Raw genomic sequence first — 115,343 nt, 5'->3', positions numbered from 1 at the left:
TGCCCTTGAAGCGGCTTTGCAGATAGGAGAAAACACGGGAGCAAAGGTAGTTGCGCTCTCCATGGGACCTCCCCAGGCGGAGGAAGCATTAAGGGAAGCAATCGCCAGAGGAGCTGATGAAGGAATTCTCTTAAGCGACATGAAGTTCGGCGGTTCTGATGTGAAAGCAACATCAGGAATACTGTCAGCAGCCATAAAAAAGATTGGGGATTACGACCTGGTCATAGCAGGCATCCAGACCGTTGACGGAGACACCGGACAGGTTGGTCCGGAAGTTGCAGGGTTATTGAACATTCCGCACATAAGCAGCGTTGAAGAAATAAGAAGCTATTCAGAAGAATCCATCGATGTGGTCTGCAGTGTGTGGGAAGGGCTGTATCTCAAAAGAGGCAGGTATCCGTTGCTTATGACTGTGACCAAGGATGTGAACGTACCGAGGCTTCCTTCCTTTAAAAACAAAATGAAGGCAAGAAAGGCAGAAATTACAAAGTGGTCTGCCGAGGATCTTAAAGATTTTACAGATGAAACAAAAATGGGAGCAAAAGGCTCACCCACAAAGGTTAAAAAAATAGAAGTTCCTTCACAGTCGCAAAGAGAAGGAAAAACATTCAAGAATGACGACAGCACAGCGATATCGGAAATGATAAACGTCTTAAAATCACAAAAGGTGCTGAAGCAGGAGGTTTAAATGGAAGTTAAGGAATACAGCGGAGTTTTGGTTTTCGCGGAACAAAACAAAAATGCCATACACAAGGTTGCATATGAACTGCTTGGCAAAGGAAGAGAACTTTCAGAGAAACTTCAGTGCAGACTCATGGCTGCAGTGCTGGGACCGGATAAAACAGACGTAAACGAACTGATTTACAGGGGAGCAGACACCGTCTATCACGTATGTGACGAAAAAATCTTCAGCGTTCCTGATGAAATTGCATACGCTGGAAATCTCGTGAAGCTTATCGGAGAGTTAAAACCTGAAATATGCCTGTTCGGAGCTACATCCTTCGGGAGAAGTGTTGCGCCAAGAGTTGCAGCCATGCTGGAAACCGGTCTTACTGCAGACTGCACTGACCTTAAGATAGATGATGACATGAAGCTGGTACAAATAAGGCCGGCGTTCAGTGAAAACATATTGGCACACATAAAGTCAGACAACTATCCTCAGATGGCTACAGTAAGGTACAAGGAGTTCGAAGAAGCTTCAAGAGATCAGTCCAGGACAGGTGAAATCATTAAATTGGAAGCGGTATTGAGCAGTTCAAATACTGTTGAAGTTCTGGAAGAATTGTCAATTGAGGACATTAACATTGCAGATGCCCATGTGGTTGTTTCTGCAGGAGTTGCAGTAAAAAGCGCGGAAGACCTAAAAATGATAAACGAACTTGCCGATCTTCTGGGAGGACAGGTTGGTGCATCAAGGGCACTGGTGGAAACAGGTCTCATATCTAAAGCCCATCAGGTGGGATACAGCGGCAGCAGGGTTAAACCCACAGTCTACATTGCATGCGGCATTTCAGGAGCACCGCAGCACCTGGCCGGCATGAAGGAATCTGATGTAATAATAGCAATAAACAATGACCCGTCGGCACCCATATTCAACGTGGCCGATTATTCCATAGTAGGGGACATGTATAAAATCATCCCGGAACTTATAAGAGCAATTAAGAATTAAAAATTAAGAGTTAAGAATTATTAGTTATGTCAGTATTGTGAAATTTTAAAGGTATAATAAGCCAGAGTTATAATGAAAATACTACTTTTTTTTAAGTATTGAAATATGGAGGAATCATGAACGATATTATCATAAAGAAGATGCAGGAAATTGTGGGAGCGGACTATGTGGTTTCCCACCTTGACAAAGTTGCAAGCTACTGCGAAGATGAAACTGAAAAGGCGGTAAAGCCAAAGGTTTGTACGGACTGCATAGTGGTTAAGCCTTCTACTGCAGAAGAAATATCTGAAATAATGAAGTATGCCAATGAGAACAAACTTCCGGTCATGGCAAGGGGAGGAGGCACAAGCCTTTCGGGCGCAGCAGTTGCCATAATGCCTACCATCATTGTTTCAATGGAAAGAATGAACAGGATTATAGAGGTTGACGAGACTTCCATGACCGTGGAGTGCGAAGCAGGGGTTACACTTTTGCAGATAGGTGAACATTTCAGCAAGCATGACACCTTGTACTTCCCCATCCATCCCGGCGATGAGGGTGCTCAGGTAGGCGGATTGGTTGTTATGAATGCCGGCGGAGTAAGAGCCGTAAGATACGGAGTCATGAGAGACCAGGTAAAGGCGCTGGAGGTTGTGCTTCCCACAGGTGAAATAATTCATGCGGGAGGAAAGCTCATAAAGAACAATGCAGGCCTTGACATCAAGGACCTGATCATAGGCAGCGAAGGAATATTGGGGATAGTAACAAAGGCTACTCTGTCAATCAAACCAAAGGACAAGTATACGGGAAGCCTTCTGGTTTCATTTGAAAACGAAGAGGATGCCGTAAAGGCGGTAACAGAAATGTTCAAAGCAGGAATAAGACCGCTTGCCGTGGAGTACATGGAAAAAACAGCAATTTTAAGAGCTGCAAAAGACATTGGCATGACATGGCCTTCTGACGTTGGAAATGTTGACTTGTACTTCATCGTTTCAGAAAGAAAAGAAGATGACCTGTACGAGATGTATGAGACAATAGTGGGAATTTGCGATGAAAACAACGCCTTGGACAGCTTTGTGGCTGAAAGTTCCAAGGAGCAGAGGACGCTTCTGGAAATAAGAAGCCATGTGTATCCAAGCATGCACAAGATGGTTGTTGATGCCATCGATGCCGCGATCCCCATGAAAAATCTTTCCAGGTACATGGAAGGAATCAAGAACATAAACAACAAGTATGGTGTAGAAATATCCACCATAGGACACATCGGCGACGGAAACCTTCACAACAGCATTCTTACAGAGGATGCTTCGAAACCTGAATGCTACGACCAAATATCAGATGAAATTTTCAAGCTTGTTATCCAGTGCCAGGGCTCTATCACAGGAGAACACGGCGTAGGAAAGGTAAGAAACGAAAAACTCAAAATGCAGTTTACAGAAAAGGAACTTCAGATTATGAAGGCCATCAAGAATGTTTTTGACCCCAACAACATTCTGAATCCAGGTACCGCTCTGTAAAATAATGTTTTTAATGCCGCTGTCCGGTGTATAATATACAGAAAGCGGCATTTATTCTGCCGACGTGAGAGGCTAATATGAACTATGTTTATTCAAATGAAGAACTGAAAAATGTAATTGACTGCAGCAGCATGACTATGGTTTATTTCGGAAGTGTAGTTTGCGGCGTGTGCAGTGCTTTGAAACCAAAAATAGAAGAGATGCTTTCAATGTATCCTCACATAAATGCAGTGCAGGTGGATGTGGATAAGTCTCCTGATATTGCAGCTTCAAACAGCATTTTTACAATTCCCGGAATCATCCTTTTCATTGAAGGCCGTGAAGCCATACGTCAGGCACGGTTCATAAGCGTTCCTGACCTTGATGAGAAGATATCAAGATACTATGAATTGTTTTTTGAAGAATAGAGCCGCAGGCTCTTTTTTTTTCATAATTTGACAGCTTGATTTTGTATAGCAGGTATTTGCAGGGGCAAAATAAGTTTACAAAAATGATTGGAGGCAATTACTTGAAAATTTACAGGGTAAACATGACAAATCTCACGTTCTCTGCTGAAGAAGTTCCTGAAAGATGGAAGCTGCTGGGTGGACGAGGTCTTACTTCATCCATTATTTCCGAAGAAGTTGACCCAACCTGCAATCCATTGGGAAGCAAAAACAAGCTTGTGTTTGCTCCGGGTTTGTTTGCAGGTACCAAGGCTGCCAATTCCGGACGGCTTTCCGTGGGAGCAAAAAGTCCACTGACCGGCGGAATAAAGGAGAGCAATTCAGGAGGAACAGCAGCTCAGAGGCTTGCTAAGCTGGGCGTTAAAGCACTTATCATCGAAGGAATGCCCAAGGATGACAAATGGTATACAATCCATGTCCACAAGGACGGCGTCAACATCAAGGAAGAGACTGAGCTGATGGGCAGGGGAAATTACGAGGTTGTACAAACAATAACCTCACGATACGGTGAAAATACCGGTATAATGACCATAGGCCAGGCAGGCGAATACAAAATGTCCATGGCCAATATTTCTGTTAAGGACCCAAAGGGACACCTGAGAAGCGCAGGCAGGGGAGGTCTAGGAGCCGTTATGGGATCCAAACGAATAAAGTTCATCTCCCTTGACGATAACGACGGCGATGGAATAGACATAAAGGACAAGAAAAAATTTGACGAGGCAGCGAAGATTTTCAACAAGGGCCTTTTAAGGCATCCTGTCAGTGGGGAAGCACTTCCTAAGTATGGTACGGACGTGCTCGTAAACATCCTTAACGAGGCAGGCGGACTTCCCACCAAGAACTACCGCATGGGCAGGTTTGAAGGAGCAGAAAAAATCTGCGGAGAAACCATGTATGACAACATTGTGGCAAGAAACGGCGACACCACCCACGGCTGCCACGTGGGCTGCGTAATACGCTGCTCACAGACTTACAACGACAAGGACGGCAGCTATATCACATCAGGCTTCGAATATGAGACCATATGGGGGTTCGGCGCAGGCTGCATGGTTGACGATCTTGACATCATAGCTCACATCGACCACCAGTGCGATGACATAGGCATTGATACAATAGATACAGCCGGCACCATGATGGTGGCCATGGAGGCAGGATTGCTGAACTGGGGCGACGGCGAAGGAATATTGAACCTTATAAAAAATGAAATAAAAAACGGTACGCCCCTTGGGAGAATTTTGGGAAACGGCCCGGATTTTACAGGAAAGGCATACGGTGTAAGCCGCGTACCCACAGTTAAGGGGCAGACCATGCCGGCATATGATTCCCGAGCGGTGAAAGGAATAGGAGTAACCTATGCAACCACTCCCATGGGAGCCGACCATACGGCGGGATACTCGGTGACTGCTAATATCCTGAAGGTCGGCGGCTCGTTGGATCCGCTTAAAAAAGAAGGTCAGACAGAGCTTTCAAGAGATCTTCAGATAGCCACGGCTGCAATAGACAGCACAGGGCTGTGTTTGTTTGTATCTTTTGCTGTTCTGGACTTTGACGAGGTTTTTGCAGCACTTCTCGACATGATAAACGCCCAGTACGGAACTCAGTGGACAAAGGAAGACTGGAATGAATACGGCATGAACGTATTAAGGATTGAAAAGGACTTCAACAGGCGTGCAGGGTTTACCAGCAATGATGACAGATTGCCTGAATTTGTGTCGGAGCCCATACCGCCGCATAACGCAGTATGGGATATAACAGGCGAAGAGCTCGACAGGGTTCTTATGTTTTAAAGGAGGCAGTATGGAAGTTAACGTTAAATTGTTTGCCACTCTCAGAGACGGACGTTTTAAGGAAGAAAAGGCAGACGTACATGAAAATACCCAGGTCAAGGATGTGATTTCCAGGTACAACATCCCTGAAAAAGAAGTCAAAATTTGCCTGGTGAACGGCCGGGACGCCGCTTTTGACCAGAAGCTGAACAACGGAGACACACTGTCATTGTTTCCGCCGGTAGGAGGAGGTTGATGAGCGCAAGGCTCCCTCCCAGGTATGAAAGAAACTACAAGACAATATCAGAAGAAGATCAGAAGAAGCTTTCAAAGACAACGGTTGCCATTGTAGGATGCGGAGGTTTGGGAGGAACCATGGCCGAGGAATTTGCCAGGCTGGGAGTAGGAAAGCTCATACTGGTGGATGGCGATACATTTGTTGAAAGTAACCTTAACAGGCAGCTTTTTTCAACAGAAGACAATATCGGTACCAAGAAGGTGCAAGCAGCAAAGACAAGGCTCCAGAAGGTAAATTCAGAGGTTGAACTGGTTTTGGTGGACGATTGGTTTGACGAAGACAATGCAGACACCATTTTTCAGGGAGCCGACCTTGTATGTGACGCTCTTGACTCCATCCAAAGGCGCATTGACCTGGAAGCATCGTGCCACAGACTCAACAAGCCGCTGGTGTACGCAGGCATAGCAGGCTGGTTTGGAATGATGGGAGTAAGCTTTCCCGGGGATTACAGCGTGCTCAGGTTATTCAAGGACGGTAAGGAAAACGACAGGGGTGTTGAAAAGTCCTGGGGTAATCCTGCCTTCACACCGTGGGTTGTCTCAAGTCTTGCTGTTGCTGAAGCCGTGAAGATTGCAGTGGGAAGAGAACCTGCCCTTAGAAATTCCTGGCTGCAGGCAGACCTTTTGTTCATGGAATTTGAAACTTTTGAAATTTCAAAGTAAAATTACCTTAATTTATAAAAAGACAATGCTTATAAAAAACTGCAGCGGGGGCATAATAGTTTAGAAAAGTGTTGATGCTTTTCAATATATTTTAAGGAGACCAACATGGAAGGCAAAGTTCAAAAAATGGATCAACACAATCCAGGTATCAAATGTGTTGTTAACACATGTTACTATTATGCACAGGGAGACCACTGCAATGCACAGAAAATAGAAGTTCAGAGCCGCGATGCAAAGACAGCCAGAGAAACAGACTGTGCTACATTTACGCCCGGCAACCAAAGCATGTCATAGCTAAAAAGTTAAAAAATTGTTCCTTTCAAAGGCAAAAATTGACAAACATCAAATTCTATAATTAAGAATAGATCGGTCATAATCATTGTTCCTTTGCGGGAACAATTTTTTATTGGAGGAAAGTTTTCCTCTTTATTGGCTCCTTGCTGAATTTACAGAAAATTTAATTGAAAAACTCTGGTTCTGGTATATAATAAATATAATTACTTACTTTGGAAGGAGACTATAATGTATTCAATGCCGTTGTACAGGCCTCCAAGCGAGGCAAGAAGCCTTATTATACAGGTAACTGAAGGATGCTCACACAACAGATGCAGGTTTTGCTACATGTACAAGTGTAAGCAGTTCAGGATGAAGTCAGACAGGGAGCTCAAGGAGCATATAGAGTGGCTTAAACCACACTACAGTCATGCGGAAAGAATATTTCTCGCTGACGGAAACGTGCTTTGCCTAAAGACGGAAAAAATTCTTGAGATGCTTGATTACATAAAGAAGGAATTCCCGAATGCAAAAAGGATCAGTTCATATTCCGGACCGCTGGATATATTGAGAAAGTCCGAAGAGGAACTTAAATCAGTAAGAGAAGCAGGCATAGAGCTTTTGTACATGGGAGTGGAAAGCGGCTCAGACAGGGTTCTATCACTTATGGATAAAGGCGTTAACCAATCTCAGATGATTGAAGCAGGACAAAAGGCTATTCGGGCAGGCTTCAAGCTTTCCTGCATGATAATTTCCGGACTTGGCGGCAAGGAAATGATGCATGAGCATGCACTGGAATCAGCGAAGGTTATTTCAGCCATCAATCCCCACTATTTCTCGCTGCTGCGGCTGGTGGTTGAAGAGGAATCCGAGCTGGCAGAGGATATAAGAAAAGGAAGTTTTCAAATGTTGTCACCCATGGAGGTTCTTGAAGAAAACATATTGATGCTGGAAAATATGGAGCTTGAAGACTGTATATTCAGGGCAAACCACGTATCAAACCACGTCAACCAGGCAGGTACCCTGAACAGGGACAAGGACGTGCTGGTTACAAGGCTGAAAGTATTAAGAGACAGCGGTAATTTCATTCCAATGGAATATGACACGCTGTAATAAGATGTCAACTCAAAAGGCTGCTCCGGCGGCCTTTATTCTTTCGATATAAGTTGACACCCAACTTAATTTTGGCTACCAGAAGATAAGCAAACAGGTGAGCTTCATAAAATAATAAATCTTCTTATATGTAAATTTAAAAGCTGCTTTGGAAATTCCCAAGCAGCTTTTAAATTTAAAAAAAAATTCAATTGCAAATTTTTCCTTAGAATAATAAGCGTCTCTCAAGAAATAATAAAAAAGGGAAACGAAAGGAGACAATCATGAAAAACGATCCAAAACCGGATGACAGAAGAGACAATGTTGACAGAATACAAAACAACATTGATAATACAATCGCCAACTACAGGGAAACAAAAGATCTCATAAAAAATGTCGAGAACTCAAAGGACAGACAGGACCTGATCGCCAAAAATCAGAGAAGAGAACAGGCAGTGAAGGGTATGAGGGAAGAAATAAGAGACGAAGCCATAGACAAGAAAAACGGATACAAGTAACAAAAAAGCTCCTCCACGAGGAGCTTTCTCTAATTAACTACGTTTATAGGATTTCCTTCCACGAATTTTTCAATGTTTCCATAGGTGTATTCCATGAGTCTTTTTCTTGCTTCAATCGGTGCCCAAGCTATGTGTGGCGTTATAATCATGTTCCTTGCCTGAAGCAGGGGATTGTCACTTCTTATCGGCTCCGTGGAAACAACGTCACAGGCAGCAGCTGCAACCTTTCCGCTGTTAAGAGCGTCTCTTAAATCTTCCTCCACAATCAGTGGCCCCCTTGAATCGTTGATTATTATTACGCCGTCTTTCATTTTATTAATGTTGTCCTTGTTTATTATTCCCTGTGTCTTCGTAGTCAGCGGGCAGTGAAGCACTATGACGTCTGAATTTTCCATTAGTGTGTCAAGGTCTGTATACTTAACGTTTTCATTTTCGAGTTCCGGATTTGGGTGTGATGCGTTGGCAAGAATTTTCATACCCATTGCCTGTGCAATCTGACCTGTCTTTTGTCCGATTTTTCCGTAACCTATTATTCCCATGGTTTTTCCGTCAAGTTCCATGAGAGGATAGTTCCAGTAACACCAATCTTTGCTGTTGGTCCAGTCTCCGTTTTTTACGGATATAGAATGTTCACCAATGTGGTGGCATATTTCAAGCAGCAAGGCTATGGTGAACTGTCCCACTGATGAAGTCCCATAAGTGGGTATGTTCGAAACGACAATGCCTCTTTCTTTTGCAGCAGCTGTGTCAACGATGTTGTAACCTGTTGCAAGAACGCTTATGAATTTCAGATTGCTGCATTTTTCCATGGTCTCTCTTGTAACCGGAGATTTGTTGGTAAGAACTATTTCAGCGTCTCCGATCCTTTCTGCAGTCAGTTCTTCAGGTGTGCGGTCATAAACGGTTACGACGCCTAGTTCCATTATTCTATCCCAGGATAAATCTCCGGGGTTCAGTGTATATCCATCCAAAACTACTATTTTCATATTATTCTCCATACGTGATTTAACTTTTAATACTGAAATTGTATCAAACATCTGGTTTCAATGCAATTAAATTGTGGAATCCATGAAAACGTAATAATTTGGTTGACAAAATTTTATTAATGGAATATAATCCACTTATGGAATAAATTAGCGAACTGATAAAGGCAAACCCGGTGAAAATCGGGGACGCAAAGCCACGGGCCTTAAGGTCATGACCAAGGTAGCCGGGTTACCAAATTTGCAAATACGTGAGTATTAGCTCTGTTTGGCGACCCATTCAGAGCTTTTTTCGTCCAAAAATTACCCTTTGGGACATTAGAAAAGGAGATCTAAAAATGAAAGACGTAAAAAAAGTATCATTAATTTTAGCACTTCTGTTAACACTAGTTTTTCCAACTGTAGCTTTTGGGGAAGATCTAAATGGTGACACACAAACAAACGAAGCAGCTGCAGATGACATCCAGGTTGAAGCAGAAGATTCCGATGACATCATTGACGAAGATACTGCAGAGACAGATGGTGAAGACACGGAAGAGGGAACAGGAAAAGGAAATGTAAAGGACAGATCTTGGAAAGAAGCCAAGGCAGCTGTAGAAGCCGACAAAAATGAAATCGAATCTTTGAAGGACGAAGTTGGAGCCAAGCTTGAAGAAGTTGAAGCACAGCTTGAAGCAGCCGAAGCAGCAGGCGATGAAGCAAAAATAGCAGAACTTAAGCTTCAGCTTCAGAACCTTAAAATTGAGCAAAATGAATACAAGTTGCAGCTTAAGTCTAAAATAGCAGAAATGCAGGAGATTGTAAGAAACAAGTATACTGCAGAAGAGCTTGAAGAGCTTGCACAGGTATCCGAAAGCTTAGCAAGCCTGGGAAGCATTGAAGTTATTCCTGTGGAAAATGTTCTGTTCCTAAAAGGAAATGCAAAGTTTGACACTCCTCCGGTAATAAAGGAAGGCAGGACGCTGATACCGGTAAGGGCTATTTCCGAGGCCATGGGAGCAGACGTTGATTACAACAGTGAAGAACAGACTGTGACAATAACAAAGGACGGCAAGGTCATAGTATTCAGCCTGGCCGAGGGAACCGTGTCAGTTAATGAATCAGAGGCCGCAATCGATGTTCCGGCAGAAATAATGAACAACAGAACAATGGTTCCTCTGCGTTTCATAGCTGAACAGCTGGGACTTACAGTAGAATGGGATCAGGAACTGGAAACAATAACTATTGAATAAATCTCCTCCTCTTTAAGGGTTCTGGCACTTTTTGCCGGAACCTTTTTTTATTAACACCATTAAATGTAAGAATGAACCCAAAGCACTTCTGCAGCCCTGCTTCCCGGATTTCTCCACTTATGGGACCTGGTGGACTTAAAGTGGATGGAATCTCCTTCCTTAAGAACAAATTCGTTCAAATCATCCAATACGACCAAAAGTCTGCCTGACAAGACGTAAATGAATTCTTCTCCGCTGTGGTGGCTGTGAGATTTGAAGTCACCGCAACCCGGACTTATTGTAAAGCGCATGGAGTCAAAGGTAGTCTCATTGCTGTCAATAAGGGACTGTATGCTGATGCCTTCAAGACCTGTAAGGATATTGATGCCGGTTCCCTTTCTGACAAGCTCCCTTTCAACTTCGCTTGTAATGTCAAAAAAGCGTATGGTGCTTTCCCCGTAAAAGGTTGCAAGCTTATCCAGAATATCAAATGATACACCGGTCCTTCCGTTTTCGATGCGGCTTAAGTATGAAGGTGATATACCAACTGCCTGGCTGACTTCTTCAAGCGTGTACCCTTCATTTTCCCTGTAATTTTTGAGTTTGCTGTGATAAAGCTCCTTGCAGTATTTTTTCTGCTGAGAAGAACGGGATGCCAGTTCCTTGGACATAAGCTGCTTGATCATTGCAATGCTCATGTTTTTAGTGTTGGAATACTCACGTATTTTTTTCAGAAGCTCTATGTCATGGAAGTCATAAAATCTGTAATTGTTGCCTTTCCTTTTTGACACTATGAGGCCGGCTTTTTCCCAGTTCCGTATGGTTGCAGGAACCACACCTACTATTTTTGCAACGTCACTGATGTTAAAGCCAATCTGTTCAGCGTCGTAGGCCTTTTGGCTTTCATTATAATCAGTCATGAGTTTATCCTTTCTATATTTGTTAAATTAATATTATACTAAACTGGACAAAATTTCAATAGCAAAATAATTTGCACAACAATATAAAATAAAATAAAAAACATAGGAAATATATATCTGATTTTCCTTGATATAAAGGCAAACATGAAAAATTTTAAATCAGGTAATTTTAAAAAAATATCCATGAGACAAGTTAAATTGCTAACAATATTTAAGGTTGACGTATCTTAAGGGCTATTTGATATTTAAAATAATGAACAGGAAAAAACGTTACAATAAATTAAAATATATTGTTAACAGCAAAAAGATATAATATAATTGTAGCAATATTGATTATATACTTTGTATTGTTATTTCATGAATTTTAAGCAAGGGGCAAACAGGTGGTTAGTAAAATCAGTAAGTATTTATTTTCATCGATTGATGACAGAAATTTGTCTGTTGTTGTTTTTGCATTGCTTTTTTCTTGGCTGTTGGCATTCCCTTTTGAAGGTCAGTCTCTATATGCTTTGGCAGCTGAATATGACTTTAATCCGCATAACATGATGTTTGCTTCCGTAATATTTCACTTTTTGGGGCTCCTAAGTTCGGGAATGTTTGTAAGCTCATTGAAAGGCGTTAAAACGACAATGGTGGTCACTGTTTTGTTCTGTATGGCAGGTTCATTTGTCCTGTTATTTCCGCCGTCAGCGTTTTGGGCTGTATTTCTTGCAGTGAGTTCTTTTCTTATGGGATGCTGTGTTTCAGCTTGGAGTTATTATTTCAAAAAATACACTCCCAGAAACATGCGAATGATAACCGCCGCAGATTCATTGATTTACAGCAATTTATTGATGATTGCCATCAATGTGACATCCATAAAAATATCGGTTTATGCGGGTATATTCATTTCTGTAGCAATTCTTGGGATAGGAGTGTTTTTTATATCTAATCTTAAAGTTGAAGAAAGCAAGTCAGCTTGTGTTTCTGATGGTTATAAAAGTCAGGAAAATTCAAGTCTGGAAAAACCCCTTGGCCTTTTGTGTATATTCATAGTGGTAATAACTGTAAATTCAGGCTTGATGTACAGAGTCATAAACCCAGCTTTCAGCAATTTTGAATGGCTGACAAGCTGGTATTGGGCAATTCCTTATATAGCTGCCATTTACATAATGAAGAATGTACCGGGCTCAATCAACAGATCATACATTCTTATTGTTGGAATTGCAATGATAGGATTTGCTTTTATCGCATTTATGACATTTGGTAATACACTGATAAATTATCTGACAGTTGACACTTTGATTCTTGGTGCTTTTGGAGTGTATGATCTGTTTTGGTGGAGCATACTTGGCGAAATGCTTGAGTTTCATGATAATCCTTCTAAAATCATGGGAGCAGGTCTTTCAGCCAATGTTCTAGGAGTCTTGCTGGGTGGGGTTCTGGGAAATTTGCTGATTAAAACAAGTTCTGTAAAAAGCAATACATCAATAGCAGCTCTGGTCATTATATTTATAATACTTATAATCCTTCCGGTGCTGCACAAACAGCTTTTGATGCTGTTGAAAAATCATGCATTTCTTACTATTATTTCGGATATGACACAGGAACAGCGTCTGTCAGCGAAAAGAAATGTCACTGTAATTGGAAATCTCACAGACAGGGAAAGCGAAATTGTAGAGCTTCTGCTTAAAGGAAGAACTTATAAAATGGTTGCGGAAGAATTGTTTTTAAGTGAGAATACTGTAAAGACCCACATAAAGAACATATATTCTAAGCTTAACATAAACAGCAAGGCAGAACTTATTAAACTGCTGGCAGATGAATATGCTGACAGATAATCTGTCTAGTTTGCAGTATTTTGAACATCACCCTTTATGGGTGATGTTTTTTAATGCAAATCATTAATTAATGGTGATGACTTTTTATGTGAGAAATGATACTTTGTTTCATATGAATAAAGGTGGAGGAAGAATTGTCATGGGCACAATAAGAAAAAGAATTCTTATGCTTGAAGCTGTAATCTGTATCTGGCTTTTGGTTATGATTTCTTTTCTTAATGAAGTATCATTAAATAATACTGACGGTGTTGTTTTTTTGGTATTTGAGTCAGCGGCAATTCTTCTTTTATTTCTGCTGGTTAAGCAATTCAGAGACTATGAGGACGCAAAGCTTATTGTAGATAACACGATCATCAGGATACCATTTGCGTTAATGAATGATGATAATGGTGAAAATTTGGAGATTCATATTTCCTGCTTCGGAATTCTGTTGGATTCAAAGGTCATAAAATACAACATGAAAAATATTAGCCTTAAAGACATTGAAATAGACAATGAGTATATCTGCATAAACTATTCCGTAAAGAAAAAAGATAGGCAGGTATGCATTCTTCACGGCAACATCAGCAATTTAGAACAACAGGTGATATTGAAACGCTTTCGCTACGAAACAGGAATTACCCCGGTAATAAAGTAATTGAAATTTATAGCTGACCATAACCAGCAGCTATTTAAATATTAAGAGGAGGTAACATGAAAAATAAAAGAAGATTAGCAATTTTACTTACCTTGGCAATGATCATAACCATGATTCCGTTGCCTGTTTTTGCAATGGAGACAAACATGCTTTCCGATATGCCGGAAAACTGGTCCCGTGCAGCAATACAAAATGCCGTATTAAACGGTCTGCTGAAGGGAGACGACGGAAAGATACATCCAAACGATTATCTTACAAGGGCTCAAATGGCAGCAATCATAAATCGAGCTTTTGGAGCTGCTGAACAAGCAGCTTTAAAGGACTACAAGGATGTTCCAATATCGTCATGGTACTACGGTGATATGGCAAAGGCTGTTCAAATGGGAACATTTATGGGAAACGGCGGTCTCCTTGAGCCTGATAAGAATATTACAAGAGAAGAGGCATTTGCAGTTATAGCAAGAGCCTTTAAATTATCAGGAGGATCTACCGAAATTCTCAACAGATTTGCGGATAGAGAAATGGTGAGCAAATGGGCTGCGGAAGAAACGGCATCTCTTACAGAAGCCGGTTATGTTGCCGGCTCCGATGGCATGCTTAATCCAAAAGCATATATTACAAGAGCTGAATTTGCACAGATGATGGATAACCTGATTAAACAATACATAAAGGAAGCAGGCACATATACAGACATAGCTTCAGGAAACGTAATGATTAACGCACCCGGAGCAACACTTAAAAATGTTGTTGTAAAAGGTGATCTTATAATCGGAGACGGAGTCGGTGAAGGCAGCGTTACACTCGACAATGTGGATATTACAGGGCGAATGGTAGTGCGGGGTGGAGGACCAAACTCCATCATAGTCAAGGGTGATTCCTCCATAAATTCTATAATAATTGCAAAAGTCAACGGCAAGGTCCGCATCTGTTCGGAAGACGGAACAGAAATAGGAACTGTAATTATCGATGGTTATGATGACGTAATTGTTGAAGGTAATTACGAATCTGTAATAATTTCATCAAATGATATCACAGTTACAGCTACGGAAGCAAGTATTGAGAATGCATTGATTGAAGGAAACAATTCAATACTTATTGTAAAAGAGGGTTCTTACATTGAAACGGTTACCGTCAATGGAAACGGAGCCAGTGTTAAAGGGGAAGGAAACGTTGACGAAGTTCTGGTGTACGCAAACAATGTTTCTGTGGAAACAATGGACACTGCAGTAACCGCTGCAGAAAATGCCGGCAACGTAACTGCAGCAGGCAAGACAGTAACCCCGGGAACTACGGTTATAACCAGGCTGGAAACGCCCCGCAGTTCAAACAGCAAAGGGGTAACTCTTAAGGCAGCAACCCCTACAGCCAATCCACAGGCAGGAGAAGTCGAAATCGGAACCACAGTTGTATTGGCAACAACCACCTCCGGTGCCGCTATATATTATACAACAGACGGATCCACGCCAACAGCCTATAGCGCACTGTACGCTGAAGCCATATCCATAACTGGAGACACGGTGATAAAAGCCATAGCAATCAAAACAGGCATGAAGAACAGCGATGTTCTGACTGCTGCATATACTACAGCCTTAAATAAGGCAGCAACTCCTACAGCCAATCCACAACCCGGAGAAGTTGAAATCGGAACCACAGTTGCATTGACAACTACAACCACGGGAGCTGCGATTCATTATACAACGGATGGAAGCACGCCAACAAGCGAAAGCGGGGAGTATTCGACCCCAATAGCTATTAACGGGAATACGACCATTAAGGCGATTGCTGTAAAAAGCGGTATGGAAAACAGCTATGTTTTGACAGCGGTTTATACGATAATGAATTCAGATTTTGCAGGGGGCGCAGGTACGGAAGAAAACCCGTATCAAATTGCCACAGCATATCATCTTGACAATGTTAGAAATTATCAGGATGCTCATTTCATACAGATAGCAGATATCGATCTGCAGGACTATCTTTCTGAAGGTGGTGACGGTTACAATGAAGGAGAAGGATGGGTTCCAATCGGAGGATTTGATTCGGACAAAAGATTCACCGGAAGCTATGACGGAAACGGTTTTGTAATCAACAATCTCACAATAAACCGCAATGAAATGTATCAGGGTATGTTCGGGTATATCTCCAATGCAGTCATAAAAAATGTCATTATGGTAAATGTCGATGTTACAGGAAATATGTGGACGGCAGGGCTGGCAGCTTTTCAGGACGGAGGACAGATTACGAATTCATCATCAGAGGGTACAATCACAGGAACAGGAAACCTTGGCGGACTAGTGGCGCAAAGCAGCGGTGCTACATATAGCGCACTCATTGAAGGCTGCAGCACAGAAGGCCAGGTCCTGACGATTGACAGCACCGGAACACCAAACTATACGGGAGGATTGGTAGGAAGGACAAATTCGTCTGTTGTATCAAAGAGTTTTTCTTTGGCTGATGTAACAGGTGTAAATATCGTCGGAGGTCTGGTAGGATTATCATTTAACAGCACCATAGAAGAAAGCTATGCAGCAGGCAATATATCAGGAAACGAAACAATCGGAGGAGTAGCAGGAGAGGCTACCGGCACAATAAGTGACGTGTACTATTGCGGAATTATTGACGGAAATAACTACATCGGAGGCCTTGTAGGGAAATATTCAAGTTTGACCATAGAAAACGGATACTGTGTGGCTGAAAAAAGCGAATACAATGAGTACTATCCGTATCACCATTATTACGGACTGTACAACTACAGTTCCAGTCTGGTATCCAGCAGAATTTACAATGCATCGGTTTGGGACAATGATTACGATTATAACGGCTTCTATGAAAGAACTGTTGATAATATGAAAAAATTATTCACATACAAGAATTTTGATTTTCAGAACATATGGGGACACAATGCCTATGAAAACAACGGCTATCCGTTCCTGAGATGGCAGAGTTATGACCACGTGCCAGATTTTGCGGGTGGAGCCGGAACACAAGCAGATCCTTTCAGGGTTGCAACGGCTGAGCAGCTTGATAAGGTGAGATATTATCCGGAGTCATATTTTCTCCAGACTGCAAATATTGATTTGACTGAATATCTTGCTGCAGACAAAGCCGGATACAATTCAGGGGAAGGATGGGTTCCCATAGGAACAAGCAGCAAGCCTTTTGCCGGCAGCTATGACGGCAATGAGTTCTCAATTACAGGACTTTGGATCAACAGACCTAATGCTTACTACCAGGGGCTTTTCGGTTACTTAGTATCAGGAGCAACCATTATAGACGTCCATCTGATTGGGACTGAAATATACGCAGATGAGTACATAGGAGCCTTGGCTGCGTACAGTGCTGGTGAAATTTCTGGATGCAGCGCCGAATCGGTGAATATTATGTGCGAGGATATGTATGCAGGCGGTCTTGTGGGGCAGAACTCAGGTACTATAACAGACTGCTCAACAACTGGTATGGTCAGGGCGGATTACGAGTATGCAGGCGGTCTGGTGGCATACAATTACGGTAACGCTTCTTCAGGCTTTGACGGATACATCGGTGACAGTTTCAGCGAGGCGGATGTGACTTACTTGAATGCTGATCAATATGAGCTTGAAGGAGCCGGAGGTCTGGTTGGTTACAACAGCAGCGGAACCATAGAAAATTCCTATGCAACAGGCCAAGTTACAGGACACGAGTCTGTAGGAGGATTGGCAGGTGAAAACTGGCAGGGTACTGTGTCCGGATGTTACGCAACAGGAAACGTAAGCAGCATATCTGACTATGAAGGCTACCAGGGATACTATGCTGGCGGCCTCATAGGTGAAAACACCTATTTAAGCAGCGTCGTAAACTGCCATGCCGAAGGAAATGTAACCGGACATACTGACGTAGGCGGATTAGTGGGATACAACAGCGCCTTGGTCCAAAAATGTTTTGCTAAAGGCGACGTATCAGGTGTTGATAAAGTCGGAGGCCTAGTGGGAAATTCGTCCGGTACTATTGAGAACACCTACGCAACAGGATCAGCAGCAGGTACTCATTATATAGGCGGCCTTGTGGGTTATCTTGATTACTCATATGGAACCATCACAAACAGCTATGCTGCCGGCTTGGTTGCCACTGCCTCTTTTGACAGAGGAGGATTGCATGGAGGTTCCGTCAGACCTGAGTCTGTATTTAACTGTTATTATGACAGAATAACTACCGAACAAAATGATACAGGAAAGGGCGTCCCTCTTACAACCGAAGAAATGACTGATCAAGGCAACTTCATTGGCTGGGATTTTACAGAGGCAACGGGCATATGGATAATAGACTCTGACCCTGCATCGTATCCTTATTTCCAGTGGCAGACGGAAAACGTACCTGCTGCACCCATTGAAAGCCCAACTCTTTTGGGACTCTGGTCTTTTGATGAAGGAACAGGAACAACAGCATCGGACGGCTCGGGAAATAACAACCACGGCACACTTCAAGGATCAACATGGACCTACGACAGGGAGTCAGCTGAGAACAAGGCTCTTGAATTCGGCGTAAACAAATGGGTTGATATACCGGATACGATTAAACCGGAGAAAATAACTTTAAGCGCATGGATTTACATAACAGGGACCGACGGATCGGCAGCTCCGATTTTTTCGGCAGAAAAAGGATTGGGAGCCACAGGTTTTGCTTACCGATTGCAGATAACTCCTGACTGTAGGCTTAGAATGGAAGCAATCGCTCCTTACAGTGCAGGCGGCGCCAGGGTTTCCACATCTATGGAAACTTTGAATTTGAACCAGTGGTACCATGTAGCCGGAACATATGATGGAATAAACACAAAAATATATATAGACGGTTCGCTTGCTAAGAGTGACAATCACGGCACTTTCATCAATCTGAAGACAAATGAGGATATCACTGCCGCAATAGGACACTTGCAAGATTGGGGAGTTCAGTGGTTCAGAGGCACAATCGATGATGCACGCATATATGACGGTGTTCTTTCCCAAAAACAGATACAAAGTATAATCGGACCAGATGAATAATGTCTTTGATGTAATCAGATTCTGGTGAAAAAGAATGCAAAAAAACGGCTATCCTAAATGGAAGCCGTTTTAGCTTTTAACTTAAATCTTCAATTTTTTCACTGCCCATGTTCTCGGACTGCGCAATCAGCATTCCCAAAAACATAAGAACACATCCGAAGTAACCTCGAAGAGGCATGATCTCGTTCAGCATAATCAGTCCCCCTATGGCCGCAAACACCGATTCCATGCTCAGGGCTATGGCAGCATGTGACGGCTTTGCATGCTTTTGTCCCACAGCCTGGAGAGTGTAGGCAACTCCAGCTGACATGATTCCTCCGTAAAGTATGGGCACCAGCGCATTTGAAATTCCTAAAATGTTCACATCTTCATACAGGAATGCCGTAATAAGGCTGAACACTGAACAGGTGGCAAACTGTATGCTTGAGAGCTTTATGGCATCCACGTTCTTTACAAACTTGTCTATTACCAGTATGTGGCATGCCCAGAAAATTGCTCCGATTAAAACCAACAGGTCTCCGAACTCGATGGTGAAGCTTTCGTTGATGCTTAAAAAATACAGACCAACTGCCGCAGTCAATGCTCCAATCCAAGTTTTCATGTGTGTTTTCTGCTTGAACAAAATTCCTATGATAGGCACCAAGACGATATAAAGGCTTGTGATGAATCCTGCCTTGCCTGCAGTTGTGTAAATCAGTCCTATCTGCTGCAGTGACGCTGCTATGAACAGGACGCTTCCTGCAATTATACCTGATTTGAATGTAGTCTTTGTATCTGCTTGTTCTGTTTGAGCATCCTTGTTCTTTCTGCCGAAGAAATATATAACCGGCAGCAATGATATGCTTCCCAAAGCGAATCTTACTCCGTTGAAGGTGAAGGCACCCACATGCTGCATACCGACTCTCTGGGCCACAAACGCAAATCCCCATATTGCAGCTGTCAACAGCAAAATAAGAACAGATCTTGCTTCTTTAGTCTTCATGTCTTTTCCCCCAAAATAAATAATTCATATGTATTTTTATTGTAGTTGTGAAAAATATTCATTAATGACATTTTATCATAGAATGAAAAATATAGCCACTGAATTTTGGCTTTTTTATTATTGGAACGTTTTCTCTAACGGTCAGCTTATAACGACAATTTGTCCCAAATAATAGTAAAAAGTTGTCAAGTTCACCGAAGTTGTTAATACAATATAATATATAGATTCTAAATGATGTCCGCCAGCAAGGCTTATAATTATTAATAAATTAATTTATTTGTTTAATATATTGACTAAATCTAATTTTAATATATAATATATTTAATATTACCAAAAAATAACATAAAAAGAAAGGATAGGGGATTATGAAAAAGAGAAAAGTGTCATTATTGCTGGCAATAGCCATGGTTGCAACAATGTTTCTTGCAGGCTGCGGAGGAAAAGCAGATGTAGCATCTTCAAAGCCTGCTGCAGGGGATAACGTTTTTAGGCTTGTGACCAATGATGAACAAAACACCTGTGATGTGCAGAAAACAACGGAATATTATACCATAGGACTGAATATCTATGAGAGGCTCGTTGAAACCGCAACCAATACTGACGGAAGTTCTGCACTAGTTCCGGGTCTTGCCGAAAGCTGGGAGATTTCAGACGACGGTCTTGTGTATACTTTCCACCTGAGAAAGGGAGTTAAGTTCCACAACGGAGAAGAGTTTAAGGCTGATGATATAGTTTACACGTTTGAAAGAATGCTGAAGCCTGAAACAAATGCTCTCAACCAGGACTTCATAACAGCAATCAAAGGTGCCACAGACATGATGGAGGAGAAAACCGACAAGCTGGCAGGTCTTGAAGTTGTTGATGACTATACCATTAAAGTCACTCTGGAAAGTCCGTTTGCTCCTTTTTTGGCCAACATAGCCACACCGGGTGTCTCTATTTATAATCGCAAGTTTACTGAAGCGGCAGGAGATCAATTCGGGCTGACCCCTGAAACAACCTGCGGAACAGGTCCTTTCAAGCTTTCAAAGTGGGAGTTGAACAGTGAAACTCAAATAGATGCCTTTGACGGTTACTGGAAGGGAAGACCGGCACTTGATGCTGTTAACTGGAAGACCGTAAAGGATGCCGATACGCAGAGAATGATGTTTGAGAACGGAGAGATAGATGAGTTTGACTGTGACAATGCGCCGTCACAGATTGCTTATTTCGCAGAAAGCGAAAAGTACAAAGACTGGCTTAAAATAGGAAATCGCGTTGGCATTTACTACTACAGCATCAATGAGAAAATCGAGCCCTTCGATGACGTGCGAGTGAGAAAGGCCTTCCAGATGTCCATAGACAAGCAGCAGCTTCTTGACACGCTGTACAACGGCAGAGGAACGGTTCAAAGCGGAATAATGCCTCCTGGACTTATAGGACATAATCCTGACCTTCCTGAAATAAAGTACGATCCCGATGCAGCCAAAGCTTTGATGGCTGAAGCAGGACTGCCTGACGGATTTGAAATGGATATCTGCATGGTAACAGACAACCCGCAGACTTTGCAGCTGAATGAAATGGTTCAGTCAATGCTTGCCAAGGTTGGCATCAAGGCAAACATCATACAGATGGACCAGGCTTCCTGGTACGCCACAAGGGCCGAAGGTCTTCTGGGATCCTATACAACAAGCTGGTCAGCGGACTTCAACGATCCGGATAATTTCTTCTATACATTCTTTGCTCCGCAGAATACAATTAAACGTTCTTTCAACTATAACAATGAACAGGCTTCACAAAAAATTGTTGAAGCCAGAGCAATGACGGATCCCGATGAGAGAGTGGAATTATACAGGCAGCTGGAAAAACAGATAATTCAGGAAGATGCAGCCTGGGTGCCGATGTATTCGAAACAGCATATCTTCGTTGTGAATCCCAGGATTCAGAATTACGTTGTAATGTGGAACGGCTGGTCAGGAAACATGTATTATAATATGTCCATAGACAACTCAAAGGCACCGGCTAAATAAAATATTATAATTTACGGGATAAGTGAGGCATAGCCTTACTTATCTTGTTTCGCGCATTAATAGAACAGGAGGCTTATAATGAAGACAATCAATTATATCATCAAGCGCATAGTAATAGCGGTACCGGTGCTCGTGGGTGTAATGCTGATAATATTTTTGCTGCTTAACGTGGTGCCGGGAGATCCCATCACCCTGATGATGAAGGAACACATTAAACCTGAACTAATCGAGAGGATGAGAGAACAGATGGGACTGGATGACCCGGTTATGGTCAGGTTCTTCCGTTATATGAAAGATGCCGTGAGGGGTGATTTCGGTGTTTCATACAAACTTAACAGAAATGTCACAAGCCTAATACTCAATGCATTTCCTCATACAGTCAGGCTTTCCGTCTTTGCAGCCTTAATTGCCTGGATAATAGGTATACCTGCAGGAATTGTTTCGGCAGTGAAGCAGAATTCGTTCACAGACCGTTTCTTTATGTCTTTTTCGCTTTTGGGAGTTTCAATGCCTGTATTCTGGGCTGCATTGATGCTGCAGTACGTGCTTGCATTCAGAATGAAGCTGCTTCCCGTGTCCGGATATGAGACATGGAAGCACCTGCTGATGCCCGCAGTTGTTTTGGGATGGAGCTCGGCCGGAACCATAGCTCGTCTTACTAGGTCAAGCTTATTGGAGATAATGAAAAATGACTTTGTGCGTACAGCCAGGGCTAAGGGGCTGAAAGAAAACAGCGTCGTTGTGGGACATGCCCTTAAGAATGCCATGCTTCCCGTGGTTACAGTTATGGCTATACAGGTTGCCAGCCTTCTTTCCGGTGCTGTCATAACAGAAAGCGTGTTCGGTATTCCCGGTATTGGAAGATTGGCCGTAAACGCCATTCAAAACAGGGACATGCCGCTGCTTCAGGGTACGGTTGTGTTTACAACGGTTCTTATCATTATAGGAAACCTTGTGGCAGACATTTTGTATTCTGTCATCGATCCGAGAATAAGAGTGGAATAGGGGTGAGCATATGGATAACGCAATGACGGAAAAAGAAAAGGTCGAAGAATTAAGAAAAAAATATGACAGCGCGGAATCAGAAATAGCCGATTCGGACAGCACCTGGGATAAAATCACCAATATGATAAGACAAAACAAGCTGGCAGCAGTTTCGCTGATAGTGATACTGGTATTTATATTCTGCGCCGTGTTTGCACCATATATAGCGCCTCACGATCCAACTGTCCAGGACTACCAGAATGTACGGGCTGCACCCAGCAGCAGTCACATTCTAGGTACGGACGAGCTGGGAAGGGATGTGTTTTCCAGAATCATTTATGGGTCAAGGATTTCACTGGTTATCGGCCTTGTGCCAACCTCCATCTCAATGGTCATCGGAACCATCCTGGGTCTCATAGCCGGATTTTTTGGTAAAAAGACGGATTTCATCATAATGAGACTGGCTGACATAATGCTTGCTTTCCCATCTTTGCTTTTGGCCATGGTCGTAATGTATACACTCGGTGCAAGCTTGATAAATATCTTTATTGCGCTCAGTGTGGTAAGTTGGGCAGGTACAGCCCGCGTAGTACGGTCACAGACATTGTCCATCAAAGAAAAGGAGTTTGTGGAAGCAGCAGTATCAATCGGAGTGAAGAAATCAGTGATTATGCTGAGGCATATACTGCCTAACTGCCTTCCATCGCTGATAGTGCTATTCACTATGAACATACCCGGTTCCATTCTTTCGGAATCAAGCCTGAGCTTTTTGGGTATTGGGGCTCAGCCTCCTGCCTCAAGCTGGGGTCTTATGGTAGTCAACGGAAAGCAGTGGCTTTTCAGCGAACCATGGATTGCCATTGCTCCAGGCATTGCAATTTTAATAATTGTGTTGGCATTTAACTTTCTCGGGGATGGCCTGCGGGATGCTATAGATCCTTATATGAAGGAATAGGAGGAGTGTGAGAATGGAAGAACTACTGAATATCAGCAATCTTAAAACACAATTTTTTACAAAAAAGGGAATCGTGCCGGCAGTAGACGGCGTATCCATTACCATATCCAAAGGGTCTGTTGTGGGAATTGTAGGGGAATCGGGATGCGGAAAAAGCATGACTGCCATGTCGGTAATGCAGCTTATCCAGAAGCCGGGAAAAATAACTGATGGCAAAATAGTGCTTCAGGGTGAAAATCTGCTTAAGTATTCGAAGGAACAGATGCGCAACGTACGTGGAGACAAGATTTCGATGATTTTTCAGGAACCCATGACTGCCCTCAATCCGGTGTACACAGTAGGGAAGCAGGTCACTGAAGCTATTACAATACATCACCGTGAAAAGAGCAGGGAGGAGGCAAAAGAGAAAACACTGGAAATATTCCGTGCCGTCGGCATACCGGAGCCTGAAAAGAGATTTTACTCATATCCTCACCAGCTGTCAGGGGGACTTCGCCAGAGAGTCATGATAGGCATGGCAATGGTGTGCAACCCAAAGCTGATGATTGCTGATGAGCCCACAACTGCACTTGATGTTACCATAGAAGCTCAGATTTTATCGCTCATGAAGAATCTGCAGAAGGAGAGAGGAACATCAATCCTGCTGATCACTCACAACCTGGGTGTGGTGGCTGAGATATGCGATTACGTGTATGTAATGTATGCCGGAAAAATCATGGAGCAGGCAAATGCTTTTGAGCTTTTTAAAAACACGGCACATCAGTATACTGACGGACTCATGAAATCCATTCCTAAAATTACGGCGCAAAAACAGCAACTGTACAACATAAGGGGAATGGTTCCAAATCTCATGAGGCTGCCAAAAGGGTGCCGATTCTGTCCCCGCTGTGAAAAAGCCATGCCCAGATGTTTCGAGCAGGAACCTCCGCTTTATAGGGTAAAGTCGGAATATGGGGATGAAGGACATTATGTAAGATGTTTTTTGCATGAGAACAGTGAGGTGAAGGAAGATGAGCAACCCTAACAATAAAGTACTTGTTGAAGCAGTGAATCTTGTAAAGGAATTTGACATACCGGGCGGAGGCTTTTTAGCGAAAAACAAATCTGTGGTTCACGCTGTTTCAAACGTAAGCATACAGATAATGGAAGGCGAGACATTTGCGCTGGTGGGAGAGTCAGGCTGCGGCAAAAGCACTCTGGGAAGGCTTCTTTTAAGACTAATTGAGCCCACTTCCGGCCATGTGAAATTTGAGGATATGAACATAAATGAGCTGAAAAGCCACCAGATGCGTGAAATGAGGAAGAAGATGCAGATAATTTTTCAGGATCCGTACGCATCGATCAATCCTCGAATGAATGTATTAAGAATAATTGCTGAACCACTTACCACTCACAGAGTATACGATTCAAAGGCTGAAACCAGGGAAAAGGTGGCAGAGCTAATGCAGAAGGTTGGCATCCGCCCGGAATTCATAAACCGGTACCCACATCAGTTCAGCGGAGGACAGCGTCAAAGAATCGGAATAGCCAGAGCGCTGGCGCTTCAGCCCAAGCTCATTGTGTGCGATGAGCCGGTATCGGCTTTGGATGTGTCAATACAATCCCAGATTTTAAACCTGCTGCATAATCTGCAGGATGAATTTCATCTTACGTATTTATTTATAAGCCATGACCTGAGCGTAGTCAGATACATTTCTGACCGTGTCTGCGTCATGTTTCTGGGAAAGGTGTGCGAAACGGGAAGGACGGAAGATATTTTTACAAACCCTCTGCATCCGTATACGAAATTTCTTATTGATGCCGTACCAAAACCTGACCCTTTTTTGAGAAAAGAAAACAGGCAGCTGCTTCAGGGAGAGATACCAAGCCCTGTGAATCCGCCGGCAGGCTGCAGATTCAATACCAGATGCCCATATGCAAAGGACATATGCAGGGAAAAGGAACCGGAAATGAAAATAGCTGACAACAGGCAAGTGGCGTGTCATATGGTTTAGGGAAAGATACCGAGCAATAAAACAAATTGCAGGAGGAGTTGAGAGCCTTGAATTATGATTTCGGTACAAAAATAAGAGAAGTAAGGAAGGCAAAAAAATTAAGCATTGCTGAACTATCAGAGAAATCAGGCGTCAGCAATGGAATGATAAGCCAGATTGAAAGAAATACGGTGATTCCTTCGGCTGTTGTATTAGCTAAAATTGCAAGAGCCCTGGGACAGAGCGTTTCGTATTTTTTCGGAGAAGAAGGCTTGGAAGACAGCATTGTCCTATGCAAAAAAGGTGAGCACAAAAAAATTAAAAGAAGCAACAACAGAGGGTACATTGAACTTTTGACGCCTAAAGGCAGACGACAGATAGAACTGATTAAGGTTGTCATATATCCCGGAATTGACAGGAATAACGATCCTGTATCGCATCCGGGAGAAGAGTGCGGCATCGTTATTCAAGGAACATTGACTGTAATTGTCAACCAGAACAAATATTGCCTTCAGGAAGGGGACAGCATACAGTTTGACAGCACAATTCCCCATTGCTACTTAAACGAAGGTGAAACAGAATGCATTTCAATATGGGCTGAGCAGCCATATACTTGGTAAGCAACAGGGGATGAAGTTCCCCTGTTGCTTTTTTTAGAAGATTTATCAACGCATGCTTTTGATTGCGGTAGTAAGCTCATGAATGGATTCCGTAAGCTGCGAAAGTTTTGACTCTATGCGCACCAGCAGGTATGCTGTAACTGCGATGGGAAAGCCGAAGTTTCCGATCATGTTTATGAGATCTTCCATATTTTCACCTCCGGTGTAGTTTTGCCCTGAGTTTTCTCAGAGCCCTGCTTTTTATTGCTGATACAGTGGAGTATTTTATGCCTAACCTACTTGAAATAGCTACCATGCTCAGTCCCGTGCAGTAATACATGCTGACAATTTCCTGTTCCTTTTTTGAAAGTTGACGTAGACACCTTGAAAGCTCTGCTTTTTCTTCCTTTAGGATGTATTCTTCCACTACGCATGTGCAGCTTCCCAATACATGCTCCAACTGAAGGCTGTCGCCTATCAGAGAGGAAAGGCTTGTTTCTCTTTTCAATCTCCTTGCTTTTCTGTACTGATTCCTGTACAGGTAAGTAAGCCTTGTTTTGACGTAATGAAGGAAGTGCACGTTTCGACCTGAATCAAAGCTTTTCAGTGATTGCAGTATTTCGGCATATCCTTCCTGGACCATGTCTTCTGCTGATATGTCCCATGGCTTGAAGTACCTGTAAATGTTCTTGTATATGAGAGGCCGGAGCCTTTCCAGTAAAATTTCCTGGGATTTCTTGTCCCCATTCAGAGATTCCTGAATAATATGATTAATGAAGGAATCCATTTTTTCCGCACCTTTCGTTTCATTTATTTTCTTCATTATATACTATCAGAAGCGGACATAAAAATCAGGAATGTTGTCTTTAGGCGACGGAAACAAAAGTGTTTCTTCAAATTGGAACCGTTACAAGTTCAAGGCTATTTAAATCAAAAGGATATGTGTTTTATGGAAAACAATATAAAATTCAACGAAGTTGAGGCCATGCTTCCCGTGTATGTGAAAGATGTAGGAAACTGCACGGAAATAATAACATCCGGCTCGACATTCATCAGAAGTGCCACAATTGAAACCTGCATAAAAAATCTGGCCGATTACTACAATCTGAGCCTGTATCACAACCGTGTCAACTATGGAGACGAGTTGGGCATCACAAACAAGGTTCCGGTAGTCATAAATGAAAATCTTGTGTATATATACGTAAACGTGAGAGAGCCCATGTTCAAACACGATGCTGCCTGCGGTTTTGTGGATTTAAACGCAATAGAACAGGTATTTGAAAAGGAAGGAACAGCTGCCATAGTGCTGAAGTCCGGCAGGACGATTCAGACAAGACAAAGTGTCAGGTCTGTAAAAAAAAGCATGCTCGGTGCCCGGCTGGCAAGGGAAGTATACAAGGAGAAACACAAGAAAAACAATTAAGAATTAAGAGTTAAGAATTAAGAATGAAGAGTAAAAAATTAAGAATGAAGAGTTAAGAATTAAGAATTAATGGAGGGATTTTTGCTTTGCAAAAATCCTTAATTTCGTCATCCTGAGCATCAGCGAAGGATCTCCATATGCTCATGGATATTCTTCTGTTGTATTTTAAAGTGTGATTTAGTATAATTGTATTAATTATAACTAAGGTGAACGGTATGGAAATAAACAGTTGGGTTATGTCTTTCTTTGATTCTCTTTATGATGGAATTTTAATCATTGACACGGATGAAATTGTTAAGTATGTCAACCAGGCTTACACTAACATAACCAAAGTAAAGTATTCAGAGATTGTTGGTAAACGATTAAGAGAGGTACGACCGGGTTCAAGGCTGCACAATGTATTGCTGACCCGGCAGCCAATTGCAGGTGCCTTGCGTGAAGAATACGGCATCCAGTACACTGTCAATATGTCCCCTATATTTGAAGGTACGGAATTGATTGGAGCCATTTCGGTTGTGGGAAGGATTGATGATGTATATAAGCTGTATCAGGATATAGACAAGTATAAGTCTAAGGTGAAAACTCTTGAGAACAGAATGAAGGCCATTCAAAAGGCAAAGTACAGCATCGATGACATAATATCCAAAGATGCCAGGTCACTTGAGATAAAGGAAGTAATACATAAAATATCAAAAAAGAACACTACGGTTCTGATCTATGGAGAAAGCGGCACAGGAAAGGAACTTTATGCTCAGGCAGTGCACAATGAATCATTCAGAAATGACGGCCCGTTTATTGCCGTGAACTGCGCATCTTTTCAGGGAAGTTTGTTGGAAAGCGAACTTTTCGGATATGAGGAAGGGTCATTTACAGGAGCCAGACGGGAAGGAAAAATGGGATTGTTCGAAGCTGCCAATAACGGTACGATTTTTCTTGATGAAATATCTGAAATCGATTTGGAAGTTCAGGCTAAGCTTTTGAGGACACTGCAGGAACATTCGGTAAGACGTATAGGCAGCGTACATGAAACCAATATTGATGTAAGAGTGATAGCAGCAACAAACAAGAACCTGGAGGAACTTGTAAAGGAAGGAAGGTTCAGACAGGACCTGTATTACAGGATTTCCGTGTTTCCGTTGAACATACCTGCTCTGAGGGAAAGAAAATCAGATATTCTTCCAATAGCAAATCACTTCCTGAAGACACACAAAAATGATCTGAAAAAGGATATATCCTTAAGCAGGAAATCAGAAGAAATGCTTCTGGGTTATGACTGGCCGGGAAACATACGCGAGCTTAAAAATGTTATTGAATTTTCTGTCAATGTGATGGATGACAACATAATAGAAGAAAATCATCTTCCTACGAGATTGCAGCAATCAGCGCAGTCCGGCAGCATAAAGGTGAAAAGGCTTGAACAGGCAATCAGTGAAACAGAGAAAATTGAGATTAACAAGGCTCTGAAATTATACGGCAGCGACACGGAAGGGAAGAGAAAAGCAGCAAGCGCTTTGGGAATCTCCCTGGCGTCCCTTTACAACAAGCTGAAATAAATAAGGATGTTTTTAATTCAAACTGAACCGGCGTATGGCCGGTTTTTGTATGCCCTGCATGACTTGACCCAATTTGTTCGAGCGGCAGCGAAGTACAAATTGCAGGTAAGTCAGCCGCAACGAGCACCAAATTTGTGCGACGCAAGGAGCAGGCAAATTTGTGCTGCGAGACTGTGAACCCTGTTTTGGCTGATTGCCGGTAATTCAAAATCGGTGAACGAAACTGCGATGCCCTAACAAGAATTAATTAATTCTAAAATTTTAGAATTGCGGGAATTATTTCTAAAAACTTAGAATAACGCAAAATGACAGAACTTTAACAAAAGGACTGACAATACATTAACAGTGACGGAATTAATTCTAAAATTTTAGAAAACCGTTTAGAAAAACATTGACTTTGCAGTGATTAAAGTTGGCATGCCTTTTGCTAATAACATAACGTACAAGATAATTGTATAAAAAATATTATGGAGGAATTTTATGTTAGCTCTTTTAGGTTTTTTATCAGTAATTGTTTTACTGGCAGCGGTGATGAGCAAAAAGTTGACACCGATAGTTGCCTTGATAGCCATACCGACGGTAATGGCTGTAATTGGAGGATTTGGGTTTGAGGTTGGTACATTTATAACCAGCGGAATCAAGACAATAGCACCAACAGGAGTCATGTTCATATTTGCCATATTGTTTTTCGGTATTTTAAGCGATGCCGGAACATTTGACCCGATTATTGACAAAATTATAAAAGCGGTAGGAAAGGATCCGGTAAAAATAACTGTCGGCACAGCTATATTGGCCATGATAGTTCATCTGGACGGATCAGGGGCAGTAACCTTCCTGGTAACTATACCGGCGGTTATGCCTTTATACGATGCTCTGGGAATGAGCAGAATTACTCTAGCTACGGTGGTAGCTCTGGCAGCAGGTACAATGAACATCGTTCCGTGGGGAGGACCGACGCTGAGAGCAGCCACATCCTTGAATGTGCCTGTAACTGACCTGTTCAACCCCATGCTCATACCTGTATTGGCAGGAATATTGACCGTTCTGGCAATTGCTGCATTCCTTGGCAAAAAAGAAAAAACAAGAATTGGAAACATGGCAGTTGAAAATGTAAGCAGCGTTGAAACTGCTGTGGATGAGAATAAACTCAGCTTAAAAAGACCAAGACTGTTTGGTGTAAATATTCTGTTGATAGTGGCGGCTATCGGAACAATGATTTCAAATGTCCTGCCTCCACAGGTAGTGTTCATGTTTGCATTCTGCCTTGCTCTGGTAATCAACTATCCAAGCGTGAAGGAGCAGAGACAGCGCGTGGATGATCATGCGAAGGAAGCCTTGATGATGGCCAGCGTATTGTTTGCAGCAGGTGCCTTTACAGGAATTATGAAGGAAACCGGAATGATAACAGCCATGTCAGAAGTGATAGTGGGACTGGTCCCGACAGGCATGGGAAGATTTATCCCTGCCATTACCGGATTGCTTTCCATGCCATTAAGCTTGCTGTTTGATCCTGATTCATTCTACTTCGGAGTGCTGCCTGTACTGTCAAACGCTGCAGGTCAGTTCGGAGTGGATCCTGTGATGGTGGGACGTGCAGCCATTCTTGGTCAGATGACAACTGGTTTTCCCATAAGTCCGTTGACTGCAGCGACATTTTTGCTGGTAGGATTGGCAGGAATAGACCTGGGAGAACATCAGAAAAAAACCATACCCTATGCATTCCTGGTAACAGTGGTAATGCTGGCTGTATCCATGGTTATGGGTATTATCACAATATAAATTGGAGGAAATGAAATGAAGAGAATCAGAATCGGAAGCGGAGCCGGATATGCAGGCGACAGACTTGAACCTGCTTTGGAACTGATGGAAAAAGGCAGACTGGATTACATAGGCTTTGAATGCCTGGCAGAAAGAACAATTGCCATTGCTCAGCAGCTAAAGCTTATGAACCCTGAAAAAGGATACAACGGTCTTCTGGAATACAGGATGGACAAGGTGCTGCCCTTGGCGTACAAGAACAAGGTAAAAGTTATTACGAACATGGGAGCTGCAAATCCGCAAAGCGCTGCCGAAGTGATCTGCAGAATGGCAGAGGAAAAAGGTCTTAAGGGTCTGAAGGTTGCAGCAGTCTTCGGCGATGACGTATTCGAAAAGCTCGACAAATATATGGATGTAAATGTTTGGGAAACAGGCAAATCCCTCAGGGAGCTGGAGGGAGAAGTTGTTTCTGCCAATGTTTACATGGGAATTGACGGTATAGTAAAGGCTCTAAAAAACGGTGCGGATATTGTGGTAACAGGAAGGGTATCAGATCCCGCATTGTTTCTGGCTCCACTGGTGCATGAGTTTAACTGGGACATAAACAACTACGACCTCATGGGCAAAGGAACGCTCATAGGCCATTTGCTTGAATGCGGCGGGCAGGTAACTGGCGGTTATTATGCAGAGCCGGGCAAAAAAGATGTTGAACGGCTGTGGGACCTGGGATTTCCAATTATTGAAGCCTGCGAAAACGGCGACTTTATAGTGACTAAGGTGGAAGGCTCCGGAGGAATGGTTACCAAAGACACCTGCACAGAGCAGATGATTTATGAAATACACAATCCTGAACAATATTTCACTCCGGACTGTGTTGCAGACTTCTCCAAAGTGACCTTTGAAAATATTGCCAAGGATACTGTTGAAGCAAAAGGCGCAACAGGCAGGGAAAAAACTGACACCTTGAAGGTGAGCCTTGGATACAAGGACTGTTTCATCGGAGAAGGCGAAATGTCCTATGGAGGGCCGGGATGCCTGGAAAGAGCAAGGCTAGCGGCAGAAATTGTTGAGAAGAGACTTGAACTGACCGGTGTGAAATTTGATGAACTGAGGATTGACTTCATCGGCATAAACGGAATATTTAAGGACAGCTTAAGAACATACAACACTCCGGAAGAAGTCAGACTAAGAGTTGCTGCAAGAACCAGGACAAAATATGATGCGGTCCAGATCGGAAACGAAGTAGAAACATTGTATACCAATGGTCCTGCAGGCGGAGGCGGTGCAACAAAATCCGTAAGCGACATTGTTTCTGTGGCTTCAATATTGATACCAAGAACAGATGTTGAGGCAAAAGTTATCTACAGGGAGGTATTGTAATGAAACTATGGGAAATAGCACACTCCAGAACCGGAGATAAGGGAAACATATCTAACGTGTCCCTGATTGCTTATGACATCAAGGATTTTGAACTCCTTAAGGAAAAGGTAACTGCCGAGGTGGTAAAAAAGTGGTTCAAGGACATTGTCAAGGGCGAAGTGGTAAGATATGAACTGCCGCAGCTGGGTGCAATGAACTTTGTCATGTATGATGCGCTGGGCGGCGGTGTAACAAGGTCGTTGGCCATTGACAAACATGGCAAATCATTGAGTTCCTACCTGCTGGATATAGAGATTGATTAAAGTACGGGGATATTGCTTTTGCAATGTCCTTTTTGTTTATTGCTATTCAAATTCATATAATCTAATCCTTTATCATATAATCTACTATAATTGTATATAGGGGGAAATATATGGACGAGAAATCTGTTCAAAGCCTTGTGCTTGAAAATAAAGAGATGCTTAATGTTACCGGAGTGGAGGGAGTCGACAACTTCAACGATGAAACTGTCGTTCTTATTACGACCAAGGGTAAGCTGACAATAAAGGGGCAGAAACTTAACATCAGCAAACTCAATGTGGATGAAGGCAAGCTTGTGGTAAAGGGGATGATCAATTCCATGGTTTACTCCGACTACGAGGGGCAGAAGGAAAAGACAAGTCTGGTAAAGAAGCTGTTTAAGTAGGCCATGGATTTTTTACCTTATACTCAAGAATACATGCTTATGGTTTCTGTCATGGCAGGCATGCTCCTTGGCTTTCTATGGGACACATACAGGCTTGTGAGGCATTTTGCCAGGACAGGAACTTTTGGAACCGCAGTCGGCGACTTGATTTACTGGATTATAAGCATAAACGTAAGCGTCCGGATTATCTTTAATTTAAGTTACGGCAATGTTAGACTGTTCATCCTTATTGGCTTTATAATGGGTGCTCTCTTGTATTTCTATGGAATAAGCCGTTATGTCCTTAAGTTTTTAATTTTCGTCACAGGCTTTGTTTTAGGGGCAATAAAGAAAATTTTTTGGATGTTGGTGGAGCCTTTCAGGTTTGTGATTAAACAGCTTCGGCTCCTTCTGCATCCTATTGTTGTGAAGCTTGAAAAAATGAGGAATAATGCAAAAAAAAGGTGGAAATTTTACAAATTCAAGCTAAAAAAGATTTCCAAAAACAGAAAATTGATGTATAATAAAAGGAAACTAAACAAACGGATGACAAAAGGGAGAAAGGAGCGAAAGCCAATTGAACGAGGATCCAAAGATTATCGAGCTGAAGAAAAAAATAAACAACGACGACTTCAGAAGAAAGGAAATGGAAATCAAGGAACTTAAGAGGCAACAGAAGCTTGAACAAAAACTTTCTGCTCCCGTAAAAAAGAAAAGAAAATTCAATGTAATAAACTTTCTGTTCTCGATTTTTGTGATGTATTTTGCATATACGGCATTTTGCCAGTACCAGATGCTGAAAGATCTGGGCAGAGAAATCGAACAGCGTAAACTGGTTAAGGCAGATGTAGAGAAAGAAGTCAATGAGCTAAAGGAGGACGTTGCCAAAATGAGCGACGAGGAAGCACTGCTTGAGCTTGTGGAAAAAATCGCCAGAGACCAGTACAAGATGGTTAAACCCAACGAAACTATTTACATTGATAAAAATAAAAATGACAACAAACTTATACGCGGAATAGGCTTTGAACAGGAACTTCAGGATTAATTATGGGATAAGCATATTTTGACAGCATTTTACAATCATTTTTGCTACTATATTCGTATTAATGCGGGGGTGGAAAAGATGATTGGAAAAGCTGACGATAAAAAGTATTATTTGAATTTATTTGAGGAATTGATTGATAATGAAATTAAACACATCAGGAAAAACTGGTTTTTGTTTTTGGTGTGTTTTTTCGTTTCCAGACAAAATATAATTGATGAAATTTTTCCGTTTGCGGTTGTGGCTTTAAGTTCCTATTCCTACTTAAGGGGATGCTCCTTGCTCATGCTTGCCGTTATCGTAGGTGCCATATTTTCAGTCCGACTTGATTTTGTGTACCTTATAATGCTGACAGCCATATTTGTCTACTTCTTCAGCTTCAGACACGAAGAGAAAAAGTCTGTTCTTACTGTGGCATCTTATTCCGGGGCTGTTCTTTTTGTCTCAAAGACCACCATTCTGGCAGCCAACGGTTTTAACATGAACGGTCTGATGCTGAACGCGCTTGAAACACTGTTTGTGTTCAGTGCCGTAATCCTTGTCAATGAAGCATCAAAAGTTTACTGGAAAGTCAGGAAGGGCTCCTTCAATGTGAATTTTCACAGGATAAAAAAGGAAAAGCCGGTCAGGAAGATTGAAAGCCCTGACGATGAAAATCATTCAGAAAGCGGGAAAATTCTTTATGTGGACAAGGCCAGGGAGGAAGCTGCATCTGCCCGTTCAGAGGAATGCAGGGAAAAGGAAAGAGACTCCTCAAGAAATTTCACAGCAACAAAGAGGCAGACCGTTGATATCTTTTCGGACAAGGCAAAGGCGAAAATCAAAGAGCAGCTGCTGTGGCAGTCAATTAACGTGAAATACTTTGAGGTGATCACTTCCAGCAAGAACACTGTTGTGCTAAGCCTCACGGTGAAGACTGAAAAGTCAGCGGAAGAAGCTGAGTCCGCCGTAGAGCTGATAGTCAGGAACGTGTGCGGCATGAAATTGAAGTGTACGGACAGGGTTATCGCTTCTCCAAACTACTATGTATTGAAGTTTAAGAACATAAAGAGAATCAAAATCAGAACATACAGCGCCGCTGCAACCAAGGACGGAAGTGCCGTTTCGGGAGACAGCTTTGCGTATGCGGGAAGGGCCGACAGGTACTACACTGTCCTTTGCGACGGTATAGGTTCCGGCCATGAGGCTTTTGCTGAAAGCAACAGCGCTGTTGATCTTCTTTCAAAATTTCTGTACACGGATTTTTCCGAAGAGCAGATACTCAGAACGCTGAACTCCATTTTGATGTTCAAGCTGACGGATGAGCGCTTTGTTACATTCGACCTGAACATAATAGATTACGGCACAAAGGAAGTCAGGCTATACAAGGCTGGGGCCGCCCCCACTTATATAATAAGCAGAAACAATGTTGACAAAATATCCGGGAAGAGCCTTCCGCTGGGGATACTTGACAATTTTGAATACAGCTCCTTCAAGAAGGAAGTGCATGCCGGAGACATCATAGTCATGGTTTCAGACGGAATTATCGATTCCATAGGAATGGACCCCAAGAAATCACTGGACAAATATCTGGAACTGGTGGCTGACAAGGATCCGCAGACTATTGCCAACTCCATACTAAGTTATGCCCTGAGGGGTCAGGATAAAGTAATAGATGACATGACAGTGCTGGTAACCAGGATAGGCTAAATTTAAATATGAAATATGCATGAAAATGAAAACAGGGAATCAGGAAAATTTGCCCGAACGCGGAAATTTTTCCTGATTTTTTGTTGTTGGTGAATTAATATCGACATTATGGGTATAAAGAATGGTAGGATGGCTGAAATCATATAAAAAAATTCCAAAAAATATTTTTAAATTCTATGATTTGTGGTATAATTTATCCTATGCAAATTAAAGAGGAATATTATGTATAATTTGGTTAAGAAGAATATTCTGGAGAAAAAGTTGATCAATGCCGGAGATAATGTGCTTATAGGCCTATCCGGAGGACCTGATTCCGTTTTTTTATTCCACAATTTAAGAGAACTAAAGGAAGAGTTAAGTTTTAATCTGTATGCTTCTCATATAAATCACATGTACAGGGGAAAGGATGCCCAGCATGACGAGGATTTTGTCAGGAATCTTTGCGCCAGGTACGGCATAAAGCTTTTTGTGAAAAGAAAGCATGCCACAGAATATGCCAGGGAACTTAAGGTAACGGAAGAGGAAGCGGGACGAATACTCAGGTACGGCTTTTTCAGGGAAAATCTGAAAGAAGCAGGCGGAGGAAAAATTGCCGTTGCCCACAACCTGAACGATCAGGCTGAAACAGTCCTGCAGCGCATCATACGCGGAAGTGGAATTGATGGATTAAGCGCCATGTCCTTTGCAAAGGATGATTTGATCAGGCCTATGCTCAATGTTCCAAGAAGCGAAATTGAGAAATATCTGAGTGAAAACAATTATGAATTCTGCATAGACATTACCAACACTCAGGCTATTTACGGCAGAAACAAAATAAGGCTCAATTTAATACCATATCTTGAGGAAAATTATAATCCGAACATTCAAAATACCTTGTTCAGAATGTCTGAAGCAATGGAAAGAGACAAGAAGATAATAGAAAAGTACATTGGATCGAAGTTCACGGAAGCTGCTGTTTCTGAGGATAAAAACAAAATCATGCTGAGTCTTCCTAAGCTCAAGTCTCTTGAGGAAGGTGAGATAGGAAGGATAATTAGATTTGCCATAGAAAAGCTTAAGGGAAACACCGTCAATCTGGAAATGAAGCATGTGGATTATGCAATCCAATTTGTAAGGGAAGGAAAAACAGGCAAAAAAATCAATCTGTCCCAAGGCTTCACAGTTGAAATCAGCTATGATAACTTTATTGTCAGCAAATCTACAGAACAGATACCGGATTTCATGTATGCGCTGGTGCCGGGAATCCGCCTTTACATTCCCGAGGCTGAAAAGACTGTGTACAGCAAAATAATCGATGCGTCTGAAGCCGACTTGAAGGACAAAGACAGCATCAATCTTGACTATGACCTGGTAAAGGGAAAACTTACCGCAAGAAACAGAAGAGCAGGAGATTCTATGGTTCCCTGCGGGACGACCTGGAACAAGAAAATCAAGGATATTTTTATTGATATGAAAATTCCTGCTGAAGAAAGAGACAGAAGAATTATTATTGCAGATGACGAAAATCTGTTGTGGCTTGAAGGATTCAGAATACACAACAACTACAGAGTGTCATCTTCAACAAAAAAAATATTAAACATCACCCTAGGGAGGAAAAATGAATAAGGATATCAAGAACATACTTATAGCTGAGGATGTGCTGCAGGCTAAGGTCGCAGAGCTCGGCGCTAAAATCACCGAGGATTACAGGGACAAGGAGCTTCTTTTGGTCTGCGTTTTGAAAGGTGCCGTCATATTCGTAAGCGATTTGATGAGAAAGATAGATTTGCCTCTTGACATTGACTTCATGGCAATTTCAAGCTACGGTTCCAACACACAGTCTTCGGGGGTCGTAAGGATTCTGAAGGATTTGAATCAATCAATTGAAGGAAGGCATGTGCTCATTGTGGAAGATATTATCGACTCCGGACTCACTCTTTCATATCTGGCGGAAAACCTAAAGGCAAGAGGTCCTGCTTCTGTTGAAATCTGCACAATACTTGACAAACCAAGCAGAAGAACGACACAGCTGGACATAAAATACACAGGCTTCCAGGTTCCTGATGAGTTCGTTGTTGGATATGGACTGGATTATTCAGAAAAATACAGAAACCTGCCGTATATAGCAGTATTGAAGGAAGAGGTTTATTCAAGCTAGGTGAATGCTAACAATATAATTAACAACTTTTACTAAAATAATTGTAATGTTTAAAGTATTATGATACAATTTTTATCATAGACAGTCTTTAGACGATGAGGAGGCTTTAATTGAAAGGATTTATGAGAAGCATCGCAATGTACATTCTTATATTTGTGGTAATCATAATGCTGGTGCAAAGCATGGTTGAACCGTCACAGAATGTGCAGGACATCAGTTACAGCGAGCTTATACTTCAAATACAGAATGACAATATCAAATCACTGTCCTTTACGGAAAGTGAAGTGAAGGGTACCTACAAAGACGGCACGGAATTCACTTCGTACGTTCCGACAGTATTCCTGTTTTCTTCAAGCTTTTATGACAAGTATCTGGCCGAAAAGGTTGAAACCGGACAGATAACACTTGAAGGCGAACCGGTTCCTGCAACACCTCTTTGGGTTCAGGCTCTTCCTACCATAGGAATGCTTGTTCTTCTGGGAGTTTTATGGTATGTGTTCATGAAGCAGTCGCAGGGAGGCGGAACAGGCAAGGCAATGAGCTTTGGCAAGAGCAGGGCAAGGATGGTTAAAGATGACGATCCAAGCAAAAAGATTACATTTGCCGATGTGGCAGGACTTGATGAGGAAAAGGAAGAACTCAGCGAAATAGTTGATTTTCTTAAAAACCCGGCTAAGTTCGTAAGGCTTGGGGCACGTATACCTAAGGGAGTCCTTTTGGTGGGACCTCCTGGAACAGGTAAGACATATTTGTCCAAATCGGTTTCAGGTGAGGCAGGAGTTCCATTCTTCAGCATAAGCGGTTCCGACTTTGTTGAAATGTTTGTGGGTGTAGGTGCATCAAGAGTAAGGGATTTGTTTGATCAGGCAAAGAAAAATGCTCCATGCATAATATTTATAGACGAAATTGACGCCGTGGGAAGAAGAAGAGGAGCAGGTCTTGGCGGCGGCAACGATGAAAGAGAGCAGACGCTTAACCAGCTGTTGGTGGAGATGGATGGCTTCTCAGGAAACGAAGGCATCATCATCATAGCTGCGACCAACAGACCTGACATTTTGGATCCGGCTCTCATGAGACCGGGAAGATTTGACAGACAGGTTCATGTGGGTCTTCCGGATGTGAAGGCTAGGGAACAGATACTGAAAATCCATGTGAGAAAGAAACCTCTTGCTGATGATATTGACCTTGAAATAGTTGCAAAGAGGACTCCTGGATTCACTCCAGCAGACCTAGAAAATGCCATGAACGAGGCAGCACTTCTGACAGCAAGATACAACAAGACTTTAATCACCATGGATATTATTGAGGAAGCAATAACAAAGGTAATTGCAGGTCCTGAAAAAAGAAGCAAGGTAATAAGTGAAAACGAAAAGAAGCTCACTGCTTACCACGAAGCAGGTCACGCTGTTGTAGCGAGGCTTTCATCTAACAAGGACCCGGTTCACATGATAACAATAATCCCAAGAGGAGGAGCAGGCGGATTCACCATGTACCTGCCCGAGGAAGACCGTTCCTATGCTTCGAAGACAGAGATGGAAGAAAACATTGTAAGGCTTCTTGGCGGAAGGGTTGCAGAAAAGCTGGCTCTGGATGATATCTCTACAGGAGCATCCAATGACATTGAGAGGGCAACAAAGATTGCTAGGGCCATGGTTACAACCTACGGCATGAGCGATGATCTTGGACCCATGGCATACGGCACAAACGACGAAGAAGTGTTTATAGGAAGAGACTTCAACAAAATGAGAAACTACTCTGAAGAAATTGCTGCCAAAATAGACAAGGAAATGCGAAGAATAATCGACAACGCATATCACAAGACTGAAACGCTGTTAAGTGCCAACATGGAGAAGCTTGACAGGGTGGCACAGGCGCTTCTTGAGAAGGAAACCATATCAGGCAAGGAATTCGAGCTGCTGTTCGAGGAAGCGTAAGAACAATTAAGAATTAAGAGTTAAGAACTTAAACCAATTAAGAATTAAGAGTTAAGAATTAAGAATTATGGAGGGGATGGCTAGCCATCCCTATTTATATAAGTATGGAAAACAAAGGAGGGCTGTAATGGGGGATTTGGAGAATAAGGTTTATGAAGTTTTGGAGAAGCTTTGCATTCCATATGAAAAATATGACCATCCGGCTGTGTACACCTGCCGGGAGGCAGATATCTACACAAGCGGACTGAAAGGCGTTCACACAAAGAACCTGTTTCTGAAAAACAGAAGAGGAGACAATCATTACCTTGTTGTCATGTGCGAAGATAAGACTCTTGACATCAAGAAGTTCAGCGAAAAAATATCCGATAGAAACCTGAGCTTTGCCTCCGCAGATAGGCTGATGAAATATCTTGGGTTGACTGCCGGTTCCGTTTCTCTGTTTGGAATTGTAAATGACGAGGATCATGAGGTTGAAGTCTGCATAGATGAAGATATCATGAAAGAGGAGTTTATCAACTCTCATCCTAATGTAAACACGTCAACGCTGGTGTTAAGGGTATCAGACATGATAAGGTTTTTGGATTACAGCCAAAACAGGTACAGCGTAATCAATCTTAAATAATCAGTCAACATGTGCCGGCAATATGCCGGCATTTTATTAATCCAGATACCACTTTGATACAGGTTGCATAATTGCCTTTTTATGAAAGTTTGACTGCAATTTATTCACAAAGAAAAAATAATCCTGCATTTTAAAACGAGAACATTTTATTACAAACGATTTCAAAAATGCAGGACGAGGTTTATTTTTGAGTTTCAATTTGCCACTTCTGCAGCGTAACTTGCAAAAAGGACATTGTTCCAAACAAGTGAAGCCTGTGTGGAATGAAAAGTTTTTTGAGGAGAGGTCATTCTGAAGGACAAGTAAATTCAACAACTGCAAGAATTGATTCATGATTTGTCCATTAGTGTGGGCTGAATGCATCAACAGCACAAGTATTTGACGTATGCCTGTATGGATGAAAAATGAAATGAATATTTTATTGGCTTGCATGAGGGTCCATGCAGGCAATATACAACCGCAACCAGGGTGCTGCCTGCGCCGATACCATTGAAATAAAGGCAAAATTCATATTTTGCAAGTTATAAAAAGATGAAATCATTTGCGGTTAAACTATTGCAAATTTGAATTTTTTAGATTAATATTATTGTGATTTGAATAAAGAAGTATGGAGGTACGCATGTTAAATAACGAAGAACTTTCAAAAATAAAAGCAGCTAGAGAAAATTGGGAAGAAAAGATTTTGAATAAAACGCTGGGAAAGGCACCGGAAAGCAAAACAGAATTCAAATCCGGCTCCGGAGAAAAAGTTGAAAGACTTTATACTCCCGAAGACATTGCAGATATAGATTATGTGTCTGAAATCGGTTACCCTGGTCAATACCCGTTTACAAGAGGATTCCAGCCAACCATGTACAGAGGAAAGAACTGGACCATGAGAATGTATGCAGGCTTTGCTACGGCTGAGGAATCAAATGAAAGATACAAATACCTGGTAAACCAGGGCTCCACGGGATTATCCGTTGCATTTGACCTTCCTACACAGATAGGTTATGACTCTGATCATCCGCTTGCTCAGGGCGAGGTTGGAAAAGTAGGTGTTGCCATTGACTCATTGAAGGATATGGAAATACTGTTTAACGGCATTCCATTGGACAAAGTCAGCACATCAATGACAATAAACGCTCCTGCCGCAGTCCTTCTGGCAATGTACATTGCAGTGGCAGAAAAGCAAGGCGTTACAAAGGATAAATTAAGAGGAACCATACAAAACGACGTACTGAAGGAATACATCGCAAGAGGAACATACATATTCCCCACTGAGCCTTCCATGAGACTTATAACAGACATTTTTGAATACTGTTCAAAGGAAGTGCCTAACTGGAACACTATAAGTATTTCCGGCTACCACATAAGAGAAGCAGGCTCTACAGCTGCTCAGGAAGTAGGATTCACGCTGGCTGACGGAATTGCATATGTTGAAGCAGCCATAAAGGCAGGTCTTGATGTGGATACATTTGCTCCAAGGCTGTCATTCTTCTTCAACGCTCACAATGACTTGTTTGAAGAGGTTGCAAAGTTCAGAGCTGCAAGAAAGCTTTGGGCAAAAATCATGAAGGAAAGATTCCATGCAAAGAGCGAAAAATCCATGATGCTCAAGTTCCACACTCAGACAGCAGGATGTACGCTTACGGCCCAGCAGCCGGACAACAACATCATCCGTGTTGCAATGCAGGCTCTTGCAGCAGTATTGGGAGGAACTCAGTCTCTTCACACAAACTCAAGAGATGAGGCTCTTGCTCTTCCGACAACTGATTCAGTAACAATAGCTCTGAGAACTCAGCAAATAATTGCAAGCGAATCAGGAGTTACAAATACCATAGATCCGCTGGCAGGTTCATACTTCATTGAAGCTAAGACAAAGGAAATAGAAGAAAAAGCAATGGAATACATCAAGAAGATCGATGATCTTGGCGGAGCAGCCAAGGCCATTGACCTGGGATACATTCAGAAAGAAATTTCTGACTCCGCATACAAGTATCAGATGGAAATAGAATCCCTTGACAGAATAGTTGTAGGCGTTAACAAGTACCAGGTTAAGGAAGAACCACCGAAAGGTCTTTTGAGGGTCGACCCCATAGTTGCCGAAATGCAGAAGAAAAAGATTGATGATGCCAAGGCAGCCAGAAACAGCGAGGCAGTGAAGGAAAAACTTGATGAATTGAAGAAAGCATGCCAGGGTACTGAAAATGTAATGCCGTACATTCTCGATGCAGTAAGAGAATATGCAACGCTGGGAGAAATCTGCGGCGTAATGAGAGAAGTGTTCGGAGAATATGAGCAGGCAGTGCTGCTTTAATTGAGGAGGATAAGATGAGCAAAGTAATCAGAGTATTGATAGCCAAACCGGGACTTGACGGACACGACAGAGGAGCTAAGGTTATTGCAAGAGCGCTGCGCGATGCCGGAATGGAAGTAATATATACAGGACTCAGGCAGACACCTGAACAAATAGTTGCAGCTGCAATTCAGGAAGATGTTGACGTAGTAGGAATGAGTCTTTTGTCAGGAGCACACAACTATTTGTTCCCTAGAGTCGTTGAACTCTTAAAGGAGCAGGGCGTTGAAGACATACTGGTAATAGGCGGCGGAGTTATACCCGACGATGACATACCCGGACTGAAGGAAGCGGGAATCGCAGAGATTTTCACACCTGGAACAACAACTACAGCAATGATTGACTTTATTAATAACAACGTAAAATAAGTAATGAAAATAAATTAAGAATTAAGAGTGAAGAGTGAAGAGTTAAATGAAGAAACTTTGGCGTACGCCAAAGTTTCAACCATTAATTCCTAATTCTTAATTCTTCATTCTTCATTATATGAAGGCGGTGCACAATGGAATTGATTCAGCGAATGCTTGCCGGGGACAAAAGGGCATGCGCCAAGCTGATAACAGCAGTGGAAAACGACCCTGAAGAAGCAGAAAAGATAATCAGACAAATTCACAATAAAACGGGCCATGCTCATGTGATCGGCATTACGGGGCCACCCGGGGCCGGCAAGAGCACTCTTACGGATAAGCTGGTAAAGGCTCTTGTGAACGAAGGCAAAAGGGTTGGCATCATAGCAGTGGATCCCACAAGTCCTTATTCCGGGGGTTCCATTCTGGGTGACCGCATCCGCATGCAGGACCTGGCCTTAAATCCAAATGTTTTCATAAGAAGCATGGGTACAAGGGGATATCTTGGAGGCCTTTCAAAGTACACGAAAAACGCCTTGAAGATTCTTGATGCGGCAGGATATGACTACATAGTCATAGAAACCGTTGGCGTGGGGCAGTCGGAAGTTGACATAGTGAAGATTGCAGATACCATTCTGATGGTTATGGTTCCGGGCCTGGGGGACGACATTCAGTCCATCAAGGCAGGCATAATGGAAATTGGAGACATATTTGTAATCAACAAGAGCGATTTGTTCGGAGCTGACCGCACGGCAACAGAAGTAAACATGATGCTTGACCTGAGCATGGACATGGACAGGAGGCCGCCTGTGGTGAAGGTGGTTGCAGTTAAAAATGAAGGTATTGACTTGCTTCTGGAAGAAATTAAGAAGCACATGGAATATCTCAGGGAAAGCGGCAAGCTTGTTGAGAGAAGAAAAAACAATCTCAAGATAGAGATTGTGGAGCTCATTGAAACGGAACTCAGAAAAATCGTTATTTCACACACCGATGAAGATAACAGGCTCGATGGTGAAGCAACGGAAATACTTAATAAAGAAAAGAACATCTACGAAGTAAGAGACGAGTTCTTAAAAGCAATAAAAAAAGACAATTAAGAATTAAGAGTTAATAATTAATAATTATGGTTGAAATTTTGGCTCTCCAAAATTTCTTCCTGAATTATTAACTATTCATTATTAATTATTAATTAAAAACGGAGGTTATTATGGTTAAAAAGGTTGACCACATTGGTGTGGCTGTTAAGAATCTGGATGATGCATTGAATTTCTATGAAAATATATTGGGCTTGAAAGCTGCAGGAAAAGAAGTAGTTGAGGAGCAAAAGGTTACGGTGGCTTTTCTGCCGGTTGGGGATTCTGAAGTTGAGCTTCTGGAATCAACAGAGGAAGACGGACCGGTTGCAAAGTACATCGCTAAAAACGGCGAAGGTGTCCAGCACATCGCGTTCAGAGTAGATAACATCGAAGAAGCCATTGCCGAAATGAAGGAAAAGGGCGTTCGTATGATCGATGAAAAACCAAGGTACGGAGCAGGCGGTGCACGCATAGCTTTCTGCCATCCAAAATCTACAGGCGGAGTGCTTATCGAGCTTTGCGAGAGAGCGTAAATAAGTTTATACATATATTATTACATGACAGCAATTATATATTAAAATAAACGAAGCAAGTGACAGTGGAGGTAAAACATGTCAAGCAAATTAGACGAGATGCGTTTAAAGAAAGAAAAGCTTAAACTTGGCGGCGGCGAAAAAAGAATAGAAAAGCAGCACCAGCAAGGCAAGCTTACAGCAAGGGAAAGACTGAACATATTATTCGATGAAGGAAGTTTTATAGAAACAGGGCTGTTTGTAAAACACAGATGCGTGGACTTCGGAATGGACTGTGTTGATGCTCCAGGAGAAGGCGTCGTAACAGGCTACGGCACAGTTGACGGACGACTGGTATACGCCTATGCACAGGATTTTACCGTGCTTGGAGGTTCCCTGGGAGGAATGCATGCAGAAAAAATAGTTGCCGTAATGGATATGGCATTGAAAATGGGAGCACCAATCATAGGTCTTAATGATTCAGGCGGAGCAAGAATACAGGAAGGCGTTGATGCACTCAGCGGATACGGAAAAATATTCTACAGAAATACAATTTCATCTGGAGTCATTCCTCAGATATCGGTCATAATGGGACCATGTGCAGGCGGAGCGGTTTATTCACCGGCATTGACGGACTTCATATTCATGGTTGATAAGACCAGCCAGATGTTTATCACAGGACCACAGGTAATCAAGACTGTAACAGGCGAAGACATATCAGCTGAAGAATTGGGCGGTGCCATGACACACAACTCTGTAAGCGGAGTTGCGCATTTCATAAGCGCTGATGACGAAGCATGCATTAACGACGTAAAAAGGCTGTTGAGCTTCCTGCCGTCAAACAATCTTGAAAATCCTCCAATGTTTGAAAACGAAGACGATCTGAACAGACTGGAAGAAAGACTGAATGAAATCATTCCTGACAATCCAAACAAAGGTTATGACGTTAAAGACGTTATAGCAATCATAGCAGATAACGGCGATTTCATGGAAACTCAGGCAAACTACGCACAAAACATAGTTACAGGATTCATAAGAATAAACGGACAGACAGTTGGAGTAATTGCAAATCAACCTAAGGTTCTGGCAGGATGTCTGGACATCAACGCTTCGGACAAATCAAGCCGATTCATAAGAACATGCGATTCCTTCAACATTCCTCTTTTAAACCTGGTTGACGTACCTGGCTTCCTGCCGGGAACTGCTCAGGAATACGGCGGAATAATCAGACACGGTGCTAAAATGCTTTATGCTTATTCTGAAGCAACCGTTCCAAAGGTAACGCTGGTATTAAGAAAAGCATACGGCGGAGCTTACCTGGGAATGTGCAGCAAGGAACTTGGAGCTGACGTGGTGATGGCATGGCCTTCAGCAGAGATTGCAGTTATGGGACCTGACGGAGCAGCAAACATAATATTCAAAAAAGATATTGAAGAGGCAGAAAACCAGGCTGAAGAAAGAAAGAAAAAGATTGCTGAATACAGGGAAAAATTCTCTAATCCATATGTTGCGGCAGCCAGAGGATACATAGATGACGTAATCGAGCCCTCAACAACAAGACAAAGGCTTGCAAGCGCATTTGAGATGCTGTCCGGTAAGAGAGAGTCAAGGCCAAGCAAGAAACATGGCAATTTGCCGGTATAGTATTGAATACTAATAATGAGGTGACAAATAATGTTATTTAACGAATCCATGTCATTGGGAGAAAAGTTTGTTAACAGCATTGCCATAACAATATTGGGAATGTTGGTAGTTTTTTCGGTTTTAATAATAATTTCCTACTCGCTGGATCTTTTAAGAATCCTGTTTAGCAAGGAAAGCGAAAAAAAAAATACTCCTGATGGAATAAAGCCAGTAACACAGAGTGCAGCAGTTGCTGCAACCAACGATGAAGATGACACTGACCTGCTGGTTATCATAACCGCAGCCATAGCAGCTGAAACAGAATCATCAGCGGACGGCATAATAGTAAGATCAATCACGCCCATACTGCAAAAAAACAACATGTGGGCTACGGCAGGAAGACAGCAGCAAATGCTGGAAAGATTATAACAACCAATTAGATGGAGGCAACATAAATGAAAAAATATTTGATTACAGTAAAAGGAATATCATACGAAGTTGAAGTAGAAGAAATTAAGGATAATGCTCCTCAAAGCAAGGCTGCAGCACCTGCACCTGTTAGAGCCGCAGCGCCTGCAGCACCTGCACCGGCAAAAGCAGCACCTGCACCGTCTGCTCCTGCAGGAGGCACAGCAAGTGTAACTTCTCCTATGCCTGGAAGCATATTCAAGGTTCATGTAAAAGCCGGCGATTCTGTAAAAAGAGGAGATGTCCTGATAATACTTGAAGCAATGAAGATGGAAAATGAGATTTTCGCAGCAGCTGACGGAGTTGTTGATTCAGTGCTTGTAAAAGAAGGGGCAACTGTAAATACCGGAGACGTCCTGGTTACTTTTAAATAAGATAATATGACAGAAAGCGGGTAAACATTAATGTTAAACACATTATTAATAGGAGTGCAGAAATTTCTTGGGAGCATGGGATTTACTGCAATTACGCCAGGCCAGGTAATAATGCTCATTGTGTCATTTGTACTTATATACTTGGCTGTTGTGAAAAAATTTGAACCATTGCTTCTGCTGCCTATCGGATTCGGAATGTTTCTTGCAAATATTCCGCTTGCAGGCTTGATGGATGCACCGGTTGGACACATAGGCGAGGAAGGGTTCCAAGCCGGCGGACTTTTATACTATCTATACCTGGGAGTTAAGTTAGGAATTTATCCGCCGCTTATCTTCATGGGTGTTGGAGCCATGACAGACTTTGGTCCCCTCATAGCAAACCCCAGAAGCATTTTGCTGGGTGCAGCGGCACAATTTGGTATTTTTGCGGTATTCATAGGAGCTGCGTTGTTGGGATTCACAGGACCTGAAGCTGCATCCATCGGTATCATAGGCGGAGCTGACGGACCTACGGCCATATATCTTACATCAAAGCTGGCACCTCACCTGCTGGGACCAATTGCAGTTGCAGCATACTCGTACATGGCCCTTGTTCCGATCATCCAGCCTCCGATAATGAAAGCCTTGACAACCAAGGAAGAGCGCGCGATTGTAATGGAACAGTTAAGACCTGTATCCAAAAAAGAAAAAGTAATATTCCCTATATTCGTTACACTGCTGGTATCGCTGATACTGCCTTCAGCAGCTCCGTTGGTTGGAATGCTGATGCTTGGTAACCTTCTGAAAGAAACCGGAGTAGTGGACAGGTTGTCTAAGACGGCGCAAAACGAGCTCATGAACATAGTTACCATATTCCTGGGCACAACCGTAGGAGCTACAGCTAATGCAGCAACATTCCTAAGACCACAGACACTGATGATTATAGCTCTCGGGCTGTTTGCATTTAGCTTCGGAACTGCAGCTGGAGTTGTTTTCGGAAAAATCATGTGCAAGGTGACAGGAGGAAAGGTAAATCCGCTGATCGGTTCTGCAGGAGTTTCAGCAGTGCCGATGGCAGCCCGTGTTTCACAGACCGTAGGTCAGGAAGAAAATCCGGGGAACTTCCTCTTGATGCATGCCATGGGACCTAACGTGGCAGGAGTAATCGGTTCAGCTGTTGCAGCAGGCTTATTGCTTTCAATATTCAAATAACAAAAAAACAAACGCTTGGGCTTCCAAGCGTTTTTGTTATCCTATATCAAAGGAGGTTGTATATCCCCAAGGTCTTCAGGTGATCCATCTTCTTGGACATTACTTCTTCAAGGTCAAGACCCAGTGCCTGACACATTGATGCAAGGTAGAAAAGGAGTTCCCCCATTTCTTCGGTTACCTTGTCACGGCATTTGGGGCACAGTTCTCCTTCTATGTGAGTATCCAGGTCAAGCTGATTTTCCTCAAGTGTTTTGTTCGGTGAATACAGTTGTTTCGTTGCATGTATCTCAATGCAACCGCAATGCGTTGCTGATTTGAATACTGCTCTGTTAAGCATGGAAGTCTGCTCGTCAAGCTTTGTTACAATATCAAGTATGCTTTTGTTAAGCAGCTGCAGGTCGGCAGTCATATTTTGAAATTCATTACAATCGCAAGACATATTTTCAACTCCTTTCTTAAAAACAATTTTATTGAATGTTTTCTGTGAGTAAAAAAACTACAAATGTTTCTTCATGGCGGAACTATATTATACTAAAATTATACTTAAAGACAAGCTTGAATGTCAAACACTTTATTCTCACATTTTGTAAACAAACTATTGCTAATTTGGAATAAATCGCATGGGTCAGAATAAAATATAAAGAAGTTATAATTAGGGGGATGTTTATGAAAAAAGTTGTGACCGTAGTTGCGATAATTGTTTTTATAGCTGCTCTTTTGTTTTTTTTCAGATACTTTAGAGGAAAGGGTGCAGAAAATGTGAGCTTTGACAGTATTGAGCCTGAAAATATTCCAAGGCAGATCAGCGAGGTTCTGCCAAACTACAGGATGAAGGAAAAGGCCCTGGTATGCAGAATCAACGATGAAATTTATGTTGTCGTTACCAGAGGCGAAAAGAATACAGCAGGCTATGATGTGGAAATTAACAAGCTTACGCTGTCAGAGGAGGACGGAGAAAAGGTTCTGACCGTCTATGCCAAGTACACTGATCCCAAGCCTGGAGATGTTACTGCACAAATTCTTACATATCCATTCACGGTTGTGAAAACAGACATGAAGGAACTGCCTCAGAAGGTCGTTCTGGAAAAGGAATACAAGAATTAAAGCAATTAAGAATTAAGAGTTAAGAATTAAGAATTATTAGTTTGGATGGGCTCCCGTAAAGACGAATGTTGTCGAATGATGGACAGAAGTTTATTATTTGTTTGTCAAGATGGTGAGTTCATCTTTTTTTTATGAAGCGATTGATATAATGACATTATTTTTTCCTATACCCAAAAATAAACATTTCATTTTATGCAAAAATAAAGTAGAATAGAATAATAATAGTTGTAATATTGTCAAAACGTGTTATATAATAGTAAGTGGTAAGAGGTGTGGCAGTGATAGAATTCAATAATGTTTCAAAAATATACAAAAAAGAATTTACAGCAGTTAAGAACATTAACTTGAAAATAGATAACGGCGAATTTGTGTTCTTTGTAGGAAAGAGCGGAGCAGGCAAGAGTACGCTGATAAAACTGCTCCTGAGGGAAATCTCCCCCAGCGAAGGAACCATCATTTACAACAAACAGGACATAAACAAGATAAGAAAAAGAAATGTGGCTGAATACAGGCGAAAAATCGGATTCGTGTTTCAGGACTACAGGCTTCTGCCCAGGCTCACTGTGTATGAGAATGTTGCGTTTGCAATGGAAATGATATGCTGCAATTCAAAGACCATCAGAAGGGAAGTTCCTCTGGTTTTAAGCATGGTTGGCTTAAGCGACAAGGCCAAGCATTATCCGGACGAGCTGTCCGGAGGAGAGCAGCAGCGTGTGGCAATCGCCAGAGCAGTGATAAACAAGCCCGAAACAATAATTGCGGACGAGCCTACGGGAAACCTTGACCCGGAAACATCCAAGGAAATCATGAAAATCCTCACTGAAATAAACAAAAGAGGGACAACAGTTATAATGGCAACTCACGACAGAGAAATAGTTAACCAATACCAGAAGAGGGTAATTGAACTTAAGTCAGGTGTCATTATCAGAGATATCAAAGCAGGGGGATACGTAAATGAACCCAAAGAAAATTAAATATATATTCAAACAAGCATTCAAAAGCATGTGGCGTAACCGAATGATGGGACTGGCTTCCATCGGCAGCGTAACAGCGGTTTTAATCATACTGGGTTTTGTGCTCATTGTTGTTCTGAATGTAAACAACATTGCGCTTGTTACTAAGGAAACGTTTGATGAAATAGCAGTCTATCTGAGGGATGATGTTGATGAAAATCAGATAGAAGAAATGGGTAAGTCGTTCAGGGAAATAGACGGAGTTATGGGAGTTGCTTTTCAGACAAAGGATTATGCTCTTGAAAAGCTGAAGGAAGACTGGGGCAAGGATGCGTTCCTTCTGGAAGGTCTGAGGGTGAATCCTCTTCCCAACACGTACATTGTGCAGCTGAAGGATGTTAGCAAGTCAGAAGAAGTCATTGCCAAGCTTCAGACCTTTGAAGGTGTTGAAGATGTTCAGTACTACAAGGACGCCGTTAACAGCCTCATAAAAATAGCCGATTTTGTGAAAAGAGTGGGGGCAGGCCTCATAATGATACTTCTGCTCATAAGCGTGTTCATAATTTCCAACACCATTAAAATCACGGTGCTGAACAGGCAAAAGGAAATTGAGCTCATGCAGTATATAGGTGCAACAAACGGATACGTCAGAGGACCTTTCATGATAGAAGGAATACTGCTGGGACTCATAGGTTCGCTTTTGGCGATTTTCCTCATATCTCTTGGATACAACTACATCATCAATTATCTGGCAGGACGCTATGTGGCTCTTTTATCCGGTATATCCGGCTACATGGTGGGTGTCGAAATGATTTTAAGCGATCTGATTATTATATTTTTAACCATAGGAATAGGCATCGGAATATTAGGAAGCCTTGTTTCATTGAAAAAATTCTTGAGTGTATAGGAGTGTGTTATGTTTAGAAAAAGTATGGCATTTGCTTTGCTGCTGGTTACGGTTTTAAGCATATTTCCGGCTGATGCAGGGGGAAGCATTGCAGATTTGCACTACAAACAGAAGCAGATTGAAAACCAGATTTCTGAAATTCGTAAACAGGCTGACGCTCTAAAGGGTGAGAAAAGAAGCGTACAACAGGAAATAGATGCGCTGGACAGTGAAATAAGGGCCCTGACACTGGAGGCAGACGGTTATGAACTTCAGAAGCAGGAAATAACTATGAAGATAGCCGATTCAAATCAAAAAATCGACGATCTTACACAGGAAATAGACAAGAACAATGAAATACTGGAGGAACGCCTCAGAGTAATGTACAAGCAGGGCACTTCGGGATACATGGAAGTAATTTTAAATTCTGAAAACCTGGTAGACGCACTGACAAGGGTTGACATGATTCAGCTCATCGTTAAGAGCGATGTGGATTTGCTGAAGAGTATAACTGAGCAGAAGCAGCAGGTTGAAGAGCTTAAGACCGGTCAGGAAGCAGAGAGGCTTGCTCTGACAAATGTAATCAGTGAACTGAATGCAAAACAAAGTCAAGTAGAATCTGCTTCAAGAACAAAGGAATCATACATGGCCAGCATACAAAGTAACATCGAAGAAATGCAGCGCCAGGAAGCTGAAATGGAAGCTCAGTCTGCAAAGATCGAAAAGGAAATTCTGGCTGCCCAGCGTGCAGTTGAATATGCAGGCGGCGTCATGACATGGCCTGTTCCGGGACAGTACAGGGTTACATCGAACTTTGGAGGAAGAGCTGACCCCATCACAGGAGTGTGGTCAAACCACGGAGGTACTGACATTGCTGCTCCTTACGGAAGCGCAATAGTTTCAGCCAATGACGGAGTTGTAATATTTGCCGGATGGCACTATTCATACGGCAATTACATAATTGTCGATCACGGCGGCGGAATCGCAACACTGTACGGACATTGCTCAAAACTTTTGGCAAGCAAGGGACAAGCCGTTTCAAAGGGTGAAACCATAGCACAGGTTGGATCCACCGGCTACTCAACAGGTAACCACCTGCACTTTGAAGTCAGAATCAACGGTGTGAGAACACAGCCTATGGACTACCTGAAAGGCAAATAAAATCAATTAAGAGTTAAAAATTAAGAATTAATAATAAGAATTAATTGAAACTGGACGGCTTAAACCGTCCAGTTTTTTCCTTTAATTCTTCACTCTTCACTCTTAATTCTTAATTATATAAGCGCTCTTTTTTTGTTTTGGTTTTCTACCAGTTCGTCTAGCTGCTCAGCGTTCATAGTTTCGTTCTTGATGAGATATTCTGCGACTTTTTCCACGGTGGAACTGTTGTCTCTTATGAGGCTCAATGCTGCACTGTATGCTTCCTTGACCATATCAGATGCCTCTTCGCTGATGCTTTCCAGATAGTACTTGAAGAATCTTTCGTCTATGCAGGTGTTCTGAGTGTTTTTCCCCATGCCGTAGCTGCATATTATCTCATATATTATATTGGTGGATTCCTTTATGTCGTTTGACGCTCCTGTAGAAACCTCTCCCAGGAAAACTTCCTCAGAGGCTCTCCCGGCAAGAAGGACAGAAACCTTGTCGCAAAGTTCCTTCTTGGTGTATAAGTATTTGTCTTCAGTAGGGAACTTCAAAACATAGCCAAGTGCCTTGTCTCTGGGTATGATTGAAATTTTCTGGACCTTATCAATATCGAGAATTTTTGCAGCTACCGCGTGGCCTGCCTCATGGAATGCCACGATGCGCTTTTCCTTCTCAGAAACTGTGGAATGCTTTATTTCAAGACCTGCAGCAACCTTCTCTATGGCAAACTCAAAATTGTCGTTGTTTATTTTTTTGGATTTATCCTTTATTGCTTTAAGGGCAGCCTCGTTGGCTATGTTGGCAAGCTGCGCTCCGGAAAAACCGTGGGTCTTTGTTGCAATATCCTTGAGAACAACCTTTTTGTCCAGAGGTTTATTTTTGGTGTGCACTTCAAGTATCTTTAGCCTGGAATAAAAGTTAGGATTTCCAACGTAAATTTTTCTGTCAAAACGGCCGGGTCTCAATAAAGCTTCATCCAGCAAATCCATTCTGTTTGTGGCCGCAACCACGATTACGTTTGATGTGTTGTTGAAGCCGTCCAGTTCTATAAGAAGCTGATTTAAGGTCTGGTCTTTCTCATTGTTGCTCTCAGAGTTTCTCTTGGCTCCCAGGGCATCTATTTCATCGATGAATATGATGCTTGGAGCTTCTTTTCTGGCCCTCTCAAAAATCATCCTGACCCTTTTGGCCCCGACACCCACATACTTCTCAACAAATTCTGAACCGCTGGAATAAATGAACGTGGCCTTGGCTTCCCCGGCTATTGCTTTTGCAATGAGGGTTTTTCCAGTTCCGGGAGGTCCGTAAAGGAGGATTCCCCTTGGAACCTTGGCATCCATGGACTTGTATTTTTCCTCGTTGTTTAGAAAATCTATCACATCCATCAGGTCGTCCTTGATTTCTTCAAGGCCTGCCACATCATCAAAGCCAATTTGAATTTTCGGTTCCTCTGGTTTTTTCTTTTCAAAATATGAAGTCGAAGACACGGCCTCGTTTGATTCCTCCATGAACAGACCGGCGCTTCCGTCGTTCTTTTTGCTTGATTTTACAATAGTCTTCATCAAGAACCACCCATATAGAATCATGGGTGCGAAAAATATAAGCGGCAATGAATATCTATCTGACACTATTAAAATAATAATGTTATATGCAATAAAAGAAACTACTAAGTACAAATTTTTATTTTTCATTTTACCTCCTCATGCTGATGTGATATACTAGAGACTAATAGTTAGGTTCACTAATGATACAATCAATGTGGAATTATGATTTCCATAACAGTAAAACTTATAACATTTTATAATAAATAATTGTTGACAATTATTGTTATGTTGTATATACTAATGTAGGACTCAAGAAGAAGTGACCGCTTCTCACCTTACGGCGTTTATAAACTGCCAGTATGGTTAATAAATAAATGCACTAGTTTTGTGTTATTTAAGATAGCGGTGGAGATGGCTATCTTTTTTATTTATATTGAGTATTAAGGGTTGTCTTTTAAAGGTTTATAATTTCAAGGAGGTGTAAATTATAAAAGAACTTCAAATCAACGAACAGATTCGTGAAAAGGAAGTAAGGGTCATTGACTCGGATGGAAGTCAGCTGGGCGTAATCAGCACTAAGGAAGCGTTGAAGATTGCCGAAACAAAGAAATTGGACCTGGTTGTCGTATCTCCCACAGCGGAGCCGCCTGTTTGCAGGATAATGAACTACGGAAAGTACAAGTATGCTCAGGCCAAGAAGGAAAAAGAATCCAAGAAAAAACAAAAAGTTATCAACATAAAAGAAATCAGAATGACTCCGAATATTGAGGAACATGACTTGGCAGTAAAGGCAAAGAATGCATCCAAGTTTCTTGAAGACGGCGACAGAGTAAAGGTTGTTGTCAGATTCAGAGGAAGAGAGCTTGGACACATGGATGCAGGCAGAGTAGTATTGATGCAGTTTGCTGAAATGACATCTGAATATTCTGTAATAGACAAGCAACCAATTGTTGAGGGCAAAAACATGACTATGTTTTTGGCACCAAAAAAATAACTTAAGGAGGAACTGTTATGCCAAAAGTAAAAACTAACAGATCAGCGGCAAAAAGATTTTCTAAGACTGGAAGTGGTCAAATAAAGAGATCAAAGGCCGGAAAGAACCATTTTACAGGGAAGAAAGCTTCTAAATCCATAAGAAACTTAAGAAAGAGCACTTTGTTGTCAAGTGCTGACATGGACAGAATAAGCAAAATATTACCTTATTAATCGATAATCAATCTAGAACACGGGAGGAAACAAGATGGCAAGAGTTAAAAGAGCTGTAAATGCTAAGAAAAACCATAGAAAAGTATTGAAACTTGCTAAAGGATACTACGGAGCAAAGAGTAAATTATATAAAACAGCTAATCAGGCAGTAATGAAATCACTGTCATACGCATATGTTGGAAGAAAGTTGAGAAAAAGAGAATTTAGACAGCTTTGGATCGCAAGAATCAACGCTGCAGCAAGACAAAACGGTTTGTCTTACAGCAAATTTATAAATCTTTTGAAAACTAACAACATAGAGATCAACAGAAAAATGTTGTCTGAAATGGCAGTATATGATCCAGCAGGATTCACAAGCCTTGTAGAATCAGTAAAAGCAATCTAGCATATAAAAACGAGACTGTTAAATCAGTCTTTTTTTTATGACCTAACCCAATATGTTCGAGCGTAAGCGAAGAACAGATTGTTGGTAGGTCAAACGCAATGAGTTCCCAATTTATGCGACCGTAGGGAGCGAATAAATTGGTGAACGAAACTGTGCTATGACCGCCGTGAACATTAGATAAATTCAGAGTCAAGACGGTAGGTCAAACGCAACGATTATGATTTACCCAATTTCTTCGACCGTCAGGGAGAAAGAAATTGCAGGTAATTCAAACGCAATGAGTTCCCAATTTATGCGACCGTAGGGAGCGAATAAATTGGTGAACGAAACTGTGCTATGACCGCCGTGAACATTATATAACAAAAGATTTACCAACACAAAAGAAGAAATAATAAATATATATTGAATTTTAAAGCAAAAGTGTTATAATCAAATGACATAATAAAAATGCATAAAATTGGCAATGTTTGTGCATTTTATAGTATAAGAGGAAAAAATGAAAAGTTTGTACAATATCATAAATGATATCAAAAAAAATCCATACCAGGTTTTTTTTCTGGGCTTTGCGGCCGTAATTCTTACTGGAGCAATCCTGCTTACTCTTCCCATATCATCCAATGACGGAAAAAGCGTCGGATTCATCAATGCTTTGTTCACTGCGGCATCAGCAACCTGCGTAACAGGACTGGCGGTTGTAAACACAGCGGAGCACTGGACTGTATTCGGAAAATTTGTTATAATTGTCCTAATACAGATTGGCGGACTTGGAGTTATGACTATGACCGCAATGATATCTTTCTTTTTCGGAAAGAGAATTTCACTTAAGACCAGAGTTCTCATAATGGAGGAAAGAAGCGTTGACGAACTTCAGGGAGTAGTTCGTCTCACAAGAAACATTCTTTTATTCACCTTTTTAGTGGAGGCAGCCGGAGCTGTATTTTTATCCTTTGTGTTCATAAGAGATTACGGTGTGGTAAAAGGAATAGCATATGCAATGTTTCATTCCATATCTGCATTCTGCAATGCAGGCTTTGACCTTATAGGCAACAGCATGATAAACTATGTGGAAAACCCCATTGTAACGTTCACCTTAAGCTTCCTTATCATTATAGGAGGTCTGGGTTTTTACGTGGTTTGGGACATATATGCAAGCAAGAATCTTCACATGCTTACACTGCACTCCAAGCTTGTTATAATCATTACAGCCATACTGCTTTTGGCAGGTACAGTTGTCATATTTGCACTGGAATACAAAAATCCGGGGACTATGGGAAATCTCAGCCTTTGGGGAAAAATTCAGGCATCGTTTTTTCAGAGCATGACCCCAAGAACCGCAGGCTTCAATTCTGTTCCGGTTGAAAACTACAGGATGTCTACTGCAGCATTCACCATACTGCTGATGTTCATCGGAGGTTCTCCTGCCTCAACGGCAGGCGGTATCAAGACTACAACAGCAGGTGTTCTTTTGGTTTCCATTTACAACATGGTGAGGGGAAAAAGAGACTTTGAGGTCATGGAAAGAAGAATACTTCCTGATGTGACATTGAAGGCAGCAGCAATTTTAATGATATCCATGATGCTTGTAATGTTCGTATCAATCACCCTGTCCATAACAGAGGAAAAATTGGGATACGACTTCCTTGACATTTTCTTTGAGACAGTTTCCGCTTTTGCAACGGTGGGACTCACAAGAGGCATAACTCCGTTTTTAAGCGGAGCGGGAAAGGTTGTGTTGACATTTGTGATGTTCATAGGAAGGGTAGGGCCTATGACTGTGGCATATGCATTCCTGAGACAAAACAAAAACATAGGAAATTATACGTATCCTGAAGGAAGGGTAATCATAGGATAAGGAGAAAAACATGAAACAGATAATTGTAATAGGATGCGGAAGATTCGGTTCCTCCGTAGCCAAGACGCTGACTAAACTTGGACATGACGTCATGGTCGTAGACCAGAATACTGACATAATAAAAGAAATATCGGAATATGTGGCACATGCGGTACAGATGGACGCCCTTGACGAGGCATCCTTCAGAACGCTGGGCATAAGAAATTTTGACGTGGCAGTGGTTGCCATAGGTTCAGACATAGAAGCCTCAATAATGGGAACACTCATTGCAAAGGAAGCAGGGGTGCCACTGGTTATTTCCAAGGCCATGAGCGAGATCCACGGCAAACTTCTCATGAAAATAGGAGCAGACAAGGTAATATATCCTGAGAGGGACATGGGTATGCGTGTGGCATACGGACTTGTTACTCCAAACATTCTTGACGTCATAGAATTTTCACCGGACTACAGCATAATTGAAACCGTAGCGCTGGAGGAATGGGAGCAGAAGTCTCTGAAAGACCTCAACTTTAAAGATATGACAATAATCGCAATCAAGACAGGGGAAAAAATAAACATAGTTCCTCCATCGGATGCAGTAATAAAAAAAGACGACATAGTAGTCATACTGGGCCACAACGACAACCTTAACAAACTCAGCAACTCGAGATAGGATATAGCATGAATGTCATAACAAGCAGGGACAATGTGAAAATCAAGTACATCCGTTCCTTGAACACCAAAAAGTTCAGAGATCAGGAGAAAGTCTTTACGGTTGAAGGAATAAAATTTGTCCAGGAAGCATTTAAGGAAAAGGCTGATATAAGATTCGTCCTTTTCAGCGAAAGCGCCCTATTGAAGGACGAAGTGAAGGATATGCTTGAAGGGATAAAAGCAGAAGCATTTGCCTGCACCGATGATGTATTTGACTCGGTTGCTGAAACGGTAAATGCCCAGGGTGTATTGGCTGTTATCGGAAAAAAACAGGAAAGTTCATTAAACTTCAATCATATGAAATTTGCCGTAATGTGTGACCGGATACAGGATCCGGGCAATCTCGGAACAATCATAAGGACTGCGGATGCCTTCGGTCCAGCCGTTGTAATTCTTAATAAAGGATGCGTGGACCAGTACAATCCGAAGGTGGTGAGGGCGTCGGCCGGGGCTATTTTCCGGGTGCCTTTCATTCACGCCGACAATGATCATGAGGCTGTTGTCAACCTGAAACAGGCAGGGTTCAAGGTTTATTCGACGGTTGTAGAATCGGAATATTCCTTTGAAGATGTGGAAAAATCCGAAAAGATCTGTGTGGTCATCGGAAATGAAGGCCAGGGTGTTTCTGCTGACATTGCAGGAGCTTCACATCAGAAAATAACCATCAGGATGTCAGGCAGGGCGGAGTCTCTTAACGCTTCCATAGCTGCCGGCATATGCATTTATGAAATGAGAAAAAAACTGTTGTAAAATAAATTCCAATCTGGTATAATTTAAACGTTAATTTAATATTAGGCAATGAAAAAGTAAGTAGGCATGAACACATGTTTTTCAGAGAATAATCACCCTGGCTGGAAGTGATTTAAGACATTTATGCTGAACATTCGCTTTGGAGCCTGCGGGATGAAACAAAGTAGTCCTGCACGGAAAAAACCGTTATTGAAATGAGGCTTTGACTGCAGCGCTGCAGTCAGGGCAAATTAGAGTGGTATCGCGGACTTCGCCTCTTGCAGGGGCGGAGTTTTTTATTTTAATATGGAATGTGAAAGGAGAATTCATGAAAGAGCAACTTTTGAAATTAAAGACAGAAGCATTGGAACAGCTGAAACAATGCAATGATAATGCAGATATTGAAAAAGTGAGAGTTCAGTACTTGGGTAAAAAAGGGGAGCTTACATTGATCCTCAGGTCAATGGGAACATTGTCTGAAGAGGAAAGACCCGAGATGGGCAAACTGGCCAACGAGGTCAGAGTAATAATAGAAAATGAAATCAAGGAAATAAAGGATAAAACTTCATCGCATGCATCAGCATTGAAGGTTAAGTCAGAGACTCTTGATATAACCATGCCTGGCAGGATCCCTGAAATAGGAAGAAGACATCCGCTCATTCAGGTAAAGGAAGAGTTGGAGAGCGTGTTTATGCGAATGGGGTATGATGTTATCAGCGGACCTGAAATCGAAACTGTGGCAAACAACTTTGACGACCTTAACGCACCATACGACCATCCGTCAAGAGACTGGTCAGATACTTTTTACATAGCAGACGACCTGATTTTAAGAACTCACACTTCACCGGTTGAAATAAGGGTAATGAAAGAAGGCAAGCTTCCCATAAGAATGGTGTCTACCGGAAGAACATTCCGTTTCGACGATGTTGACGACACCCATTCTCCGATGTTCCATCAGATGGAATGCCTGGTTGTGGACAAGGGAGTTACCATGGCAAATCTTAAGGATTCAATCGACCAGTTCGTTAAGGAACTTTTCGGAAGCAAAATGAAGACACGTTTCAGACCTCACAACTTCCCGTTTACTGAGCCCAGCGCAGAAGTTGACGTATCGTGCCCCATCTGCATGGGCAAGGGATGCCCTGCGTGCCACGGAACAGGCTGGAGTATGGAACTGTTGGGATGCGGAATGACACACCCCAATGTGCTTCGTAACTGCGGAATAGATCCGGAAGTTTATTCGGGCTACGCATTCGGAATGGGAATCGACCGTGTTGCAATGGTTAAGTACGGAATTCCGAACATAAGGCTGTTGTTTGAAAATGATGTAAGATTCTTAAAACAATTCTAGGAGGTTGCCATGTTAGTACCTATTAAATGGATGAGCCAGTATGTTGACATAAACACTGATGACAAGACATTGGCTGACAAATTGACGCTGACAGGGTCACACGTTGACGCTGTAATTGACTATACAAAAGAAGTAATAAATGTAAAAACCGGAAAGATTCTCGAAATAAAGCAGCACCCCAATGCTGATAAGCTTGTGGTGACACAGATAGACATAAATGAAACAGAACCTGTTCAGATAATAACGGGAGCTAAAAACATCAGCCAGGGGGACATTGTTCCTGTATCATTGGAAGGTGCTGTGCTTCCAAACGGATTAAAAATAAAGAAAACAAACTTTAGGGGACTGCCGTCTTACGGCATGATGGTTTCCTACGAGGAGCTTGGTTTCGATGACAAGGTTATTCCCAAGGAATCAAGAGACGGTATTATAATACTTCCCAAGGACACTCCCCTTGGAAAGGACATCAAGGAAGTTCTGGAGTTAAACGGCAGCGCTCTGGAGGTTGAGGTTACGTTCAACAGACCTGACTGCCTTAACATCGTGGGTATGGCCAGAGAAACCGCCGCAACTCTGGGAACAAAGTTCAAATTTCCTGAAATAGACATCAAAAACGAAGAAGGGGATATCAAAGATTATCTTAACGCCGTTGAAATTGAGGATGAGGACCTTTGCAGCCGCTTCTACGCTAAAGTTATAAAAGACTTAAAAATCGGACCATCACCGCTGTGGATGCAAAGAACATTGATGGATGCGGGCATGAGACCCATAAGCAACATAGTTGACGTTACGAACTATGTAATGCTTGAGCTTGGCCAGCCTCTTCACGCATACAACCTGGAATCCCTGGAAGGCAGAAAGCTGGTAGCCAGAAGAGCAAAACAAGGTGAAAGCATTGTTACGATAGACCAGAACGAAAGACCGTTAAACGAAAATATGCTTGTAATAGCAGACGGTGAAAAGCCAGCCTGCATCGCCGGAGTTATGGGCGGATATTATTCTGAAATAAGCGACGACACGAAAGTAATGGTTTTGGAAAGTGCAAACTTCAATCCAAAATCCATCAGAGAAACATCCAAGAAGCTTGGAATGCGCTCTGAGGCTTCAGCAAGAAACGAAAAACCCATGGGACACATGATGGTGGAACTGGCAAGCAAAAGGGCCTGCCAGCTCATCGAGATGATTGGAGCCGGAACAGTAGTGGGCGGATACATGGAAGCAGGCAAGAAAGATTATGAGCCGCCGGTTGTGACGCTCAGACCTTACCGCAGCGAAATGCTTCTGGGAGTTGACATTCCTGTGGAAGACATGCTGAAATCCCTGAATTCATTGGAAATTGAAAGCACATTCGATGGGGAAAAGATTTACTGCAAGATTCCGTACTTCAGAACGGACCTGGAGCAGGAAGCAGACATCATAGAAGAAGTGGGCAGACTTTATGGTTTTGAGAACATTGAATCAAAGCCGTTAACAGGAAGTACAAGGGTTGGAAGAAAATCAGAAGTACGTGTTCTGGAAGATCACATGAAGACCATTCTCTGCGGTATGGGACTTTACGAAATAACAACTTATTCGTTCATAAGCCCCAAGACCTATGACAACATATGCGCACCTGCAGACAGCAGCCTGAGAAATTACGTTAAAATTCTGAATCCTCTGGGAGAAGATTTCAGTTCCATGAGAACAACACTCATACCAAACATGATGGAAGTTGTTCAGAGAAATTCAAACAGAGGTGTAACTGATGCAAAACTGTTTGAAATAGGAAGCGTGTTCATTCCAAAATCTCAGCCTGTAACAGAGGAACCCTACGAAAAACAGAAGCTTTGCATAGGTTTGTATGGAAATTACGATTTCTTCGATCTTAAGGGAGTTGTGGAAGGATTGCTTTCAAGATTTGGAATAGCTGCTGCGCTGAAGCCTATGAAGGATAACTACACTTTCCACCCCGGAAGGACAGCAGGTCTTTACATGGGAGATGAGCTCATTGGAATTTACGGAGAAGCAAGCCATGAAGTAACAGGAAACTATGGACTAGACCACAAGGTTTACATAGCAGAAATAGACGTTGAGAAGATTCTTGATAACAAGGACACTAACTGGAAATACGAAGCATTGCCTAAGTATCCTGCCATGGTGAGAGACATTGCCGTTAAGGTAAAGGATGAAGTGCTGGCAGGCGACATGGAAGAAGCCATCAGAAGCGTGAACCCGCACCTTATTGAAAGCGTAACGCTGTTCGACGTTTACAAGGGAGAGCACATTGAAGAAGGCTACAAGAGCACAGCGTTCTCAGTTACCTACAGAAGCAAGGAACGCACGCTGAAGGACAAGGAAGTGGAAAAAATCCACGACCAGATTTTGAAAACTCTTGAACATAAGTTTGAAGCAAGCCTACGAGGTTGATCAATTAAGATTTAATATTTAAGAGTTAAGAATTATATAAGGTGAGGTTCTTTTAATTCAGGACGCAGGTTCAGGATTTAGAGGAATCTCATTTTTTTATTTGGTGGGAATTTGACAAATTGGAAAAAATCATGTAGACTAAGATAACTTTACATTTTAATGCTCATGCAATCATCATATCTCATAGCTTCAATAGCGTCAGAACAATCAAAAATTAAAATCTCAACTATACTATATTAAAGAATGCAATAATATTGTTTTCTTGCCATGCAATTAATCCTGCTTAGGTTAATTTGATTTTAAATTTTACAATTACTATAAAATTTAAATTTCTATACATAGGAGGGAAAGGAAAGATGACAAACGGAAAAAATATTAAGGTTGGTATTGGATTTGCCACCGGGAGAAAAAGTTTTCTCAATGTATTGAAAACTTACATTTACAGTTGGAATGAATCAGGGCTTGTGGAAGATGAAAAGGTAAGCTTGAATTTGTTTGTAGCCTACGATCTAAGCTACAATAATACAAGGGTTTCGGATTTTACAAGAATTCATCCTGAACTTATGAAGCAGATTGACAGCGTTTCTTTTATAGGGAACAAATCAATCAAGGAGGAAATCAGGTGTTTAAGCAGGGAAAATGTAATTGAACCTGAAGAAGCATCTCTGATATTCGGAAAGGGGTATGCTGCAAAACGCAATTCCATTCTTTATTACGCAATTAAAAACAAAATGGATTACCTTGTTTTTCTGGATGATGATGAGTACCCTCTGGCTGTAACCAACACCAGAAAGTCAGCCATATGGAGTGGCCAGCATGTCCTTAGAATTCATCTCAGACATATAGAGCATACAGACATAACCCATGGAAATCACTGCGGGTACATTTCCCCTATTCCTCACATTAATTTTAATGATAAAATGACTGAAAGTGATTTTAAAACATTTATTGAGGCAATAAGCAACGACATAATAAACTGGGACAAAATTGTCAGCGTTATGAATGACGGAGGCGTAACATATGCAGACACCGGCATATTGACCAGTGATAAGGCTGTTGACGTTGAAGAAACAAACAATACAAAGTTCATTTCAGGGGCTAACCTCTGCATTAATCTTAAGCAGCCAAAGAGAGTTTTCCCTTTCTACAATCCTCCGGGAGCAAGAGGCGAGGATACTTTTTTAAGCACATGTCTCAGTGACAGGAGCGTTCTGCGCGTTCCGTGCTATACTTTCCATGACGGTTTTTCAACGTATAACAATCTTTTATCCGGCGTTCTTCCCACTAAACTTAAATTTATAGAAGCTGAAAATGAAAAGATAATTGAAAGATTTTACAAGGCATGCATCGGCTGGATAAGGTACAAGCCTCTGTTAACTTATATAACTCAGCCTGATGAATACGAAACAACAATAAAAGAAATGCGTGAAAGCCTGGTAGAAACTCTTCCGAAAATATGCAGCTATTTCCGGCACCCTGAGTTTATGAATGTATTGGCTGAACTGGACAAGTATCATAAAAACACTAAAAAGCATTATGACAAGTTCGAAGAAACCAAGCTTGTATGGGAAAAAATCATGAACCATTTTGCCTAGACATTGACGCCTTCTTTAATCAAGGAGGCGACTCTTTTTTCATACTGTTGACTAACCATCAATAAAACTATATAATGGTTAATGTTAAATTTGGAAATACTAATAAAGATTGTAGGAGGGATTATGGATCCAGTAGCGTTTACGATATTTGGAATTGATATAATGTGGTACGGAGTGCTGATTTCTCTTGGCGTTCTGCTGGGAGTTATATTTGCATTGAGAGAATGCAAAAGGATAGGATTCAAGGAGGATGATCTTCTGGATTTTCTTCTGGTAGCCATACCGTCTGCCATTGTGGGGGCCAGGGCTTACTATGTAATATTCTCCTGGGATTACTACAGCAAGAATCCGGGAGAGATTATTAATATAAGAAACGGCGGACTTGCCATACATGGAGCTCTCATTGCCGGTGTCATAGTTGGAGTTTTATTCTGCAGAATAAGAAAAATAAACGTGTTAAAACTTCTTGATATAGTAATGCCAAGCGTTGCTTTAGGTCAGGCCATCGGAAGATGGGGAAACTTCATTAATCAGGAAGCTCACGGCGGCCCCACAAACCTGCCGTGGGGAATAATGGTGAATGGTCAGAAAGTCCACCCAACATTCCTGTACGAATCAATATTTGATTTTTGCATTTTCCTGTTTTTGATGTGGTTCAGAAAGAACAAAAAAACTACCGACGGGCAGGTGCTGGGGCTGTACCTCATCCTTTACTCTGCCGGGAGATTCCTTGTTGAAGGGTTAAGAACCGACAGCCTGATGTTTCTTGGAATGCGCGTGGCACAGCTCATAAGCCTGGCTTCAGTGCTGGCAGGAGTGCTGCTGCTTCTGTATATTAAAAAGAAAAATAATTCAATTAAGAATTAAGAATTAAGAATTAAGATTTAAGAATTAACGGAGGAGATTCTTCGCTGCGCTCAGAATGACAAATACAAACGTATTGTCATCCTAAGCAAGTGAGGGATCTTTTTTTATTTCAGGAATTTCTACATGCCTCTGTGGACAAACCAAAAAAAAATTCAAAAAAATAAAATAGTAGTGGTAAATTATACCCACAATGTGGTATAATGTGCCCAGTAGGTGGTAGAAAATGTTTACTGGTGAATACATACATTCATTTGATGAAAAGGGAAGGGTAATCATACCTTCGAAATTTAGAAATGAGTTGGGCGAAACGTTTTATATAGGAAAAGGCCTGGATAAATGTTTGTTTGTTTATCCTGTTGAAACATGGAATGAATTCGTCGGTAAACTCAGAAACCTTTCCACCTTCAACAAACAGGAAAGATTTTTTTTGAGACAGTTTGTTTCAGGATTTTCTGAATGTACTTTTGACAAACAGGGAAGAATACTGGTACCGCCGCAACTTCGCGAGTTCAGCGGTCTTAACGAAGAAGCTGCTATAATAGGGGTTATAGACAGAATTGAAATTTGGAACAAAGACAGTTGGAATGATTACTCCAACAATGACGAAATGGATTTTGACAGCATTGCAGAAAAGATGTCAGATTTGGGGATAGGATTATAAAGGAGGAGTCACATGGATTACATGCACAAATCGGTTTTATTGGACGAATCAATAGAAGGCCTTAACATTAAGACAGATGGAATTTATGTGGATGCTACCTTGGGAGGGGGAGGGCATACTCAGGAAATACTGAAAAGGGCAACAGCCGGCAAGGTTATCGGCATTGACCAGGATGATTATGCCATTGAAAGGGCATCAGAAAAGCTTAAGGACTTTCCGAATTTTATACCGGTAAAGAGCAATTTCAGCAATATTAAAGAAGTTTTGGAAGATTTGAATATAGAGAAAATAGACGGAATCATATTCGATTTGGGAGTTTCATCTTTTCAGCTGGACATACCGGAAAGAGGGTTCAGCTACAACTACGACATGCCTCTTGACATGAGGATGGACAAAAACCAGACAACTACCGCACGACACATAGTAAACGGCTATGAGGAACACGAGCTTTCCAGAATACTGTGGGAGTACGGTGAAGAAAAGTGGGCTGCGAGAATAGCAAAATTCATAGTGCAGGAACGGGAGCACGAGTTCATTGAAACAACCGGACAACTTGTAAGCATAATAAAGAAGGCCATTCCGAAGCAGGTCAGGCAGGAAGGCTCACACCCGGCGAAAAGAACGTTTCAGGCAATAAGGATTGAAGTGAACCATGAACTGGAGATACTTGAAAACACAATCAAGGATGCTGTGGAAGCATTGAACAGGGGCGGAAGAATAAGCGTAATAACTTTTCATTCCCTGGAGGACAGAATAATAAAGAACTCATTTGCAGATTTGAACAAGGACTGCATTTGTCCGCCGGAATTTCCAAAGTGTATGTGCGACCACAGGCGCAAGCTTAAAATAATCACAAAGAAGCCAATTTTACCATCAGACGAAGAGTTGACTGAAAACCGCAGGGCACACAGTGCCAAACTAAGAATAGGCGAAAGGGTGTAAATTATGTCGGCATTGAGAAAAGAAGCAGTTGAATTTGATTATGCACAGGAAAATGCGGTATATTCTCCAAACAAAAAGCATATAAAAAGAAAAAAGAAGAACAACGGCATGATTGAAAATTTAAAGAACACAGCAATGATAGCCGCCACATTCATGCTCGGACTATTAATTATCTATAATTATGCTGTCATTACGGATAAGCAGATGGAGCTTAACAATCTCAATCAGGAAATAACTGATTTAAATGACGACATAGACCAATACAACATTGCCCTGGAGAGTATAAAAAACACCAACAGCATTGAAGAAATGGCAAAGGCTTACCTGGGAATGAATTATCCCACCAGAAAGCAAACCGTATTTGTTGACTTTGCATATGGAAGTTCGGAAACTACCAATGATGAAACCGCAGCACAGGCAAAAGACGAAAACTTGTTTGTAGGATTGATAGACAAGGTGGCAAGTTTCATTAGATAGGGGGTACCATATGAAAAAGCGCGTAAAGAGCAATACTAACCTTCAGAATAAAAAGCGAATGTTGGTATTTTTGCTTTGCTTTTTTTTAGCTACGATTGCACTGGTTATAAGGCTTGGGTACATACAGCTGATCAAAGGCGAGGAATACAAGAAGCAGGCTATGGAGAACTGGTCCAGAGACATTACAATCAGCGCCAAGAGAGGAACGATATATGACGCCAAAGGCAAGAAGCTTGCCGTAAGCGTCAATTCGAATACCGTAACATGCTTTCCGGCAGACGTGAAGAAGGGTGTGCAGTCTCAGGAGAACGTTCAGGAAGACGATGACAGTGAGGATGAAAGCTTCATTACAGGCCTTTTAAAAAAGATAAACAAATCAATGTTTTCTGATACGAAGACTGCAGCCGATGAAATACCGGTGAACACAAGCACGCCTGAACAGACGGCACAGATTCTGGCAGAAATTCTTGAAATGAACTATGATGATGTATTGAAGAAAATAACATCCAATTATTCTTACGTGGTTCTGAAGAAATGGATAACGGACGAACAGGCGCAGAAGATCAGGGAACAGGGTTTAAGCGGCATAAACATAATCGAAGACAACAAGAGGATTTATCCATACGGAAATTTCGCTCCATATGTAATAGGATTCACAAACGTTGACCAGGACGGACTTTACGGAGTTGAAGCAACATACAACGACTATCTGACAGGCGTTCCTGGAAGAACCGTTGTAAATACAGATGCCTACGGGAGAGAATTGCCTTTTGGTTACAATGAATATTATGAATCCCAGGACGGTCTGGGAGTTGTTCTTACAATAGATGAAGTAATTCAGCACTACGCAGAGTCAAGCGCTGAAAAGGTTCTAAAGGACTACAATGCCAAGAGGGCCACAATAGTGGTAATGGATCCGAACACAGGCGACATTCTTGCCCTGGCATCTAAACCGGATTATGATCCCAACGAACCAAAGGAACCTCAGGATGAAAAAATAAAGGCGGAATGGGAAATCCTGCCGGATCAGGAACTCCAAAAATCCTGGTTTGACATGTGGAGAAATCCTGCTGTAAATGACATATATGAACCTGGTTCAACTTTCAAGCTCATAACTACTGCTGTCGCACTGGAGGAAAATGCGGCAACTATTAATTCCACATATTTTTGCGACGGGTTTGTAAGACAGATACCCAATGAGAACATCAAGTGCTGGAGATATTACAGGCCTCACGGACAGCAAACCTTGTCGGAAGCCATACAGAATTCCTGCAACGATGCGCTGGCTCAGATAGGGCTTGACATAGGAAAGGATGCATTTTACAAGTATATAAGAGCTTTTGGCTTTGAAGAACAGTCCGGCATCAAGTTAAACGGCGAAGCTATAGGGTTGGTGAAGGAACCGGATAACATGAAGGATGTGGATGTGGTAACACAGGCTTTCGGCCAGGGTGTAGCTATTACTCCCATACAGCTTGTTACGGCAATTTCGGCCATTTCAAACGGAGGCAATCTCATGCAGCCGAGAATCGTCAAGCAGCTCATTGACGAGGAAGGAAATGTTATAAAGAATTTTGACACGGTCATAAGGAGAAAGGTTATTTCCCAGGAAACATCAGAAATAATGCTCCAGATAATGAGGGAATCAGCAGAGGCAGGAACCAAGCAGGCGTACAGAGCCGGATACAGAATCGGCGGTAAATCAGGAACTGCGCAGAAGGTTATAAACGGACATTACGAGGACGGTAAGTTCATATCATCATTTGTAGGCGTGGCACCGGTTGACAATCCCAGGGCTGTGACACTGGTAATGGTTGATGAGCCTGACCGCAACATAGGATACTTTGGCAGTATTGTGGCAGGACCTGTGGCTGCGGACTTGCTTGAAAATATTTTGAAATACTACGATGTCGAACCTGTTTATACTGAAGAGGAGCTTGGTAAGGTCGAAGCGCAGACCGTCGAAGTTCCGGAACTGTTGGGACTTACCATATCAGAGGCAACTGACAGGCTGATTAACGCGGGACTTGAAAGTAACATTACAATCGAAGTCGATGCAGACAGAATTGTAAAATCACAGTTTCCGAAAGCCGGCGAAAAGGTTGTTAAAGGTTCGGTTGTCACATTGATGCTTAATTAGAACGGAACGCACTGCGTTCCGTTTATTTATTTTTGACCGCCCTTTGTCCTTCAATTCATAAAATCTTAATAATCTTTTGAAAATTAAGGCAATCAGTATTATTGTATTATGATTTTAATTATGATAAAATTGCATATAATAACATACACTTTTATTAGGGGAGCAATATTATGGATATTAAAAATTTGCTTAAGGAAATTGAACATATTAGTTTCGAAGGAAACGACACTGTTGACATAAATGGTATCACCAATGACTCCAGAAAAGCAAAAAAAGGAGATATTTTCGTGGCCATAAAGGGTTTTACATCAGACGGACACAAGTTTATTGATGATGCAATAAGAAACGGAGCGTCTGCCGTCATGTGCGACCATGTTCCTGAAGAGTCAAAGGGAACAAGCAATTTTGTGGTGGTGAAATCTCCAAGGGAATCCATGGCTCCTGCCGCCAACATAATCTATGGCCGCCCATCGGAAAAGATACATATAGCAGGTGTCACCGGAACGAACGGAAAAACAAGCACCACATACCTGCTGCAGGGAATATACGACCACCTGGGAGAAAAGTCCGGAATAATCGGAACAATGGGTGTGCTTATAGGAGAAGAAAAAATCAAGATTGACAACACAACTCCGGAAGCTGCAGACATTCAGCGCTACCTTTCTAAAATGTCAGAAAAAAACATCACTCACTGCTTCATGGAAGTGTCGTCACATGCCCTTGAACTGAACAGGGTTGACAATGTAAACATTGAAGTTGGAATATTCACCAACCTTACAAGAGATCACCTTGATTTTCACAAGACCATGGAAAATTATTATCAGGCAAAGAAAAAACTGTTCTATCTCACAAGGGTCAACAACATAATCAATGTGGATGACACTTACGGCCACAGGCTATACAGTGAGCTGAAGGCTGACGGTGTAAAAGCTCTGTCTGTGGGAATAGAAAATGAGGCTGACATAAAGGCTTCCAATCTGACAACAACCATGAAGGGAACCAGTTTCGATCTTGACATTATGGGAGTCAGGAAGAAGGTTCATGTTAACACACCAGGCAAATTCAGCGTGCTTAATTCATTGGGCGCACTGGGTGCCGCATATGCCATGGGAGTGGCAGCAGACGACATTATAGATGCCCTTTGTTCAATCAAGGGAGTGAAGGGCAGATTTGAGATTCTAGAAAATAATCTGGACTGCACAATCATCCTTGATTTTGCCCATACCCCGGATGGTCTTGAAAAGGTCATGGAGACAATCGATGAGTTTGCCCAGGGAAGAAAGATCGTCATGTTTGGAGCAGGCGGAGAAAGAGATTTGTCAAGGAGAGCACCAATGGGAGAAATTGCCGGCAGATACTGCGACCTGAGCATACTGACATCCGACAACCCGCGCTTTGAGGATCCCTACGACATATGCATGGAAATTTCCAAGGGAGTGGAAAAAGCAGGCGGAAAGTTTGAAATAATCGTGGAGCGCGACAGGGCGATTTACTACGCCATAGATAATTCCAAAAGCAATGATGTAATACTGTTAGCAGGAAAATCCACCGAGCCCTATCAGGATATGGGAACCGAAAAGGTGCCTTACGATGAAGGCTATATAGCAAAAATGGCAATAAGAGACGTAGAGAAAAAAAGAGGATTAAGGGAATAGACACAAAGGAGTATAATATGCAAGGCAGCGTACAAATAATCAGAGTAATTATAGTATCATTTTTAATAGCGTTGTTTCTGGGACCGGTGGTAATACCGGTATTAAGGCGCCTGAAAGTTGGACAAAGCATAAGGGAGGAGGGCCCTAAGTCTCACTACAGCAAATCGGGTACACCAACAATGGGAGGAATAATAATTGTCCTTTCTGTGGTTATCTCAGTTCTGACCAGTGGCTACTACACCCGTGAAGTGTGGGCTGTGCTGTTTTTTATGCTTGGGTTCGGTTTTGTGGGATTTCTTGATGATTACATCAAGGTGGTGCTCAAAAGAAACCTTGGCCTTCGGGCATATCAGAAGATAATCGGCCAGGTGGTGTTTGCGGTTTTACTGGGAATGTACGGAGCAAGGTTCAGTGCTTACGGAACAAAACTTGTCATACCGTTTATGAATGCATATATTGATTTGGGAGTGCTTTATGTTCCTTTTGTGACATTTGTTGTGCTGGGAACCGTAAATGCGGTTAACCTCACTGACGGTTTGGACGGTTTGAACACCGGAGTGACGCTGATTGTAATGGCTACATTCAGCCTCATAGCAAACAGCCTTAAGGGAACAAACGAAATATACGAAGGTGTTGCAATAATAAGTGCGGCTGTTACGGGAGCATGTCTCGGATTCTTAAGGCACAATGCAAATCCGGCCAAGGTGTTCATGGGAGACACCGGATCTCTTGCATTGGGAGGGGCAGTATCAGCAGTAGCTGTCTTATCCAATTTTGTGCTTCTTATTCCCGTAATCGGAGGAATTTATTTTGCGGAAGCCCTGTCGGTAATAATTCAGGTGCTTCACTACAAAAGGACAAAAAGAAGAATATTTAAAATGGCACCCCTTCACCATCATTTTGAAATGTGCGGGTGGAAGGAAACAAAAGTTGTGGGAGTTTTTTGGATAGTGACTGTAATATTGGCATTTATAGGCATTTATTCAATATAGTCACATAAAATTATAGTGGGCTTAGAGAGGTTAAAAATGAAAGACAAGAAAGTGCTGGTCATCGGACTTGGAGTATCGGGAATAGCGAGCATCAAGGCATTGAATAAGCTGGGAGCTGAAATATACGCATACGATGAATCCCCAAGGGAAAAATTGGAACAAAGACTTCATGAATTAAAAGGAATAAAAGCCGAATATTATTTTGGAAGCAGCGACATAGATAAAATTAATATGGAAGAGCTTGACTTTGCCATTAAGAGCCCGGGCATAAAGTACGAGGTTTTAATTGTGCAGAAGCTCATGGAGAAAAACATCAGGATTATCAGTGATGTGGAGGCAGCCTATGAGATTTCTGATGCTACCTTCATTTCGGTTACAGGAACAAACGGAAAAACCACAACCACAACGCTCATAGGTGAAATTGTAAAGGAAAGCGGAAAAAACTGCAAGCTTACGGGAAACATAGGATTCGGCATTTTTGACGATGCCATGAACTCAAAATCAGGCGATATTCTTGTGGCCGAAGTCAGCAGCTTTCAGCTGGCTGGAACATATGAATACAAACCACACATCAGCGTCATAACAAACATCACACCGGATCATATGGATTACCACCACACCATGGAAAACTACGTGGAGGCAAAGTTTAAAAATGTCATCAATCAGGATGAAAACGACTTTGCCATATTAAACTACGAAGACGAAACCATCAGAAATTATTCTGAAAACATAAAAGCCAGGAAAATTTTCTTCAGTTCAGAGAGGGTTCTGGAAGAAGGCATTTACGCTCATGAGGGCAGGATGCTTTACAGCCGTGAAGGTAAGATCGAACATATAACATACACAAAGGATATATTCATTCCAGGCAGACATAATCTTGAAAATGCAATGGCGGCAGCAGGTGCAGCCATAGCTCTCGGCATTGATGCAAAAACCATCGCCAGGGTGCTCAGGGAATTCAAGGGCGTTGAGCACAGGCTTGAATTCTGCGGCGAATACAACAATGTGAAATTTTACAACGATTCAAAGGGCACTAATCCGGATGCTTCAATAAAAGCTGTGCAAGGGATTGAAAAGCCCATTATTTTAATTGCCGGAGGCTATGACAAGAAATCAGAATATGACGATTTCATCAAATCCTTCGACGACAAGGTAAAGGCTTTGGTTCTCTTAGGAAAGACTGCGGATGATATTGAGAAATGTGCACTAAACTATGGTTTTACAAACATATTCAAGGTTGGCAGCATGGATGAGGCCGTTAAAAAATGTTTTGAATTAAGCGTGTCAGGAGACAATGTGGTTCTTTCTCCCGCCTGCGCAAGCTGGGATATGTATCCCAACTATGAGGTGAGGGGAAGAGATTTCAAGGAAAGGGTAAAGTATTATGGAGGAAGCGGTACGCAAATCTAGCAGAAAATCTGTGGACTGGGTTTTGGTGTTTAACATAATAGTATTGGTTCTTTTCGGGTTTCTGATGGTATACAGCTCCAGCTATCCGGACGGATACTATAAATACGGTGGCGATCCTTTTTACTTTTTGAGAAAACAGGTTATTGCCGCCGTCATTGGACTGGCAGGAATGATTTTTTTCACCAACATACCCTACAAGATATATGCAAGATTCAACAAACTGATTCTTATTGCATGCATCGGATTTGCCATGCTTACCGTGATTATGGGAATTGCTTCAAACGGAGCCCAAAGGTGGATAAACATAGGCGGTATAACATTCCAGCCTTCAGAAATAATTAAGATAGGCGGAGTTTTATACATGGCGGATTATTTTGACAGAAACCGCAAAAATATGAGTTCCTTCACAAAGGGTTTCATTCCATCCATGGCTTTCATCGGCGTGTTCTGCGGGCTGATTGCCATGCAGGATGACTTAAGCACTGCCATAATTTTGGGTGGTACGCTGATGGTAATGTTCTTCTGCGCCGGTGCCAGACTCAGCCACCTGTTTTTGCTTGTCGCAGCAGCAGTGACAGGCGTTGTGGTGATGATTGCCATGCAGCCCTACAGAATAACCAGAATAATTGTATTCTTCGATCCCTTCAAGTACAAACAGGACCAGGGATGGCAGATAATCCAGTCTCTGTATGCCCTGGGAACAGGCGGGCTCTTCGGCATGGGAATAGGGAAAAGCAGGCAGAAGTTTTTCTACTTGCCTGAAGCATACAACGATTTTATCTTTTCCATAATCGGAGAAGAAATGGGATTCATAGGCTGCGTATTCCTGATGCTGGCCTTTGTGGTATTTGCATGGAGAGGACTGAGGATTTCCATGAACACGGAAGATTTTTTCGGAAGCCAGACTGCTCTTGGGCTGACAACTCTGGTGCTTGTTCAGTTCATAATTCACATTGCCGTGGCCACATCATCAATGCCTCCTACCGGAAGGGCTCTGCCGTTTATCAGCGCAGGAGGTTCATCACTGATGTTTCTTCTGTGTTCCATGGGAATACTTTTAAATATTTCAAAATATTCGAATACATACAGAAACTAGATGCCCTAACCCCATTTTCAGAGTCTTTTTTCTGAAAATGGCGGTAGGTCATTCGCAACGATTATGATTTACCCAATTTCTTCGACCATTAAGGAGAAAGAAATTGTTGGTAATTCAAACGCAATGAGTTCCATATTCGCATGAGCGAAAGCGAATGAGCAAATATGTGAACGAAACTGAGCTTCCCAATGTATGCGACCGAAGGAAGCAAATACATTGGTGAATGAGACTGCGCCTATTTATAACAGTTATTTAAATTATTAAAAGGAACGTGATTATTAAATGAAAGTGCTTATAACAGGAGGAGGAACCGGAGGCCATATAAATCCGGCGCTGGCAATTGCCCAAAAGGTTAAAGCCCAGGACCCTTCCAATGAAATATTGTACGTGGGAACCAAAAACGGCATGGAAAGCGAGCTTGTTCCCAAGGCAGGATTTGACTTCAAATATGTTACAGCGAAATATCTGAGAAGAAGCTTAAGTCCGGAAAACATTAAGACACTGCTGGCTTCGGCCAAGGGAGTGATGGAATCATTAAAAATAATAAAAGACTTCAAACCGGACATAGTAGTTGGAACAGGCGGATATGTCTGCGGCCCTGTGGTTCTGGCAGCCAGCCTCAGGAAGGTGCCCACGATGATTCACGAGCAGAATGTCTTCCCGGGAATCACTAACAAACTTCTGTCAAAGGTCGTAGATGTTATCGGCATAAGCTTTGCGGATGCCGAGAAATATTTCCCGGAAGAAGCAAGAAAAAAGCTGGTGCTTGTGGGAAATCCGGTAAGAAAGGATATACTTACCACTGACAGAAAAAGGTCAAGAGCTAACTTTAAGCTGAATTCTGACGATATATTTATATATTCCTTCGGCGGAAGCGGAGGCCAGATAAGCCTTAATGAATCCATAACGGAAGCCATAGCTCACTACAACGGTAAGAAAAACATAAGGATTCTTCATATTACAGGGAAAAAGCACTATGAGAAGTTCATGGCAGAGCTTGACAAAAGGGTAAAAATTGAAAATAACATTGAAGTGAGAGACTATATGTACGAGGCTGCGGCGGCACTGTCAGCATCAGACATAGTAATCGGAAGCGCCGGAGCCATAACCATTGCTGAAATAACAGCTATCGGGGTACCGTCCATTCTGATACCGAAGACGTATACAGCCGAGAACCACCAGGAATACAATGCAAGGGCCCTTGAGAAGGAAGGAGCTGCAAAAGTCATACTTGAAAAGGACTTGGACGGCCAAACCCTCGTAAAAGCCATTGATGAGATCATTGACAATAAGAATGTGCTTAAGGCAATGTCTTTTAACTCAAAGAGGATGGGAAACACCGACGTGGAAAACAAAATCTATGAGACCATGGTAAATATCATCAAGCAGAAATCCAAAAGTAACAAGTAATGAGACCTTGCATAACATATATTATGATTATCAAATACGAGTAACAAGTGCAAGTTATTAATATAATAACTTGCATCATATTCTTCGGATGGATAATCATTTCGTTGCCGGATTAACTTTCTCCGGTATCTATGTTACTTGTTGCGGAGGGATAAAATGGGAAGCTTTATAATTGAGGGGAGGAACAGCCTGGAAGGAATAGTCGACATCGGTGGTTCTAAGAATGCTGCACTTCCTATATTGGCCAGCACGGTTATCAGCGGAAGAGAATATCTTCTTGAAAACATACCAGATATAGAAGATGTAAAGGATATGCTGGAAATATTGCATGACATGGGCTGTATTGTGCAATATGACAACGGGGTTACCTTGATTGACACCCGGGGACTTAACACATGCCAGGTTCCTGAAAAACTTGTAAGAAAAATAAGATCTTCCATAATACTGATGGGAGCGATTCTTCAAAGAACAGGAAATGTTGAAATAGCATATCCGGGAGGATGCGAGATAGGACTCAGGCCCATAGACCTGCATCTTAAGGGATTGAGGAAGCTTGGAGTTGAAATAACAGAAAAAAGCGGACTCCTTGTGGGAAAGGTAACTGAGCCTGCGGGAGCAGAAATCCTGCTTGACTATCCAAGCGTTGGGGCAACAGAAAACATTATGCTTTTTGCTGTGGGAATACCTGGCAGGACAGTTATTTACAACCCTGCCAAGGAACCGGAAATCGTAGATTTGCAGAACTTCCTGAATGCGTGCGGCTATGCGGTCGCAGGAGCAGGGACAGGTTCAATCGTTATTGATGGAAAAGAATCACAAAACACAGACACTGTAGAATATAAGATCATATCCGACCGTATTGAGGCAGGAACTTATTTGAGTGCAGCGGCATCGATGAAGAGCAAAATCTACATAAGAAACATTGAAAAATCTCACTTCAAGTCAATAACCTCAATATATGAGGATGCCGGATGTGAAATAAGAGAAACACATGGGACAATTGTAATTACAAACAAAGGAAAAATAAATGCGGTGGAAAAGGTAACAACTCAGCCTTATCCGGGATTTCCAACCGACATGCAGGCGCAGTTCATGGCCAGCATGGCAACAGCCAACGGCATATCCATAATAGAGGAAACAGTCTTTGATTCACGATACAAGCATGTGCCGGAACTTCAGAAAATGGGTGCAAACATAACAACCATCGGAAGGGTCGCAGTTGTTGAGGGCGTCGACAGGCTCTACAGCGCCGAGGTCGATGCCAAAGATCTTCGGGGGGGAGCAGCGCTTGTGATTGCAGCACTGGGAGCCGAAGGAACCACCAAGGTGAACAACATATATCACATAAACAGAGGATATGAGAAGTTTGTAAAGAAGCTTCAGAATATAGGTGCTGTCATAACAGAAGCCAAGGATTGATAGTGTACTGTCCTGCATGGATCGCCGAAGAGTCCAAAAGGTTTCTTCGGCGCGTTCTGAATTGCAAATAAAAAAATTCAGGTACTAAAATGTCAGATGAAAACAACCATAAACGAAAGAAAAAGAAAAAGAAGAAAAAGTTCAGCAAGCTATTTGTCAGCACAGCAGCTTTTTTCACAGCTGCTGTAGTTGTTGTTTTTTGCCTTTATTATGTATACTTTGAGACACCTTACTTTGAGATAGTTCAAATCGATGTTTCAGGTTATTCAACATATGACAGGGAATACATAACTGAAAAATCCGGAATCGATACGGGCGAAAGAATTTTATCCGTAGACAGGGACAAGGTTAAAGAAAAGCTTGAAAAGGAAGTGTACGTTGAAAGCGCACGGGTGGTTTACGAACTTCCGAACAAGGTGTATATTCAGATAAAGGAAAGAGAAGAAAAGTATCAGGTATTCTACAACAACGAATACATAGTGACTGACAAGGACGGATATGTACTGAGAATATCACCTGAAAAAAATGAGCTGCTTACTATTGAAAGTTTAACCCAGGTATTATACAATATAGGAAACGTGGTGGAGTTTGACGGAATAGGCAACATTAAAAACATTCTAGACACCATCGCATATTTAAACAGCGAGTTCGGCAGTGAGACTATAAAGGGAATGACCGCCGGCAGGAACAACAGCGTAATAATTGACACGGAGTATGGCACACAGATAAGGATAAAACTTGACGAAGACATAAAGTATCAGATCATATTCGCCATGAAGATTATTAATGAACGATTGAATAACAACCTGACTGTAACGTCAGGATTGATAGATTTTACAAAGGGGGACAGTCCGGTATACATAGAGGACTATAAAATGGAGGAATACAATGAGTAAATTGTGGCAAAGATTAATGCTGTTCGGGATAAGTTTGATTTTGGGAGTTGTCTGCATGGCGCAGATAAAGACCACCAACAATGTCCTTGGAGATGAAAATCCGCAGGACAGGGCGGTCGAGCTTGACAGCGAACTTTCGGAGCTCCAGCGGGAGAAGAAAAAGCTGAACGCCGAGCTTGAGCAGCTGAAACAAACTGCAAAGGACAATGAAGAGATTTTCAGCGCCAAGCAGGCTGAGCTGGAAAGACTCGCATCTGAACTTGAGAAGCAGCAGATTCTGTCGGGATACTACGACGTGAAGGGACCCGGAACAATCATAACAATAGATGCGGATCCGAATCCATATGTGAGCCTGGCTTCAAGCCATCAGTACATTCTGGCTCTCATAAGCTATCTCAACAATGCAGGCGTGGAGGCAATTTCCATCAACGGACAAAGGTACACCAACTACACGGAAATAGTTCCGGTTTTGGACCACATCAACGTAAACGGGGTTGCAATGGTTCTTCCTCTTGAGATAAAAGCAATTGGAAATACAAGGACCATAGAGGCGTCACTGAATTTCGTGGGGGGTATCGTATCGCAGCTTGGACAGATAGGCTATACAATAGATATTGAAAGTTCAAGCGAAATATTTATCAACAAGTATGACGGTGAAAAGCAGTTCAAGTATGCCGTACCCATAAACATTGAGGAAGAGCAGTAAGAGGGGGAGATTCCAATAAAGAAAAAAAGTTTTAACATATTGATGTTTCTTCTTGCCGTTATTGTTTCTGCAGTCATAGTCAACGGATCTGATGCCAATGTGGATGAAAATACAATTTACATTGTGAAGAACATAAGCAAGTACAAGGATAAAATAGAAGAAACAAAGACTGAAGTCAACGAACTGAAAACTGAGGTTTCAAATCAAAAAAATATCATAAACGGTTACCATGACGATAATTTTCTTGACGAAATCATAGATATGAATTATAAAATCCAGGAGCTTAAGTTCTACAACGGATTTACTGACGTGCGGGGGCCCGGAATAATGTTGAGGGTTTCAGACAGCACCAGCGAAGATGAAAACCTGGATATAATGGAAAAGATAGTGCATGACGTTGATATAACCGTTTTGCTGAATGACCTGAAAAGCGCCGGGGCGGAGGCTATTGATGTCAACGGCAAAAGAATTGTAAACATATCGGAGGTTGTGTGTGCCGGTCCTGTGTTGAAGATTAACGGTGAAGCCGTTCCTGCTCCATTTGTCATCAGAGCGGTAGGTGACCAGGAATCTTTGTACAGTGTAGTTGCGGATGAAGGAACGTACGCATATGACCTGAAGAACAAGTACGGAATGGAGGTTGCTGTTATGATGAGCTACAACCTTTCGGTTCCAAGCTTTAACGAAAAAAATTCTCAGATAAAATTTGCGCAGGGCGCAGAATAAGGGGTTGAAACAAATGATATATGTTGTTGCCGGCTTGGCTATCGGAGTTGTTGCAGGTTTGAACTTAAACCTGGCCTACAATCCTGAATATGCAGTTTATATTTCCTTGGCAGTGCTTGCATTGCTCAATTCAATTTTCAACATGGTTTCCGACAATTTGAAGAGTGAGCTTACATCGGTCAAAAGCGTAAGCTATCTTGTAAGCGACCTGGCATTTGCTATGGTTTTGGGATACGTTGGAGAAAAATTGGGCCTTCCTGTCTACCTTGCTGCGGTATTTGCATTCGGAAATAATATTTATAATAAGTTGGGGATTATGATTAATGTTTTGCTTGAAAAATATAATAAAAACAAGTAAACTATTTAAAAATGTGTATGAAAATTAATAAATATGTGATATAATATTTTTTATAATAAGAAAAATTTTCTCTCGTTTAGGAGGTCAATATATGTTTCAATTTGAAGAACCATCAGAAAGACTTGCGAATATTAAGGTTATCGGCGTAGGCGGCGGCGGAAACAATGCGGTTAACAGAATGATTGAAGCCGGCGTAAGAGGCGTTACATTTATAAGCGTAAATACGGACAAGCAAGCATTATACACATCAAAGGCAGAAATAAAATTCCAGATTGGAGAAAAATTGACAAACGGGCTGGGCGCCGGATCAAAACCTGAAATAGGCGAAAAGGCTGCAGAAGAAAATAAGGCTGACATTGCTGAGCTTGTTGAAGGTGCAGACATGGTGTTCATTACCGCAGGCATGGGCGGCGGCACCGGAACAGGAGCAGCTCCATACATTGCAGGTGTTGCCAAAGAACAGGGAATTCTTACGGTGGCCGTAGTTACTAAACCCTTCATGTTCGAGGGAAAGAACAGAATGAAGAATGCTGAAGCAGGTCTTAAAAAATTGAAAGAAAATATCGATACTCTGGTTGTAATACCAAACGATAAACTCCTGGAAATATCTGATAAGAAGACAACAATGCTTGAAGCTTTCACTCTGGCAGACGATGTTTTGAGACAAGGTATACAGGGAATTTCAGATCTTATTGCAATTCCTGCCATAATGAACCTGGACTTTGCCGACGTTGAAACAATAATGTCAGGTCAGGGTTTGGCCCATATGGGTATAGGACAGGCCACAGGAGAAAACAGGGCACTGAATGCCGTTAAACAGGCAATCCAAAGCCCGCTTCTTGAAACTTCAATAAACGGTGCAAGAGGAGTGCTGCTTAACATCACAGGCGGCACAAACATGGGAATCCATGAAGTGAATGAAGCTGCTAAGCTCATAGAGGAAGCTGCAGATCCGGAAGCAAACATTATTTTTGGAGCCAATATTGATGAAACAGTTGGCGATACCATAAAGATCACTGTAATAGCAACAGGGTTCGGTGAGACAAAGGAAGCCGAAACAAAGGGTGCCAAGACTGATCCTGCCAAATCACCCAAGGATGACAAGGCACTAAAAGACAACAACCCGTTTGATTTCACAATTCCAAATTTCCTAAACAAGAAAAACTAAGATTAACCGGAGCCTCGAAAAAAATTCGAAGGCTCCTTTTTTTCTTGCATTATTTATTGTAATGTGATATTCTTTTTAAGTCTAAAATTGTAAATTTAAATATTATATATAAGGATGATTAAATGATAACAGTAACAAACTTAAGTCTCCAGTTCGGCGGGAGCAAATTATTCAACGACGTAAACTTAAAATTTGTTCCTGGCAACTGTTACGGAGTAATAGGTGCAAACGGAGCAGGAAAATCTACGTTCCTGAAAATATTGTCAGGAGAGATAGATTACACAACAGGAGAAATCACAATACCCAACAACGTTAGAATGTCTGTATTGAAGCAGGACCACTTCATGTACGACGATTATCCGGTAATGGAAACGGTTATGATGGGAAATGCAAGACTTTATGAGGTTATGAAGGAAAAGGACGCGCTGTATGCCAAGGAAGATTTCACTGATGAAGACGGAGTGAGAGCATCGGAACTTGAAGGTGAGTTTTCCGAAATGAACGGCTGGGATGCTGAAACAGAAATAGCGCAGATTCTTCAGGGCCTTGGTGTCGGTTCAGAACTGCATTATTCATACATGAGAGACTTAAACGGCGGGGACAAGGTTAAAGTTATGCTTGCTCAAGCTTTGTTCGGAAGACCTGGAATCATTCTTCTTGACGAACCTACAAACAACCTTGACATCGAATCAATCAACTGGCTGGAAGACTTCCTGCTGGACTTCGAAGGCCTTGTAATTGTTGTATCTCACGACAGACACTTCTTAAACACGGTGTGCACTCACATTGTGGACATTGACTTCAAGAAAATAAGAATGTATGTTGGCAACTACGACTTCTGGTACGAGTCAAGCCAGCTGATGCAGCAGCTTATGAGAGATCAGAACAGAAAGAGAGAAGACAAGATAAAGGAACTTCAAAACTTTATTCAGAGATTCTCTGCAAATAAGTCAAAATCCAAGCAGGCAACATCCAGAAGAAAGCTTCTTGACAAGCTGGAAGTAGAAGAAATGCCGGCATCATCCAGAAGATATCCTTTTGTTAAGTTTACTCCCGACAGAGAAGTAGGCAACGAAATACTTACGGTTGAAGGATTGTCGAAATCCATTGACGGAATCGATATTCTGAAAAACATTTCCTTTAGGGTGAACAAAGGCGACAAGATAGCGTTCATAGGCGAAAACGAGCTTGCTCAGACAACTTTGTTTAAGATACTCATAGGCGAAATGGAACCTGATTCAGGAACTATCAAGTGGGGTCAGACTATAACCAAGTCATACTTCCCGAAGGACAACTCTGAGTTTTTTGACGGCGTAAACTATAACCTTGTTGACTGGATGAGACAGTACTCGGAAGATCAGTCCGAAAGCTTCCTGAGAGGATTTTTGGGCAGAATGCTCTTCTCCGGCGATGATGCACTGAAACCTGCAAATGTACTGTCAGGAGGAGAAAGAGTAAGATGCATGCTTTCAAGAATGATGCTTTCAGGCTCAAACGTGCTTGTGCTTGACCAGCCCACGAACCATTTGGATCTTGAATCCATAACAGCTTTGAACAACGGACTAATTGACTACAAGGAAATAGTACTGTTTTCATCGCACGACCACCAGTTCATACAGACCATAGCCAACCGCGTAATAGAGCTTACAGAAAGCGGCATGGTTGATATGGCAATGACTTATGATGAGTATTTGGAAAGAAAAGAAACCAGACAGAGGGTGAGTTAATGAATAAAAAATTTGCTCAGGAAATGAGTTTTGAAGATTTCAAGGATTCAATAAATCAGGAAATGCTAAATGAGCTTACGAAGATGAACATATCATACAAACGCGCATACAGCATATTCAAGGATATTCTGGAAGAATCAAGTCTGGATGACGAAGATGACATGGGAACAATGGAAAGCATTGTAAGGCATATAATCCTGGACTACACCGATGAAATGCTTGCCGATGAATTCTGCAAGTATGAAACGGACTGGGAAGAACAATAACAAAGTAGGGAGTTCGCTTTAGCGAACTCCCATGTATGTGGAATTTCTTCACCCGGCAAAATTTACTGACTTTTTACTGAGGAAATGTAGGTTATTTTGTCAGAATTTATTAGTATTTCAAAATAAATTGACCAGGATAATTTTAAAACTCTCTTGACAAATATAAAAAAATGTGTTATTCTTTAATAGTATTACAGATGTATTTATAGATTTCACATGTTTTTAGATATTATATGTGTCACTGTATATAATATGTAAAAATGTGTGAATTTTTTTATACTATGGAATATAAATAATATTTTTAGGAGGTACTCATGGCTAAGGGTACAGTTAAATGGTTTAACTCAGAAAAAGGATTTGGATTTATCACAAAGGAAGATGGCAATGATGTATTCGTACATTTCTCAGCTATCCAGGGAGATGGATTCAAGACTCTTGAAGAAGGTCAAAAAGTAAGCTTTGACGTTACTCAAGGAAACAGAGGCGACCAAGCAGCTAACGTTACTAGAATATAACGTGCAAAATGAAAACCGGGATTAATATCCCGGTTTTTGTATGCCCTAACCCAATTTTATCGACCGAAGGGAGAATAAAATTGTTGGTAGGTCAACCGCAACGAGTTCCAAATTTATGCGACCGTAGGGAGTAAATAAATTTGTGAACGAGACTGCGATATTCCCTGCATGACTTGACCCAATTTGTACGAGCGACAGCGAAGGACAAATTGCAGGTAAGTCAGCCGCAACGAGCACCAAATTTGTGCGACGTAAGGAGCAGACAAATTTGTGTTGCGAGACTGCGAACCCATAATTTCCTAGTATAAATATCCCAACAAAAACACAAAAGCCCCCATTATGCAGATAAATGCCAGCACATACGGCAGAATTAATGAAAAGACAGCCAGTATCATGGCCAGAAGATCATTCTTTTCCAGCTGCAGTCTAGCATTTTCTCTTTTAAGTTCTTCATTGTTCACATAACCATCCGGCAAGTTAGCCTTTCTTATTTTATCCAAATCTTCTTCAACTTTGTCTTTAAGAAACAGCATTTATATCACTCCGTTTACTTTATGGCACATGGCATAATGTCCGCCATTGATTTCAAGGTAATCAGGTGTTTTTTCTCTGCACACTTCGGCCGTGTATGGACATCGTGTGTGGAAGCGGCATCCTTTAGGCGGATTGGCAGGAGAAGGAATGTCTCCCTTCAGTATTATTCGCTTTTTGTTATGTGCAGCAGCCGGATCGAAGGTCGGAGCAGCTGACAACAAAGCTTCCGTGTAGGGATGAAGGGGATTGGTGAATATTTGGTTTTTGCTTCCTTTCTCAACTATCTGCCCAAGGTACATGACTGCCACCTCATCACTGATGAATTTAACCACAGACAAATCATGAGATATAAACAGGTAGGTCAGACCGAAATCTTCCTGTGCATCTTTTAAAAGGTTTATAATCTGAGACTGAATGGAAACATCCAGAGCAGAAACGGCTTCATCGCATACGATGAATTCAGGATTCACTGCCAGTGCCCTGGCTATGCATATGCGCTGGCGCTGCCCGCCGGAAAACTGATGGGGGTATCGTTCTGCCTGTTCCGGGAACAGGCCGCATTTCTTTATTACTTCAATCGCACTTTCCTTCATTTCCTTCTTGCTCTTAACGATGTTGTGCTGAAGCATGGCCTCACCCACGATTTCATAAACAGGCAGGCGGGGGTTCAACGAGCTGTAAGGATCCTGAAATATGATCTGCATTTTGGTCCTCATGCGGTTGATTTCATTTTTGTTCAGATTGTAAATGTTTTGGCCGTCGTATTCAACCTCGCCTTCTGTTGGGTTCAACAGCCTGAGCATTGTTCTGCCCAGCGTCGATTTGCCGCAGCCCGATTCACCCACGATTCCCAATACGCTTCCTTTTTTTATTTTAAATGATACTCCATCAACCGCCTTGACATTTCCGGTTGCACGTTTTATTATTCCGGTCTTTATAGGGAAATACTTTTTCAGATTATTGACTGTCACCAGGTATTCGCTGGCCATGGTATCGCTTGCTGTTGTCATAGTACTTCCTCCTTTGCATAATTTTCTGCATAAAGCCAGCATGCAATTCTGTGTTCTCCTTCAAGAATAATCTCATCAGGAAAATCTTCCCTGCACCTTTGGGTGGCATGATCACATCTTGGATTAAATGGACATCCTTTTGGCAGATTGCTTAAGTCCGGAACGTTTCCGGGAATTACATTGAGCCTTGTGCTGACTGTCGACATGTCGGGCTTTGATTTAATGAGCCCAATGGTGTAGGGATGTTTGGGTGATTTGAATATATCCATAACAGAAGCAACCTCTACAACCTTGCCTGCATACATTACCATAACCCTGTCGCTCATTTCTGCAATCACTCCCAGGTCATGGGTGATGAAAATGATGGATGCATTGATTTTTTGTTTAAGCTCGTTCATCAGGTCCAAAACTTGCGCCTGTATGGTTACGTCAAGGGCTGTGGTCGGTTCGTCGGCAATCAAGAGCTTTGGTTCGCAAGCCAGTGCCATGGCAATCATGGCTCTTTGGCGCATGCCTCCCGAAAGAGCAAAGGGATAGTCATCCACAACTCTTTCCGGATTTGGTATTTTAACAAGTTCTAGCATCTTAATGCTTTCCTTGTAAGCTTCATCTTTTGTCATACCCCTGTGAAGCATCATGGTTTCGCTTATTTGTCTTCCTATCTTAAAAATAGGATTCAACGAAGTCATAGGCTCCTGGAATATGAAAGATATGTCGTTTCCTCTGATTTCCCTTATCCTTTCATCTGATACCTTCAGCATGTCCTCGCCGTCAAAAAGAATCTGTCCTCCAGCATACTTTCCCGGAGGAGTTTCAACCAGCCTGACCAGCGACATGCAGGTTATGCTTTTACCGCAGCCTGATTCGCCTACAATACCCAGTGTTTCCCCTTCCTTCACATAGAAGCTCACGTCATCAGCGGCTTTCACGATGCCTCTGTCCGAATGAAAATAAGTTTTAAGGTTTTTTACCTCCAATAATATTCTGCTCATAGCAACCTCATCTCTTCATTTTGGGGTCAATGGCATCACGCATGCCGTCACCCAGTATATTAAAGCACATAACAGAAATAAAGATACATATGCCAGGAGGTATCCAATACCACCACTTCTGTTGTATTATCAGAGTGTTTCTTGCTTCCTGTATCATATTTCCCCATGTGGGTGTAGGAGGTGAAACCCCAAGTCCCAGGAAACTCAAGGACGTTTCTGTCAGGATCACGTTTGCCATACCGAGAGTCGCATAAACAATAACGTAGGCCAGGACATTGGGCAGGAGATGCCTGAAAATTCTTCTGAAGTCGCTGATGCCCAGAGCCTCGCATGCTTCCATGTATTCCATTTCCCTCAGCGTCAGTATTTGTCCCCTGACAATTCTGGCGATGCTGGGCCAGCTTAAAAGTGCAAGAACAAATATCAGATTTGTTATGCTGTTTCCAAAGACGGCAACAATGGTAATACAAAACATCATAAAGGGAAACGACATGAATATGTCGGCAAAGCGCATTATGACGACATCAATGAATCCTCCGTAAAAACCGGAAAGACTGCCTAAGACCACACCAATAAAGCATTCCAGTGCCACTACCGCCAGGGCAAGACCAAGGGAAATCCGCCCTGCATAAAAGAGTCTGACAAAAAGGTCTCTGCCGATTTTATCCGTACCCAGCCAGTGATCGGAGCCGGGGGCCTGGTCCCTGTTTTTCATATCTGTGGTCTCAATGGAATACGGTGAAAGTAAAGGAACCAGGACGCACAGGGCTATTATTCCCATAAGCAGGAATAAGCTTATCATGGCTATTTTGTTTTTACGGAGTCTGTAAAACACCTCTCCCCAATAGGAAAGGTTATCGTGTAATTTTTTTGTTTTATTGTAAGTTTCGCTTCTAACCATAGAGCACCGCCTAATCATACCTGATTCTTGGATCTGCAATGGCATACAGTATGTCAGCCACCAATGTGCCCATAAGGGTGAGCATTGCCAACATAGCATTGATTCCAAGAATCAAGGGATAATTTCTTGTCATGGTTGCTTCAACGGATATTTTTCCAAGACCGGGAAGAGCAAAAATTGTTTCGGTTACAACAGCCCCTGACAATAAGGCAGGTATCCAGAAACCAAGAAGCGTTATTATGGGAATAACGGCATTTCTGAATGCATGCCTGTATATTACGGTTTTTTCCTTCAAACCCTTTGCACGGGCCGTCCTTATGTAATCCTGCTTTATAACTTCAAGCATGCTGGAACGGGTATAGCGCATGAAGCTGGCAGTTGAGCCCAGGCCAAGGACAATGCTTGGCAAAACCAGATGCCATGCAACGTCTAATGCCTTATCCAAAGGATTGTCTGACATAAGCAGCGGATCCTTGATTCCGAACAAGGGGAATATCTGCACATCAACCGCCAGATTTTTTAGGAGCAGAAGTCCGAAGAAAAATGACGGGATGCTTATACCTATAAAAGACACAACCGTCAGGACATTGTCAGTAAAGCTGTACTGCCTTGTGGCACTGATTACTCCGGCAGGTATGCCGAGAATAATTGAAATACACAGGGAAGCCAGGGACAAGAGCAGGGTTGCCCCCACATAATCTTTCATGACTTCCACAACAGGTTTCTTGTGATTGATGGAGTAGCCCAGGTTCCCGTGAAGGGCTTCTCCTATCCAGTTAACGAACCGCTGGTACCAGGGAATGTCAAGTCCTAGTTTCTGAGCAAGTTCGGCCTTTTGTTCAGGTGTCATTTTAGGAATCATCATGTTTGAAACAGGAGTTCCTGGAGCTTGTTCAAGAATGAAGAACAATATGAATAAAATTCCTATGAAAACCGGAATCATTTGAATAATGCGCCTGATAATGTAGTTTTTCAAAAAACCACCTCTTCCGATATAATTTTATTTTGTTCATGGGAGCACTGTATCATCAGACTATTGACAAATGCGATATGTCATCCTGGGTGCAGTGAAGGATCTCATAAAACACCTACCCTATTTTTCAGGAAGGAACCTGAAAAATAGGGTTAGGGCATCTTACGGACTGTGTCTCAGAATGACAATGTCCATAGTTTAATTTTTCCATTAAGCTTTTAGTATACTGTGCTCTCTAGTCGAATTATTCAAGTGTTATGTTTTTTAAGCATTGATCCCAGGTTCTGAATGTTCCAAGATCCATTCCTTTAACCCTGTTGTTGATTCCCCAGATTTCTTTTCTGTAAGCTATAATAACATGAGGAATTTCATAGTTCATCATTTTAGCCCATTCCTTGTAAATTTCAGCTCTTTTTGCAGTGTCAAATTCAGCTTTGCCTGCTTTAACCAGCGCCATTGCTTCAGCATTTTTATATCCGGATGCATTAAAGCCTCCAGCAACATAAGCATCATCATCAAACAAAGCTCCTGTTGGGTCAGGGTCAATATTTAATGAAAATCCCATTGTGTAGATATCAAAGTCTTTTTCTCCAGGTGCTGCATCCATTGTACGTGATGCCACCGTATCAAAGTCCATTAACTCTATTTCAAGTTCAACGCCCAGTTGTTTCCAGGTATCAGCTGCCATGCCGGACAGCGTTCCCGGCCATGATGAATCAGTATAAACAAGCCATGTAACATGGAACTTTTCTCCATCCTTGTAGCGGAAGCCGTCAGTGCCCATGGTCCAGCCTGCTTCATCCATCAGCTGTGCAGCTTTATCCATGTCAAATTTGTAGTCATTCAGTTCTGAAGCATCCGGAAATGCCCATGATGATGGTGATATAGGTGCCATCCCTACGGATGCCAGTCCCTCACCGTATTGAGCTTCAATGAATGATTCTCTGTCAAGAGCATACATTAATGCCTGCCTTACTCTAACATCTGAAAGCTGCGGCCTTATTGTGTTAAAGCACATGAATGTGTATCCGTTTCCAAGGAAGTTTGCAATACTTATATTTGATAAAGCTTCAGCAGCTTGAAGATTTTCAGCACTGGAAGGTATTTGTGCAAAATCCAATTGATTTGTTTGAAGAGCAGAAATTATGCTTTCATCAGGCACTTCACTCAATAAAACACCGTCAATTTTGGCTCCGTTGGCAGAATCCCAGTAATTTGTATTTTTCATGAGCTTAATAAACTGCTTTGGTTCCCAGCTGTCAAAAACCATTATGCCTGACCCTATGGGCTTTTCGTTCAGGGCAAGGAAATCTTCCCAGTTTTCAAAAGCATAATAATCTGATGGCATTATGCCATAAATGAAGCTTTCTATGTTTGCCGGAGCTGCTAAACCTTCTCCAAATGTAAATGATATTGTTTTGTCGTCTATTATTTTTATTCCTTCAAATGTGTCTGAAGCTCCGCTGTGGAATTCTTCATAGCCAACCATACTGCTTACAGCATAGGCTCTAGGGCCATTGTAGTCCGGATGTGCAATGGTCTTATATGTAAATGCAACGTCCTCTGTAGTTAAGTCAGAACCGTCTGAAAACTTAATTCCGTCCTTCAATGTAAATGTATACGTGAGCTTATCCTCAGAAATAGTCCAGTCTGCAAGAACGGGAATCATTTCACCCTCAGCGTTGTTGGTAACAAGCTTTTCAAAGATAATATCTGCCACATATGTATCATAAGTGTTGTCAGACATAATTGGATTAAACAATCCACCGAATCCAGTTGAACCAAATTTTAAGATTTTGTCGGCTTTTGGTGTTTCAGCCGGCTGTTGAGCCGGTTCTGCCGGTTGCTGGGCAGGAGCCGGATTAGCTGTCTGGCTTGTACAGCCTGCAAGTAACATAACTACCATCATTACAGCCATAAACATTGATAAAAATTTCCTGTTTTTCATATTAAATCCCTCCATTTTTTATAAATATATACATCGGCATGAGCCGCTTGTATTTATTATACTTTTCTAATTATGCAAGGATGATTAGTAAGATGGGTTGTGACTATAAAGAAAACGTTTCCAAGTAAGTATATTATATATTAAACTGCATTTTAAGTCAATTCATTTGTTTTATGCATCCATTAATTATTTAAGTATCTATTTATATGAAGGCAAAAATCACATTATGCGGCTGATGTTCGATTTAACTGATTTTTCATCTTATTTCGGCATTAATTCCATATTATATAATTATAGTTTATTTATAATCATGGATTTACAGCCTTGCATATGTATGTTATAATATTCAAAAAATTAAGGAGAATGAGAACAGCATGCATATCACAGATATATTCAACAAAAAGAAATTTGTATTTTCCTTTGAGATATTCCCTCCTAAAAATACTTCTTCCATAGATACAATCTATAAAACGCTGGAATCATTAAGCGATTTAAGACCGGATTACATCAGCGTCACTTATGGAGCAGGAGGAGGAAGCAACCAGAACAAGACGAAGGAAATTTCATCGCTCATAAAGCACAAGTACGATATAGAGTCCATGGCACATCTTACGTGCATTCGTTCCACCAGGGAAGAGATAAGCGCGATTCTTAATGAACTGAAGGAAGAAGGCATCGAAAACATCCTTACCTTAAGAGGCGATATTCCGCTGGAAGAGGAAGTTAAGGGAGACTTTCAGCACGCTTCTGACCTTGCTGCGTACATAAGGGAAAACAATCGCTTCGACCTGGGCGGAACCTGCTATCCGGAAGGACATGTTGACAGCGTCAACCTGGAAGATGATGTTAGGAACTTGAGATACAAGATTGAAGCAGGAGTGACCCATCTCACAACCCAGCTTTTCTTTGACAACAATGATTTCTACAATTTTATGGACCTTGCATGCAAGCACAACATAAACGTGCCAGTACAGGCAGGCATCATGCCGCTGACAAACAAAGCTCAGATTGAGAGAATAGCAACCTTAAGCGGTTCAAAAATACCGGAAAAGTACATACGAATGATGGACAAATTCGAAAACGACAAGGATGCAATGGTTGACGCAGGCATCGCATACGCCACAGAGCAGATTATCGACCTTATGGCTAACGGTGTTGACGGAGTTCACCTTTACACCATGAATAACCCGTACGTTGCAAGGAAGACACACAATAACCTGATATCATTGATACATTCATTAAACAGAGGATAGAGAGGCCCACATGAAATTCATAGAATTCATTAAGAACAACATCGTCGTCTTTGACGGCGCAATGGGAACCCAGCTTCAGAAAAAAGGGCTGAAGCTCGGGGAGGTTCCGGAAACCTTAAACATAAACCAAAGAGATAAGATTGTGGAAATACACAGGGAATATATTGAAGCCGGCTCAGTTGTAGTAACCACAAACACCTTCGGCGCCAATGAAAAAAAACTTCATGGCACAGGATATTCTGTGGAGGAAGTAATTGATGCGGCCGTATGGGCTGCAAGGGAAGCCATAGGAGACAGGAATGTGTTTGCCGCTCTTGATATAGGGCCTATAGGAGAGCTTATAGAGCCTATGGGAAGTCTTTCGTTTGACCAGGCTTATGACATCTTCAAAAGGCAGGTATTGCAGGGGGCAAAGTCAGGTGCCGACCTGATCCTTATTGAGACAATGACTGACCTTTATGAAATGAAAGCAGCTGTGCTGGCAGCAAGGGAAAACTGCAGCCTTCCGGTTGTGGCAACCATGTCCTTTGAAAATGATGGAAGAACGTTCACGGGATGTCTTCCATCAAGCATGGCTATGACTCTTGAAGGGCTTGGAGTTGACGTTCTCGGCATAAACTGTTCGCTGGGTCCCAAGGAAATCCGTCCCATTGTGGAGGAACTTATAAACTGGACGAACCTTCCCATACTTGTCCAGGCAAATGCAGGGCTTCCGTCAATGAAGGAAGGGAAGATGCACTACGAGGTGGGACCTGAGGAATACGCACAGGATGTTCTTGAGTTTGTAAAGCTGGGTGTAAACCTGGTTGGAGGCTGCTGCGGAACATCTCCGGACTATATAAAAAGCATATGTGGAAAAACCGAAGGGATGACCAAGACCGAAAGAAGCTTAAAGAGCTTTTCTGCACTCTGCACTCCGTCAAATACCGTGCTCATAGACGGAGTGAAGGTAATAGGCGAAAGGATAAACCCAACCGGCAAGAAGATGCTGAAGGAAGCGTTAAAGAACTGCGACATGGACTACATCCTTAAGCTGGGGGTATCTCAGATTGAAGCCGGTGCTGAAATTCTAGACGTCAATGTGGGGCTTCGAGAAATAGATCAGAAGGAAATGATGAAGAAGGTTGTAAAGGGCCTGCAGGGCATTACGAAAACACCCCTTCAGATAGACTCTTCAGACAGGGACGTCATAGAAACAGGCTTAAGATACTGCAACGGAAAGGCCATAGTGAATTCCGTAAACGGTGAGGATAAGGTTCTTGATAACATACTTCCCCTGGTTAAAAAATACGGTGCTGCTGTTGTGGGGCTAACCCTGGATGAAGGCGGAATACCTGACAATGCTTCCGACAGATTCAGGATAGCCGAAAAGATACTCAACAAGGCGCTAGGGTACGGCATCAAAAAAGAAGACGTCTACATAGACACTCTGACGCTCACATGCTCGGCTCAGCAAAAGGAAGTTGTTGAAACTATAAAGACTCTGACCATGATTAAGGAAAAGCTTGGTCTCAAGACAGTGCTGGGAGTTTCCAACATTTCCTTCGGAATGCCGAACAGACCTCTCATAAATGAAACGTTTCTGGCCATTGCCATGGCTGCCGGCCTTGACCTGCCCATAATAAATCCCAACGACGAGGCCATGATGGATAAGGTTTACGCCTTCAACGTTTTGTACAATCATGACAGGGGTTCAAAGAAATACATCGAAAGATTCAAAGAGGCAGTGCAGGACAATGCACCTCTTGTAAAGGAAAAAGCTTCAATGACGCTGTCCCACATGGTCGTGAAAGGCCTCAAAGAAAATGCGGCAGCAGAAACAAGAGAGCTTCTGAAAACAAAAAGCGAACTTGAAATAGTCAACCAGTTCCTGATTCCTGCCCTTGACCTGGTGGGAAGCGACTTCGAAAAGGGAACAATATTCCTTCCGCAGCTTATACAGTCTGCAGAGACTGTAAAAGCATCCTTTGACATATTGAAGGAAAGCCTCAAGAAAAACCAGTCTGCAAACTTAAGCAGCGGGAAAATAATCCTTGCAACCGTCAAGGGAGACATTCACGACATAGGAAAAAATATTGTAAAGGTTATTCTGGAAAACTATAATTATGATATAATAGACCTTGGCAAGGATGTTCCGGCAGAAAGGATAATCGAAGAGGCAAAAAAATACAATGAACCTATTATTGTGGGATTAAGTGCTCTCATGACTACCACCATGAAAAGCATGGAGGAAATAATCAAGGAACTTCGGGACAACAACATAGACTGCCCAATAATGGTGGGAGGAGCCGTGCTGACTCCGGAATACGCCAGGACCATGGGTGCTGATTATTATGCCAAGGATGCAAAGGAAGCAGTGGAAATTGCCAAAACAGTGTTCAACGGCAGATAAATGCTGAAGATGGACTGTTGCAAAGCATGTTCATCATCCTGAGCGTCAGTGAAGGATTTCATATCATTTTGTGATAATTGTACGGGGGTTATAATGGAATTTGAAGTTTGGATTAAGAAAAAAGCAGAAAAGGTGGAAGAGTATCTTTCTGCTTCCATACCCGAAGAGGACAATCCTCAAAGGGTGATTTATGAAGCAATGAACTACAGCCTCATGTCAGGAGGCAAAAGGCTCAGGCCTGTTTTAATGATGGGAGCTTATGAGATATTCGGAGGAAACGATGATGATGTGCTGCCGTTTGCATGTGCAATGGAAATGATTCACACATATTCGCTCATTCATGACGACCTTCCTGCAATGGACAATGACGACTACAGACGCGGCAGACTTTCAAACCACAAGAAATTCGGGGAAGCCACAGGAATACTGGCAGGAGACGGACTCCTGAACAAGGCCTTTGAAACTGGCCTGGAAGCAGCACTTAAAGGAAGACTGGATTTAAGAAGGTGCGTGAAAGCATTAAGTGCCATTGCGTCATCGTCCGGAGCAGACGGGATGATAGGCGGACAGATTGTTGACATGTACGGACATGAAAAGGTGAATTCCCTTGAAGACCTTAAGTATATGTACTCCCTTAAAACAGGTGCCATAATAAAAAGCAGCGTAGCTGCAGGGGCAATTCTCGGCGGAGCAGATGAAGAGCAGCAAAAATGTCTTGAGTTATTTGCCGAAAAAATAGGAATCGCATTTCAGATAGAAGATGACATACTTGATGTCACAAGCACCAGGGAAAAACTTGGAAAGGCAATCGGAAGCGACATTGCAAACGACAAGGTCACGTATCTGACTTTCAAATCCATCGAACAATCCATGAAGGATGTGGAACAGTTCACGGATGAAGCCTTAAAGAGCCTTGAAATTTTCGGTGATAAGGCAAAACATCTAAGAGAGCTGGCGCTGTACCTGACAAGACGCGACCATTAAAAAAGCAATTAAGAATTAAGAATGAAGAATTAATGGAAAGGACAGCAGAGCTGTCCTCTTTATAGAATAAACCAAAACAGGCATGCGTCGCATGCCTGTTTTTTCCGTTAATTCTTAATTCTTAATTCTTCACTCTTAATTAAGATGGGTACAATCTCGTCTACATTTCCGGCGCCCATGGTTATTATGGTGTCGCCTTTTGCAGCTGCTGATTTGATTATGTCTGCAGCTTCCTGAAAGCTTGAAGCATATGCCGCATCTTTGCCGAGAAGCTTCATTTTTGAGATTATGTCTTTGGAATGAACCATGCCTGTGTTAATTTCCCTTGCAGCGTAAATATCAAGGAGAATTGCCTGGTCACAGTGTGTGAGAGCTTCAGCAAATTCATCCAGCAGCTTTATGGTTCTGGTGTATGTGTGGGGCTGAAAAACGGTTATAATTTTCCCCTTTGTATACGATCTGGCGGTTTTTAAAGTTGCCTTCATTTCCGAAGGGTGGTGAGCATAATCGTCAATGACGGCTGCACCGTTGAAGGTACCTCTGAATTCATATCTTCTGTGGGTTCCCTTGAAGCTTGAAAGACCTTTTACAATCTGTTCCACACCTATTCCCAGGGAAATGCAGGCTGCAGCTGCAGCAACGGAGTTTAATATGTTGTGTTCTCCGAACACGCTTAAATCAATGTCCGCTGCCTTTTCTCCCTTGTGCATGAGCGTGTAGGACAATGACGGTACAAGCCGTACGTCTTTGGGATAATAGTCAGCGCTGTCATCCGGGCCGAAGGTTACAACACTGCACTCCAGACCTTTGAACAAATCCTTGTTTTTAACGTTTACAATCAGGTATCCTGCTGCCGGGAGCTTTTTGGCATACTCAAGGAATGCATCCTCTATATCTGATAAGTCCCTGTAATAATCAAGATGATCTTCTTCAATGTTTAAGATGAGCTCTACCGTCGGGTTGAATTTCAGGAAATTTCTTTTGTATTCGCAGGCTTCCGTCAGCATCAGGTCGTAGGAACCATGTTTCAGGTTTCCGCCCATGGAGTCCATTTCCCCTCCAAGAAAAATTGTCGGATTTATTTCTGTTTCCATCAGTATGGATGAAAGCATTCCCGTGGTAGTCGTTTTTCCATGGGTACCGGAAACGCATATGGCATTTTTGTACTTCTTCATGATGAGACCCAAAAACTCCGCTCGGTCCATTATGAAGAGATTAAGTTCCTGTGCCATCAGAAGCTCGGGATTATCATTTGCAATAGCCGAAGTGTATACAACCAGATCAATGTCTTTATTTATGTTTTTTGCCTCGTGTCCTATGTTGATTTTAGCTCCGGCTTTTTCAAGCCTTTTTACAATGTGGGAGCTGTTTCTGTCAGAGCCTGAGACCCTGACACCCTCTTCTATCATTATTTCGGCCAGCGCACTCATGCTTATGCCGCCTATTCCTATGAAATATATATGATTAAACTGATTGTCCATTGCATTCTCCTTAAATATTTAATTCTATATAATTTTATTCATGATTTAAACAAATAACACCTGAAATTTGCTTCAAATATATTCAAAGTATTATAACATGCGAGATGTTATTGTTCAATTAAATTTTGGGGCGGAAAAGGGGCTGTTATTATTCCTTGATTTTTTAATGGTGCAAATGTATAATAAGCCTAGATATAATCAGCATTGATGCGGCATCTGTAGTTCGTCAGTTAACAGTTGCCGGATCTTTTGTTAAGAAAAGGATAGAGCATGAAAATTATTTCAAACAATCTTAAGGATACAGAAAACATAGGAAAAATTATAAGCCGAAATCTCCAAAGCGGAACTGTCCTTTGTCTGGACGGAGACCTGGGCGCCGGAAAGACGGCAATTACCCAGTTTATTGCAAGGGAATTTGGAGTAAAGGATTACATCACGAGTCCAACGTTCAACATCATAAAGGAATACATGGGTAGACTGCCTTTTTATCACATGGATGTATACAGGATAGAATCGGAAGACGACATGTATGATTTGGGATACGATGAATATATTTATTCTGAGGGAGTATGCGTTATAGAGTGGTCTGAAAACATAAAGGGAATTCTTCCGGCTGACAGAGTGAACATCAACATAGACAGAATAGATGACAATAGAAGAATGCTGAACATTTCCGGCAGAGGAGATGTTTTTGAAAACATAACGGAGGAATTAAAACAATATGAAAATACTTGCAATTGAATCATCATCAGTAACCGCTTCATGCGCAGTATCAGAAGACTTCAGCATGTTGGGCGAGTTTACGCTGAACCATAAAAAAACTCATTCAGAAAAGCTGATGCCCTTAATAGAAGAGCTTTTGGATGAACTTAACATAAAAATCACGGATATAGATGTGATCGCAGTTTCAGAGGGACCGGGCTCATACACAGGCCTCAGAATCGGAGCGGCCATAGCAAAGAGCATGTCCTTTGCAGCAAACATACCCATTGCCGGAGTGCCCACAATGAAGTCTCTGGCAGGAAATATTTACGATGCCGAAAGGCTGGTGGTTCCCATAATGGACGCCAAGGCCGGAAGAATTTATACGGGCATCTACAAGTGGGAAGGTGAAAATTTAAACTGCGTTAAGGAACAATTCCCATGCAACATAGAAGAACTGATCGATATTCTGAACGGTTATGAAGAATCTGTGGTTTTCAACGGTGACGGCTCAGAAAACTACAGGAAAATGATCGAGGATAAATTGAACAGAAAAGCTTATTTTGCTCCAGCCAAGTTCAATTATCTCAATGCTGCGACCCTGTCATTCATAGGCTGCATGATGGCACAAAAAGGGGAGACTGTGGATGCTTCAACATTCAAGCCGCAGTATCTGAGACTCTCGCAGGCTGAAAGAAACAAGAAGTAAGGGGGCTTTATGAATACAATCATCATTAGGGAAATGACTCACAAGGACCTTGACAGAATTGCAGAAATTGAAAGAAGGTGTTTTTCAGTTCCTTGGTCAAGGGATGCTTTTGAAGGCGAGCTGAAAAACGAACTGGCATACTACCAGTGTGCAGAAGCAGACGGAACAATAATGGGATACATGGGCATGTGGAAGATTATTGATGAGTGCCACATAACGAACGTTGCAGTCTTGCCTGAATTCAGGAATCAAAATATTGCTTCCATGCTCATAGAAAAAATGGTCAGCATCTGCAAGTGCAGCGAAATATCGAACATGACCCTGGAGGTAAGGGAATCAAACATTCCGGCCATAAGACTGTATACGAAATTCGGATTTTTTCCGGTGGGCAAGAGACCAAAGTACTATCACATGCCGGTTGAGGATGCCATTATCATGTGGAAGAAGATTGTATAGCAGCATATAAGGAGAGGACATGAAAAAAAACAAAAGAAAAAAACTTATTAAAGTATATATGACGGTAATAGTGTCGGTATTGGTTTTAACAGCTGCTATTTTTGCCATGGTAGGAAATAACAGAATTAACGGTGAGGACAATCAGGATGTGACCGCAGGGGGAGAGCCTGCGGAAGACCAGGACAAGGAAGAACCATCAGCTGAGGAACCGAAACAGGAGGAACCGGCAGAAAGTGAAGAGGTTCCAAAAGAAGAACCTTCAAACCCGGCACAGGAACCATCCGGTCAGCAGGATGCTGTCAGCCAGGTAGAAACCCCCGGCGCCATAGATGCCCTTGTAAACAAGAAGAACAGCCTTCCGAGCAGCTATATACCTGAAGATTTAAAGAAGCTTGAAGGAATTCCCACTGCGCTTGACAATCCAGAGATCAATCAGCTGAGGGAGCCGGCTTACGTTGCGCTTCAGGAGCTATTCCAGGCAGCAAAGGATGAGGGGGAATTTGAACTTTATGCACGCTCAGGTTATAGGTCCTACAATACACAGGAATCCCTTTATAAATCGTATGTTTCAAACCATGGTCAGGCTGCAGCGGACAAATATAGCGCAAAACCCGGCCAAAGCGAGCATCAGACGGGGCTTGCCATGGACATAACCTGCGAGGCCATGAATTTCCAGCTGGATGATACCTTCGGAGATACTGAGGAAGGCAAGTGGGTTTCGGAAAATGCCCACAGGTTCGGCTTCATTGTAAGATATCCGAAGGACAAGGAGGACATCACGGGTTATTTCTACGAGCCGTGGCACATAAGATTTGTGGGAACAGAGCTTGCTGCTCAGGTTTATGAATCAGGACAGACGCTGGAAGAATACTTACAGAGCAATTAAGAATTAAGAATGAAGAATTAAGAATTAATGGAAAAAACAGGCATGCGAGGCATGCCTGTTTTGATTTGTTCTATATTAGGACAGCTCTGCTGTCCTTTCCACTAATTCTTCACTCTTAACTCTTCATTCTTAATTAAAGTAGGTAGAAGTATGCTAGCACCAGGATGCCAAGAACTATTCTGTAGTAGCCGAATGCCTTGAAGTCGTGCTTTTTTATGTATCCCATGAGGAACTTTATTGCAAATATGGAAACCACATATGCCACAAGTGAGCCTGTTAAGAGAACGGTCCATTCGAATCCTGAAAATGCGAAGCCTGCTTTTATAAGCTTTACTGCGCTGGCTCCCAGCATTGTGGGTACTGCCATAAAGAAAGAAAATTCTGTTGCAACAAGCTTTGATGTTCCCAGCAGCAAGGCTCCGATTATTGTTGAGCCCGAACGTGACGTGCCGGGTATTAGTGCCAGGCACTGAAAAATCCCTATGGTGAATGCCAGCCCGTAGGACATGTCTGAAAAGTCCTTAACTCTTGACCTTCTCCTGCCGCCTTCGATGAATATCATAATTACTCCGTAAATAATGAGGGCAAGAGCAACCACCACGGGGTTGTAAAACAATTCATCGATTTTATCCTCAAACAGTATTCCTACTACGCCTGAGGGGATGATTGCCACGGCAACCTTGAACCACAAAGATATGGTGTCCTTTCTCTGATCCGGCGTTTTCCTGCCTGAAAAAGGATTTAAAAGGTTGAAATAAATTGTCAAAACAGCCAGTATGGATCCGAATTGTATGACAACCAAAAACGTATTGACGAATACGTCGGAAAAGTTTAACTGTAAAAATTCATCCACCAGTATCATATGGCCGGTGCTGCTTATTGGCAGCCATTCTGTTATACCTTGTACGATACCCAGCAAGACCGCCTTTAAAATTTCTATCAAGATAAATACCTCCATATAAATAATATTCAGTATATCAATAATAATAATTATATTCAAGGGAAAAAGGAGTATTAATGAAGAGTTAAGAATTAAGAATTAAGAATTAATAGAAAAAACAGGCATGCAAGGAATGCCTGTTTTGTTCTAAAGTTGGACAGCTTTGCTGTCCTTTCCATTAATTCTTCACTCTTAACTCTTCATTCTTAATTTTTATACTTAATTCTTAATTAAAGAAAACACGTCGTTTGCGTACTGTACCGGATCTTCAATCTGCAGACCTTCAATGAGAAGTGCCTGGTTGTACAAAACGCTGGAAAGCTTCTTAAGTCTTTCTTTGTCGCTTACATAGGCGTTTTTGATGTTTGTGAACATCTCGTGGTTTGTGTTTATTTCAAGAATCTTTTCTGCATGGATGTTTCCGGGGTTATCTGGCATAGACTTAAGAACTTTTTCCATCTCTATGGAAAGCTCGCCTTCGGATGCTAGACAAACAGGGTGTGTCTTAAGTCTCTTTGAAGCTCGTACTTCCTTTACTTTTCCTTCCAAAGAGTCCTTCATGAATGAGAATATATCCTTGTTTTCTTCCTTGTTTTCCTCGTCCTCTTCGGATTTTAAATCCATGTCAGCACTTGAAACGTTCTTGAACTCTTTTTCCTTGTAGTTCATGAGAACCTTGATAGCAAATTCGTCGATTTCATCAGTGAAATAAAGTATTTCAAAGCCGTTGTCGGCAACAAGCTCTGTCTGGGGCAGCTTATCAATTTTCCCGATGCTATCTCCGGTAGCATAGTATATATGCTTCTGGTCTTCTTTCATTCTTGAAACATATTCATCAAGAGTTACAAGCTTCTTTTCTGTAGATGAATAGAACATGAGAAGGTCCTGCAGCATTTCCTTGTTTGCTCCCCATTCGCTGTACGCTCCGAACTTCAGAGTTCTGCCGAAGCTTTCGAAAAACTTCTCATATTTTTCCCTTTCATCCTTGAGCATGGATAAAAGTTCGCTCTTTATCTTTTCCTTGATTTTCTTTGCAATGAACTGAAGCTGCCTGTCGTGCTGCAGTGTTTCTCTAGAAATGTTCAGTGACAGGTCGGCTGAATCCACCAGACCCTGCACAAATCCGAAATAGTCAGGCAAGAGGTCAGGGCACTTGTTCATGATAAGTACGCCGTTAGAGTAAAGCTCTAGGCCTTTTTCAAATTCCTTAGTGTAGAAATCAAAAGGAACCCTGGCAGGTATGTACAGTATTGCATTGTAGCTTGTCAATCCTTCGACGCTTACATGAGTGTATTTCAACGGCTTTTCATAGCCGAAGTGTTTTTCTGTGTAGAAGTTTTCATAATCTTCAGGGGTCAGTTCGCTTTTGTTTTTTCTCCATATGGGAACCATGCTGTTAAGGGTTTCGTCTTCGAAATAATCCTCATACTCGTTTTCTGTTCCTTCCTTGTGTCGCCTTTTTTTCATCATCATCTTTATGGGATATTTAATGAAGTTTGAATATTTCTTTACAAGATTTTTTATTGTGTAAGCATCCAGGAATTCGTCGTAGTCCTCACCTTCGGTGCTTGCCTTGATTTTCATTATTACGTCTGTACCGGTAGTCTGCTTGCTGCAGGTCGTCACAGTGTAGCCGTCGGCGCCTGTTGATTCCCACTTGTAAGCTTCATCGCTTCCCAGGGCTTTGCTAATTACAGTCACATTTTCAGCAACCATGAATGCTGAGTAAAAGCCCACTCCAAACTGCCCGATTATATCAATGCCATCCCTAGCTTCATTGTTTTCCTTGAAGTCAAAGGAACCGCTTCTAGCAATCGTACCGAGGTTTGAATCAAGTTCATCCTTTGTCATTCCTATGCCTGTGTCAGATACGGTGAGCGTTCTTTCATTTTCGTCAACCGTAATTCTGATGTAGAAATCATCCTTGTCAAACACGATGCTGTTGTCTGTCAGAGATTTGTAATAGCTCTTGTCAATTGCGTCGCTGGCATTTGATATGAGCTCCCTTAAGAATATCTCCTTGTGGGTGTAGATGGAGTTGATCATCAGGTCCAAAAGCCTTTTGGATTCTGATTTGAATTGTTTTTTAGCCATATTATCCCTTCCTTACCATATATTCTTCTTTCGCTTAAAATGCAGTTGAGTTGTTAGCACTCGAAACTAATGAGTGCTAACCACTTATATTTTAGCAAAACAGTAATTTTTGTCAATAGCTTACAGAAGAAAATTTCAAAAAAAATTGCTGAATGCTCAGCAATTTTTAGTAATTATAAAGTTTGCACGTTCCATAAATGGAAACCATGGTGTTCCAGGTGTTCTTGTCGACTATGCCGGTTACCGGAAGCATGCTTGATTTTTGAAACTGTTTTATAGCTTCCACGGTTTCTTTGTCACAGCTGTCATTTATCTGAAGTTTATTGTAATTTTTGTACTTTCTGCAGAAGTTGTTGAGCATGATTTTTATAATGTAGACTATGTCCCCTTTGTATCCTTCCGTTATGCTGCCGAAGTCATTTGAGCGGCATGGAACTTTGTAGGGCAGTTCTGTTGTTTTTTCATGTATTTCATTTTCCATCACTAAAACATTCCATGTCTTCATATCAACCTTTCCTGTTTCAGGCAACCCGGTCATCTTTTGGAATTCCTTAACAGCTTTTTTAGTCTGTTCATCGTATACTCCTGTTATAACCACAGAGGGCAATTCGTTGTGAGAGTAAGAAATGTTTCGAAGATATGTCTGGACTTCCGAAACCGGATTTAAATTCCTGTATGCATTCCAGCTGTAGTCTGTCATATTTTACTCCTTTCCTTTCATTGATATCTAAGGCTTTGATATACCTCGTTTATTCTGTTCCACGTCACGGCATTGACGATTCCCGTTGGTTCAAGTTCGTATATGTTTTGAAACGCTGTAACTGATTTTCTGGTAGCCGGTCCGAATGTTCCATTTCTTTCAGGGGGAGGAATTTCAGGTACATTCTGCGAAATAAATGTGAGCATAATCTGTAAAATCAATATTCCGGGGTGCTCCGACCCCATTCCTTCCGTGTAGATTACACCCATATGACTGATGCTGGGCAGGTATATGTCTTGTACCGGCGTGTTCACCAGTATGAGATACACATCCCTGTACAAGGAGTTCCAGGTTTCACCATTGACAATCCCGGCAGGCGGAAGTCCCTTTAGATTTTGATAGGCGGTTACAGCATCGGTAGTTTCCGGACCGTAGTTACCCGTTATAGTAACTTCCGGTAAGAGAAAACCATTTTCGGCTAAAAGATTCAAATAATATTGCAGCAGCACAACAACCGGACGAGTGTCTCCTTCCAGGAGAACATGCGAATAAAGATCTATGAGGTCTGATATGAGCAATCCTTCAGATGTGAGCTCCGCAAGCCTTGTTACCGCCACATATATGCGACGTATCCTGTACCATGTTACGCTATCCACAACACCGGTTACAGGAAGATTGAATACCTGCTGAAAGGCTCTTACGGCAGCTTGTGTTGTCTCATCAAAATAACCGGATATGTTAACTACCGGAATGGCCGGGTAGCTTCTGGAAATTCGGTTTAGTGAGTGCTGCATCCTGAAGACGGGTATGCCTGATTCTCCCAGAGCAAGAGGAGTGCCGGGATAAGTACCGACAACTTCGCCAGCAGCTGAAAATGGAACAATTGTCACATCATTGCCATAATAGTATCTCAATATTTCAAGGGGGGTGTAACCCTGGTTGGCCAGATCCACGCTTCCCCACTGGTACATGCCGTTGCATTGTGATATGCGTCCGTCGCAGAACGTTGTGAAAAGCGGTTCTATATGCCCCTCCCTGACCACGTACTGGTCAAATATTTCGTTTGAAATGTTAGCTACTGTGTCAAAAAAACCTCTTTCATGCACATATGCCTGGTCGTACCGGGTGTCGTTGGTTATGTCAAAGTCATATCCGCGCCCTCTGTACCATTCTGTGAAAATTCTGCTCATGGCAATGGAGGTTATAGCATGAATATTTGCTCTTAAGGCTTCTTCCGGCCAGGTTGGATATAATTCGCTTGATGCCACGTTTTTAATGTAATCGATGTAGGGGACTGTGACATTCAAAGCTTCTTCGTCAGGAGCGCCAAGGTGTACGGTTATGGTCAGAGGGAAGGGAACTATTATGTGCGGTAGTGCTGCTCCTGGTATGTGTATGATTGTTTCCGGAATGCTCATAAAATCACCTCTAACCTATTTCATTTCCCGGGAATTGTCCTGGTGACCTGTAGTTTCCGAATCTAAGCTGCCTGTATACTTCCACTATCCTGTTCCATGTTGCCTCATTTACAGCACCGGTAACAGGCAGGCCGTAATAGTTTTGGAATGCAACAACCGCTGCTCTGGTTTCAGGTCCGAATATACCATCCGGGTTTACAGCCGGAATGTCAGGCACCAGTGTTGAGATGAATGCCAGGTATTCCTGAAGAATAAGAACGTCTGCTCCTTCCGAACCCTGCCTGAATACTATATTGGGATACAACAGAGCCGGCAATGCCACAGCAGTAGGAGGCAGTGCTCTTAAGATTCCAAGGATGTTGTTGTACATGGAATTCCATGTGGCCTCATCTATAATGCCTGTGTTTTCCAGTCCCATGGTCTTTTGAAACTCTATTATGGCGGTCCTTGTCTGGGGACCGAGAATGCCATCGATGTCAACAGCCGGTACGGAACTGTAGTAAGCCGAAAGGACGTTTAGGAAGTATTGAACAAGCTGCACTCGCGGAATAACTTCACCTTCTTCGATTTCAGTGACAATATCCGGGGGAATGTCGCTGACCAGGATTCCCTTGGAAGTAAGTTCGGCAAGATTTCTTACAGAGACGTATATTTTTCTGATTTCATACCATGTTGCCTTGTCTATTATTCCTGTAACCGGCAGGTTGAAGGCTTGCTGAAAGGCTCTGACGGCTTCTTCCATGCCCTCGGTGAACTGAGAATCCACAGGATATATCTTGGGTATGGCTGGAAAGTTCACTGATACGGCATTTAAGGCCATCTTTATCAAAAGTACATACTGGTTGTTGTCGCCAAGCTGAAGAGGAGTGCCCGGATAAGTTTCTTCAATATTTACAGTAGGTGCGTTTGTGATCAGATTGATGTTCTCACCGTAATAGTATTGAAGCATCTCGTATGGTACAAGCCCCTGCCTGGCAAGATCAACGGTTCCCCATTGAAACAAGCCCTCGCACTGCGACACCCTGCCGTCGCAGAACTGTGCGTACAGAGGCTCTATCTGTCCTTGTCTTGATATATAGTCATTGAATATTTCATCCACCAACCTGTCTATGGTTTCAAAAGTTCCTCTGTTTGGCACGAATGCCTGGTCGTACCTGGTATCGTTGGTTATGTCGAAGTTGTATCCTCTGGATCTGTACCACTCGGTGAATATTCTGTTCAGTGCTACGGAAACAATTGCATATATGTTTGCCCTAAGAGCTGTTTCCGGCCATGTGGGGTACAGTTCGCTGGACGCCACGTTTTTTACATAATCAATAAAGGGAACAGTGACGTTTTCAGCCTGTTGGTTTGGACTTCCCAGATGAACCGTAATGTTTCTGGGAATTACTACTCTTGAAAGACCTGGTACCTGTGTGCTCATTGTAATCCTCCTTATTCATTTGATATATCAACAGTGGTCGGCGGAATAACAAACGTCTGAGACTCTTCCTCGGAGCCGCCTTGCATCACGGGGATGAGTATGACCCTGTAATTTGTCGCAACACCCGGAAATACACGCAAGTCAATAATGTTTGTGGTATAGTATCCGATTGCCTGCACTCGCATGTTATACGTTGAAAAATAAAATTCTTCGCTTTGCAAAGGATCATCCGGATCATATGTAACAGGCACTTCCATCATTGGAACACGGCCGTTCATATCGGATACCACATGGTAAAGGGCATTTTCATCACCATTTTCGTCGATTGTATAGACTGTAACCACAGCATCCCTTACGGGAAGAGCACCTAAAGCAGTGTAAACCGCAACGTTTATATAACCTGTTTCAGGCTGTGGCAGTTCCTGTGTATCTTCAATCACTGCCGGAGCCGGTTCTTCTGTTTCTAATTTTTTTACAATCATGTTGTGAGCTTTGTATGTCTTTGTTCTGCTATATTTGTCAAAGCCATTGAACTTCATGGAATCACACCTTTCATAATGATAGCTACTATTCAATATATGCAACTTAAGGGGATTTGATTTCTTAGTTTTCAGAATACTTTGAGCAGACAAATCTGTTGACAAAATTTTAATTATATAATATACTTTGAAGGTCAAAATATTCGAAAATGAGATTTTTCTCGTTGAATACTTGAATGATAAGAAGAAAATAATATTGTAAATTATAATAGTCTAGGAGGAAACAAATTGCCAAAAGACAAACTGATGGAGCTCAGGGAACTAAATGAAAAAATAAATCTGGGCGGAGGGCAGAAGGCAATAGACAAGCAGCATGAAAGCGGCAAGTTGACCGCAAGGGAAAGAATAATGTTGTTGCTTGACGAAGGGAGCTTTGTAGAAATAGACGCTTTTGTGGAACACAGGTGCGTAAGTTTTGGAATGGAAAAGAAAAAATATCCCGGTGAGGGTGTGGTATCAGGCTACGGAACAATTGATGGTAGACTTGTATACATATATGCGCAGGATTTCACGGTCATCGGAGGATCGCTGGGTGAAATGCATGCTGCAAAGATTGTTAAGGCTCAGCAGATGGCACTCAAGGTTGGAGCACCAATTATAGGAATAAACGATTCAGGCGGTGCAAGAATACAGGAAGGTGTTGATGCTTTATCCGGCTACGGCAAGATATTCTTCAACAACACCATAGCATCAGGAGTCATACCTCAGATTTCAGTAATAATGGGACCGTGTGCCGGAGGAGCTGTTTATTCACCTGCCATAACAGACTTCATATTCATGGTTAAAAACACAAGCAAGATGTTCATAACAGGACCAAACGTAATTGAAACGGTTACAGGTGAAAAAGTGTCTGCAGAAAACCTGGGCGGTGCCATGACACACAACAGCATAAGCGGAGTTGCCCACTTTGTCGATGAATCCGAGGAACAATGCATCAGCAACTTAAAGAGGCTTTTAAGCTTTCTTCCTCAAAACAACCTTGAAACAACGCCGGCACTTATATGCGAAGATGATCTGAACAGGGTTGATGAAAGCCTGAACACTATAGTTCCGGAAAATCCAAACAAGGCATATGACATGAAGGAAGTTGTATACTCATTGTCAGACAACGGTGAGTTCATGGAATACCAGCCGTACTACGCAATGAATGTGGTTACGGGTTTCATGAGACTTAACGGAAGAAGTGTAGGCGTCATAGCAAGCCAGCCGAAAGTTCTGGCAGGATGTCTTGACATAAACGCTTCAGACAAGGCAGCAAGGTTCATAAGAACCTGTGATGCATTCAACATACCGCTTCTTACGATAATGGACGTTCCAGGATTTTTGCCGGGAACACATCAGGAATACGGCGGAATCATAAGACACGGGGCAAAAATGCTCTACGCTTATTCAGAAGCTACTGTTCCGAAGGTCACAGTGATTACCAGAAAGGCTTACGGTGGTTCGTACATAGCCATGTGCAACAAGGAACTGGGAGCTGATATGGTTCTTGCATGGCCAACGGCTGAAATAGCTGTAATGGGACCTGAAGGTGCAGCCAACATCATATTCAAGAATGAAATAGCCGAGGCTGAAGACCAGGGCGCAAAACGAGGTGAAAAAATACAGGAATACAGAAACACTGTTGCAAATCCGTTTACGGCGGCAGCCAGAGGTTACGTTGACCAGGTAATAGAACCATCACAGACAAGAAAAAGAATAATAAGCGCTTTTGACATGCTGTCAGGCAAAAGGGAACAGAGGCCTGTGAAAAAACACGGCAACATTCCTCTGTAGGAGGCACTATGAACAATTTGAACGATAATACAAAGAAAAATAGCAATGAATCTGAAGCAGAGGGTTTTGGCCATGCAGCTGATGATGAGGCAGCGGCTGTAATAGCAGGAGCAATTGCCTTCATGGATGAGGAAGGAGAGATAGTAGCAGCCGTAACTGCTGCCTTATCTGTTATCCTTGGAACATCCTCAGACTCTTTTGTAGTCAGAAACATAAAGAGAACGCCTGAAATGGATCCCATCTGGGCTTTAGCAGGCAGAATGAAGCTAATGAGATAACGGAGGAATGAAATGAGAAAATTCAATATAACAGTAAACGGAAAATCATACGCGGTTGAAGTAGAGGAAGTGGGAGCAGGTCTTGGTAACTTTACATACGCTCCGGTACAAAACGCACCGGCAAAGCAGCCGCAGCCTTCTGTACCGAAGACTGCAGCATCAGTTCCGCAGACACCTGCTCCCGCGCCGAAGGTTTTGGACGAAGCAGTTTCAGGAGAGAAAATCACTGCACCAATGCCAGGTACCGTACTTGATATAAGGGTAAGTGAAGGTCAGACTGTGAAGGCAGGAGACATACTTCTCATTCTGGAGGCAATGAAAATGGAAAATGAGATAGTTTCTCCAGTTGACGGCGTGGTGAAGAAAATCCACACTTTTGGGTCAGCCACCGTCAGCACCGGGGATGCTCTGGCGACAATAGGCTAAATAATTAAATTTTCTTAACTCTTCTTTATGAAAGAAGAGTTTTTTTTTGTCTAATATTGTGCTAAAATGTAGAAACATATATCTGGACAGTATGCATATGGAGAAGGAACATATCCTTCCGATGAAATTCGAAACAAGGGGATCTAAGATGATAAGCAATGAAGATATTATTAGGCTGCAGCTGGTTAACGGTTTGGGGAGGAAGACTATCAGCAAAATCCTGAAATTCATGGAGGCAAAGAAGGCTAATCTCAAAAACTTTTCTGATGTCGAAAAATTCATAAAAGACATGGGAATCAAGAAAGTCAAAATTGATCTTGAAAAGATTGAAAGCGAAGCTGCGGCTATCCTGGATTGCTGCAGGAAATCAAATATAAAAATCATAAGCATCTATGACGGGGAATATCCCAGGAAGCTTCATCAAATCGAGGATAAGCCTCTTATATTGTATGCAGACGGAAATCTTGATCTTCTTAACAATGAATGCAATATTGCAATAGTAGGCACAAGGACTCCCAGCCAGGAAGGGTATGAAATTAGCTCTATATTTGCGGAAAAACTCACTGAGGGAAGGTGCTGCATTGTCAGCGGATTTGCCTCAGGCTGCGACGAATCGGCTCACAACGGCTGCCTGGCGGCTAAGGGACAGACCATTGCCGTAATACCTTCAGGGCATCTTTATTCGATGAAGAATAACAAGAGTCTGTACAACATGATTATATTAAACGGGGGAGCCATAATATCAGAACTTCCTCCGAACGCAAAATCGGAAAAGAACGCCTTTGTAAACAGAAACCAAATCATTGCTGCTCTTTCGGAAGGAATCATAGTAATAGAAGGCGGGCTTAAAGGCGGAACATCAAACACAGTGAAGTTCGCCAACGCATACAACAAGCCTGTGGCATACACGGCAAATGTCACTTCATGCATTGGACAAACTTCAATTTTCAACAATAACATTGAAGTCATCGACAGCTTCGACAAGCTTAAAAATTTTAAAAATAAATCTTGTAAAATTATGCTTGACAAAGCATGTTCTCAGTAGTATAATAAATTTTGTTGTTGAGTAAACAACCGACGCGCGGATGTGGCGGAATTGGCAGACGCACTAGACTTAGGATCTAGCGCAATAGCGTGGGGGTTCGAGTCCCTTCATCCGCACCAAATTAGAGGCGAAAGCCGGAAAAATCTCGTCTACGGACGAGGTTTTTTTTATTATTTTGTTGACAAAGACTGGCAGCAGTGATATTATTAGGTTAATTAAATAGGCAAAATTTTCTAAAGAAAATGGCGCAAAGCTATAGGGTCTAACCCATGAAAATGGTATGACAGCCAGTTGCTGTACTTATGTACATTACAATGAACTTCGGCTTCGCTATTTGCGAAGCTTTTTTTATTCGGCAGGAGGACAAGCATATGAAACTACTGAAGAAAACAATGTTTATAATGTTAATAACGATGATATTTGCTTCCTCGTCGTTCTGTTTCGGAGCAGACGGCATATTCAAAAGCGCCAAATCGGAAATTGACGCATCAAATGTATCGGAAGGGTATGTCAGAGTAAAATACTTAAACCCGACGACAAAAAAACTTAAGGTAATAATTGAAAAGGGAATGGGCAAGTACACCTACGACTTAAATGGGACAGGTTCCTACGATACGTATCCGCTTCAGATGGGGGACGGAAAGTACAAGATAAGGGTGTTTGAAAATATAAGCGGCAGCAAGTATGCAGTTAAACAGACCGTAACGGTTGATGTTAATCTGAAGAACAAGAATTCACCTTTTTTGGTATCCAGCCAGCTTGTGAATTTCACCAGGGAGTCGGCTGTTGCCAAGAAGGCCGAGGAGCTTACAAAAGACTGCACCACAGATTTTGATAAGCTTGATGTTATTTATGATTACATAATAACCAATATAAAGTATGACAGCGAGAAGGCTCTGACGGTAAAAAGCGGCTATTTGCCAAAAGTGGATGATATATTGAGCTCAAACAAGGGTATATGTTTTGACTACGCCTCATTGATGGCATCCATGCTTCGCTCCCAGGGGATACCTGCAAAACTTGTGACAGGATATTCGTCAAACTTAAGCGCGTACCATGCGTGGAATGAAGTGTATACGGATGAGACCGGGTGGATAGTGCTTAATGAAATGTATTTTGACGGAAACCAGTGGAAGCTAATGGACAGCACGGTGGCTTCAACCGCGAAGCAATCCAACAGCCAGAGACTTATGGAATACACAAATAAGCTTATAGACGGCAAGTATTACACAAAACAATATGAATATTAAAAAAAGAGCCTGGCAGATTACTCTGCCGGGCTCTTACTTGTTTAACAGCTTTTGCATCAAGTCGGGATCCATTGAGTGGATCACTGCGTTCTCTTTGGTTATCAATCCGTTTCTGTAAAGTTCCATTATGCTTGTATCCATTGATTTCATTCCGGCGCCTTCTGATGAATATATGACGCTGTTGAGCTGGTGCACCTTTGATTCCCGTATAAGATTGGAAACCGCATTGGTGGCGAGCATAACCTCAAAGGCTGCAGCCCTTCCGCACGCAGGGGAAGGTATGAGATGCTGAGAAATAACAGCCTGAAGCTGCATGGAAAGCTGGATTCTTACCTGCTGCTGTTGATTTGACGGAAAGACGTCTATGATTCTGTCTATGGTGTTTGCTGCTCCTGTGGTATGAAGGGTGGAAAGCACCAGGTGTCCGGTCTCTGCAGCGGTCAATGCTATTTCAATGGTTTCAAGGTCACGCATTTCACCTATGAGCATTACGTCGGGAGCCTGTCTTAGAGACGAGCGCAGGGATGAAATGTAACTTTTTGAATCCGTCGATATTTCCCGCTGGCTAACAATTGATCTTTTGTGCTTGTGGATGTATTCTATGGGGTCTTCAAATGTCATTATATGGCAGTTGCGCTCTGTGTTGATCTTGTCTATTATGCACGCAAGAGTTGTTGATTTGCCGCTGCCTGCAGGTCCGGTTATGAGCACAAGCCCTTTCGTCTTTTTATACAGGTCCATTACCATATCAGGAATTCCAAGCTTAACGGGGTCAGGAAGCTCAAACAGTACCACCCTTATGACTGCTGCAAAAGAATTCCGTTGTTTGTAGGCGCTTACTCTGAACCTTCCAAGTTTCGGAAGTGAGAATGAAAAGTCAACATCCCCGTCGGTTGAGAGAACGTCCAGGCTTTCCTGATTGGCTATTTTGAAAATGTCGTAGATAATACCGTATGTATCATCTGAAGAAAGAGGTGCGCTGTCGTGGGAGATGATGTCACCCATTATTTTGAAGGAAAGAGGTCTTCCGGCTATGATAAATATGTCGGAGGCCTTCTTTTCTATTGCTGTCTGAAATATATCCATTGTTTTCATTGCTTATCTATTCCTTCCCATAAGTCGTAGTTTTCTTCCTCATAAACAGGCAGTTCTATGTTTGCTAAATTCCAAGATTCAATTTCGTATGACGGTTTACCGGAGGTATCGTACAAGGCGTTGAGAGTAACACATATCTTCTGGTTCCTGCCGCCGGATGATTCGTAATATATGCGGAAAACACCTTCTTCGAAGCTGCAGTCTACATTTTTCATTGCAAAGAGACTTAGAGACAAATTGTCATAGTATGATTCCCTGCTGTTTGATCCTTTTGCAGCTGAATTCATGGCTGTCCAAATGTCTGAAAGCTGTTCCTCTGCTCCGGCGGCGGTTAAATAGTAGTCGGATGTCATCTTTTCCGCTTTTCTGGCAAGCTTTAGGTCCGAATGGGCGGTTGTGAAGGAAAGTGTGGCGAAAATCGTAAGACTTAACACAACGAAAATTGTTATTATTAAGGTTCCGCCCATACCGACGGATACTCTTGATGTTCTTTGAGTTTTGCTTTCCATCACTGCCTCCCGTTCCCGAAGATCGGATAGAATTTCTTTGTCTCAACAGAAAATACCGTTTCATCGGGTTTTCCGATAAAGGGGTAAGGTCTTGACTTTTGCACTGTTATTGTAATGGCTAACATGGAGCCTTCAATGTCTTCATTTTCTTCAATGACCTCAGTTACCATCTGATACTCGTCTTCATCTTCGCTGCAGGGATTCCATTCCTTGTCGAAGTACCTTATGTATTGACGTGATTTACCGATTTCATGAATCAGTGAATAATTTTTGGACAAAAATTCATAAGCTCCTTCAGTGCTTAATGAAGCTCTAATCATTTCAGAATCGGTCTGAACCATGTTTCCTGCAATTGTTATGTCGTTTGCCTTAACCTGGGTGAAGTTTGCATAGGCAAAGCACGTGAGCATGATTACTCCGGCAACCGCAAAAATCAAAATGGACAATATGATTTCAACCAATGAAACTTCAAGGTTGATGGACAATTTGTTTTTCATTGTTTCACCTCATTGATTTGAGTACAGGTTCAAAACCAGTTCGGAACTTCCGTGGCTGGTTTCTGCAGTGAATCTGTACAAATTGCGGCTGATTTTTTCTATTTCAAAATTTTGCACATCTACGATGCGCAGACCGTCCTCGGCACTGAATGAGCTGCCCTGGTCTGTAAACATCTCGTAAATTGCATTGTCATAATAGTAGATCCATGTTTCGTAGATTTCGTCATCGTATGTTTCCTTGATAACTACAGCATTTCTGCCTTCAAAATTCCTTATTTCAACAGCATTCTTCCTGTCAGACTGCCTTACCTTGTTGGCTAAGTACGACAAGGATACTCTTGTCTCGTAGTTCGATGTCCTGTCATCGTTTATTTTCGTGTAAATGTTTTTGCCAAGCAAGATTATCATTACAGACATTATTACAATGATGAGAAACAAAAGCATAATAAATATGAACTGAAATGAAAACTGCTTGGATAAATTTCGGTTATTCATGTTAATCCTTTCATGGTTGCTTATTGAAAACTTCTATTTCTGGCATTACGTTTGAAGCAAAAACACTGTAGCTTACAACGTACTTGTCTGAATCCACCAAAAGCCCGTAGTTTTCTTTCAGGTATTCAATGTCAGGAGGGTAAAAACCTTCTATGGCATAGCACAAAACAGCACTTCTTCTTACGGCATCAGTGACAACCCGGTGCATTTCTTCGTCCTTGCCTTTTTGGGTGTTTTCCACAGCTACGTACATAAATGATGATAAAAGCAGCACAAGAGTGATGCTCAAAGTTTTAAAACCTGGTTTCTTCATGGTGTATTCCTTCCTATCCTATGGAAGACATTATGTTCATCAAAGGAAGCATGACTGATATCAGTATAAAACCTATTATAATGCAGAGAATTCCCACAAGCACGGGTTCAATGAGCGCTACGAAATTGCTGATGGACTGATCAGACTCGTTTTCGTATATGTTTGTCAGTTTTTTCATGACAACATCAGTTTCTCCCGTACGCTGTCCCATGTGGAGCATCTGTATGTGAAGTCCGGAGAAAAGTGACATTCTGGATATTGCTTCAACCAGATCATCACCGGAATCAATGGAACTTTTCAGGCTTTCAATTTTGCTCCTGAGCACGGGTTCCTGAATTATATCAAGCAGCATGTCGGTTGAAGAATCGATGTTCATACCGCTTGACATCAACAAAGACATGCAGGATGAAAACCTGTAGGCCGTTATTTTTTTCATTATGGATCTTGCGGGAGGAAAGCTTTCCAGAAACTTTCCGGCAGCTGCTTTTCCGTTTTGTGTTCTTGTAAAAAGGAATAAAACTGCTATAAGCGTCAGCGCTGCAATTATTACAGCCATTGAAATTCTGCCTGCAGTTATTCCGGTTGAAAATGACATGAGTGCTGAAGACTCTCCGGGCAGATCCCCTCCCAGTTCGCGGACCATGCTTTCAAATATTGGAAAGATTCTGGTTACCAGAAGTATAATTACAAATGACATCATAACAAAAAGCATTGCCGGATAGAAAATAGAGTTTCTGATCTTGGCTTTGATGAAATCTTCTCTGTCGTAGTATTCAGACAATGATGTCATAACATCCTCAAGCCTTCCTGTAACGCTTCCAATCTGGCTCATGTTTATTATATAAGAAGGAAAGAAACCTGAATTCTCCATGGCCTTATATAAAGGGACCTTGTATGAGAGTTCGTCTTTCAAGGCCTTAAGAGCTTCCTTCACATTACCTTCACCTATGTCGGTGTACATCCATTCAATTCCGTCTGATATGAGCATTCCTGATTTAAGCATCATGGAAATCTGCATGCAGAAGTATGACAGTTCAGACGAATTTAATTGTTTTTTTGCTGCAACTTTCAAAATAGCACCCCCTGGCCTTATACGGCTCTTTCAATTAATTATAGTATAAGAATATTCGAAACTCAACAAAATAATATACTTATTTGCATTATTCCACAAATTTCGCGAGTATTATTCTTTCATATATATAATATAATAATCTTGTTGGCCTGAAATGAAAAAAGTTAAAATAGGGGATTGACAAAGAGTTATAAGTAAGCTAAAATAATAAAGCACTTCGGATTTAGACGCTTTACAAAAGCTTTTGAAAAAGAGGTAAAAAACCAGTTGACAATGTGAAGCAGTTGTGATAAACTAACAAAGCTGTTGAACATTGCAGCAGGAATAAAGCAATATAGTTTTGAAAAGAAGAAAAAACTTCTTGACAAGCAGCAACAAACGTGATAAACTGTTCAAGCTGTCTCGAAAGAGCAACGGTTGAGAAAAAAGAAAGTTAAAAAAGTTCTTGACAAGTTAAAGCGAATGTGCTAAACTATTAAAGCTGTCTCAAGTGACGGCAACGAACATAGACAATAAAACAGCATAAGAAACCTTT

Annotated in this window: 111 protein-coding genes, 1 tRNA gene, 2 riboswitches and 2 other annotated features (1 of these 116 running past the window's edge); of the genes, 86 read left to right on the top strand and 26 right to left on the bottom strand. The window is 42.0% G+C overall.

Annotated features, from left to right (window positions below; genetic code table 11):
* The 10 genes from AAGU76_RS07175 to tlp all read left to right on the top strand — a co-directional run.
* Nucleotides 1–688, top strand: the 3' portion of a protein-coding gene (locus tag AAGU76_RS07175) for an electron transfer flavoprotein subunit beta/FixA family protein (protein WP_342484792.1). The gene continues 119 nt to the left of window position 1, outside the view; only the last 688 of its 807 coding nucleotides appear in the window; the start codon falls outside the window, past its left edge; its stop codon occupies nt 686–688.
* Complete coding sequence (locus AAGU76_RS07170; RefSeq protein WP_342484791.1) at nt 689–1,669, top strand: electron transfer flavoprotein subunit alpha/FixB family protein; 981 nt, start codon at nt 689–691, stop codon at nt 1,667–1,669.
* Between the two features lie 116 nt (nt 1,670–1,785).
* Nucleotides 1,786–3,165 (top strand): FAD-binding oxidoreductase, encoded by a 1,380-nt coding sequence (locus AAGU76_RS07165; RefSeq protein ID WP_342484790.1) that lies wholly within the window; start codon nt 1,786–1,788, stop codon nt 3,163–3,165.
* Nucleotides 3,166–3,242: 77 nt separating this feature from the next.
* On the top strand, nt 3,243–3,572 hold the full coding sequence (locus tag AAGU76_RS07160) for a thioredoxin family protein (RefSeq protein WP_342484789.1): 330 nt from the start codon (nt 3,243–3,245) through the stop codon (nt 3,570–3,572).
* Between the two features lie 101 nt (nt 3,573–3,673).
* Nucleotides 3,674–5,398 carry an aldehyde ferredoxin oxidoreductase C-terminal domain-containing protein gene (locus AAGU76_RS07155; protein ID WP_342484788.1) on the top strand — a complete coding sequence of 575 codons (1,725 nt, stop codon included), beginning with the start codon at nt 3,674–3,676 and terminating at the stop codon, nt 5,396–5,398.
* A gap of 10 nt (nt 5,399–5,408) precedes the next feature.
* Entirely contained in the window at nt 5,409–5,633 is a 225-nt protein-coding gene (locus AAGU76_RS07150) for a MoaD/ThiS family protein (RefSeq protein ID WP_342484787.1), read from the top strand.
* A complete protein-coding gene (locus AAGU76_RS07145; RefSeq protein ID WP_342484786.1) occupies nt 5,633–6,337 on the top strand; it encodes a HesA/MoeB/ThiF family protein in 705 nt (234 codons plus the stop codon). The genes AAGU76_RS07150 and AAGU76_RS07145 overlap by 1 nt, the downstream gene beginning before the upstream one ends.
* Before the next feature lie 105 nt (nt 6,338–6,442).
* Nucleotides 6,443–6,631, top strand: a complete 189-nt coding sequence (locus tag AAGU76_RS07140; protein WP_342484785.1) for a DUF1540 domain-containing protein — start codon at nt 6,443–6,445, stop codon at nt 6,629–6,631.
* A gap of 228 nt (nt 6,632–6,859) precedes the next feature.
* Nucleotides 6,860–7,723 carry a radical SAM protein gene (locus AAGU76_RS07135; RefSeq protein ID WP_342484784.1) on the top strand — a complete coding sequence of 288 codons (864 nt, stop codon included), beginning with the start codon at nt 6,860–6,862 and terminating at the stop codon, nt 7,721–7,723.
* Nucleotides 7,724–7,986: 263 nt separating this feature from the next.
* Nucleotides 7,987–8,220, top strand: coding sequence for a small acid-soluble spore protein Tlp (gene tlp, locus AAGU76_RS07130; RefSeq protein WP_342484783.1), 234 nt, complete (start codon nt 7,987–7,989; stop codon nt 8,218–8,220).
* Nucleotides 8,221–8,249: 29 nt separating this feature from the next.
* Here tlp and AAGU76_RS07125 read toward each other — a convergent pair whose 3' ends face one another.
* Nucleotides 8,250–9,206, bottom strand: coding sequence for a D-2-hydroxyacid dehydrogenase (locus tag AAGU76_RS07125; protein ID WP_342484782.1), 957 nt, complete (start codon nt 9,204–9,206; stop codon nt 8,250–8,252).
* Between the two features lie 153 nt (nt 9,207–9,359).
* Nucleotides 9,360–9,443, top strand: a riboswitch (cyclic di-GMP riboswitch).
* A 98-nt stretch (nt 9,444–9,541) separates the two neighbouring features.
* Between AAGU76_RS07125 and AAGU76_RS07120 the strand changes: the two genes are divergently transcribed.
* Entirely contained in the window at nt 9,542–10,435 is an 894-nt protein-coding gene (locus tag AAGU76_RS07120; protein WP_342484781.1) for a copper amine oxidase N-terminal domain-containing protein, read from the top strand.
* Nucleotides 10,436–10,494: 59 nt separating this feature from the next.
* On the opposite strand, the gene AAGU76_RS07115 is transcribed toward AAGU76_RS07120, so the two are convergent.
* Nucleotides 10,495–11,334 carry a cupin domain-containing protein gene (locus AAGU76_RS07115; RefSeq protein ID WP_342484780.1) on the bottom strand — a complete coding sequence of 280 codons (840 nt, stop codon included), beginning with the start codon at nt 11,332–11,334 and terminating at the stop codon, nt 10,495–10,497.
* A gap of 383 nt (nt 11,335–11,717) precedes the next feature.
* Here AAGU76_RS07115 and AAGU76_RS07110 point away from each other — a divergent pair, with 383 nt between their 5' ends.
* The 3 genes from AAGU76_RS07110 (at nt 11,718) to AAGU76_RS07100 (ending at nt 18,803) form a co-directional block, all read left to right on the top strand.
* On the top strand, nt 11,718–13,154 hold the full coding sequence (locus tag AAGU76_RS07110) for a helix-turn-helix transcriptional regulator (RefSeq protein ID WP_342484779.1): 1,437 nt from the start codon (nt 11,718–11,720) through the stop codon (nt 13,152–13,154).
* Nucleotides 13,155–13,293: 139 nt separating this feature from the next.
* Entirely contained in the window at nt 13,294–13,791 is a 498-nt protein-coding gene (locus AAGU76_RS07105; protein WP_342484778.1) for a hypothetical protein, read from the top strand.
* 56 nt (nt 13,792–13,847) lie between these two features.
* Complete coding sequence (locus tag AAGU76_RS07100) at nt 13,848–18,803, top strand: GLUG motif-containing protein (RefSeq protein WP_342484777.1); 4,956 nt, start codon at nt 13,848–13,850, stop codon at nt 18,801–18,803.
* A 76-nt stretch (nt 18,804–18,879) separates the two neighbouring features.
* Here AAGU76_RS07100 and AAGU76_RS07095 read toward each other — a convergent pair whose 3' ends face one another.
* The gene (locus tag AAGU76_RS07095; protein ID WP_342484776.1) at nt 18,880–19,785 is read right to left on the bottom strand and encodes a DMT family transporter; all 906 of its coding nucleotides are present in this window, start codon (nt 19,783–19,785) and stop codon (nt 18,880–18,882) included.
* Between the two features lie 365 nt (nt 19,786–20,150).
* Between AAGU76_RS07095 and AAGU76_RS07090 the strand changes: the two genes are divergently transcribed.
* From AAGU76_RS07090 to AAGU76_RS07065, 6 genes are all read left to right on the top strand, one after another.
* On the top strand, nt 20,151–21,794 hold the full coding sequence (locus tag AAGU76_RS07090; protein WP_342484775.1) for an ABC transporter substrate-binding protein: 1,644 nt from the start codon (nt 20,151–20,153) through the stop codon (nt 21,792–21,794).
* A gap of 78 nt (nt 21,795–21,872) precedes the next feature.
* Nucleotides 21,873–22,799, top strand: coding sequence for an ABC transporter permease (locus AAGU76_RS07085; protein WP_342484774.1), 927 nt, complete (start codon nt 21,873–21,875; stop codon nt 22,797–22,799).
* Between the two features lie 22 nt (nt 22,800–22,821).
* Nucleotides 22,822–23,733, top strand: a complete 912-nt coding sequence (locus AAGU76_RS07080; RefSeq protein ID WP_342485699.1) for an ABC transporter permease — start codon at nt 22,822–22,824, stop codon at nt 23,731–23,733.
* Between the two features lie 13 nt (nt 23,734–23,746).
* On the top strand, nt 23,747–24,757 hold the full coding sequence (locus tag AAGU76_RS07075) for an ABC transporter ATP-binding protein (RefSeq protein ID WP_342484773.1): 1,011 nt from the start codon (nt 23,747–23,749) through the stop codon (nt 24,755–24,757).
* Nucleotides 24,744–25,727 carry a dipeptide ABC transporter ATP-binding protein gene (locus AAGU76_RS07070; protein ID WP_342484772.1) on the top strand — a complete coding sequence of 328 codons (984 nt, stop codon included), beginning with the start codon at nt 24,744–24,746 and terminating at the stop codon, nt 25,725–25,727. The genes AAGU76_RS07075 and AAGU76_RS07070 overlap by 14 nt, the downstream gene beginning before the upstream one ends.
* A gap of 47 nt (nt 25,728–25,774) precedes the next feature.
* On the top strand, nt 25,775–26,326 hold the full coding sequence (locus AAGU76_RS07065; protein ID WP_342484771.1) for a helix-turn-helix domain-containing protein: 552 nt from the start codon (nt 25,775–25,777) through the stop codon (nt 26,324–26,326).
* A gap of 45 nt (nt 26,327–26,371) precedes the next feature.
* Here AAGU76_RS07065 and AAGU76_RS07060 read toward each other — a convergent pair whose 3' ends face one another.
* Both AAGU76_RS07060 and AAGU76_RS07055 read right to left on the bottom strand, forming a co-directional pair.
* Nucleotides 26,372–26,515, bottom strand: a complete 144-nt coding sequence (locus AAGU76_RS07060) for a YvrJ family protein (RefSeq protein ID WP_342484770.1) — start codon at nt 26,513–26,515, stop codon at nt 26,372–26,374.
* A 4-nt stretch (nt 26,516–26,519) separates the two neighbouring features.
* On the bottom strand, nt 26,520–27,092 hold the full coding sequence (locus AAGU76_RS07055) for a sigma-70 family RNA polymerase sigma factor (RefSeq protein WP_342484769.1): 573 nt from the start codon (nt 27,090–27,092) through the stop codon (nt 26,520–26,522).
* Nucleotides 27,093–27,254: 162 nt separating this feature from the next.
* Between AAGU76_RS07055 and AAGU76_RS07050 the strand changes: the two genes are divergently transcribed.
* The 21 genes from AAGU76_RS07050 to AAGU76_RS06950 all read left to right on the top strand — a co-directional run bounded on the left by AAGU76_RS07050 (nt 27,255) and on the right by AAGU76_RS06950 (nt 48,436).
* Nucleotides 27,255–27,728 (top strand): competence protein ComK, encoded by a 474-nt coding sequence (locus AAGU76_RS07050; RefSeq protein WP_342484768.1) that lies wholly within the window; start codon nt 27,255–27,257, stop codon nt 27,726–27,728.
* Nucleotides 27,729–27,943: 215 nt separating this feature from the next.
* The gene (locus tag AAGU76_RS07045; RefSeq protein ID WP_342484767.1) at nt 27,944–29,281 is read left to right on the top strand and encodes a sigma 54-interacting transcriptional regulator; all 1,338 of its coding nucleotides are present in this window, start codon (nt 27,944–27,946) and stop codon (nt 29,279–29,281) included.
* Nucleotides 29,282–29,761: 480 nt separating this feature from the next.
* Nucleotides 29,762–31,060 (top strand): citrate:proton symporter, encoded by a 1,299-nt coding sequence (locus AAGU76_RS07040; RefSeq protein ID WP_342484766.1) that lies wholly within the window; start codon nt 29,762–29,764, stop codon nt 31,058–31,060.
* A 15-nt stretch (nt 31,061–31,075) separates the two neighbouring features.
* Nucleotides 31,076–32,419, top strand: a complete 1,344-nt coding sequence (locus tag AAGU76_RS07035) for an acyclic terpene utilization AtuA family protein (protein ID WP_342484765.1) — start codon at nt 31,076–31,078, stop codon at nt 32,417–32,419.
* Nucleotides 32,419–32,721 (top strand): hypothetical protein, encoded by a 303-nt coding sequence (locus AAGU76_RS07030; protein WP_342484764.1) that lies wholly within the window; start codon nt 32,419–32,421, stop codon nt 32,719–32,721. Before AAGU76_RS07035 ends, AAGU76_RS07030 begins: the two co-directional genes overlap by 1 nt.
* A gap of 110 nt (nt 32,722–32,831) precedes the next feature.
* The gene (yabP, locus tag AAGU76_RS07025) at nt 32,832–33,104 is read left to right on the top strand and encodes a sporulation protein YabP (RefSeq protein ID WP_342484763.1); all 273 of its coding nucleotides are present in this window, start codon (nt 32,832–32,834) and stop codon (nt 33,102–33,104) included.
* A gap of 3 nt (nt 33,105–33,107) precedes the next feature.
* On the top strand, nt 33,108–33,749 hold the full coding sequence (gene yabQ, locus AAGU76_RS07020) for a spore cortex biosynthesis protein YabQ (protein WP_342484762.1): 642 nt from the start codon (nt 33,108–33,110) through the stop codon (nt 33,747–33,749).
* Nucleotides 33,730–34,128 (top strand): septum formation initiator family protein, encoded by a 399-nt coding sequence (locus AAGU76_RS07015; RefSeq protein WP_342484761.1) that lies wholly within the window; start codon nt 33,730–33,732, stop codon nt 34,126–34,128. Before yabQ ends, AAGU76_RS07015 begins: the two co-directional genes overlap by 20 nt.
* Before the next feature lie 78 nt (nt 34,129–34,206).
* A complete protein-coding gene (locus AAGU76_RS07010; RefSeq protein ID WP_342484760.1) occupies nt 34,207–35,814 on the top strand; it encodes a SpoIIE family protein phosphatase in 1,608 nt (535 codons plus the stop codon).
* A 222-nt stretch (nt 35,815–36,036) separates the two neighbouring features.
* On the top strand, nt 36,037–37,419 hold the full coding sequence (tilS, locus tag AAGU76_RS07005) for a tRNA lysidine(34) synthetase TilS (RefSeq protein WP_342484759.1): 1,383 nt from the start codon (nt 36,037–36,039) through the stop codon (nt 37,417–37,419).
* On the top strand, nt 37,412–37,951 hold the full coding sequence (gene hpt / locus AAGU76_RS07000) for a hypoxanthine phosphoribosyltransferase (protein ID WP_342484758.1): 540 nt from the start codon (nt 37,412–37,414) through the stop codon (nt 37,949–37,951). Before tilS ends, hpt begins: the two co-directional genes overlap by 8 nt.
* Before the next feature lie 122 nt (nt 37,952–38,073).
* Entirely contained in the window at nt 38,074–39,885 is a 1,812-nt protein-coding gene (ftsH, locus tag AAGU76_RS06995) for an ATP-dependent zinc metalloprotease FtsH (protein ID WP_342485698.1), read from the top strand.
* A gap of 127 nt (nt 39,886–40,012) precedes the next feature.
* Complete coding sequence (locus AAGU76_RS06990; protein ID WP_342484757.1) at nt 40,013–40,507, top strand: prolyl-tRNA synthetase associated domain-containing protein; 495 nt, start codon at nt 40,013–40,015, stop codon at nt 40,505–40,507.
* A gap of 619 nt (nt 40,508–41,126) precedes the next feature.
* Nucleotides 41,127–42,806 (top strand): methylmalonyl-CoA mutase family protein, encoded by a 1,680-nt coding sequence (locus AAGU76_RS06985; RefSeq protein ID WP_342484756.1) that lies wholly within the window; start codon nt 41,127–41,129, stop codon nt 42,804–42,806.
* A 14-nt stretch (nt 42,807–42,820) separates the two neighbouring features.
* Nucleotides 42,821–43,213, top strand: coding sequence for a cobalamin B12-binding domain-containing protein (locus AAGU76_RS06980; protein WP_342484755.1), 393 nt, complete (start codon nt 42,821–42,823; stop codon nt 43,211–43,213).
* 134 nt (nt 43,214–43,347) lie between these two features.
* Nucleotides 43,348–44,289, top strand: coding sequence for a methylmalonyl Co-A mutase-associated GTPase MeaB (gene meaB / locus AAGU76_RS06975; RefSeq protein WP_342484754.1), 942 nt, complete (start codon nt 43,348–43,350; stop codon nt 44,287–44,289).
* Nucleotides 44,290–44,399: 110 nt separating this feature from the next.
* Nucleotides 44,400–44,801, top strand: a complete 402-nt coding sequence (gene mce / locus AAGU76_RS06970) for a methylmalonyl-CoA epimerase (protein ID WP_342484753.1) — start codon at nt 44,400–44,402, stop codon at nt 44,799–44,801.
* Nucleotides 44,802–44,879: 78 nt separating this feature from the next.
* Entirely contained in the window at nt 44,880–46,424 is a 1,545-nt protein-coding gene (locus AAGU76_RS06965) for a carboxyl transferase domain-containing protein (protein WP_342484752.1), read from the top strand.
* Between the two features lie 30 nt (nt 46,425–46,454).
* Complete coding sequence (locus AAGU76_RS06960) at nt 46,455–46,832, top strand: OadG family protein (RefSeq protein WP_342484751.1); 378 nt, start codon at nt 46,455–46,457, stop codon at nt 46,830–46,832.
* A 26-nt stretch (nt 46,833–46,858) separates the two neighbouring features.
* Nucleotides 46,859–47,245 carry a biotin/lipoyl-containing protein gene (locus AAGU76_RS06955; protein ID WP_342484750.1) on the top strand — a complete coding sequence of 129 codons (387 nt, stop codon included), beginning with the start codon at nt 46,859–46,861 and terminating at the stop codon, nt 47,243–47,245.
* 30 nt (nt 47,246–47,275) lie between these two features.
* The gene (locus tag AAGU76_RS06950; protein ID WP_342484749.1) at nt 47,276–48,436 is read left to right on the top strand and encodes a sodium ion-translocating decarboxylase subunit beta; all 1,161 of its coding nucleotides are present in this window, start codon (nt 47,276–47,278) and stop codon (nt 48,434–48,436) included.
* Between the two features lie 46 nt (nt 48,437–48,482).
* Here AAGU76_RS06950 and AAGU76_RS06945 read toward each other — a convergent pair whose 3' ends face one another.
* On the bottom strand, nt 48,483–48,875 hold the full coding sequence (locus AAGU76_RS06945) for a DUF1573 domain-containing protein (protein WP_342484748.1): 393 nt from the start codon (nt 48,873–48,875) through the stop codon (nt 48,483–48,485).
* Nucleotides 48,876–49,102: 227 nt separating this feature from the next.
* On the opposite strand from AAGU76_RS06945, the gene AAGU76_RS06940 reads away from it, so the two are divergent.
* The 4 genes from AAGU76_RS06940 (at nt 49,103) to AAGU76_RS06925 (ending at nt 52,540) form a co-directional block, all read left to right on the top strand.
* Nucleotides 49,103–49,540 carry a protease complex subunit PrcB family protein gene (locus tag AAGU76_RS06940; protein WP_342484747.1) on the top strand — a complete coding sequence of 146 codons (438 nt, stop codon included), beginning with the start codon at nt 49,103–49,105 and terminating at the stop codon, nt 49,538–49,540.
* 278 nt (nt 49,541–49,818) lie between these two features.
* Nucleotides 49,819–50,514 (top strand): cell division ATP-binding protein FtsE, encoded by a 696-nt coding sequence (gene ftsE / locus AAGU76_RS06935; RefSeq protein WP_342484746.1) that lies wholly within the window; start codon nt 49,819–49,821, stop codon nt 50,512–50,514.
* Nucleotides 50,495–51,400 (top strand): permease-like cell division protein FtsX, encoded by a 906-nt coding sequence (gene ftsX, locus AAGU76_RS06930; protein WP_342484745.1) that lies wholly within the window; start codon nt 50,495–50,497, stop codon nt 51,398–51,400. The genes ftsE and ftsX overlap by 20 nt, the downstream gene beginning before the upstream one ends.
* Before the next feature lie 9 nt (nt 51,401–51,409).
* A complete protein-coding gene (locus tag AAGU76_RS06925; RefSeq protein ID WP_342484744.1) occupies nt 51,410–52,540 on the top strand; it encodes a peptidoglycan DD-metalloendopeptidase family protein in 1,131 nt (376 codons plus the stop codon).
* Nucleotides 52,541–52,653: 113 nt separating this feature from the next.
* Here the strand turns inward: AAGU76_RS06925 and AAGU76_RS06920 are convergent, their stop codons facing one another.
* The gene (locus AAGU76_RS06920) at nt 52,654–54,216 is read right to left on the bottom strand and encodes an AAA family ATPase (RefSeq protein WP_342484743.1); all 1,563 of its coding nucleotides are present in this window, start codon (nt 54,214–54,216) and stop codon (nt 52,654–52,656) included.
* A gap of 158 nt (nt 54,217–54,374) precedes the next feature.
* Nucleotides 54,375–54,502: a sequence feature (ribosomal protein L20 leader region), on the top strand.
* Between the two features lie 51 nt (nt 54,503–54,553).
* Between AAGU76_RS06920 and infC the strand changes: the two genes are divergently transcribed.
* From infC to AAGU76_RS06780, 28 genes are all read left to right on the top strand, one after another.
* The gene (infC, locus tag AAGU76_RS06915) at nt 54,554–55,063 is read left to right on the top strand and encodes a translation initiation factor IF-3 (RefSeq protein WP_342485697.1); all 510 of its coding nucleotides are present in this window, start codon (nt 54,554–54,556) and stop codon (nt 55,061–55,063) included.
* 17 nt (nt 55,064–55,080) lie between these two features.
* Nucleotides 55,081–55,275 carry a 50S ribosomal protein L35 gene (rpmI, locus tag AAGU76_RS06910; RefSeq protein ID WP_342484742.1) on the top strand — a complete coding sequence of 65 codons (195 nt, stop codon included), beginning with the start codon at nt 55,081–55,083 and terminating at the stop codon, nt 55,273–55,275.
* Nucleotides 55,276–55,309: 34 nt separating this feature from the next.
* On the top strand, nt 55,310–55,660 hold the full coding sequence (gene rplT, locus AAGU76_RS06905) for a 50S ribosomal protein L20 (RefSeq protein WP_342484741.1): 351 nt from the start codon (nt 55,310–55,312) through the stop codon (nt 55,658–55,660).
* A 496-nt stretch (nt 55,661–56,156) separates the two neighbouring features.
* Complete coding sequence (locus tag AAGU76_RS06900) at nt 56,157–57,512, top strand: TrkH family potassium uptake protein (RefSeq protein WP_342484740.1); 1,356 nt, start codon at nt 56,157–56,159, stop codon at nt 57,510–57,512.
* A 10-nt stretch (nt 57,513–57,522) separates the two neighbouring features.
* On the top strand, nt 57,523–58,164 hold the full coding sequence (locus AAGU76_RS06895) for a TrkA family potassium uptake protein (protein ID WP_342484739.1): 642 nt from the start codon (nt 57,523–57,525) through the stop codon (nt 58,162–58,164).
* A gap of 8 nt (nt 58,165–58,172) precedes the next feature.
* Nucleotides 58,173–58,955 carry an RNA methyltransferase gene (locus AAGU76_RS06890; RefSeq protein ID WP_342484738.1) on the top strand — a complete coding sequence of 261 codons (783 nt, stop codon included), beginning with the start codon at nt 58,173–58,175 and terminating at the stop codon, nt 58,953–58,955.
* 39 nt (nt 58,956–58,994) lie between these two features.
* Nucleotides 58,995–59,216 (top strand) — a binding site (T-box leader).
* 46 nt (nt 59,217–59,262) lie between these two features.
* Nucleotides 59,263–60,285: a phenylalanine--tRNA ligase subunit alpha gene (pheS, locus tag AAGU76_RS06885; protein ID WP_342484737.1), complete on the top strand. Its 1,023-nt coding sequence runs from the start codon at nt 59,263–59,265 to the stop codon at nt 60,283–60,285.
* A 9-nt stretch (nt 60,286–60,294) separates the two neighbouring features.
* Nucleotides 60,295–62,691: a phenylalanine--tRNA ligase subunit beta gene (gene pheT / locus AAGU76_RS06880; RefSeq protein WP_342484736.1), complete on the top strand. Its 2,397-nt coding sequence runs from the start codon at nt 60,295–60,297 to the stop codon at nt 62,689–62,691.
* A 356-nt stretch (nt 62,692–63,047) separates the two neighbouring features.
* Nucleotides 63,048–64,286, top strand: coding sequence for a hypothetical protein (locus tag AAGU76_RS06875; RefSeq protein ID WP_342484735.1), 1,239 nt, complete (start codon nt 63,048–63,050; stop codon nt 64,284–64,286).
* A gap of 123 nt (nt 64,287–64,409) precedes the next feature.
* Nucleotides 64,410–65,153, top strand: a complete 744-nt coding sequence (gene lgt / locus AAGU76_RS06870; protein ID WP_342484734.1) for a prolipoprotein diacylglyceryl transferase — start codon at nt 64,410–64,412, stop codon at nt 65,151–65,153.
* Between the two features lie 223 nt (nt 65,154–65,376).
* On the top strand, nt 65,377–65,814 hold the full coding sequence (gene mraZ / locus AAGU76_RS06865; RefSeq protein ID WP_342484733.1) for a division/cell wall cluster transcriptional repressor MraZ: 438 nt from the start codon (nt 65,377–65,379) through the stop codon (nt 65,812–65,814).
* 12 nt (nt 65,815–65,826) lie between these two features.
* The gene (rsmH, locus tag AAGU76_RS06860; RefSeq protein WP_342484732.1) at nt 65,827–66,756 is read left to right on the top strand and encodes a 16S rRNA (cytosine(1402)-N(4))-methyltransferase RsmH; all 930 of its coding nucleotides are present in this window, start codon (nt 65,827–65,829) and stop codon (nt 66,754–66,756) included.
* A 3-nt stretch (nt 66,757–66,759) separates the two neighbouring features.
* The gene (locus AAGU76_RS06855; RefSeq protein WP_342484731.1) at nt 66,760–67,233 is read left to right on the top strand and encodes a hypothetical protein; all 474 of its coding nucleotides are present in this window, start codon (nt 66,760–66,762) and stop codon (nt 67,231–67,233) included.
* 10 nt (nt 67,234–67,243) lie between these two features.
* Complete coding sequence (locus tag AAGU76_RS06850) at nt 67,244–69,373, top strand: penicillin-binding transpeptidase domain-containing protein (RefSeq protein WP_342484730.1); 2,130 nt, start codon at nt 67,244–67,246, stop codon at nt 69,371–69,373.
* 170 nt (nt 69,374–69,543) lie between these two features.
* Nucleotides 69,544–71,028: a UDP-N-acetylmuramoyl-L-alanyl-D-glutamate--2,6-diaminopimelate ligase gene (locus AAGU76_RS06845; protein ID WP_342484729.1), complete on the top strand. Its 1,485-nt coding sequence runs from the start codon at nt 69,544–69,546 to the stop codon at nt 71,026–71,028.
* A 17-nt stretch (nt 71,029–71,045) separates the two neighbouring features.
* The gene (gene mraY, locus AAGU76_RS06840) at nt 71,046–72,020 is read left to right on the top strand and encodes a phospho-N-acetylmuramoyl-pentapeptide-transferase (RefSeq protein WP_342484728.1); all 975 of its coding nucleotides are present in this window, start codon (nt 71,046–71,048) and stop codon (nt 72,018–72,020) included.
* Between the two features lie 36 nt (nt 72,021–72,056).
* Nucleotides 72,057–73,430 (top strand): UDP-N-acetylmuramoyl-L-alanine--D-glutamate ligase, encoded by a 1,374-nt coding sequence (gene murD / locus AAGU76_RS06835; RefSeq protein WP_342484727.1) that lies wholly within the window; start codon nt 72,057–72,059, stop codon nt 73,428–73,430.
* On the top strand, nt 73,405–74,526 hold the full coding sequence (gene ftsW / locus AAGU76_RS06830) for a putative lipid II flippase FtsW (protein ID WP_342484726.1): 1,122 nt from the start codon (nt 73,405–73,407) through the stop codon (nt 74,524–74,526). Before murD ends, ftsW begins: the two co-directional genes overlap by 26 nt.
* Before the next feature lie 282 nt (nt 74,527–74,808).
* Nucleotides 74,809–75,936, top strand: a complete 1,128-nt coding sequence (gene murG, locus AAGU76_RS06825) for an undecaprenyldiphospho-muramoylpentapeptide beta-N-acetylglucosaminyltransferase (protein ID WP_342484725.1) — start codon at nt 74,809–74,811, stop codon at nt 75,934–75,936.
* 156 nt (nt 75,937–76,092) lie between these two features.
* Complete coding sequence (gene murA, locus AAGU76_RS06820) at nt 76,093–77,355, top strand: UDP-N-acetylglucosamine 1-carboxyvinyltransferase (protein WP_342484724.1); 1,263 nt, start codon at nt 76,093–76,095, stop codon at nt 77,353–77,355.
* An 89-nt stretch (nt 77,356–77,444) separates the two neighbouring features.
* Nucleotides 77,445–78,251 carry an FtsQ-type POTRA domain-containing protein gene (locus tag AAGU76_RS06815; RefSeq protein ID WP_342484723.1) on the top strand — a complete coding sequence of 269 codons (807 nt, stop codon included), beginning with the start codon at nt 77,445–77,447 and terminating at the stop codon, nt 78,249–78,251.
* Nucleotides 78,244–78,957 carry a DUF881 domain-containing protein gene (locus AAGU76_RS06810; protein ID WP_342484722.1) on the top strand — a complete coding sequence of 238 codons (714 nt, stop codon included), beginning with the start codon at nt 78,244–78,246 and terminating at the stop codon, nt 78,955–78,957. The genes AAGU76_RS06815 and AAGU76_RS06810 overlap by 8 nt, the downstream gene beginning before the upstream one ends.
* A gap of 42 nt (nt 78,958–78,999) precedes the next feature.
* Entirely contained in the window at nt 79,000–79,683 is a 684-nt protein-coding gene (locus AAGU76_RS06805; protein ID WP_342485696.1) for a DUF881 domain-containing protein, read from the top strand.
* 13 nt (nt 79,684–79,696) lie between these two features.
* Nucleotides 79,697–80,041, top strand: a complete 345-nt coding sequence (locus AAGU76_RS06800; protein WP_342484721.1) for a DUF1290 domain-containing protein — start codon at nt 79,697–79,699, stop codon at nt 80,039–80,041.
* 91 nt (nt 80,042–80,132) lie between these two features.
* Nucleotides 80,133–81,209 (top strand): cell division protein FtsZ, encoded by a 1,077-nt coding sequence (gene ftsZ / locus AAGU76_RS06795; RefSeq protein WP_342484720.1) that lies wholly within the window; start codon nt 80,133–80,135, stop codon nt 81,207–81,209.
* 122 nt (nt 81,210–81,331) lie between these two features.
* Complete coding sequence (locus tag AAGU76_RS06790; RefSeq protein ID WP_342484719.1) at nt 81,332–82,936, top strand: ABC-F family ATP-binding cassette domain-containing protein; 1,605 nt, start codon at nt 81,332–81,334, stop codon at nt 82,934–82,936.
* Nucleotides 82,936–83,202 (top strand): hypothetical protein, encoded by a 267-nt coding sequence (locus tag AAGU76_RS06785; protein WP_342484718.1) that lies wholly within the window; start codon nt 82,936–82,938, stop codon nt 83,200–83,202. The genes AAGU76_RS06790 and AAGU76_RS06785 overlap by 1 nt, the downstream gene beginning before the upstream one ends.
* Before the next feature lie 314 nt (nt 83,203–83,516).
* Nucleotides 83,517–83,717 (top strand): cold-shock protein, encoded by a 201-nt coding sequence (locus tag AAGU76_RS06780; RefSeq protein ID WP_019229488.1) that lies wholly within the window; start codon nt 83,517–83,519, stop codon nt 83,715–83,717.
* A gap of 299 nt (nt 83,718–84,016) precedes the next feature.
* Here the strand turns inward: AAGU76_RS06780 and AAGU76_RS06775 are convergent, their stop codons facing one another.
* From AAGU76_RS06775 to AAGU76_RS06750, 6 genes are all read right to left on the bottom strand, one after another.
* The gene (locus tag AAGU76_RS06775; RefSeq protein WP_342484717.1) at nt 84,017–84,250 is read right to left on the bottom strand and encodes a hypothetical protein; all 234 of its coding nucleotides are present in this window, start codon (nt 84,248–84,250) and stop codon (nt 84,017–84,019) included.
* The gene (locus AAGU76_RS06770; RefSeq protein ID WP_342484716.1) at nt 84,251–85,261 is read right to left on the bottom strand and encodes a dipeptide ABC transporter ATP-binding protein; all 1,011 of its coding nucleotides are present in this window, start codon (nt 85,259–85,261) and stop codon (nt 84,251–84,253) included.
* The gene (locus AAGU76_RS06765; protein ID WP_342484715.1) at nt 85,258–86,253 is read right to left on the bottom strand and encodes an ABC transporter ATP-binding protein; all 996 of its coding nucleotides are present in this window, start codon (nt 86,251–86,253) and stop codon (nt 85,258–85,260) included. Before AAGU76_RS06765 ends, AAGU76_RS06770 begins: the two co-directional genes overlap by 4 nt.
* A gap of 7 nt (nt 86,254–86,260) precedes the next feature.
* The gene (gene opp4C, locus AAGU76_RS06760) at nt 86,261–87,154 is read right to left on the bottom strand and encodes an oligopeptide ABC transporter permease (protein ID WP_342484714.1); all 894 of its coding nucleotides are present in this window, start codon (nt 87,152–87,154) and stop codon (nt 86,261–86,263) included.
* Nucleotides 87,155–87,164: 10 nt separating this feature from the next.
* Entirely contained in the window at nt 87,165–88,130 is a 966-nt protein-coding gene (locus AAGU76_RS06755) for an ABC transporter permease (protein ID WP_342484713.1), read from the bottom strand.
* 241 nt (nt 88,131–88,371) lie between these two features.
* Nucleotides 88,372–90,075 (bottom strand): ABC transporter substrate-binding protein, encoded by a 1,704-nt coding sequence (locus tag AAGU76_RS06750; RefSeq protein ID WP_342484712.1) that lies wholly within the window; start codon nt 90,073–90,075, stop codon nt 88,372–88,374.
* Nucleotides 90,076–90,449: 374 nt separating this feature from the next.
* Between AAGU76_RS06750 and metF the strand changes: the two genes are divergently transcribed.
* From metF to AAGU76_RS06735, 3 genes are all read left to right on the top strand, one after another.
* Nucleotides 90,450–91,328: a methylenetetrahydrofolate reductase [NAD(P)H] gene (gene metF / locus AAGU76_RS06745; protein ID WP_342484711.1), complete on the top strand. Its 879-nt coding sequence runs from the start codon at nt 90,450–90,452 to the stop codon at nt 91,326–91,328.
* 10 nt (nt 91,329–91,338) lie between these two features.
* Nucleotides 91,339–93,720 (top strand): homocysteine S-methyltransferase family protein, encoded by a 2,382-nt coding sequence (locus tag AAGU76_RS06740; protein ID WP_342484710.1) that lies wholly within the window; start codon nt 91,339–91,341, stop codon nt 93,718–93,720.
* A gap of 93 nt (nt 93,721–93,813) precedes the next feature.
* Nucleotides 93,814–94,704, top strand: coding sequence for a polyprenyl synthetase family protein (locus AAGU76_RS06735; protein ID WP_342484709.1), 891 nt, complete (start codon nt 93,814–93,816; stop codon nt 94,702–94,704).
* Between the two features lie 107 nt (nt 94,705–94,811).
* Here AAGU76_RS06735 and murC read toward each other — a convergent pair whose 3' ends face one another.
* Complete coding sequence (gene murC, locus AAGU76_RS06730) at nt 94,812–96,185, bottom strand: UDP-N-acetylmuramate--L-alanine ligase (RefSeq protein ID WP_342484708.1); 1,374 nt, start codon at nt 96,183–96,185, stop codon at nt 94,812–94,814.
* Between the two features lie 270 nt (nt 96,186–96,455).
* Here murC and tsaE point away from each other — a divergent pair, with 270 nt between their 5' ends.
* Genes tsaE through AAGU76_RS06710 form a run of 4 tightly spaced genes read left to right on the top strand, consistent with a single transcriptional unit; the run spans nt 96,456 to nt 98,938 of the window.
* Complete coding sequence (gene tsaE, locus AAGU76_RS06725; RefSeq protein WP_342484707.1) at nt 96,456–96,926, top strand: tRNA (adenosine(37)-N6)-threonylcarbamoyltransferase complex ATPase subunit type 1 TsaE; 471 nt, start codon at nt 96,456–96,458, stop codon at nt 96,924–96,926.
* Entirely contained in the window at nt 96,907–97,596 is a 690-nt protein-coding gene (gene tsaB / locus AAGU76_RS06720) for a tRNA (adenosine(37)-N6)-threonylcarbamoyltransferase complex dimerization subunit type 1 TsaB (protein WP_342484706.1), read from the top strand. Before tsaE ends, tsaB begins: the two co-directional genes overlap by 20 nt.
* Nucleotides 97,597–97,605: 9 nt before the next feature.
* Nucleotides 97,606–98,052, top strand: coding sequence for a ribosomal protein S18-alanine N-acetyltransferase (gene rimI, locus AAGU76_RS06715; protein WP_342484705.1), 447 nt, complete (start codon nt 97,606–97,608; stop codon nt 98,050–98,052).
* Between the two features lie 19 nt (nt 98,053–98,071).
* On the top strand, nt 98,072–98,938 hold the full coding sequence (locus AAGU76_RS06710; protein ID WP_342484704.1) for a D-alanyl-D-alanine carboxypeptidase family protein: 867 nt from the start codon (nt 98,072–98,074) through the stop codon (nt 98,936–98,938).
* 133 nt (nt 98,939–99,071) lie between these two features.
* On the opposite strand, the gene AAGU76_RS06705 is transcribed toward AAGU76_RS06710, so the two are convergent.
* The 6 genes from AAGU76_RS06705 to AAGU76_RS06680 form a co-directional block, all read right to left on the bottom strand.
* The gene (locus tag AAGU76_RS06705; RefSeq protein WP_342484703.1) at nt 99,072–99,896 is read right to left on the bottom strand and encodes an undecaprenyl-diphosphate phosphatase; all 825 of its coding nucleotides are present in this window, start codon (nt 99,894–99,896) and stop codon (nt 99,072–99,074) included.
* Between the two features lie 201 nt (nt 99,897–100,097).
* Nucleotides 100,098–101,972, bottom strand: coding sequence for a molecular chaperone HtpG (gene htpG, locus AAGU76_RS06700; RefSeq protein WP_342484702.1), 1,875 nt, complete (start codon nt 101,970–101,972; stop codon nt 100,098–100,100).
* Between the two features lie 166 nt (nt 101,973–102,138).
* A complete protein-coding gene (locus AAGU76_RS06695) occupies nt 102,139–102,672 on the bottom strand; it encodes a peptidoglycan-binding domain-containing protein (protein WP_342484701.1) in 534 nt (177 codons plus the stop codon).
* Nucleotides 102,673–102,689: 17 nt separating this feature from the next.
* A complete protein-coding gene (locus AAGU76_RS06690) occupies nt 102,690–104,090 on the bottom strand; it encodes a peptidoglycan-binding protein (RefSeq protein ID WP_342484700.1) in 1,401 nt (466 codons plus the stop codon).
* Nucleotides 104,091–104,100: 10 nt separating this feature from the next.
* Nucleotides 104,101–105,513 carry a peptidoglycan-binding protein gene (locus AAGU76_RS06685; RefSeq protein WP_342484699.1) on the bottom strand — a complete coding sequence of 471 codons (1,413 nt, stop codon included), beginning with the start codon at nt 105,511–105,513 and terminating at the stop codon, nt 104,101–104,103.
* Between the two features lie 11 nt (nt 105,514–105,524).
* Nucleotides 105,525–106,052, bottom strand: coding sequence for a hypothetical protein (locus AAGU76_RS06680; RefSeq protein ID WP_342484698.1), 528 nt, complete (start codon nt 106,050–106,052; stop codon nt 105,525–105,527).
* Between the two features lie 246 nt (nt 106,053–106,298).
* Here AAGU76_RS06680 and AAGU76_RS06675 point away from each other — a divergent pair, with 246 nt between their 5' ends.
* The 6 genes from AAGU76_RS06675 (at nt 106,299) to AAGU76_RS06650 (ending at nt 110,827) form a co-directional block, all read left to right on the top strand.
* On the top strand, nt 106,299–107,828 hold the full coding sequence (locus AAGU76_RS06675; protein WP_342485695.1) for a carboxyl transferase domain-containing protein: 1,530 nt from the start codon (nt 106,299–106,301) through the stop codon (nt 107,826–107,828).
* Nucleotides 107,829–107,836: 8 nt separating this feature from the next.
* The gene (locus AAGU76_RS06670) at nt 107,837–108,106 is read left to right on the top strand and encodes a hypothetical protein (RefSeq protein WP_342484697.1); all 270 of its coding nucleotides are present in this window, start codon (nt 107,837–107,839) and stop codon (nt 108,104–108,106) included.
* A 12-nt stretch (nt 108,107–108,118) separates the two neighbouring features.
* Nucleotides 108,119–108,532: a biotin/lipoyl-containing protein gene (locus tag AAGU76_RS06665; protein WP_342484696.1), complete on the top strand. Its 414-nt coding sequence runs from the start codon at nt 108,119–108,121 to the stop codon at nt 108,530–108,532.
* A 148-nt stretch (nt 108,533–108,680) separates the two neighbouring features.
* On the top strand, nt 108,681–109,577 hold the full coding sequence (locus tag AAGU76_RS06660) for a DNA-processing protein DprA (RefSeq protein ID WP_342484695.1): 897 nt from the start codon (nt 108,681–108,683) through the stop codon (nt 109,575–109,577).
* A gap of 36 nt (nt 109,578–109,613) precedes the next feature.
* Nucleotides 109,614–109,696: transfer RNA gene (locus AAGU76_RS06655), tRNA-Leu, on the top strand.
* Nucleotides 109,697–109,789: 93 nt separating this feature from the next.
* Nucleotides 109,790–109,876, top strand: a riboswitch (cyclic di-GMP riboswitch).
* 72 nt (nt 109,877–109,948) lie between these two features.
* Nucleotides 109,949–110,827: a transglutaminase-like domain-containing protein gene (locus AAGU76_RS06650; RefSeq protein WP_342484694.1), complete on the top strand. Its 879-nt coding sequence runs from the start codon at nt 109,949–109,951 to the stop codon at nt 110,825–110,827.
* Nucleotides 110,828–110,860: 33 nt separating this feature from the next.
* Here the strand turns inward: AAGU76_RS06650 and AAGU76_RS06645 are convergent, their stop codons facing one another.
* The 6 genes from AAGU76_RS06645 to AAGU76_RS06620 are packed head-to-tail and all read right to left on the bottom strand — an operon-like array spanning nt 110,861 to nt 114,808.
* Nucleotides 110,861–111,922, bottom strand: a complete 1,062-nt coding sequence (locus AAGU76_RS06645; RefSeq protein WP_342484693.1) for a PilT/PilU family type 4a pilus ATPase — start codon at nt 111,920–111,922, stop codon at nt 110,861–110,863.
* Nucleotides 111,919–112,431 carry a hypothetical protein gene (locus AAGU76_RS06640; RefSeq protein WP_342484692.1) on the bottom strand — a complete coding sequence of 171 codons (513 nt, stop codon included), beginning with the start codon at nt 112,429–112,431 and terminating at the stop codon, nt 111,919–111,921. Before AAGU76_RS06640 ends, AAGU76_RS06645 begins: the two co-directional genes overlap by 4 nt.
* The gene (locus AAGU76_RS06635; protein ID WP_342484691.1) at nt 112,431–112,928 is read right to left on the bottom strand and encodes a hypothetical protein; all 498 of its coding nucleotides are present in this window, start codon (nt 112,926–112,928) and stop codon (nt 112,431–112,433) included. The genes AAGU76_RS06640 and AAGU76_RS06635 overlap by 1 nt, the downstream gene beginning before the upstream one ends.
* A 9-nt stretch (nt 112,929–112,937) precedes the next feature.
* Complete coding sequence (locus tag AAGU76_RS06630; RefSeq protein WP_342484690.1) at nt 112,938–113,423, bottom strand: DUF4860 domain-containing protein; 486 nt, start codon at nt 113,421–113,423, stop codon at nt 112,938–112,940.
* A gap of 10 nt (nt 113,424–113,433) precedes the next feature.
* Nucleotides 113,434–113,736, bottom strand: a complete 303-nt coding sequence (locus AAGU76_RS06625) for a hypothetical protein (RefSeq protein ID WP_342484689.1) — start codon at nt 113,734–113,736, stop codon at nt 113,434–113,436.
* A 13-nt stretch (nt 113,737–113,749) separates the two neighbouring features.
* Nucleotides 113,750–114,808, bottom strand: a complete 1,059-nt coding sequence (locus tag AAGU76_RS06620; protein WP_342484688.1) for a type II secretion system F family protein — start codon at nt 114,806–114,808, stop codon at nt 113,750–113,752.
* Between the last annotated feature and the right edge of the window lie 535 nt (nt 114,809–115,343).

This window comes from Sedimentibacter sp., from assembly GCF_038562225.1.
Classification (GTDB): Bacteria; Bacillota; Clostridia; order Tissierellales; family Sedimentibacteraceae; genus Sedimentibacter.
The sequence above is the reverse complement of the archived record's forward strand: the minus strand, read 5'-3'. Positions and strand labels throughout refer to the sequence as shown.

Excerpts from the sequence above, each read along its gene's own strand:
- AAGU76_RS07170 (WP_342484791.1), top strand. The coding sequence starts at position 689 with ATGGAAGTTAAGGAATACAGCGGAGTTTTGGTTTTCGCGGAACAAAAC.
- AAGU76_RS07165 (WP_342484790.1), top strand. The coding sequence starts at position 1,786 with ATGAACGATATTATCATAAAGAAGATGCAGGAAATTGTGGGAGCGGAC.
- AAGU76_RS07160 (WP_342484789.1), top strand. The coding sequence starts at position 3,243 with ATGAACTATGTTTATTCAAATGAAGAACTGAAAAATGTAATTGACTGC.
- AAGU76_RS07150 (WP_342484787.1), top strand. The coding sequence starts at position 5,409 with ATGGAAGTTAACGTTAAATTGTTTGCCACTCTCAGAGACGGACGTTTT.
- AAGU76_RS07145 (WP_342484786.1), top strand. The coding sequence starts at position 5,633 with ATGAGCGCAAGGCTCCCTCCCAGGTATGAAAGAAACTACAAGACAATA.
- AAGU76_RS07140 (WP_342484785.1), top strand. The coding sequence starts at position 6,443 with ATGGAAGGCAAAGTTCAAAAAATGGATCAACACAATCCAGGTATCAAA.
- AAGU76_RS07135 (WP_342484784.1), top strand. The coding sequence starts at position 6,860 with ATGTATTCAATGCCGTTGTACAGGCCTCCAAGCGAGGCAAGAAGCCTT.
- tlp (WP_342484783.1), top strand. The coding sequence starts at position 7,987 with ATGAAAAACGATCCAAAACCGGATGACAGAAGAGACAATGTTGACAGA.
- AAGU76_RS07125 (WP_342484782.1), bottom strand. The coding sequence starts at position 9,206 with ATGAAAATAGTAGTTTTGGATGGATATACACTGAACCCCGGAGATTTA.
- AAGU76_RS07120 (WP_342484781.1), top strand. The coding sequence starts at position 9,542 with ATGAAAGACGTAAAAAAAGTATCATTAATTTTAGCACTTCTGTTAACA.
- AAGU76_RS07115 (WP_342484780.1), bottom strand. The coding sequence starts at position 11,334 with ATGACTGATTATAATGAAAGCCAAAAGGCCTACGACGCTGAACAGATT.
- AAGU76_RS07105 (WP_342484778.1), top strand. The coding sequence starts at position 13,294 with ATGGGCACAATAAGAAAAAGAATTCTTATGCTTGAAGCTGTAATCTGT.
- AAGU76_RS07100 (WP_342484777.1), top strand. The coding sequence starts at position 13,848 with ATGAAAAATAAAAGAAGATTAGCAATTTTACTTACCTTGGCAATGATC.
- AAGU76_RS07095 (WP_342484776.1), bottom strand. The coding sequence starts at position 19,785 with ATGAAGACTAAAGAAGCAAGATCTGTTCTTATTTTGCTGTTGACAGCT.
- AAGU76_RS07090 (WP_342484775.1), top strand. The coding sequence starts at position 20,151 with ATGAAAAAGAGAAAAGTGTCATTATTGCTGGCAATAGCCATGGTTGCA.
- AAGU76_RS07085 (WP_342484774.1), top strand. The coding sequence starts at position 21,873 with ATGAAGACAATCAATTATATCATCAAGCGCATAGTAATAGCGGTACCG.
- AAGU76_RS07080 (WP_342485699.1), top strand. The coding sequence starts at position 22,822 with ATGACGGAAAAAGAAAAGGTCGAAGAATTAAGAAAAAAATATGACAGC.
- AAGU76_RS07075 (WP_342484773.1), top strand. The coding sequence starts at position 23,747 with ATGGAAGAACTACTGAATATCAGCAATCTTAAAACACAATTTTTTACA.
- AAGU76_RS07070 (WP_342484772.1), top strand. The coding sequence starts at position 24,744 with ATGAGCAACCCTAACAATAAAGTACTTGTTGAAGCAGTGAATCTTGTA.
- AAGU76_RS07060 (WP_342484770.1), bottom strand. The coding sequence starts at position 26,515 with ATGGAAGATCTCATAAACATGATCGGAAACTTCGGCTTTCCCATCGCA.
- AAGU76_RS07055 (WP_342484769.1), bottom strand. The coding sequence starts at position 27,092 with ATGGATTCCTTCATTAATCATATTATTCAGGAATCTCTGAATGGGGAC.
- AAGU76_RS07050 (WP_342484768.1), top strand. The coding sequence starts at position 27,255 with ATGGAAAACAATATAAAATTCAACGAAGTTGAGGCCATGCTTCCCGTG.
- AAGU76_RS07045 (WP_342484767.1), top strand. The coding sequence starts at position 27,944 with ATGGAAATAAACAGTTGGGTTATGTCTTTCTTTGATTCTCTTTATGAT.
- AAGU76_RS07040 (WP_342484766.1), top strand. The coding sequence starts at position 29,762 with ATGTTAGCTCTTTTAGGTTTTTTATCAGTAATTGTTTTACTGGCAGCG.
- AAGU76_RS07035 (WP_342484765.1), top strand. The coding sequence starts at position 31,076 with ATGAAGAGAATCAGAATCGGAAGCGGAGCCGGATATGCAGGCGACAGA.
- AAGU76_RS07030 (WP_342484764.1), top strand. The coding sequence starts at position 32,419 with ATGAAACTATGGGAAATAGCACACTCCAGAACCGGAGATAAGGGAAAC.
- yabP (WP_342484763.1), top strand. The coding sequence starts at position 32,832 with ATGGACGAGAAATCTGTTCAAAGCCTTGTGCTTGAAAATAAAGAGATG.
- yabQ (WP_342484762.1), top strand. The coding sequence starts at position 33,108 with ATGGATTTTTTACCTTATACTCAAGAATACATGCTTATGGTTTCTGTC.
- AAGU76_RS07015 (WP_342484761.1), top strand. The coding sequence starts at position 33,730 with ATGGAAATCAAGGAACTTAAGAGGCAACAGAAGCTTGAACAAAAACTT.
- AAGU76_RS07010 (WP_342484760.1), top strand. The coding sequence starts at position 34,207 with ATGATTGGAAAAGCTGACGATAAAAAGTATTATTTGAATTTATTTGAG.
- tilS (WP_342484759.1), top strand. The coding sequence starts at position 36,037 with ATGTATAATTTGGTTAAGAAGAATATTCTGGAGAAAAAGTTGATCAAT.
- hpt (WP_342484758.1), top strand. The coding sequence starts at position 37,412 with ATGAATAAGGATATCAAGAACATACTTATAGCTGAGGATGTGCTGCAG.
- ftsH (WP_342485698.1), top strand. The coding sequence starts at position 38,074 with ATGAGAAGCATCGCAATGTACATTCTTATATTTGTGGTAATCATAATG.
- AAGU76_RS06990 (WP_342484757.1), top strand. The coding sequence starts at position 40,013 with ATGGGGGATTTGGAGAATAAGGTTTATGAAGTTTTGGAGAAGCTTTGC.
- AAGU76_RS06985 (WP_342484756.1), top strand. The coding sequence starts at position 41,127 with ATGTTAAATAACGAAGAACTTTCAAAAATAAAAGCAGCTAGAGAAAAT.
- AAGU76_RS06980 (WP_342484755.1), top strand. The coding sequence starts at position 42,821 with ATGAGCAAAGTAATCAGAGTATTGATAGCCAAACCGGGACTTGACGGA.
- meaB (WP_342484754.1), top strand. The coding sequence starts at position 43,348 with ATGGAATTGATTCAGCGAATGCTTGCCGGGGACAAAAGGGCATGCGCC.
- mce (WP_342484753.1), top strand. The coding sequence starts at position 44,400 with ATGGTTAAAAAGGTTGACCACATTGGTGTGGCTGTTAAGAATCTGGAT.
- AAGU76_RS06965 (WP_342484752.1), top strand. The coding sequence starts at position 44,880 with ATGTCAAGCAAATTAGACGAGATGCGTTTAAAGAAAGAAAAGCTTAAA.
- AAGU76_RS06960 (WP_342484751.1), top strand. The coding sequence starts at position 46,455 with ATGTTATTTAACGAATCCATGTCATTGGGAGAAAAGTTTGTTAACAGC.
- AAGU76_RS06955 (WP_342484750.1), top strand. The coding sequence starts at position 46,859 with ATGAAAAAATATTTGATTACAGTAAAAGGAATATCATACGAAGTTGAA.
- AAGU76_RS06950 (WP_342484749.1), top strand. The coding sequence starts at position 47,276 with ATGTTAAACACATTATTAATAGGAGTGCAGAAATTTCTTGGGAGCATG.
- AAGU76_RS06945 (WP_342484748.1), bottom strand. The coding sequence starts at position 48,875 with ATGTCTTGCGATTGTAATGAATTTCAAAATATGACTGCCGACCTGCAG.
- AAGU76_RS06940 (WP_342484747.1), top strand. The coding sequence starts at position 49,103 with ATGAAAAAAGTTGTGACCGTAGTTGCGATAATTGTTTTTATAGCTGCT.
- ftsX (WP_342484745.1), top strand. The coding sequence starts at position 50,495 with ATGAACCCAAAGAAAATTAAATATATATTCAAACAAGCATTCAAAAGC.
- AAGU76_RS06925 (WP_342484744.1), top strand. The coding sequence starts at position 51,410 with ATGTTTAGAAAAAGTATGGCATTTGCTTTGCTGCTGGTTACGGTTTTA.
- AAGU76_RS06920 (WP_342484743.1), bottom strand. The coding sequence starts at position 54,216 with ATGAAAAATAAAAATTTGTACTTAGTAGTTTCTTTTATTGCATATAAC.
- rpmI (WP_342484742.1), top strand. The coding sequence starts at position 55,081 with ATGCCAAAAGTAAAAACTAACAGATCAGCGGCAAAAAGATTTTCTAAG.
- rplT (WP_342484741.1), top strand. The coding sequence starts at position 55,310 with ATGGCAAGAGTTAAAAGAGCTGTAAATGCTAAGAAAAACCATAGAAAA.
- AAGU76_RS06900 (WP_342484740.1), top strand. The coding sequence starts at position 56,157 with ATGAAAAGTTTGTACAATATCATAAATGATATCAAAAAAAATCCATAC.
- AAGU76_RS06895 (WP_342484739.1), top strand. The coding sequence starts at position 57,523 with ATGAAACAGATAATTGTAATAGGATGCGGAAGATTCGGTTCCTCCGTA.
- AAGU76_RS06890 (WP_342484738.1), top strand. The coding sequence starts at position 58,173 with ATGAATGTCATAACAAGCAGGGACAATGTGAAAATCAAGTACATCCGT.
- pheS (WP_342484737.1), top strand. The coding sequence starts at position 59,263 with ATGAAAGAGCAACTTTTGAAATTAAAGACAGAAGCATTGGAACAGCTG.
- pheT (WP_342484736.1), top strand. The coding sequence starts at position 60,295 with ATGTTAGTACCTATTAAATGGATGAGCCAGTATGTTGACATAAACACT.
- AAGU76_RS06875 (WP_342484735.1), top strand. The coding sequence starts at position 63,048 with ATGACAAACGGAAAAAATATTAAGGTTGGTATTGGATTTGCCACCGGG.
- lgt (WP_342484734.1), top strand. The coding sequence starts at position 64,410 with ATGGATCCAGTAGCGTTTACGATATTTGGAATTGATATAATGTGGTAC.
- mraZ (WP_342484733.1), top strand. The coding sequence starts at position 65,377 with ATGTTTACTGGTGAATACATACATTCATTTGATGAAAAGGGAAGGGTA.
- rsmH (WP_342484732.1), top strand. The coding sequence starts at position 65,827 with ATGGATTACATGCACAAATCGGTTTTATTGGACGAATCAATAGAAGGC.
- AAGU76_RS06855 (WP_342484731.1), top strand. The coding sequence starts at position 66,760 with ATGTCGGCATTGAGAAAAGAAGCAGTTGAATTTGATTATGCACAGGAA.
- AAGU76_RS06850 (WP_342484730.1), top strand. The coding sequence starts at position 67,244 with ATGAAAAAGCGCGTAAAGAGCAATACTAACCTTCAGAATAAAAAGCGA.
- AAGU76_RS06845 (WP_342484729.1), top strand. The coding sequence starts at position 69,544 with ATGGATATTAAAAATTTGCTTAAGGAAATTGAACATATTAGTTTCGAA.
- mraY (WP_342484728.1), top strand. The coding sequence starts at position 71,046 with ATGCAAGGCAGCGTACAAATAATCAGAGTAATTATAGTATCATTTTTA.
- murD (WP_342484727.1), top strand. The coding sequence starts at position 72,057 with ATGAAAGACAAGAAAGTGCTGGTCATCGGACTTGGAGTATCGGGAATA.
- ftsW (WP_342484726.1), top strand. The coding sequence starts at position 73,405 with ATGGAGGAAGCGGTACGCAAATCTAGCAGAAAATCTGTGGACTGGGTT.
- murG (WP_342484725.1), top strand. The coding sequence starts at position 74,809 with ATGAAAGTGCTTATAACAGGAGGAGGAACCGGAGGCCATATAAATCCG.
- murA (WP_342484724.1), top strand. The coding sequence starts at position 76,093 with ATGGGAAGCTTTATAATTGAGGGGAGGAACAGCCTGGAAGGAATAGTC.
- AAGU76_RS06815 (WP_342484723.1), top strand. The coding sequence starts at position 77,445 with ATGTCAGATGAAAACAACCATAAACGAAAGAAAAAGAAAAAGAAGAAA.
- AAGU76_RS06810 (WP_342484722.1), top strand. The coding sequence starts at position 78,244 with ATGAGTAAATTGTGGCAAAGATTAATGCTGTTCGGGATAAGTTTGATT.
- AAGU76_RS06805 (WP_342485696.1), top strand. The coding sequence starts at position 79,000 with ATGTTTCTTCTTGCCGTTATTGTTTCTGCAGTCATAGTCAACGGATCT.
- AAGU76_RS06800 (WP_342484721.1), top strand. The coding sequence starts at position 79,697 with ATGATATATGTTGTTGCCGGCTTGGCTATCGGAGTTGTTGCAGGTTTG.
- ftsZ (WP_342484720.1), top strand. The coding sequence starts at position 80,133 with ATGTTTCAATTTGAAGAACCATCAGAAAGACTTGCGAATATTAAGGTT.
- AAGU76_RS06790 (WP_342484719.1), top strand. The coding sequence starts at position 81,332 with ATGATAACAGTAACAAACTTAAGTCTCCAGTTCGGCGGGAGCAAATTA.
- AAGU76_RS06785 (WP_342484718.1), top strand. The coding sequence starts at position 82,936 with ATGAATAAAAAATTTGCTCAGGAAATGAGTTTTGAAGATTTCAAGGAT.
- AAGU76_RS06780 (WP_019229488.1), top strand. The coding sequence starts at position 83,517 with ATGGCTAAGGGTACAGTTAAATGGTTTAACTCAGAAAAAGGATTTGGA.
- AAGU76_RS06775 (WP_342484717.1), bottom strand. The coding sequence starts at position 84,250 with ATGCTGTTTCTTAAAGACAAAGTTGAAGAAGATTTGGATAAAATAAGA.
- AAGU76_RS06770 (WP_342484716.1), bottom strand. The coding sequence starts at position 85,261 with ATGACAACAGCAAGCGATACCATGGCCAGCGAATACCTGGTGACAGTC.
- AAGU76_RS06765 (WP_342484715.1), bottom strand. The coding sequence starts at position 86,253 with ATGAGCAGAATATTATTGGAGGTAAAAAACCTTAAAACTTATTTTCAT.
- opp4C (WP_342484714.1), bottom strand. The coding sequence starts at position 87,154 with ATGGTTAGAAGCGAAACTTACAATAAAACAAAAAAATTACACGATAAC.
- AAGU76_RS06750 (WP_342484712.1), bottom strand. The coding sequence starts at position 90,075 with ATGAAAAACAGGAAATTTTTATCAATGTTTATGGCTGTAATGATGGTA.
- metF (WP_342484711.1), top strand. The coding sequence starts at position 90,450 with ATGCATATCACAGATATATTCAACAAAAAGAAATTTGTATTTTCCTTT.
- AAGU76_RS06740 (WP_342484710.1), top strand. The coding sequence starts at position 91,339 with ATGAAATTCATAGAATTCATTAAGAACAACATCGTCGTCTTTGACGGC.
- AAGU76_RS06735 (WP_342484709.1), top strand. The coding sequence starts at position 93,814 with ATGGAATTTGAAGTTTGGATTAAGAAAAAAGCAGAAAAGGTGGAAGAG.
- murC (WP_342484708.1), bottom strand. The coding sequence starts at position 96,185 with ATGGACAATCAGTTTAATCATATATATTTCATAGGAATAGGCGGCATA.
- tsaE (WP_342484707.1), top strand. The coding sequence starts at position 96,456 with ATGAAAATTATTTCAAACAATCTTAAGGATACAGAAAACATAGGAAAA.
- tsaB (WP_342484706.1), top strand. The coding sequence starts at position 96,907 with ATGAAAATACTTGCAATTGAATCATCATCAGTAACCGCTTCATGCGCA.
- rimI (WP_342484705.1), top strand. The coding sequence starts at position 97,606 with ATGAATACAATCATCATTAGGGAAATGACTCACAAGGACCTTGACAGA.
- AAGU76_RS06710 (WP_342484704.1), top strand. The coding sequence starts at position 98,072 with ATGAAAAAAAACAAAAGAAAAAAACTTATTAAAGTATATATGACGGTA.
- AAGU76_RS06705 (WP_342484703.1), bottom strand. The coding sequence starts at position 99,896 with ATGGAGGTATTTATCTTGATAGAAATTTTAAAGGCGGTCTTGCTGGGT.
- htpG (WP_342484702.1), bottom strand. The coding sequence starts at position 101,972 with ATGGCTAAAAAACAATTCAAATCAGAATCCAAAAGGCTTTTGGACCTG.
- AAGU76_RS06695 (WP_342484701.1), bottom strand. The coding sequence starts at position 102,672 with ATGACAGACTACAGCTGGAATGCATACAGGAATTTAAATCCGGTTTCG.
- AAGU76_RS06690 (WP_342484700.1), bottom strand. The coding sequence starts at position 104,090 with ATGAGCATTCCGGAAACAATCATACACATACCAGGAGCAGCACTACCG.
- AAGU76_RS06685 (WP_342484699.1), bottom strand. The coding sequence starts at position 105,513 with ATGAGCACACAGGTACCAGGTCTTTCAAGAGTAGTAATTCCCAGAAAC.
- AAGU76_RS06680 (WP_342484698.1), bottom strand. The coding sequence starts at position 106,052 with ATGAAGTTCAATGGCTTTGACAAATATAGCAGAACAAAGACATACAAA.
- AAGU76_RS06675 (WP_342485695.1), top strand. The coding sequence starts at position 106,299 with ATGGAGCTCAGGGAACTAAATGAAAAAATAAATCTGGGCGGAGGGCAG.
- AAGU76_RS06670 (WP_342484697.1), top strand. The coding sequence starts at position 107,837 with ATGAACAATTTGAACGATAATACAAAGAAAAATAGCAATGAATCTGAA.
- AAGU76_RS06665 (WP_342484696.1), top strand. The coding sequence starts at position 108,119 with ATGAGAAAATTCAATATAACAGTAAACGGAAAATCATACGCGGTTGAA.
- AAGU76_RS06660 (WP_342484695.1), top strand. The coding sequence starts at position 108,681 with ATGATAAGCAATGAAGATATTATTAGGCTGCAGCTGGTTAACGGTTTG.
- AAGU76_RS06650 (WP_342484694.1), top strand. The coding sequence starts at position 109,949 with ATGAAACTACTGAAGAAAACAATGTTTATAATGTTAATAACGATGATA.
- AAGU76_RS06645 (WP_342484693.1), bottom strand. The coding sequence starts at position 111,922 with ATGAAAACAATGGATATATTTCAGACAGCAATAGAAAAGAAGGCCTCC.
- AAGU76_RS06640 (WP_342484692.1), bottom strand. The coding sequence starts at position 112,431 with ATGGAAAGCAAAACTCAAAGAACATCAAGAGTATCCGTCGGTATGGGC.
- AAGU76_RS06635 (WP_342484691.1), bottom strand. The coding sequence starts at position 112,928 with ATGAAAAACAAATTGTCCATCAACCTTGAAGTTTCATTGGTTGAAATC.
- AAGU76_RS06630 (WP_342484690.1), bottom strand. The coding sequence starts at position 113,423 with ATGAATAACCGAAATTTATCCAAGCAGTTTTCATTTCAGTTCATATTT.
- AAGU76_RS06625 (WP_342484689.1), bottom strand. The coding sequence starts at position 113,736 with ATGAAGAAACCAGGTTTTAAAACTTTGAGCATCACTCTTGTGCTGCTT.